A 112,332-nucleotide genomic window follows, 5' to 3' on the forward strand; every position below is an offset into this window, starting at 1 on the left:
CCTTGAGGCGCACGACGCGGCGGCCGGCGCGGGCGTGGGTGACCAGCAGGTCGTTGATGGTCTCCTGGGCCATGGAGCGGCCGCGGGGCAGCTTCGAGGCGTCGATGACCTCCACCTCGGGGGGGAGCGAGGCGAGCAGCGACTGGGGGCCGAGGTGGTCGGCGACGACGACGTCGGCGGTGGCCAGCGCCTGCCGGCCGCGCACGGTGATCAGCCCCGGGTCACCCGGGCCGCCGCCCACCAGCACCACGCTGCCCGCGGGGGTCGGGCGTGCGGCGCGGTCGCGGATGCTGCCGTCGGTCAGCCCGGCGACGATCGCGTCCCGCACCCCGATCGCCCGCTGGGGGTCACCGCCGCCGTGCACGCCCACCACCAGGTCGCCCTGCCGGCCGATCGCCGGGGTCCAGACGCTGGAGGCGGCGCGGTCGTCGGCGCGCGCGCAGAAGATGCGGGCGCGCTCGGCCTCCTCGGCCACCGCCGCGTTGACCGCCGGGTCGTCGGTGGCGGCGACGGCGTACCAGGCGCCGTCGAGGTCCCCGGTCCGGTAGGGCCGCCGGTGCCACGTCGTGCTGCCGGCCGCGGCCAGCGACTCGAGCGCCGGGGTGACCTCCGGGCTCACCACCGTGACGCGGGCCCGGGCCTCCAGCAGGCCGGCGACGCGCCGGTGGGCGACCCGGCCGCCGCCCACGACGACGACCGTCCGGTCGCGCAGCCGCAGGCCGACCGGGTAGACCGTGCCCGATCCGGGGGGCACCGGGGTGGCGTTCAGCGGACCTCCTCGGGGGCGCCGGTGGTGGTCTCCTCCGCGGAGCCGGGAAAACGTGTCCGGGACAGGATCCCAGCGAGGGTCGCCGCGAACGCGCGCGAGGTCCCCGGATCGCGCACCGCGACCCGGAGGTGGTCGGGCGTCAGGCCGGGGAACGAGTCGCCGCGGCGGACCGCCCACCCGGCGTCGCGCAGCTCCGCCCGCACCCGCGCGCCGCCGGGCACGCGCAGGAGGACGAACGAGGAGCGGGGGTCGGCGACCACCTCGACCGGTGCCGGCAGCGCGGCGAGCAGCGCGCCCCGGTGGCCGGCGAGCTCGACGGCTGCGGCGCCGGCCTCGGCGCGCGCGGCCGGCGTGGTGCAGGCGGCCAGCGCGGCGAGCGCCGGGGTGGACACCGGCCAGTGCGGCTGCTGGTCGGCCAGCGCCGCGACGAGCTCCCGGGGGCCGAGCGCGTAGCCGACCCGCAGCCCGGCGAGCCCCCAGGTCTTGGTCAGGCTGCGCACCACGAGCAGTCCCGGGAGGTCACCGCGCCCGGCCAGCGACTCGGTCTCGCCGGGCACGGTGTCGGCGAACGCCTCGTCGACGACGAGCACCCGCCCGGGCCGGGCCAGGGCCGCGAGGTGCTCGGCCGGGTGCAGCACCGACGTCGGGTTGGTGGGGTTGCCCAGCACCACCAGGTCGGCGTCGTCGGGGACGGCCGCTGGGTCGAGCCGGTAGCCGTCGGACGCGGCGAGGAGCAGTCGGGTCACCGGGTGCCCCGCGGCCCGCAGGGCGGCCTCCGGCTCGGTGAAGGACGGGTGGACGACGACGGCCTTCCGGGGGCGCAGGGCCCGCGCGAGCAGCACGAAGACCTCGGCGGCGCCTGCGGCCAGCAGCACCTCGCCGGGGTCGCGGCCGTGCGCGGCGGCCACCGCCTCACGGGCCGGGGTCTGGTCCGGGTAGGCGGCGCTGCCGTCGAGCGCCTGGCGCAGCACGACCCGTAGCCACTCCGGTGGCGTGCCGGCGCGCACGTTGACGGCGAGGTCGACCAGGCCGGGCGCCAGCTCGGCGTCGCCGTGGTGCCGCAGATCGGTCACGTCTCCTCTTCGCTGTCGCAACGGGCTCGGCGGTCATCAGACCACGGTCGTGTAACAGCCGTGTGGCGTCACTTGACGATCCGGAAAGCGAAGGGGCAGACTTTCCGGTATGGAAAGTCGCGAGGACGATGCCCGTACCCAGCTCGCAGCGCTGCGGGCCGACCGGGCGGCGCTGGCCGAGCGGGTGGTCCAGCCGTGGTGGTACGACGCGCTCCTCGGCCTGCTGACGTTCCTGCTGTTCGCGTCGTACTCGTTCGCCTTCCCCTGGCTGACGCTCGGTGCGCTGGTGGTCTACCTGGCCGGGCTCCGCGGGCTGATGGCGGTCTACCGGCGGCTGACCGGCGCCTGGGTCGGCGGTGACCGGCCGGGGCCCACCCGCCGGGCGTACACGGCGTGGCTGGTCGGTGCCACGCTGGTCGTGGTGCCGGCGCTGGTCCTCGAGCTGCTGCTCGACGTCCACGGGGCGATGGTCGTGGCCGGCGCGGTCCTCGGGATCGGCATCGCGCTCGTCAGCCGGTGGTGGACGCGCATCTACGTCGCCGAGCTGCGCGGCGAGCTGTGACCGCCGTCGAACCGCGCTTCGACCCGGTGGTGCACGCGCCGCCCCGGCTGCAGGTCTGCGGGCTGCTGGCCGTCGTCGACACCATGGACTTCGCGACGGTGCGCGAGCAGGTCGGCGTCAGCGACTCGGTGCTCTCCAAGCACGTCAAGCAGCTGGAGGAGGCCGGGTACGTGACGGTCCGCAAGGCCACCCGCGCATCCCGGGTGCGCACCAGCCTGGCGCTGACCCCGGCCGGCCGGGCGGCCTTCGAGGCCCACGTCGCCGAGCTGCGGCGGATCACCGGCGGCTGAGTTCGGCCGCGGGGTGGCGCCGGGCCGCCGGGAGCGATCGAGCCCGCTGGATCCCGGTGGTGCGCCCGACGGGCAGGTGGAGCCGGGTCGCCGGACGTCCAGCCGTGTCACGGCGCGGCTGGACGTCCGGTGGTGCGGCTCGACCCGCACACCGGCTCGGGGCGGTACACCCGACCTCCCGCCCGGATCGCCTGCACTGCCGCATCACCGGCGGCTGACCCCCTGCGCGTGGCCTGCGGCACAGCGGCAGAGTGTGCGCCGGCGGCGGAGCGGGGAGCGGGGAGCGGGGGACGGGTGCGGGGCGGACGGGGTGCGACGCTGCTCGACGCGGCCGCCGTCGGCACCGGCGCCGTCGTGCTGGCCCTGCTGCTGGGGCTGGTCGGCCTGCCGTCGCCCGCGTTGTTCGGCGGGCTGGTCGCCGGGCTGGTCCGCGCGCTGGCGGTCCCCGCGCCGGCGCGGGTCCCCGAGCGGTTCGGCACCGCCGGGCAGGCCGTCATCGGCGTCTCCATGGGTGCCCTGGTCGACCTCGGCACGCTGCGGGCGGTGGCCGCCGACTGGCTGCCGGTCCTCCTGGTCACCGTCGCGACGCTCGTGCTGAGCCTGCTGGCCGGGCTCGCGCTGCGGCTGCACCGGGGGATCAGCCCGGTCACCGGGGCGTTCGCGATGATCGCCGGCGGCGCGTCTGGGATCGTGGTGATGGCCCGGGACCTCGGCGCCGACGAGCGCATGGTGGCGGTCATGCAGTACCTGCGGGTGCTGCTCATCGTCCTGCTCATGCCGGTGGTCGCCACCACCGCCTACGGCGCCACCGCGGGAGCCGGGCTCACCCCCGGCGACGCCGGTGGACCGGGCTGGCCGGCCGGGCTGGCGTTCACCGCGGCCTGCTCGCTCGTGGGGCTGGTCGGGGGCCGGCTGCTCCGGGTCCCCGTCGCCGCCCTGTTGGGCCCGCTGGTCGCCGCCGCGGTCGCCGACCTGACCGGTCTCTCCGGCGGTGCGGGGGTGCCCGCCCTCGTCGAGAGCGCGGCCTTCCTCGTGATCGGCCTGCAGGTCGGCATCAGCTTCACCCGCGGGAGCCTGCGGACCATCGGTCGCGCCCTGCCGCTGGCGCTGGGGATCATCCTGGCCCTGGTGCTGGCGTGCGCCGGGCTGGGCGGGCTCCTGGCCGGCGCCACCGGGGTCACCGCGCTCGAGGGCTACCTGGCCACCACGCCCGGTGGCCTCTACGCGGTGCTGGCCACCGCCCGCGACTCGGGGGCCGACACCACCTTCGTCCTCGCCGTCCAGGTGCTGCGGCTGTTCGTCATGCTCTTCAGCGCGCCGCTGATCGCGCGCCGGCTGCGGCGCAGACCCCTGGGCTGAGCTGCCGGCCACCGGGCCGCCGGAGGGCGGGGACCTGACGAGCGAGCCGGACGCGCCTACCCTCGTGGGCCGGCGCACGAGCGGGAGGAGACGGACCTGTCCGAGGAGAAGGCGGCCACGACCGGGGCCGACGCCGACGACGCGGTGCTGCTGTTCGTCGGCGGCCCGCTCGACGGCCGGGTGCAGATCCGGGAGGCGCGGCACGGTGACCCGCTGCCGACGGTGACCCACGTCCACCTCCACGGCGGGCCGAAGGTCGTGCACCGCTACGACCTGGAGCCGATCGGCGACGGCGTCGGCGTCTACAACCTGCGGCCGCCGGTGCGGCGGCCCGCGCGGGACGAGTCGGTCGCGGACTGACCCGCCTCACCAGCCCTGCACGCGGCGGGCCTCGCCCACGACGCGGTCGAAGCGGCGGCGGTCGAGGGCGGCGCCCTCCCGGCGGACCGTCGCGGGATCGAGCACCAGCAACCGGTCCAGCCGCACCTCGCTCGCCCGGCCCCGCGAATCCCAGGCGCCGGTGCCGATGTCGGTCCACGACCGGCCGTGACGGGCTTCGTCGGCGCCGTCCCGGTCGTGGTCCCGGCTGGTGAGCATCAGACCGAGGAGGTCCTCGCCACGCCGGCCGATGATCAGCACCGGCCGGTCCTTGCCCCGGCCGTCGTCCTCCTCGAAGGGCACCCAGGCCCAGACGATCTCCCCGGGATCGGGTCGGTCGTCGTCGAACGGCCGGTACTCCACGTCCGGTGCGCCGGCCGGCCGCCGGATCGCCGCCGGCGCGGGACGCCCGCCCGCGGTGCGGTCGGGGGAACGGCTGCCGCGCAGCAGGTGCAGCACGCGGCCGGCGGTGTGCGCCGCCGTCCGCCCGAACCGCCGGAACCTGGCCATGCCTGCACCGTACGAAGCCGTGGCCGCGGCGGCACGGTGCGCCCTGCGGACACGGAACCATCACCGGGTGCCACACGTGACACATCGGCACCATTTGCTCACCGTGGGGGTTGGCTGGGTCGATACGGGGGCACGATGGGCGCACGGGAGCGTGGCGGCGCCCCGGGAGAGAGGGGGCTCCATGACTTCGGCCGAGCCGGCGCGCCCGGCGGTCCCACGCTCGCGCGAGGTGCAGGCGAGCGTGCTCGCCGCCTTCCAGCTGGTGGAGGACGCCCGTTACCTGGGCTCCAGTCGCAGACGCCGCCGCCTGCGGGTGCGCGCCGTGGCCGAGCGGGCCGTCGCCGACCGGAAGCTCGCCCGGGACCTGCGCGCCGGCTGAGACCCGCGTCCTGACTCATCCTCAGGCGACGCAGAACTCGTTGCCCTCGGGATCGGCGAGCGTCACCCACGCCGTCGGCCCCTGCCGGCCGCGCCACAGCTCGCGGGCGCCGAGGCCGACCAGGCGGGCCACCTCCGCCTCGACCCGCTCCGGCCCCACGGGCACGTCCAGATGCAGCCGGTTCTTCACCGTCTTCGCCTCGGGGACGAGCTGGAACAACACCCGTGGCCGGCCCGGGTCGGGCGAGGTGATCGCCGCACCGGCCCGCCAGACCAGCGCGCCGCGGTGCGTGGTGGTGTCGTCCTCGGTGGCCGCGCCGACCTCCACCATCCGGCGGATGAAGCCCTCGTCCTGGGGCTCCACCTGCCAGCCCAGTGCCTGGGCCCACCAGTCGGCGAGGTCGTGCGGCGCGGAGCTGTCGACCACGACCTGGATGTCGAACGCCATGGCCGGAATCTAGGTCGGGGTGCCGACATCCCGGAACCCGATCACAGCTCCTGGGCCAGCTCCGCCCGCATCGTCGCGTCGTCGGGCAAATCGTCCGCCAGCGCGCAGTGGTCCTTGAGCACCCGGCCGAAGGGGGTGAGCGCCTTCGGGTCGATCCGCTTCGCCGGGTCCCACAGGCCCGAGCGCATGACCGACTTCGGGCACTGGAAGTAGGCCCGCCGCACCTCGAGGACGAGCACCGACAGCGGTGCGCGGCCGAACTCGGTGAGGTCCACGGGCAGCTCGTCCGGGGCGACCAGCGTCGCCGTGCCGTACACGCGCAGGGTCTGCTCGACGCCGGGGACGAGGAACATCAGCGCGGCGCGCGGGTTAGCGGCGATGTTCCGCAGGCTGTCGACGCGGTTGTTGCCCGGCCGGTCGGGCAGCAGGAGCCGGCGCTCGTCGAGGACGTGCACGAAGCCCGGATCGCCCCCGCGCGGCGAGACGTCCGGCCAGCCCTCGGCGTCCGCCGTGGCCAGCGTGGCGAAGGGGGAGTACGCGATGAACTCCCGGCAGTGGGCGTCCAGGTGGTCGATCACCTTGTCCAGCACCAGACCGCCCGGCGTCCGGTAGCCGGCGAGCGCCGGGTCGTCGGTGGGCGGCGGAGGCGGGGGAGCGGCGGGCACGCGACGACCGTAGACGGTGCCGGGGCTAGCGTGGCGCCTCGTGCCGCAGGTGTGGAGCTCCCCCGTCCGATACGTCGAGTGCGACCAGCAGGGCGTCGTCTTCAATGCGCACTACCTGACGTGGGCCGACGAGGCGTCCAACGGGTGGTGGGCCGCGCAGGGGTTCGCGTGGGACGAGCTGGTCGCCCGCGGCATCGACCCGGTGGTCAAGGCCAGCGCGCTCGAGTGGACGTCGTCGGCCCGCTGGGGCGACACCGTCGCCGTGGACGCCGAGACGGAGAAGGTCGGCCGCACCAGCGTGTCGGTGCGGTTCACCGTGCGGGTGGGCGACCGGGTCTGCTGCGTGGTCCGCACCACCTACGTCTCCGTCACCGACGGCCGCGCCACCCCCTGGCCGGACGACGTGCGGGCACGGCTCAGCGCGGGCTGAACCCCGCGCCGGGAGGCAGCATCGGCAGGTCGGCGGGCGGTCCCGCCTCGATCAGCCGCCACAGCGCGTCGGTGTCGGCGTGCTCGGCGACCAGGTCGCCGAGCCGGTCCAGCCGGGCCTCCCGCACCGCCGCGAAGTCGGTGTCCGGCGCGGGCACGAACCGGCGGCCGGTGATCCGGGCGATCTCGGCGAGGAAGGCCCGGCGGAAGCCGTCGTTCTCCAGCGCGCCGTGCCACGTCGTCCCGAAGACCGCACCCACGCGCGCCCCGTCGAGGAACGGCTCGGCCTCGCCGTCGACGGTCACGAGCCCGTGGTGGATCTCGTAGCCGTGCACGGTCTCGCCCAGGGCGGACCCCACGGGGCGGGCCAGGGTCTTCTCCCGGGCGAACCGGACAACGGTGGGCAGCAGGCCCAGCCCGGCCACCGTGCCCGCCCGGGACTCCACCTCGTCGGTGATCGACCGGGCCAGCATCTGGTGGCCGCCGCAGATTCCGAGCAGCGGCGTCCCCTCCGCCGCCCGGCGCCGGACGGCGTCGGCGAGCCCGGTGGCGCGCAGCCAGGCCAGGTCGGCGACGGTCGCGCGGGTCCCGGGGAGCACGACCAGGTCGGCGTCGGCGAGCTCCTCGGGCCGGGTGGCGTACCGCACGAGCACACCGGGCTCGGCGGCCAGCGCGTCGAGGTCGGTGAAGTTCGACAGCCGGGGCAGGCGGGCGACCGAGACGCGCAGGACGTCGTCGCCGACCGGGGCGGAGCCGGAGGTCGCGGCGGGCACGTTCAGCGAGTCCTCGACGTCCAGCTCCAGGCCGGTGAGCCAGGGCAGGACGCCGAGCGTCGGCCGGCCGGTGAGCGCGGTCAGCTGGTCCAGCCCGGGCCGCAGCAGCCGCACGTCGCCGCGGAACTTGTTCACCAGGAAGCCGGCGACCAGCCGCTGGTCCGACGGCGGCATCAGCGCCACCGTGCCGTGCAGGGCGGCGAAGACCCCGCCCCGGTCGATGTCGCCCACGACGACCACGGGCAGGCCGGCGGCGGTGGCCAGGCCCATGTTGGCGATGTCGTCGGCCCGCAGGTTGATCTCGGTGGGGGAGCCGGCGCCCTCGCAGACGACGACGTCGAAGCGCGACCGCAGGTCCGCGAGCGACTCGAGCACCTGCTCGAGGAGCGCCGCCTTCATCGGCCGGTAGGACAGGGCGGTGACGTCGGCGACCGGCCGGCCGAGCACGACCACCTGGCTGGAGTTCTCGCCGCCCGGCTTCAGCAGCACCGGGTTCATGGCCGCCTCCGGCTCGACCCGCGCCGCCGCCGCCTGCATCACCTGGGCGCGGCCGATCTCGGCGCCGTCGGGCGTGACCATGGAGTTGTTGCTCATGTTCTGCGCCTTGAACGGGGCCACCGAGACCCCCTGGCGCACCAGCCACCGGCACAGCCCCGCGGTGACCACCGACTTGCCGGCGTCCGAGGTCGTGCCGGCGACGAGCAGCCCTCCGCTCACGCCGCCTCGCGCGGGGCGTCCCAGCCGGCCTTCTCCTGGCCGGAGAGATCGGCGATCGCCAGCATGATCCGGTCGGTCACCTCGCGGCGGGCGCGGTTGCGGTTCGCCTGGCCGGCCAGCTCGGGAAAGGTCAGCGGCTCGCCGAAGGTGATCGCGATGCGGTGCGGGCGCGGCCAGCGCGCGCCCACCGGCTGCACCTTGTCGGTGCCACGCACCGCGACCGGGACGACGGGGCAGTCGGCGGTGAGCGCGAGCCAGGCGACCCCGGTCTTGCCGCGGCCCAGCCGGCCGTCCTTGGACCGGGTGCCCTCCGGGTAGAGGCCGAAGGCGGTGCCGCCCCGCAGGATGCCGAGTGCGGTGTCCAGGGCGGCCTGCGCGGCCCGGTGGGTCTCCCGCTCGACCGGGTGGGCCCCCAGCGCGGTGAACAGCGTGCGGGTGAGCCACCCGCCGAATCCCCGGCCCGTGAAGTACTCGGCCTTGGCCAGGTAGGCCACCCGGCGTGGAGCGGCCAGCGGGATGGCGATGCTGTCGATGAAGGAGAGGTGGTTGCTGGCGAGGATGACCGGCCGGTCGAGCGGCACGTTCTCGCGTCCGGTGATCTGCGGCCGGCACATGAGGAAGAACAGCGGGCGCAGCACGAACCGGGCCAGGACGTAGAACATCGCAGGCTCTCCCTCCTCGGCGGCCCGGGGGCCGCGACCCCGGACACCACGGGCTGCCCGCGATCCTGCCGGAACCCGCCCGGCGGCGGGACGGCGGCTCCGGCGAGGGCCCGCCGCGCGGCTACCCAGGGGGGCAGGCGTCGCGGAGGATGACGCGCACGTCCTCGGGCAGCCGGCCGTGCCCCGTGGCCGAGGCGGTGATGGCCTGGGCCACGTCCCGGACCTTCCGGTGGGTGTGGCTGGAGATGTGGGACAGCAGGTCGAACGCCACCTGCTCGGCGCAGCCGGTGAGCAGCATGAGGATGCCCTTGGCCTGCTCGATGACAGCCCGGCTGGTCATGGCCGCCCGGAGCTGCTCGACCTCGGCCCGGAGGGTCTCGGTGCCGGTGGACCCGGGCGCCGGTGGCCGGGAGCCGGTGAGGTCGACGCAGATGCCCTCCACCGCGCGGACGCCGCCCGCGTCGTCCCGGTCGGGTTCGCCGACCAGCAGCACCGGTCGCGGTGGGCGTGCCGGGTGCACGACGCGGGTCTCGACGGCGAACGGCCGGCCGGCCCCGCAGGCCGAGAGGGCGGCGAGCACCCGCCCCCCGTCGTCGGGGTGCTGGACGCCGATCAGCGCCTCGGTGCAGGGCGCGGTGGCCGTGATGTCCAGGCCGAGCAGGTCGTGCATCTCCCGCGACCACCACCAGCTCCCGGTGTGCCGGTCGAACCGGTAGCGGCCGGCGATGGCCGGCGCCGGGGCGGGGTGCCGCGTGATGGTGCGGCGCGGTTCCCGGTCCCGGTCGAGCGGCGGGCGGGTGGCCGGACGGGAGCGGGCGGGTGCCGGTGACGACATGGTCGACCTCCTGGACGGAGACGTGCCGGTGCGGGCAGGCCCCCGGGCGCCGGCTGCTCGACACCCGGGTGCCCCGGCCCCGCGGGGACCGGGCCTCCCGATGCGAGGACGGTACGTCGACGCGGCGGTCCCCGCACCGGTTCGCGGGCCCGGGGACCGCCGGTTGCAGCTCAGACCACGGTGAGCGGGCGCGGCGGCGAGTCGGCGGGGCCGGTGCGGCGCACCGTCGAGTCGAGCCGGGCCAGCACGCCGACGGCGGCCCGCAGCCGCTCCGGGGGCAGGGTGAAGGGCAGGCGGAGGTGGTCGTCGAAGGCGTGCCCGGTGCCGAACGCCCGCCCTTCGGCGAGCAGCAGCCCGAGCTCCGCGGCGGCCGCGGTCAGCTCGGCGGAGCTGGTCCCGGGCGGCAGCCGGCACCAGGCGGAGAGGCCGCCGGCGGGCACCGGAGCGCTCCAGTCGGGCAGCTGCCGGGCCAGCTCGGCCAGGAGGACGTCGCGCCGCTCCCGGAGCTGCGCCCGCCGGTCCCCGAGGATCTCGTCGAGCTGCCGCACCAGGACGGTGGCGGCCAGCTGGTCGAGCACCCCGACCGACAGCTGCCGCCTGATCAGCGCCTCGCCCAGCCGGCCGGCGAGGGTCGCCTCCGTCCGCAGCCAGCCGATGCGCAGGCCGCCCCACACGGCCTTGGACAGGCCGCCGACGGTCACGACCGCCGCGTCGGGGACCCCGGCGGCGAACGGCGGCGCGGCCGGGCCGTCCAGGTGCAGGCCCGTGGCCACCTCGTCGACCAGGGTCACGATCCCGTGCTGCCAGAGCGTGGCGGCCAGCCGCCGGCGCCCGGTCGCCGACAGCCCGGCGCCGGTGGGGTTGGAGCAGTCGGGCATCAGGTAGGCCAGGCGGGGGCTGCTCTGCCGGGCGACCAGCTGGGCCGTCCCGACCAGCGCGTCGGGCTCGGCCGGATCGACCACCGCGGGCACGCAGCGCCCCCCGGCCGCCGCGACCAGGCCCACCGCGCCGGGGTACGTCGGGTGCTCGACGAGAACCCGGTCGCCGGGCTCCAGCAGCGTCTCCAGGACGAGCGCGGCCGCATCGCCGACGCCCGCGGTGATCACCACCTGGTCGGCGTCGGTGGGCAGCCCGCGGGAGGTGAACCACCCCGCGACCGCCGCGCGCAGCCCGGGCAGCCCGCTGGGCGCGTAGCCGTGGGCGGGCAGGTGCGCCGGCAGCTCGCCGAACGCCTGCTCGTAGGCCGGCAGCAGCTGGGGCGCCGCCTCCGGGGCGGCGTGCGCCAGGTCGAGCACCCCGGGGGTGGTGCTGGGCGGTGCCCAGCCGGAGCGGACGTCGGGGAGCGCGGTCACGGTGCCCGACCCGTGCCGGGTCCGGGCGAACCCCTCCTCGCGCAGCACCCGGTAGGCCGATGCCACGGTGACGCGGCTGACGTCCAGCTCGGCGGCGAGCTCCCGTTCGGCGGGGAGCCGGGTACCGACGGGCAGGGAGCCGGTGGTCAGCAGCTCCCGGACCCGTCGGGCGACCCCCGCGTACCGCGGTGCGGGCAACCCGTCGGGCGGCCCGATGAGAGTGGCGAGCTCGCGGGCGCCGGTGGACTTCCCTGCTGCGGGTGGCATGCGGGCCACCATGCCGGATTGGCCTGGGATCTGCCACTGTCGACCGTGCCACTGTGCTCGGCATGGATACAGGTGGTGTCGTCGCGATGGTGCTCGTTCTGCTGGGACTGGGGTACCTGTCGGTGTCCACGCTCCTGATCACGGTGCGGGGTGGCCGCGGGCCGGGTGACCCGCCGGCCAGCCACCCCCGGGTCGATCCGGCCGGCTTCCCGGTGCCACCACGCCCGCGTGCCGCGGCGCACCGGCGCCGTCAGCGACGGAGCCGGCGCGCCAGCACCGCCGCGACCGCCGCCGCGGTCCACACCGCGCGGGAGAGGGTCACGGCCCGGGGGATGTCCGCGGTTCCCGGCGGCCGGCCGTCGCCCAGCGCCGGCCGGTCCTCCACCCGGCTGCCGTAGACGTTGCGGCCGCCCAGCCGCAGGCCGAGCGCGCCGGCGAGCGAGGCCTCACAGCGCCCCGCGTTGGGGCTGGGGTGCGCGGCGCCGTCGCGGCGCCAGGCGCGCAGCGCGCCGGCGGCGGACCCGCCCACCAGGGGGGCGCACCCGACGGTCAGGGCCGCGGTCAGCCGGGCGGGCGCCCAGTTGGCGACGTCGTCGGCCCGGGCGGCGGCCCAGCCGAAGCGGGCGTACCGCGCCGACCGGTGGCCCACCATCGCGTCGAGGGTGTTCACCGCCCGGTAGCCCAGCAACCCCGGCAGCCCGGCCAGGGCACCCCAGAACAGCGGGGCGACGGCGGCGTCGGAGGTGTTCTCGGCCACCGACTCCACCGTCGCGCGCGCGAGCTCCGCCGCCGCCAGCCCGCTCGGGTCGCGCCCCGCCAGGCCGGGCAGCGTGGCCCGGGCGGCGGGGAGGTCGTCGCCGGCCAGGGCTTCGTGCATCCGCCCGGCCACCCGCGCCAGCGACGTGCCGCCCAGCACCGTCCACGTCGCGGCCGCCGTCGCGGCCGTGCGCAGCACCGGGCGGGAGCGGGTGGCGCGGTCGGCAGCCACCCCGAGCGCGGTCGCGCCGCCCACGAGCACGGCCCAGTGGCCGGCACCCGCGGCGCGGGAGTCCCGCCACACCCGGCGCTCCAGCGCGGCGGCGGCCCGGCCGAGACCGGCGACCGGGTGACCCCGCCGCGGATCGGCGAGCGCGAGGTCGGCCAGCGCGCCGAGCGCCAGCCCCAGCGCGGTCGCGGCATCGGGGCTCGGGCGCACCGCGCCATCGTGCCAAGGCCCCGGCGGGCGTCCGCCCGCGGTGGTCCTCCCTAGGATCGCCGCATGCGCCTGTTCGGCCGTTACGACGGCGTCGCCCGGCCGATCGTCACCTACGGCAGCAACCCGGTGCTGCACCGCCGGTGCGCCGAGGTGACCGTCTTCGACGACGCGCTGCGGCGGCTGGTGCTCGACATGTTCGCCAGCATGGAGGCCGCCGACGGTGTCGGGCTGGCCGCCAACCAGATCGGCGTGGACGCGCGGGTCTTCGTCATCGACTGCCCGGACGCCGACGGGGAGGACGTCGTCGGCTACGTCGTCAACCCGGCCCTGACGCTGCTCCAGCCGGTCGGGGACGACCCGGCGGAGGAGCTCACCGAGGAGGGCTGCCTCTCGGTGCCCGGCCCCTACGCCGAGCTGCCGCGGGCCTTCCGGGCGCGGGTCGACGGCGTCGACCTGCACGGCGACCCGGTGGTCATCGAGGCGACCGGCATGGCGGCCCGCTGCCTGCAGCACGAAGTGGACCACCTCGACGGCACCGTGTACGTCGACCGGCTCCCGGCGCAGGAGCGCGAGCGGCTGCTGGCCGAGGCGGCCGGCCCCGGCGGCGAGCTCCCCGCCTGAGCGCGGGGCGGAAAACCAGGTGAGCGCGCCGGGGAGATCACCCATGATCCTCCGTCGGCACCCGCACCACCACGAGAGAAGGCACCACCGGTGACACCGCTGACCGAGAACGAGGTCCGGCGCTCGTTCGTCAATTGCTCCCGCGGCGAGGCGAAGACCCTCACGCTGCCCACGGACTTCGGCGAGCTGGACTGGGGCGAGCAGGTCGTGCTCGGCTGGCGCGACCCGAAGGCTCCGCTGCGCGGGTACCTGGTCGCGCAGGTCGACGGCGAGACCGTCGGGATCGCCGTCCGGGCCGCCGAGAGCCGCATGTCCAGCCGGACGGCGGCGATGTGCCTGCTCTGCCAGACCGCGCAGTCCGGCGACGCCGTGTCGCTGTTCACCGCCCGGCGCACCGGGGACGCCGGGCGCAACGGCAACACGGTGGGCACCTACATCTGCGCGGACCTGCAGTGCTCCCGGCGCGTCCGGACCGAGATCCCGCCGTGGCTGCAGGAGCGGGACCCCGCGGAGGTGGTCGCCGAGCGGGCCGCGGAGCTGCACGAGCGGATCGCCGGGTTCGTCGGCTCCGTACGGCGGAGCTGACAACCGCGGGTGCGCGGCCCGGCGACCGGGTAGCGAGGGCCCATGGCGCTCCCCGAGGTCCTCGTGCTCGTGCTCGCCGGTGGCAAGGGCAACCGGCTGGAACTGCTCACCGAGCAGCGGGCCAAGCCCGCCGTCCCGTTCGCCGGGGTCTACCGGCTGATCGACTTCCCGCTGTCGAACTGCGAGCACTCGTCGATCGCGAACGTCTGGGTGTCGGTGCAGTACCAGCCGCAGTCGGTCAACGAGCACCTGGGCGGCGGTCGCCCCTGGGACCTGGACCGCACGAACGGCGGCCTCATGATGCTGCCGCCGTTCCAGGGCAGCGAGCGGGGCGGTTTCACCGAGGGCACCGCCGACGGCTTGTGGCGGCAGTCCGAGCTGATCCGGCAGTTCGCCCCCGACGCGCTCGTGGTCGTGAGCTCCGACGCCGTCTACAAGCTGGACTACCGCGACGTCGTCGACAGTCACCTGGGCTCCGGGGCGGAGGTCACGATGGTGACCACCGAGGTCGAGGCGGACGACGCCTCCCGCTACGGCATCGTCGAGGTCGGTGAGGGGGGCCGGGTGACCGGCTACGCCTACAAGCCCGACGACCCGGCGACGACGACGGCGACCAACGAGGTGTTCGTCTTCTCCCCGGAGCCCACGCTGGACCGGCTGGAGGCACTGAGCCGCGATGTCGGCGAGGACGGCCTGGAGGACCTCGGCGACCACCTGCTGCCCGCGCAGACGAAGGACGGGCTTGCCCGCGCCTACCCGCTGAACGGCTACTGGCGCGACGTCGGCACCATCGAGTCCTACTGGCGGACGAACCGCGAGTTCCTCGACGAGGAGCCGCCGCTGGACCTCGACGACCCGCGCTGGCCCGTGCACACCCGGGGTGGGCGGCACAGCGCCGCCCGGGTGCTCGACGACGGGAGGATCGAGAACAGCCTGCTGTCCGGCGGTACCCGGATCTCCGGCAACGTGCGCGGCTCGGCGCTCTCCCCGGGCGTGGTGGTCGAGCGGGGCGCCACGGTCGTCGACTCGGTGCTGCTGCCGGGCGTCCGGGTGCGCTCGGGGGCGACGGTGACCCGGTCGGTGCTCGACGACGGCGTCGACGTCGGGCGGGGGGCGTCCATCGGCGGGGACGGGGAGATCACCCTGGTCGGCCGGGCGGCGCGGGTCGCCGACGGCAGCCAGCTGGCCGCGGGCGCCCGCTTCCCCGAACCGGAGGGCTGAGCCCCGCGGGACGCGGCCGCCGGGCCGCACCGGGGAGCCGACGCCCTCTGCGCCGCCCGACCGCGCCCCAGGGGCCCGGCGGAGCGTTCTGGGACGATGGGCCGCGGGGCCGTCGTGCCCCCGCATCCGCCCGGGCAGCGCCGTCCCGGTCCCGATCCGAGCCGCCGCTCGTCCAGGAGTTCCCCATGACCCGCCGCACCGTTCCCGGCACCCTGCTCGCCCTGGCCCTCGCCGTCGCCCTCACCGCGTGCGGCGGGGAGGACGGGACCGGTTCGTCGTCCGCCGGCTCGACGGCGGTGGTCGCCGACGAGGTGACCACCGACCTCTCCGAGGCTCCCGAGGTGCCCGCGTCCGACGAGCCCGCACCGACCGAGCTCGTCGTCGAGGACGTGGTGGTCGGGGACGGCGCGGAGGCCGTCGAGGGCAGCACCGTCGCGGTGAAGTACGTGGGCGGGTTCTACGAGACCGGCGAGGAGTTCGACTCCTCGTGGAGCCGGGGCGCCGACGAGACCCTGCCGGTCACCCTCGGCGCGGGGCAGGTCATCCCGGGCTTCGAGCAGGGGATCACCGGCATGCAGGTCGGTGGCCGGCGGGTGATCGTCATCCCCAGCGAGCTGGGCTACGGCGAGCAGGACCGCGGACCCATCCCCGGCGGCTCGACGCTGGTCTTCGTGGTCGACCTCGTGGAGGTCGGCGCCTGACCGCGCGCGCTGCGCAGGGCGACGCGCAGCGCGTCACGCCACGCCGCGTCGGAGGGGCACATCGCCGGTCGCCGCATCGGCCCGGCCGGCGGCGGGCACCGGATCCCGCATGAGCATCCTCGGGAAGTTGACGGGCACGGCGCAGAGCGCGACGCGGGGTGGCCGGGGCCTGGGCCGCAGGACGTCCGCGAGCAGGGGCACCGGGCGTGGCCGCCGGGCCACCTCCGGCACCGGGCGCGGTCGCTCGGCCTCCTCCGGTGGTGGCATCGGGCGTCTCGTGCAGGGTTTCCTCCGCCGTCGCTGAGCGGGGACGACGGCCCGGCCGCACGGCCGGGCCGTCCTCACTCGCAGATCTCCAGCCGGGTCACCGAGCCGTTGTGCGGGGTGATCGCGGGCATCGCGTCGGGCCCCAGCCCGGCCGCCACGGCCTGCACCGCGCGGATCGTGTCCCCGTGGGTCACCAGCGCGACCACGTCGGCCGGGGGCTCGGCGCACAGCTGGGTGAGGTAGGCCGCCACCCGCGCGTGCAACTCGGCCAGGCTCTCGCCGCCCTCGGCGGACCAGTGGGCGTCGGACCAGTCGACGACGTCCCACAGCTCCCGGGACGGCCGGCCCTCCAGGACGCCGTACCCCTGCTCGCGCAGCGCCGGGGTGGTGCTGAAGGGCAGCCCGGTGGCGCGGGCGCAGTACTCGGCGGTCTGCACCGCGCGGAGCAGATCGCTGGAGAGCAGCGCACCCGGCCGCAGGCCGGCCAGCTCCGCGGCGGCCGCCTCGGCCTGCGTGCGGCCCAGCGGCGTCAGGGGCACGTGGGCCACCTGGCCCTGCATGCGGCCCGCGGCGTTCCACTCGCTCTGCCCGTGGCGCACGAGCAGCAGGGTGACAGGTCGGGCCATGGCAAGGAGGCAGCGTAGGGCAGGGGCTCGCGGGCCCGCACGCCCCGCCTCGTACCGTCGTGGCCGTGAGCATCCCCGTCCGCCCCGGCGCGGCCCGCCCCGCAGCCCGTCCGGGTGACCCGGACCCCCTGGCGCCCCTCCTCGACCTGCCGGGCGTGCGCGACGCCGCCGACGCGGCCCGTGCCGGCGTGGACCGGCTCCTGGGGCACCGCGTGCTGCGCCGGGAGTCCGCGGGCGTGAGCACCGAGTCGGCCCTGCGCGGGGCGCGGGCCTCCGCGGCGCTGGCCGGCGTCGACGTGCCGCTCGCCGAGCTGCGGGCCGGCGGGGTGGACGACCCGGTGGTGCAGGGCGCGCTGCGGGTCTCGGCGGCGCTGGGCTCGATGGTCGAGACCTGGCCGCGGGCGCCGGGGCAGGTGCTGGCCCGCCTGCACGTGCTGGCCGCCGCGGACCTCGCCGACCGGGCCGCGCTCGGTCGTCCGGCCGCGCACGCCGGCCCCCGGCTGGCCGGCCTGTTCTCCGTGGCCAGCAGCACCTCCACCGTGCCCGCCGTCCTCGTGGCGGCGCTGGTGCACGGCGAGCTGGCGGCGCTGGCACCGTTCGGCGTGGCCGACGGCGTCGTCGCCCGGGGTGCGGCCCGGCTGACCGGCATCGCCCGCGGGCTGGACCCGAAGGCCGTGTCGGTGCCCGAGGTGGGCTTCGTCGAGCTCGGCCGGGAGGCCTACGGCGAGGCGCTGGCCGGCTACGCGGCGGGCACCCCCGAGGGCGTGGCCGCGTGGCTGGTGCACTGCTGCCGCGCCACCGAGCACGGGGCCCTGGAAGGACTGGCCATCTGCGAGAGCCTGCTCCGCGGCTGAGACTGGGGGCATGCGCACTCTCGACGTCCCGGGGCTCGGCCCCGTCAGCCGCATCGGTCTGGGCACCTGGCAGTTCGGCTCCCGCGAGTGGGGGTACGGCGACACCTACGCCGACCGGGCAGCCCGCGACATCGTGCGCCGGGCGCGCGAGCTCGGCATCACCCTGTTCGACACCGCCGAGATCTACGGCTTCGGGCGGAGCGAGCGGATCCTCGGCGAGGCGCTGGGGGAGGAGCGGGACCAGGTCGTCGTCGCCAGCAAGATCTTCCCGGTGGCGCCGTTCCCCCGGGTGGTGCGGCAGCGCTGGACGGGCAGCGCCCGCCGCCTGGGCCTGGACCGCATCCCGCTCTACCAGGTGCACCAGCCCAACCCGGTGGTGCCCGACACGGTGACCATGCCGGGCCTGCGGGCGCTGCTCGACGAGGGGCGGATCGGCGCCGCCGGCGTTTCCAACTACTCGCTGGACCGCTGGCGGGCCGCCGACGCCGCGTTCGGTGCGCCCGTGGTCGCGAACCAGGTGCAGTTCTCGCTGGCGCACGCCGGCCCGCTCGAGGACCTGGTCCCCTTCGCCGAGCGCGAGGACCGGCTGGTCATCGCCTACAGCCCGCTGGCCCAGGGCCTGCTCGGCGGGAAGTACTCGGCCGACCACCGGCCCGGGGGCGTGCGCGCGGCCAACCCCCTGTTCGGCACCGAGAACCTGCGCCGGGTCGAGCCGCTGCTCGACGTGCTGCGCCAGGTGTCCGACGCGCACGACGCGACCCCCGCCCAGGTCGCGCTGGCGTGGCTGGTCGCGCAGCCGCGCGTGGTGGTGATCCCCGGCGCCTCCAGCGTGGAGCAGCTGGAGTTCAACGCCGCCGCCGACGACCTGGAGCTGGCCGAGGACGAGGTGGCGGCGCTGACCGCGGCCGCGCGCGCGTTCACCCCGGTGTCGGGCGCGCGCACCCTCGTCGACGGGCTCCGGGAGCGGTTCGGTCGCTGAGCGTCAGGCGCCGCGGCGACGCCGCCGCGGCGCCGGCGCGGTGGCGGGCGGCAGCCCGGCGCGCAGCGCCCGGTGCCGGGCGTACCAGGCGAGCCCGACGACGGCGGCGCCGACGCCCATGGCGGCGCCGGTGACCACCGGCGCCGGCGGCACCGAGAACCGGGAGCGCATGCTCACCGGCCGCTCGAAGCGCAGCACCGGCCAGCCGCGCTGCAGCGCGGCCTTGCGCAGCCCGCGGTCGGGGTTGACGGCGGTGGGGTGGCCCACGACCGAGAGCATCGGCAGGTCGGTGATCGAGTCGCTGTAGGCGTAGCAGTCGGCCAGGTCGTACCCGCCCTCGGCGGCCAGCCGGCGGATCGCCTCGGCCTTGTGCTCGCCGTAGGCGTAGAACTCGATCTCGCCGGTGTACCGGCCGTCCTCGACGACCATCCGGGTGGCGACGACGCGGTCGACGCCGAGCATCTCGCCGATGGGCTCCACCATCTCCGCCCCGCTGCTGGAGACGATGATGATCTCCCGGCCGGCGGCGCGGTGCTCCTCGATGAGATCGGCGGCCTCGGCGTAGACCAGCGGGTCGACGATCTCGTGCAGGGTCTCGCGGACGATCTCGTGCACCGTCGCGACGTCCCAGCCGGTGACCATCGCGGTGAGCTGGGTGCGCAGCCGCTCCATCTGCTGGGCGTCGGCGCCGGCGAGGGAGAAGACGAACTGCGCGTACGCCGTCTTCAGCACGGCGCGCCGGTTGATCAGCCCACCGTGGAAGAACGGCCGGCCGAAGGCCAGCGTGCTGGACTTGGCGATGACCGTCTTGTCGAGGTCGAAGAACGCCGCGGCGCGGGACACGTCAGTCACGGTAGCTGGATCGGCAGGTAGGGCACCGGGATGCACGGTGTCCACACCCGATGGGGTCATCCACAGTTCCCCTTCCGTTCTGGTGCCGTCCCCCGGGCGTCCGATGGGGTCGCCCCGTGCCCGTCCCGACGCCGTCCCGACCGCTCCGCCCGCTCGTCGTGAGCACCGACGACGAGCTGCTCGACGAGCTGCTCCGCCTGGTCGCCGCCGCCGGCGCCGAGGCGGAGGTGGCCACCGGCGGCCCGGCGCTGCGCCGGGCCCACCGCGAGGCGCCGCTGGTGCTGGTCGGCGCCGAGCAGCTGAGCGGCGGGGCGCCGGGCAGGCTGCCCCGCCGGCCGGGCGTGGTGGTGGTCTCCCGCGGGGAGCTGCCCGCCGCCGGGTGGGCCGCGGCGGTCGAGGTCGGAGCCGAGCGGGTGGCGGTGCTCCCCGCGGACGAGGCCTGGCTGCTCACCCGTTGCGCCACCGCCGTCCGGGCGCCGGCCGAACGGGGTGGGCTGGTCGCGGTGGGCGGTGCCTGCGGTGGGGCGGGCACCAGCACCGTGGCCGCCGCGATCGCGCTGGCCGCGCCCGGGGGTGCGGTGCTGGTCGACGCCGACGCCTGGGGCGGCGGGCTGGACCTGCTGCTCGGCGCGGAGCGCGCCGAGGGGCTGCGCTGGCCCGAGCTGACCGGCCTGCGCGGCGGCGTGGCCGGCCAGGCGCTGCTGGCCGCGCTGCCCGAGGTCGCCGGCGTCCACCTGGTCTCGGCCGACCGGGGCGGAGCGACGCCGGTCCCCGGTGCGGCGCTGGCCGCGGTGGTGGACGCCGGCCGCGGCACCGGGCGCCCGGTCGTCGTGGACCTGCCGCGCCCCGGGCCGGACGGCATCGGGCGCGGGCCGCAGGAGGTGCTGGCCGACGCCGACCTCGCGCTGCTCGTGGTGCCGGCCCGGCTGCGCGCCGCCACGGCCGCCCGGGAGCTCGTCGCGGCCGACGGCTCGCCGTGGTCCTCGGCGCAGCTGGTGGTGCGCACCGGGCCCGGCGGGCTGGCGCCCGGTGACGTGGCCGAGGTGGTGGGTCGGCCGGTGCTCGCCGAGCTGCCGCACGACCGGGGTGCGGTCGCCCGGGCCGAGCGCGGGCAGCTCCCCGGTGCGCAGCCCCGGTCCGCGCTGGCCGCCGTCGCCCGGCGGGTGCTCGCAGCGCTGCCCGAGGCGGCCGGCCGGTGAGCGAGCCGTCGCTGCTGGACCGGGTGCGGGCCCGGCTCGCCGTCGCCGACGGGGTCCCCTCCCGGGCAGGCGTGGCCGCCCTGGTGCGTGACGAGGCCGGGGGGCTCCTGGGTGACCGCGACGTCCTGCTCGCCGCGCGCGACGCCGTGGACGAACTGGCCGGTGCCGGCCCGCTGGAGCCGCTGCTGCGGCTGCCCGGGGTCACCGACGTCCTGGTCAACGGGCCCGGCGAGGTCTGGCTGGACCGCGGGGCCGGCCTGGAGCCGGCGGCCGGTGTCCGGTTCCCCGACGACGACGCGGTGCGCCGGCTGGCCGTGCGGCTGGCCGCGTCGGCCGGGCGCCGACTCGACGACGCGGCGCCCTGGGTGGACGTCGGCCTTCCCGGCGGCACCCGCTTGCACGCGGTCCTCCCGCCGGTCTCCGGCGGGGGCACGTGCCTGTCGCTGCGGGTGCTGCGCCGGTGCTCGCAGGCGCTGGCCGACCTCGAGGCGCTGGGGGCGCTGCCCGGCGAGAGCGGGGCGCTGGTGCGGGCGGTCGTGGCGCGGCGGCTGGCGTTCCTGGTCACCGGGGGCACCGGCTCGGGGAAGACGACCCTGCTCTCCGCGCTGCTGGGCGAGGTGGATCCGGCCGAGCGTCTGGTGCTGTGCGAGGACGCCGCCGAGCTGACCCCACCCCACCCGCACGTGGTCCGCCTGCTCACCCGGCCGCCGAACGTCGAGGGCGCGGGCGCGGTCGGCCTGCGCGATCTCGTCCGGCAGGCGCTGCGCATGCGCCCCGACCGGCTGGTCGTCGGGGAGGTGCGGGGGCCCGAGGTGGTCGACCTGCTGGCCGCGCTGAACACCGGTCACGACGGCGGGTGCGGCACCCTGCACGCCAACCGGTCGGCCGAGGTGCCCGCCCGGCTGGAGGCGCTGGGGGTGGCCGCCGGGCTGGGGCGCGCCGCGGTGCACAGCCAGGCCGCGGCCGCGCTCGACGTGGTGGTGCACCTGCGGCGGGCGCCCGGGGGACGCCGGGTCGAGGAGATCGGCCTGCTGCGCCGGGACGGCGAGCTCGTGGTGGTGGAGCCGGGCTGGCGGGCCGACGGCGGGCCGTGCCCGGCCGGCGCGGCGCTGCGGCGGCTGCTGGCGGGCCCGTGACCGCGGCGCTGCTGGCCGCCGCGGGCGCGGCGCTGCTCTGGCCGGACGGCCGCGCGGTGGTCCGCCGCCGGCTGCTCCGGGTGGCGCCGGCCGCTGCCGGGGGCCCGCCTCGGCGGCCTCCGCTGCCGCTCACCGCCGCGGTGGTCGCCGGAGGCGCGGGAGCGCTGCTCGGCACGCCGCTGGTCGCGGTGCTCGCCGCCGGCTGCGCGGCGTTCGCGGCCCGCGGCCGGCTGGCCCGCCGGAGGGCCGTCGCCGACGCCGCGCGCCAGGGGGTGCTCGCCGACGCGCTGGCCGCGTTGGCGGCGGAGCTGCGGGCGGGCCGCACGCTGGACGAGGCGGTACGCGCCGCCGTCGCCGACTGCCCCGACCCGGAGTGCGCCGCAGCGCTGGTGCGGGCCGTCCGCGCGCCGGTGCCCGCGGGGGCTGCGGGGGCACCCGACGCCGACGGGGTCGCCGCCGCGCTCGCCCGGCTCTCGGCCGCCGTCGCGCTGAGCGCCCGCACCGGCTGCTCCCTGGCCGCCGTGGTCGCGGCGGTCGAGGGCGATCTCCGGGCCCGGCTGCGCCGGCACCGCGAGCTGCTCGTGGCCACCGCCGGGCCCCGGGCCAGCGCCCGGCTGCTGGCCGGGCTGCCGGTGCTCGGGCTCGCGATGGGCGCCGGGATCGGCGCCGACCCGTGGCACGTCCTCACCCGCACCGGCACCGGGCAGGGGTTGCTGGTGGCCGGGGTGCTCCTGGAGGTGGCCGGCATCGCGTGGACCGGCCGCCTGCTGCGGCGGATCGCGCGATGACCGGCGCGCTGCCGGTGCTGCTGCTCGCCGTGGCGGTGGCCGTGTGGGTGCCGGGCGCGGCCGTGGTCGGCGAGCGGGTCCGCCGGGTGACCGGGCCCGGCCCTCCGCCGGCCGTCGCCCGCGCCGCGCCCGCGGCCGCTCGGCGCCGCTGGCTGCTCGCGGGCGCCGCCGGCGTCGCGGCGGGTCTGCTGCTGGGCGGTGCGCCCGGGGCGTGCGCCGCCGTCGTGGTCACCGCTGCGGGGGAGCGGCTGCTGCGCGGCGCGTCCCCCGACCAGGACGCCGCCGAGCGCGCGGCCCTCCTGCGGGAGCTGCCGGGGGCCTGCGAGCTGCTCGCCGCCTGCCTGACCGCGGGCCTGCCGGTCACCGGGGCGCTCGCCGCGGTGGCCGGTGCGGTGCCCGACCCGCTCGGCCGGCGCCTGCGCGGCGTGGCCGGGCTGCACCGGATGGGTGCCGAGCCCCGCCGGGCCTGGGCCGACCAGCCGGCCGAGCTGGCCGGTCTGGCGCGCGTGCTGGTACGGGCGGGTGAGTCCGGCGCCGCCGCGGTGCCGGCGCTGGCCGCCCTGGCCGAGGAGACCCGGTCGGCGGTCCGCGCGCAGGCCCGGGCGGCGGTCCAGCGGGCGGGCGTGTGGGTGCTGGCCCCGCTCGGGCTGTGCTTCCTGCCGGCGTTCGTCTGCCTCGGCGTGGTGCCGCTCGTGCTCGGCATCGCCGGCGACGTCTTCGGCTGATGCGTCCACAGCCCCCGGCTCCCTCCACAACCGGGCCGCGGCCCTGGGGTCGCCCGGCCCGGGGCGCCAGGCTCGGTGCACCGCCCCGCCGGGGCCCGACCGAGAGGACCGCCATGACCGCCGACCTGCCCGCTGCCCACGCCGACACCGTCGCCGATGCCGCCGCCGATGCCGCCGCCGACGCCGCCGCTCCGACCCGGCCGGACGGCGATCCGGGGCTGCTCCCCGGGCGGCGGGCCGGCCGCTGGGCCCGCCTGCGGGCCGCGGGGGAGGCCGGGATGAGCACCGCCGAGTACGCCGTCGGGACGGTGGCCGCCTGCGCCTTCGCCGCCGTGCTCTACCGGGTGGTCTCGGGTGACTCCATCGTCACCGGGCTCACCGAGCTGGTCGACGCCGCGCTGGCCACGCTCTCCTGAGCGGTGGCACACCCAGCGGCCCGGCGCGGGGAGGCCGGGATGGTCACCGCCGAGACGGCCGTGGTCCTGCCGGTCCTGCTGCTCGTGCTCGCCGGGGCCGTCGCCGCGGTGACGGTCGTCGGCGCCCATCTCCGGTGCGTCGACGCGGCCCGGGAGGGGGCCCGGGCCGCGTCGCGCGGCGAGGAGGCCGCGGTCGTCGCGGAGTGGGCCGGCCAGGCGGCGCCGGCGGGCGCCCGCACCGCGGTCACCGGCATCGGGAACGAGGTCCGCGTGACGGTGACGGCGGCGATCCGGCCCCTGGGGCCGCTGCCCTGGCGCATCACCGTCACCGCTGAGGCGGTGGCGCAGCGCGAGCCCGGAACGGGGCACCTCGGATGAGCAGGGAGCGCGGCTCGGCCACGGTGTGGGTGCTGGTGCTCTCCGCCGTCCTCGTGACGGTCGCGGCCGGGGCGGTGCTGGTGGGTCTCGCTACGGTGGCTCGCCACCGGGCGGCGACGGCGGCGGATCTCGCCGCCCTGGCCGCCGCCGGGCGCGCGGTGCTGGGGGATCCGGCGGCCTGCGCCGCGGCGGCCGAGGTCGCCACCGCCAACGGGGCCGAGCTGACCGGGTGCCGGGTCACCGGGGGCGCGGTCGCCGAGGTCACCGTGCGCGTGCCGCTGCGGCTGGGCCGGCTCGGCGTGCACGGCGCGGACGGCCGGGCCCGCGCCGGCCCGGTCGCGCAGGCCGCGCCGGCCCGGTCAGAAGACGAGGTCCTCCTCGGCCGGCGCGGGCGACCTCCCGGCGGCAGCGGTGGCGGGAGCCGGGGCCGCGGGACCGCGGGCCTCCACGAGGGCGCCGTCCCCCTCGTCGCCGTCGTCGTCCGGCCCCCGCTCGTCGGCGGTGGCGAGCTCGTCCAGGACGACGTCGAGCACCCGGACCGCGCCGGCCTTGTCGAGGGGGTCGTTGCCGTTGCCGCACTTGGGCGACTGCACGCACGACGGGCAGCCGCTCTCGCACTCGCAGCTGGCCACCGTGGCCCGCGTCGCCTGCAGCCAGCGCCGCAGCGCCGCGTAGCCGCGCTCGGCGAAGCCCGCCCCGCCGGGGTGGCCGTCGTAGACGAAGATCGCCGCCGTCCCGGTGTCGGGGTGCACCGCGGTGGAGAGGCCGCCGAGGTCCCAGCGGTCGCAGGTCGCCAGCAGCGGCAGGATGCCGATCGCCGCGTGCTCGGCGGCGTGCAGCGAGCCGGGCAGCGCCGCGTCGTCGACCTCCGCCCGCTGCACGGCGCTGTGGTCGAGGGTCAGCCACACCGCCTTGGTCCGCAGCTGGCGGGCGGGGAGGTCGAGCGGGAACTCGGCGAGCACCTCGCCGGTGCCCAGCCGCCGCCGCTGGTACGCCACCACCTGGTTGGTCACGTCCACGACGCCGGTGTGCGCGGTGACCGTGCCCAGCGGCCGGGTCTGCTCGGTCGAGACGATCGCCAGGTCGGTGACGTCGCGGGCCACCGTGGTCCAGTCGGGGCTCTCCGGGTGCACGACCGCGCACGCGTCCTCGAGGTCGAACTCGTCGACGACGAAGGTGTCACCGCGGTGCACGTAGAGCGCGCCCTCGTGCACGGTGGAGTGCGCGGCGCCGCCGTCGACGGTGCCGAGCAGCCGGCCGGTGCCGGCTTCGATGATCGCCACCGGCTCGTCCCCGCTGCCGCGGATGTCGACGTCGGGGCGGCCGCGCCCGGCCCAGTACCACCCGGCCGGACGCCGGCGCAGCTGCCCGGCGGCCACCAGTTCCGCGAGCTGCGCCTCCGCCACCGGGCCGCCGAAGTCGGCCAGGTCCGCGGGCACCAGCGGGAGCTCGGCCGCGGCGCAGCACAGCTGCGGGCCCAGCACGTAGGGGTTGGCCGGGTCGGTGACGGTGGCCTCGACCGGCCGCCCGAACACCGCCCGCGGGTGGTGGGCGAGGTAGTGGTCCAGCGGGTCGTCGCGGGCGACGAACACCACCAGCGACTCCCGCTGCGCCCGGCCGGCGCGCCCGGCCTGCTGCCAGAGCGAGGCCAGCGTCCCGGGGTAGCCGGCCAGCACCACCGCGTCCAGGCCGGCGATGTCGATGCCGAGCTCGAGCGCGTTGGTGGTCGCCACGCCCAGCAGGTCCCCGGCGGAGAGCGCCCGCTCCAGCTCCCGGCGCTCCTCGGGCAGGTAGCCGCCGCGGTAGGAGTCCACCCGGCCCACCAGGTCGCCGCGGCCGCGGTCGGCGAGGATCCGGCGGGCCTGCTCGGCCACCGACTCCGCGCTGCGGCGCGAGCGCACGAACGCCAGCGTCCGCGCGCCCCGCTCGACGAGGTCGGCGAGCAGACCGGCGGCATCGGCCGCCGCCGAGCGGCGCAGCGGGGCCCCGTGCTCGCCGGTCCGCTCGGTGAGCGGCGGTTCCCAGAGCGCGAAGGTGGCGCCCGGGCGCGGGGAGCCGTCGTCGGTGACGGCGACGACGTCCGCGCCGACCAGCCGGGTCGCCGCGGCGGCGGGGTCGGCCACCGTGGCCGATGCCAGCACGAAGACCGGGTCCGCGCCGTACCGGCGGCAGATGCGGCGGAGCCGGCGCAGCACGTGCCCGACGTGCGAGCCGAACACCCCGCGGTAGGCGTGGCACTCGTCGATCACCACGTAGGCCACCCGGCGCAGCGTGCTCGACCAGCGCTGGTGCGCGGGCAGGATCCCGCGGTGCAGCATGTCGGGGTTGGTGACGATCCAGCGGGAGTGCCGCCGGACCCAGTCCCGCTCCTCCGCCGGGGTGTCGCCGTCGTAGGGGGCCGGCCGCACCGAGGGGTCCGCGAGCTGGGCCACCGAGGCCAGCTGGTCGCGGGCCAGCGCCTTGGTGGGCGCGAGGTACAGGACGCAGGCGCGCGGGTCCTCGGCGAGCGCGGTCAGGGCCGGCAGCTGGTAGGCCAGCGACTTCCCCGACGCGGTGCCGGTGGCGACGACGACGTGCCGGCCCTCCCGCGCCGCCTCCGCCGCCGCGACCTGGTGCTGCCACGGCGCGTGCACGCCGCGCGCCACCAGCCGGTCGCGCAGGCCCGGCTCCACCCACTCCGGCCACGCGGCCGTGCGGCTCTCGCGCACCGGCAGGTGGTGCACGTGGGTCACCGGCTGCTCGTCCTCGGCCGTGTGCGCCAGCAGCGCGGCCAGCAGCTCGCCGCCGCCGGGCGGGACCGCAGCGCCCCCGGACCGGTCGTCCGTGCCGGGAGGGGGAGCCGACCGGACCGGGTTGTGCTCGGTCACCTCCCCACTGTCACACCCGGGCGCAAGCGGCCGCCGGGTCGTCGGGAGAAGGAGCGCGCGGACCGGCCACAAGGAGTGTGATCTCCCTTACACTTCGCGCCGTCCCGGGGCCCGACCCCGGGACGCCGACCTCCGCCGCACCGGGGAGCACGGCGCCTCCCGGGCGGCCGCCGACGCCTGGAGGACCCATGCCCGACGGATCGCTGTCCGGCGGGGAGACGGCGCTGGTCGCCGTCATCCTCGCGATCTCCCTCGCCGCCCTGGCCTTCGCCGCCTACCTGGTCCGCGCCGTCCTCGCCGCCGATCAGGGCACGGAGAGGATGAAGGAGATCGCCCGGGCCGTCCAGGAGGGCGCGGCGGCCTACCTGCGGCGGCAGTTCCGCACGCTCGGCGTCTTCGCGGTGGTCGTCTTCGCCCTGCTGCTGGTGCTCCCGGTGGCCGACGGCGGGCTGGGCACGCGGCTGGGCCGGGCGGTGTTCTTCCTCGTCGGCGCCCTGTTCTCCGCGCTGGTGGGCTTCATCGGCATGACGCTGGCCACCCGCGGCAACGTCCGGGTGGCCGCGGCGGCGCGCGAAGGCGGCTACCGGCCCGCCTTCCGCATCGCCTACCGCACCGGTGGCGTCTGCGGGATGATCACCATCGGCCTGGGGCTGTTCGGTGCGGCCCTGGTCCTGCTGCTCTTCGACGAGACCGCCCCGGTGGTCCTCGAGGGCTTCGGGTTCGGTGGTGCCCTGCTGGCGATGTTCATGCGCGTGGGCGGCGGCATCTTCACCAAGGCCGCCGACGTCGGCGCCGACCTGGTCGGCAAGGTCGAGGCCGGCATCCCGGAGGACGACCCGCGCAACGCCGCGACCATCGCCGACAACGTGGGCGACAACGTCGGCGACTGCGCCGGCATGGCCGCCGACCTCTTCGAGTCCTACGCCGTCACCCTGGTCGCCGCGCTCATCCTGGGCCAGGTCTTCTTCGGCTCGGTGGGCATGGTCTTCCCGCTCGTGGTGGCGGCGATCGGCGTCATCGCCTCGGTGGTGGGCGTGCTGGCCACCAACCCGGGCACGAACGACCGCAACGGCCTCGCCCCGATCAACCGCGGCTTCTTCGTCTCCGCCGTCGTGTCGCTGGTGCTGGTGGCGGTCGCCGCGTTCACCGTGCTGCCCGGCACCGGTGGGGGTGCGGGCCTGACGGTCAGCCCGCAGGTGCTGGGCCTCGTGGCCGTGATCATCGGCGTCGTCCTGGCCGCGGCCATCCAGCAGCTCACCGGCTACTTCACCGAGACCAGCCGCAAGCCGGTGAAGGACGTCGGCCGCAGCTCCCTGACCGGGCCGGCCACGGTCATCCTGTCGGGCATCTCGCTGGGGCTGGAGTCGGCGGTCTACGCGGCGCTGCTCATCGGTGGGGCGGTCTACGGCGCCTTCCTCATCGGTGGCGGGGCCGCGCTCTACGCCGTGGCGCTCGCCGGGTGCGGGCTGCTCACCACGGCCGGCGTCATCGTCTCCATGGACACCTTCGGCCCGGTGAGCGACAACGCCCAGGGCATCGCCGAGATGTCGGGGGACATCGACGACGACGGCGCCCGGGTGCTCACCGACCTCGACGCCGTCGGCAACACCACCAAGGCGATCACCAAGGGCATCGCCATCGCCACCGCCGTGCTGGCGGCCACGGCGCTCTTCGGCTCGTACAACGCCCAGGTCGCCGTCGCGCTCGACGACGCCGGCGCCACGCTCGGGGACGCCTTCAGCCTGGTCAACCCGAACAACGTCGTCGGCGCGGTCCTCGGCGCCGCGGTCGTCTTCTTCTTCTCCGGGCTGGCCATCAGCGCCGTGTCCCGTGCTGCCGGACGGGTGGTCTTCGAGGTGCGCGAGCAGTTCCGCACGCACCCCGGGATCATGACGTTCGAGGAGCGGCCGGACTACAGCCGGGTCGTCGACATCTGCACCAAGGACTCGCTGCGCGAGCTGGCCACACCCGGCCTGCTGGCCGTGCTCGCCCCGGTGGCGGTGGGCTTCGGGCTCGGTATCGGCCCGCTCGCCGCTTACCTGGTCGGCGCCATCGCGGCCGGCACGCTGATGGCGGTGTTCCTCTCCAACTCCGGCGGCGCCTGGGACAACGCCAAGAAGATGGTGGAGGACGGCAGCTACGGCGGGAAGGGCAGCGAGGCCCACGCGGCCACCGTCATCGGCGACACGGTGGGCGACCCCTTCAAGGACACCGCCGGCCCGGCGATCAACCCGCTGCTCAAGGTGATGAACCTGGTGGCGCTGCTGATCGCGCCCGCGGTGGTCGCCCTGTCGGTGGGGGAGGGCGCCAACACCCCGGTCCGGCTGGCGATCGCGCTGGCCGCCGTGGTCGTCGTCGTGGCCGCGGTCGTGGTGTCCAAGCGGCGCTCGGTGGTCGTCGGCGAGGCGACGACGACCTCCAGCGGGTCCGAACTCACCACCAGCGCCCCCTGAGCACGCCGGGCGACTGCCCCCTTCTCGGTAGGCCGCCTTCCACCTGCGGGAACACGGCCGCACCATCCACGTTGGTGGGGGTGGCGGCACGCCCACGGACGGTCGCGCCCGGCGCCCCCGCGCCGGGTTGGCTTACCGTGGCCCGCCGAGGGGCGTTCCGCGGTGGCGCCCGCCCGGTCCCGGACACTCCCGGGGCCGGCGCGCCAGGGCCGGCCCGGCCCGGACACGCATGCCGCGCCCGCACCACCTCAGCACCACCGACAGGAGTCCCGTGCCCACGAAGACCACGCAGACCGGAACCGAGAACGAGCCCACGACGGACGGCGCCGCGACGACGCCCACCCGCCGGGGCTCGGCCGCGTCCGGCGGCCGGCCGCTGGTCATCGTCGAGTCGCCGACCAAGGCCAACAAGATCGCCGGCTACCTGGGCAGCGGCTACGTCGTCGAGGCGAGCGTCGGGCACATCCGCGACCTGCCGCGCAACGCCGCCGACGTCCCGGCCGAGCACAAGGGTGCGGCCTGGGCGCGGCTCGGCGTCGACGTCGACAACTCCTTCGAGCCGCTCTACGTGGTCAGCCCCGACCGCAAGCAGCAGGTCACCCGGCTCAAGCAGCTGGTCAAGAACGCCAGCGAGATCTTCCTCGCGACAGATGAGGACCGCGAGGGTGAGGCCATCGCCTGGCACCTGATCGACACCCTCAAGCCGCGCGTCCCGGTCCGCCGGATGGTCTTCCACGAGATCACCCCCGAGGCGATCGCCCGCGCCGTGGCCAACCCGCGCGAGCTCGACACCGACCTGGTCGACGCCCAGGAGACCCGCCGCATCCTCGACCGCCTGTACGGCTACGAGGTCAGCCCGGTGCTGTGGAAGAAGGTGCTGCCGAAGCTCTCGGCCGGTCGCGTCCAGTCCGTCGCCACGCGCATCGTCGTGGAGCGCGAGCGGGAGCGGATGGCCTTCCACGCCGCCGACTACTGGTCGCTGGAGGGGACCTTCGCCGTCCCCGGCCGCGCGGCCGGTGCTGACGAGGGCGAGCCCACCACGGTGCGCGCCAAGCTGGTCAGCGTCGACGACAGCCGGGTAGCCACCGGGAAGGACTTCGACCCCGCCACCGGTCGCGTCAGCGGGGACGTCGTGCACCTCGACGAGGCCGGTGCCCGCGGGCTGGCCGCGCGGCTCGAGGGCCGCCAGGTCAGCGTCAGCCGGGTCGACGAGAAGCCCTACCGCCGTCGTCCGTACGCCCCGTTCACCACCTCCACGCTGCAGATGGAGGCCGGCCGCAAGCTCGGCTGGTCCTCGGCGCAGACCATGCGGGTGGCCCAGCGGCTGTACGAGAACGGCCACATCACCTACATGCGGACCGACTCGACGAACCTGTCGCAGGAGGCGATCAACGCCGCCCGCCAGCAGGCCCGCGAGCTCTACGGCGACGCCTACGTGCCGGCCGAGGCGCGGCGCTACGCGAAGAAGGCCAAGGGTGCCCAGGAGGCGCACGAGGCCATCCGCCCCGCCGGTGACAGCTTCCGGACCCCCGGGCAGCTGGCCTCCGGCCTGGCCCGCGACGAGTTCCGGCTCTACGAGCTGATCTGGCAGCGCACCGTCGCCTCCCAGATGGCCGATGCCGTCGGGCAGACCGTCAGCGTCCGGCTGGCCGGGCGCAGCACCACCGACGAGGCGGTCGAGTTCACCGCGTCGGGGCGCACCATCACCTTTCCCGGCTTCCTGCGCGCCTACGTCGAGTCCCGTGACGAGGGCGCGGCGAAGGACGGCGACGACGACCACGGCAGCGACGACGCCGAGCGCCGGCTGCCCCGCCTCGAGCGCGGCCAGCAGCTGGACACCCGGTCGCTGGACGCCAAGGGGCACACCACCCAGCCGCCGTCCCGGTACACCGAGCCCAGCCTGGTGGCGCGGCTCGAGGAGCTCGGGATCGGCCGGCCCTCGACCTTCGCGTCGATCATGCAGACCATCCAGGACCGCGGCTACGTCTGGAAGAAGGGCAACGCCCTCGTCCCGTCCTTCGTGGCCTTCGCCGTGGTCAACCTGCTGGAGCAGTACTTCGCCCAGCTGGTCGACTACCAGTTCACCGCCTCGCTGGAGGAGGAGCTCGACGAGATCGCCGGCGGCAACCTCCAGCGCGTCACCTGGCTGACCGAGTTCTACTTCGGCGGTGAGGGCCGGCACGCCGGCGCGATCGCGCAGTCCGGTGGGCTCAAGCACGTGATCGGCCAGCGGCTGGAGGAGATCGACGCCCGCGGCATCAACTCGATCCCGCTGCGGGCCACCGACCCCGAAGGCCGCCCGGTCGTCGTCCGGGTCGGTCGCTACGGCCCGTACCTGCAGGCCGGTGGGGACGACGGCGCGCGCGTCAGCATCCCCGAGGACCTCGCGCCCGACGAGCTGACCGAGGAGAAGGTCCGCGAGCTGCTGGAGGCGCCGTCCGGGGACCGGGAGCTGGGGACCGACCCGGAGACCGGGCACCCCGTGGTGGTGAAGGCCGGCCGCTACGGCCCGTACGTCACCACCGTCGTCCCCGAGGGCAGCAAGGAGTCGCCGCGCACGGCGAGCCTGTTCTCCTCGATGTCGCCGGAGACGGTGACGATCGACGACGCCCTCAAGCTGCTCACCCTGCCGCGCACCGTGGGCACCGCGCCCGACGGCGAGGAGATCCAGGCGCTCAACGGCCGGTACGGCCCCTACCTCAAGAAGGGCACCGACTCCCGGTCGCTCGACAGCGAGGACAAGCTGTTCACCGTCACCCTGGACGAGGCGCTGGCGATCTTCGCCCAGCCCAAGCAGCGCGGCCGGGCCGCGGCCAAGGCCCCGCTCAAGGAGCTCGGCCCCGACCCGGTCACCCAGGGCCAGATCACCGTGCGCGAGGGCCGGTTCGGCCCCTACGTGACCGACGGCGAGACCAACGCCAGCCTGCGCAAGGGCGACGACGTCGAGTCGATCACCATCGACCGGGCGGCGGAGCTGCTGGCCGAGCGGCGGGCGCGCGGGCCGGTGACGAAGAAGAAGGCCGCCACGAAGACGACGGCCAAGAAGACGGCGGCGAAGAAGACCACCGCGAAGAAGGCCGCCGCGAAGAAGACGACCACCACCAAGGCGGCGGCGAAGAAGACGACCGCCACGGCATCGGACCCGGTCTCGGCCGGCTGATGGAGGACCCCGCCCGCCTCACCCCGCGCGAGCTCGGGGCGGGGCCGGAGGACGTCGAGCTGCGGGCACGGGCGCGCTCGTTCGGGGCGGTCGCGGCCGGCTACGCGGCGCTGCGCCCGACCTACCCGGTCGACGCGGTCGGCTTCCTGCTCGACCGCGGCCGACCGCTGGACGTCCTGGACCTGGGCGCGGGCACGGGGCTGCTGACCGGCGTGGTCGTGGGTCTGGGGCATCGCGTGCGGGCGGTCGACCCGTCCCCGGAGATGCTGGCCGAGCTCGGCGCACGGTTGCCGGCGGTCACCACGGCCGTGGGCACCGCCGAGCAGCTCCCGGCGGAGGCCGCCTCGGTCGACGCCGTCGTGGCCGGGCAGGCCGCGCACTGGTTCGACCCGGCGCCGGCCGCCCGCGAGATCCGCCGGGTGCTCCGCCCCGGCGGGGTCCTCGGCCTGGTCTGGAACACCCGCGACGACCGGGTTCCGTGGATCGCCGCCCTGGAGGAGCTGATCGCCGACGAGGCGCGCGGGCACGAGGCCGACCAGCGCGTCGTCGACCGCTTCGCCGAGGAGCTCGGGGCCGACGTCGAGGTCGTCGAGTCGGGGATCGTGCAGCGCGTGGGTCCCGAGGACGTCGTCGCCGGGATCGCCACCCGCAGCTACGTGGCGGTCATGGACGACGACCGGCGCACGGAGTTCCTCGCCGCGATCCACCGGCTGCTGGCCGAGCACCCCGGTACCCGGGGCCGGGCCGAGCTCGAGCTGCCCTACCGGACGCACGCCTACCGGCTCACCCCGCGCTGAGCTCGGCCGCCGCCCGCAGGGGTCAGGAGGGGCGGGTGCCGACGGCGAAGACGCGCCGGAAGGGCAGCAACGTCGTGCCGTCGGGGCGCGGCGGGTAGGCGTTCCGCAGCGCCTCGGCGTAGGCGTCGGAGAACGCCGCCGCGGCGTCGTCGTCGAGCCGGGCCAGGACCGGGCGCAGCACCGTCGAGCGCACCCAGGCCAGCACCGGGTCAGGGCCGCTCAGCACGTGCAGGTACGTCGTCTCCCAGACGTCGGGCACCAGCCCCGCCGCGGTGAGCACCTCGGCGTAGCCGGCGGGCTCGAGCACGGTGTCGGCCCGCGGCGCGACGCCGGCCAGCCGGTCGGCCCACTCCGGGCGGCGGCACAGGTCGGCGAGCAGCGCGTGGGTGGGTGCCCGGAAGTTGCCCGGCACCTGGACGGCGAGCCAGCCGCCGGCCGGCAGCGCCGCGGCCCAGCGCGCCATCAGCTCCGGGTGCCCGGGCACCCAGTGCAGGACGGCGTTGCTGACGACGACGTCGACCGGGCCGGCCGGGGTCCAGTCGCGCACGTCGCCGAGCCGGAACTCCACGTGCCCGGGAGCGGTGGCGGTGGCGGCGGCGAGCATCTCGGGGGAGGAGTCGACGCCGGTGATGCGGGCGCCCGGCCAGCGCTGCGCCAGCGAAGCGGTCAGCGAACCCTCGCCGCAGCCCAGGTCGACGACGACCCGCGGATCCGGGGCGCCCACCCGGGCGAGCAGGTCGGCGAACGGGCGGGCGCGTTCCCCGGCGAACCGCAGGTAGGTGTCCGGGCGCCAACGACCGGGTGAAGAGTTGCCGGCCTGGCGCGCCGGATCCCCGGTTGCCGTCATCGTCCCCGACCCTGAGAGGGCTCCGCCCGCCCGCGGAACCGTCGGAAACCGCATCCCCCGCCGGGTGAGACGGTGCCGAGAACGTGGTCCCCGCCCGGTACCGTAACGCCGCCGGGGCCCGCTCCGCCCCGCCGCCCACCGACCTGGGGAGCTCGCCATTCCGGCCGACCCGAACTCACCGGCACCGCCTCCCGAGGAGGCGGTGCCGGCTGCTCCGGTCGGGGAGCCGGCCGCCCCGGGCGACGGTCTGCCGCCCGCCGGGACGCCGGTGCCGCCGTCCGCGGGGCCGCCGCTGGCGGACGTGCGGGAGGACGGCGAGCCCTCGGGAGCGGACTCCTCCGGCGCGGTCGGGCTGGTGGCCAAGATCCGGGCGGTCCTGCGGGTGCCCGACTTCCGCAAGCTGTGGCTGTCGACCTTGCTGTCCAGCTTCGGCGACTGGCTGGGCCTGCTCGCCATCACCGTGACCGCCACGCTGACCTTCGAGGACTACGCCGCGCAGCAGTTCGCGCTGGCCGGCGTCCTGCTGTTCCGGCTGCTCCCGGCCATCGTGCTCGGTCCGGTGGCCGGGGCCTTCGCCGACCGGTTCGACCGGCGCAAGACGATGGTGGTCACCGACGTCTTCCGGTTCGGGCTGTTCGCGTCGATCCCGATCGTCGACAACCTGCTCTGGCTGTTCATCGCCCAGTTCGTCATCGAGGCCTTCAGCCTGTTCTGGATCCCGGCCAAGGACGCCGCCGTCCCGAACATGCTGCGCAAGGACCAGCTGGAGGCGGCCAACCAGCTCTCCCTGGTCACCACCTACGGGCTGACACCGGTGGTCGCGGCGATCGTGTTCGCGGTGCTCACCAGCGTGGGCAGCCGGGTCAGCGACGTGCTGCCCGGGGTGGACGAGGTGGATCTCGCTCTCTACCTGAATGCGCTCACGTTCCTGGTCGCCGCAGTCGTCATCTGGAACCTGCCCTCGATCAGCGGCCGCCGTGCCGCGGGGGCGGTCGTCGGCCAGCAGGAGAGCTTCCTGGGGTCGCTGATCAAGGGGTTCTCCTTCGCCGGCCACACCCGGCTGATCCGGGGCCTGGTCGTGGGCATCACCGGCGCCTTCGTCGCGGCGGGCGCGATCATCGCGACCGGCCAGGCCTACGTCAACGTGCTCGGCGGCGGGCAGGCGGCCTACGGGCTGCTGTTCGGAGCCGTCTTCGTCGGCCTCGGCCTCGGCATCGGGATCGGTCCCAGCGTCGCCCGCGACCTGGCCCGCGAGCGGATCTTCGGGGTGGCGATCGTCGGCGCCGGGATCGTGGTGCTGCTCCTGTCCTGGTCGCCGGCGCTGTGGATCTCGCTGGTGCTGGTCGTCGCCATGGGCTTCTTCGCCGGGATGGCCTTCCTGGCCGGCATCACCCTGATCGGCACCGAGGTGGCGGACGAGATCCGGGGGCGCACGTTCGCGATCGTGCAGTCCCTGGTCCGGGCGGCGCTGATCATCTCCCTCGCGCTCGTGCCGATCGGGGTGGGGCTGATCGGGCGGGACGAGATCGACCTCGGCGCCGTCGCCGTGCCGATCTCCGGCGAGCGGATCATGCTGTTCGCGGCCGGGCTGCTGGCCGTCGCCGTCGGGCTGGTCGCCTACCGGCAGATGGACGACGGCCGGCCGGTGCCGCTGCTCGCCGACGTCATGACGGCGCTGCGCCGCGACACCACGGCCCGGCGCCGGCTGGCCGGGGGTGGGGTGCTCATCGCCTTCGAGGGCGGGGAGGGCGCCGGCAAGTCCACCCAGGTGCGCCGGCTGCAGGAGTGGCTGACCGACGAGGGCCTGGTGGCCCGCGCCACCTTCGAGCCCGGCGCCACCCCGCCCGGGGCCGGCATCCGCTCGATCGTGCTGGACAAGGCGCAGGTGGGCATCGCCCCGAGGACCGAGGCGCTGCTCTACGCCGCCGACCGCGCCCAGCACGTACACGAGGTGCTGCGGCCCGCCCTCGACGCCGGGGAGGTGGTCATCACCGACCGGTTCATCGACAGCTCGCTGGCCTACCAGGGGGCCGGGCGCACGATCCCGCTCGACGACGTCCGCACCATCTCCCGCTGGGCCACGCAGGGCATGCGGCCCGACCTGACGATCCTGCTCGACCTGCCGCCCGAGGTGGGCCTCGCGCGGGCCCGCGGCCGGGCCGCCGCCGACCGGCTGGAGTCGGAGTCGCTGGACTTCCACCAGCGCGTGCGGCGGACCTTCCAGGAGCTCGCCGAGGCCGACGCCGACCGGTACCTGGTGCTCGACGCCCGCAGGTCCCCCGACGAGCTCGCGGCCGCCATCCGGGTGCGGGTGGCCGAGCTGCTGTCCGGGCTGCCGCTGCAGACCCTCGCCCAGCCGCAGGGCGTGGACGGGCTCCGGCACGACGGCCGGGTCGAGCAGGCGGCCCACCGCCCGCACGCGCAGACCGGCGCGACGCCGCAGCTGCACCCGTGACCGCGCCGGTGGTGGCGCCCGAGGAGGGCGTCTGGACGCAGGTGATCGGCCAGCCGGCCGTGGTGGCCGAGCTGCGGGCGGCGATCGCGGAACCGGCCGCGATGACCCACGCCTGGCTGTTCACCGGCCCGCCGGGCTCCGGCCGGTCGGTGGCCGCACGTGCCTTCGCCGCCGCGCTGCAGTGCCCTGCGGGCGGGGACGGCACCTGCCACGCGTGCCGCACCGTGCTGGCCGGGACGCACGCCGACGTGCAGATGATCGTCCCGGAGGGCCTGTCCATCGGTGTGGCCGAGGTGCGCGAGCTCGTGCGCATCGCCGGCCGGGCCCCCTCGCAGGGGCGCTGGCAGGTGGTGGTGGTCGAGGACGCCGACCGGATGACCGAGCAGGCGTCCAACACCGTGCTCAAGATGCTCGAGGAGCCGCCGCCGCGCACCGTGTTCCTGCTGTGCGCGCCCAGCCTCCACCCGGACGACGTGCCGGTCACCATCCGCTCGCGCTGCCGCGTCGTCGGGCTGCGCACCCCACCGGCGGAGGCCGTCGCCGAGGTGCTGGTCCGCCGGGACGGCGTCGACCCGGCGCTGGCCGCCTGGTCGGCCGCGGCGTCGGGCGGGCACGTGGGCCGGGCCCGGCGGCTGGCCCGGGACGAGACGGCACGGCTGGCCCGCAAGGCGGTGCTCGACGTCCCCCTGCGGCTGGTCTCCCTCGCCGCGTGCCTGGACGCCGCCGACGACCTGGTCGGCGCGGCGAAGGAGGAGGCCGACGAGGCCTCCGCCGCCCTGGACGGGGCCGAGACCGAGGCGGTCAAGGCCAGCCTCGGGGTGGGTGCGCGCGGGCCGGGCGTGGCCGCCGCCAGCCGGGGTGCCGGCCAGCTCAAGGAGCTGGAGAAGCGGCAGAAGTCGCGGGCCACCCGGCTGGGCCGCGACTCGCTGGACCGCGCGCTGGTCGACCTGGCGGGGCTCTACCGCGACGCGCTGGTCCTCGACGCCGCTGCGTCGTCCCCGACCCACCCCGCGCCGCAGCTCAACCACCCCGACCGCCGCACCGACGCCGAGGAGCTGGCCCGCCGGATCGGCGCGGAGGGGGCGCTGCGCCGCATCGACGCCATCCTGGCCTGCCGCCGTGCGCTGGAGCAGAACGTGAAGCCCCAGGTGGCCCTGGAGGCGCTGACCGTCGCGCTGCGCCTGCCCGCGTGACACCCCAGCCCGTGCGCGAGCCCGGCGTGGCGGTGTCGTAGGCTGTGCGGGCAGTCCGCCGCCTTAGCTCAGTCGGTAGAGCATCTCACTCGTAATGAGAAGGTCGTCGGTTCGATTCCGACAGGCGGCTCGCGCAGCACGGGCCCGTCCGCGAGGACGGGCCCGTCGTCGTTCCCGCGCCCGCCGCACCGCGGGGGCGCGGCGGGCGGTCGATCCGTCCGGGGCGGCCGGCCGTCGGGCCGCCGGCCTGCAGCCGGGTACGGCTGATGGCGGCACGTCCCCGGGGGGATGTGCCGCCATCGGTGCACCCGACGCCCGGTCCGGAAGGCCGGGCGGGAGGTCAGTGGTGCGTGGAGTTGTTCTTGGCGCGCTCGATCGAGGCCACGATCTCGGCCTCTGCGGCCTCGCGGCCGACCCACTCGGCGCCCTCGACCGACTTGCCCGGCTCGAGGTCCTTGTAGGTCTCGAAGAAGTGCTGGATCTCGAGGCGGTCGAACTCCGACACGTCCTCGATCTCCTTGAGGTGCGCCACCCGCGGGTCCGTCGCCGGGACGCAGAGGACCTTGTCGTCCCCTCCGGCCTCGTCGGTCATGCGGAACATGCCGATCGCCCGGCAGGTGACCAGGCACCCGGGGAACGTCGGCTCCTCGAGGATCACCAGGGCATCCAGCGGGTCGCCGTCCTGCCCCAGGGTGTTCTCGATGTAGCCGTAGTCCGCCGGGTAGCGGGTGGAGGTGAACAGCATCCGGTCCAAGCGGATGCGTCCGGTCTCATGGTCCAGCTCGTACTTGTTCCGCTGGCCCTTCGGGATTTCTACCGTCACGTCGAACTGCACGGACGTAGTGTGGCCCACGGGGGACGATCCGGTCGGCGCAGGCCCCCCTGTGGGGGGTGGGCACCATCTCGTCGAGCGGCTCGACGATCGTCACGGCCAACTACGGCCGCTTCCGACGGCGCATGACGATCGGCATCGTGGTCCTCGTGCTGCTGCTCGCCGCCGGGGGTGTCGGGCTCGGCGTCGTGCTGGGCGGCGAGGGGGGCGCCGTCGCCGTCCCCGACGCGGAGCTGCCCGGCCTGGGCGAGGCGGACCCGGTCCTGGCCGGGCTGTCGGCCGACGCACCCCTCCCGGACCCCGAGGTCCTCGCGGCCACGCTGACCCCGCTGGTCACCGGCCCGCCGCTGGGGCCGGGGACGACGGCGCAGGTCGTCGACGTCGCCACCGGCCAGGTGCTCTACGACCAGGACGCCGGCGCCCCCCTGACCCCGGCGTCCACGGTCAAGCTGCTCACCGCCGCCGCCACGCTCACCACCCTCGACCCGGCCGACACGTTCGAGACCCGGGTCGTCAGCGGCGCCACCCCCGGCGAGGTCGTGCTGGTGGGCGGCGGGGACCCGACGCTGTCGCGCACCGAGCCGTCGATGACCTATCCCGGCGCCCCGACCATGGCCGACCTCGCCACCCAGGTGGTCGCCGCGCTCCCCGCCGGTACCCCCGTGACCCGGGTCGTGGTCGACAGCTCGCTGTTCAGCGGCCCGCTCACGGCCAGCGGCTGGGGCCCGGGGGACGCCCCCTCCAGCTACGCCGCGCCGATCACCGCCACCGCCGTCGACGGCGCCCGGGTCAGCCCCGGGGCGACCGCCCGCAGCGGGCAACCAGGCCTGGACGCCGGCTCGGCCCTCGCCGACGCGCTCGGCGCGCCCGGCGCCGCCGTGGTCCTCGGGCAGGCCCCCGCCGGGGCGCGGACGCTCGGCACCGTGGAGTCCGCACCGGTCGCCCGGCTGGTCGAGCAGGCGCTGTCCATGTCCGACAACGTGCTCGCGGAGACCCTGGCCCGTCACGTGGCGCTGTCACGGGGTGAGCCGGCGACGTTCGAGGGCGCGGCCCGGGCCGTCGTGGAGGCGCTGGACGAGGCGGGGCTGGACGTCACCGGCGTCACCCTCGCCGACGCCAGCGGCCTCTCCCGGGAGGACGTGGTGACCGCCGAGCTGCTCACCGCCCTGGTGCGCGGCGCCGCCGACGGCAGCCTCGGCGACGCCGCGGGCCTGCTCGCCGGCCTGCCGGTGGCCGGGTACGACGGCACCCTCGCCGACCGCGGGGACGACGACCCGGCGACCGCGCCGGGCACGGTGCGCGCGAAGACGGGCACGCTGCTGGGCGTCAACGCCCTCGCCGGCACCGTCGTGACCGCGGACGGGCGGCTGCTGGCCTTCGCCGTGGTGGCGGACGAGGCGACGGGGAGCGAGGTGGCTGCGGAGGCCGCGCTCGACGAGGTCGCGGCCACCCTGGCGGCCTGCGGCTGCCGGTGACGCCGCGACCCGCCGGGCCGGAGTGCGCTCCACGCGTACGGTGAGGCGATGAGCAGCGCCTCCTCGATGGTCGACTGGGACCTCGCCGGACGCACGGCCCGCCGGCTGGTGGGCAGCGGACCGAGCACGACCCGTGAGGAGGCCGCCGCCGTCGTCGCCGAGCTGCACCGCGCCGCGGCCACCGCCGTGGCGCACGTCGAGGCCCTCACCGGGTTGCGGCCCGCCCCCGGTGGCGCGGTGCCGGAGGTCGTCGTCGTCGACCGGCCGGGCTGGGCGGACGCCAACGCCCGCGGCATGGCCGCCCTGCTCGACCCGCTGGTGCACAAGCTGACCGAGCGCCAGGAGAGCCGTCCCGGCGCCCTCGCCACGGCCATCGGCTCCCGCGCCACCGGGCTGCAGGCCGGTGGGCTGCTGGCGTTCCTCTCCTCGCGGGTGCTCGGCCAGTACGAGGTCTTCGGCACCGGTGGCCGGCTGCTCCTGGTGGCGCCGAACATCGTGGCGACCGAGCGGAAGCTGGGCGTCGACCCGACGGACTTCCGGCTCTGGGTCTGCCTGCACGAGGTCACCCACCAGCTGCAGTTCACCGGCGTCCCCTGGCTGACCGGCTACCTCGAGGCACAGATCGCGGAGTTCGTCGCCGCCACCGACCTCGCCCCGGACGTGCTGCGCGAGCGCCTGCAGGACCTGCTGCGCAGCCTCGCCGACGCGGTGCGGGGCGGGGACGGCGGCTCCGAGGGACTGCTGGCGCTGGTGCGCGATCCGCGGCAGCGGGCGGTGCTGGACCGGGTGACCGCGGTGATGAGCCTCGTCGAGGGCCACGCCGAGTACGTCATGGACGGCGTCGGGCCCGACGTGGTCCCGTCCGTCCGCACCCTGCGCAAGCGGTTCGCGCAGCGCCGCAAGGGCCGCGGCCCGCTGGACCGGGTGATGCGCCGGCTGCTGGGTCTGGAGCAGAAGATGAAGCAGTACGCCGACGGCCGGCACTTCGTCGGCGGCGTCGTCGAGCTCGCCGGCATGGAGGGGTTCAACCGGGTCTGGGAAGGGCCGGCGAACCTGCCGCTGATCGACGAGCTCACCGCGCCCGAGCGGTGGGTGGAGCGGGTGCTCGGCCGCCCGGCGCTGCCCGCCTGAGGCCGGTGGCCGGGCCACCTCGCGCGGTCGCCGCGGTGCGGCACGCGGTCCGGGCCAGGCTGCGCGCCGGCGCGGGGCCCGTGCTCGCCGCCTGCAGCGGGGGAGCGGACTCGCTGGCCCTGGCCGCCGCGCTCGCCTTCGAGGCGCGGCCCGCCGGCGTGCGCGTCGGCGGGGTCATCGTCGACCACGGTCTGCAGCCCGGTTCGGCCGCGCACGCGGAGAGCACGGCGGCGGTGCTGCGGCAGCTGGGCCTGGACCCGGTGCTCGTGCTGACCGTCCGGGTGGGGGCCGACGGCGGCCCGGAGGCGGCGGCCCGCACCGCCCGCTACGCCGCGCTGGCCGCCGCGGCGCGGGAGCGCGGCGCCCGCATCGCGCTCGGGCACACGCTGGACGACCAGGCGGAGACGGTCCTGCTCGGCCTGGGCCGCGGCTCGGGTCCCCGGTCGGTCGCGGGCATGGTGCCCGAGCGGGTCGCCGACGGCGTCTCCTGGTGGCGGCCGCTGCTGGGCGTCCGCCGGGAGACCACCCGGCGGGCCTGCGCGGACCAGGGGCTGCCCGTGTGGGACGACCCGTGGAACACCGATCCCGCCTACACCCGGGTGCGGCTGCGCACCGAGGCGCTGCCGCTGCTGGAGGAGGTCCTCGGTGGCGGGGTGGCCCCGGCGCTGGCGCGCACCGCGGAGCTGCTGCGCGAGGACCTCGACGCGCTCGACGACCTGGCGGCCGCCGAGCTCGCACGGCTGGCCGCGGAGTCCGGCGACGGCGGCCTGCCCGCCCGGCCGCTGGAACCGCTGCCGCCCGCACTCCGCCGACGGGTCCTCCGCGGGTGGTTGCGCGGTGCCGGGGTCCCCGACCTGCAGGCGGTCCACCTGCGCGCGGTCGAGAACCTGGTCACCGGCTGGCGGGGGCAGGGCGTGGTCGACCTACCCGGCGGCGCGGGCGTGGTCCGGGCGTCTGGCACTCTGGTGCTGCTGCCGCCGGAGGGTCGGCGCGGCACCCCCGGAACCGCACCCCACGAGGAGCACACTCCGTGACGGAGCCTGCCAGCACGCCCGGCGCACTCGGTCCCGACCACGGCTACGGCCCGGACATCGACCACGTCCTGCTCAGCGAGGAGCAGATCCGCGACAAGATCGCCGAGCTCGCCGCGGCGATCGCCGCCGACTACGCGGGCCGGGAGGTCCTGCTCGTCGGCGTGCTCAAGGGGGCGGTGCTGTTCATGAGCGACTTCGCCCGCGCGCTGCAGCTGCCCACCCAGATGGAGTTCATGGCGGTCTCCTCCTACGGGTCCGCCACCAGCTCCTCGGGTGTCGTCCGCATCCTCAAGGACCTCGACCGGGACATCACCGGCAAGCACGTCCTCGTGCTCGAGGACATCATCGACTCCGGGCTGACGCTGTCCTGGCTGCTCAAGAACCTCGGCGGCCGGAACCCCGCGTCGCTGGAGGTCTGCACGCTGCTCCGCAAGCCCGACGCGGTGCAGGTGGAGGTGCCGGTGAAGTACGTCGGCTTCGACATCCCGAACGAGTTCGTCGTCGGCTACGGCCTGGACTACGCCGAGCGGTACCGCGACCTGCCCTACATCGGCACGCTCAAGCCCGAGGTCTACGCCTGACGCCGTCCTCCGGACGACACCGCGGGCGGGTGCCGTACCCCTGCTGAGCGGAGCCCTCCGCCGCCGCCGGAGAGGACCCTCCGGGCCCGTCACCGGCGCGGCTCCCGCCGCGCGGGGGGACTCGCCCGGGTGGGGGAGGTTCCCAGCTCGCACGCAGGAGTCGCCCAGGTACACCGGTGTACCGTCGATCCCGACGACGCTGCACCGAGCGCCGGGGTCCGTACCCGGGCCGTTGGCGGCGTCCCCGGGACGATCAGGAGGGTCGACGGGCGAGCCGGTACACCGGCGCCCGGCATCGGTGTATGGAACGTAAGAAGATCTTCCGCTCCGTGTGGTTCTGGGTGGTCCTGGTCATCCTGCTGGCCCTGACCGTCTCGTCGCTGTTCAGCGGCGAGGGCAACCGGCAGGAGATCACCACCTCGACGGCCCTCGAGCAGATCGAGAACGGCAACGTCGAGTCGGCGACGCTCAACACCAAGGAGCAGACGCTCGACCTGGAGCTGACCGACGAGGTCGAGGGCAGCACCGAGGTCACCACCTCCTACCCGGTGGCGGTCGAGGGCGACATCGTCGACCTCCTGCGCGCGCAGGAGGGGGAGACGGCCGAGTTCGACACCAACGTCACCCAGGACAGCCTCCTGGTGAGCCTGCTGGTCAGCTTCCTGCCGTTCCTGATCCTGCTCCTGCTGCTGTTCTGGCTGTTCAACTCGATGCAGGGCGGCGGCCGGGGCGTCATGGCCTTCGGCAAGTCCAAGGCCAAGCAGATCACCAAAGACATGCCGAAGACGACGTTCGCCGACGTCGCCGGCGCCGACGAGGCGATCGAGGAGTTGCACGAGATCAAGGACTTCCTGGCCAACCCGGTGAAGTTCCAGGCCGTCGGCGCGAAGATCCCCAAGGGCGTGCTGCTGTTCGGCCCGCCCGGCACCGGCAAGACCCTGCTCGCCCGCGCGGTCGCCGGCGAGGCGGGCGTGCCGTTCTTCTCCATCTCCGGGTCGGACTTCGTCGAGATGTTCGTCGGTGTCGGCGCGAGCCGGGTCCGCGACCTCTTCACCCAGGCCAAGGAGAACTCCCCGGCGATCATCTTCGTCGACGAGATCGACGCCGTCGGGCGGCAGCGTGGCGCCGGCATGGGCGGCGGGCACGACGAGCGCGAGCAGACGCTCAACCAGATGCTCGTCGAGATGGACGGCTTCGACGTCAAGGGCGGGGTCATCCTGATCGCCGCGACCAACCGGCCCGACGTCCTGGACCCCGCGCTGCTCCGCCCGGGTCGCTTCGACCGGCAGATCGCCGTCGACCGCCCCGACCTCGAGGGCCGCAAGAAGATCCTCGAGGTGCACGCCAAGGGCAAGCCGCTCGCGCCCGACGTCGACCTGGAGACCGTGGCCCGCCGCACGCCGGGCTTCACCGGTGCCGACCTCGCCAACGTGCTCAACGAGGGCGCGCTGCTCACCGCCCGCAACAACGGCTCGCTGATCACCGACGCCACCCTCGAGGAGGCGATCGATCGCGTCATCGCCGGCCCCGAGCGCAAGACGCGGGCGATGAGCGAGAAGGAGAAGAAGGTCACCGCCTACCACGAGGGCGGGCACGCCCTGGTGGCGCACGCGCTGCCCAACCTGGACCCGGTGCACAAGGTGACGATCCTGCCGCGCGGCCGCTCGCTGGGGCACACCCTCGTGCTGCCGACCGAGGACAAGTACACCCAGACCCGGTCGGAGATGATCGACACCCTCGCCTACGCCCTCGGCGGGCGGGCGGCCGAGGAGCTCGTGTTCCACGAGCCGACCACGGGGGCCGGCAACGACATCGAGAAGGCCACCTCGATGGCCCGGGCGATGGTGACGCAGTACGGCATGAGCGCCAAGCTGGGCGCGGTGAAGTACGGCAGCAGCGACTCCGAGCCGTTCCTCGGCCGGGACATGGGCTCCCGTCCCGACTACTCCGAGGCCGTCGCCGCCGACATCGACGCGGAGGTCCGCGCGCTCATCGAGGCCGCGCACGACGAGGCGTGGGAGATCCTGGTGGAGTACCGGGAGGTCCTCGACCAGCTCGTGCTGGAGCTGATCGAGAAGGAGACGCTCTCCAAGGACGACATGGCGCGCATCTGCGCACCGGTCGCCAAGCGACCGTCCCTGGCCCCGTACAACGGCTTCGGCAAGCGCACCCCGTCGAACCGGCCGCCGGTGCTCACGCCGGCGGAGCGGGCCGGCCAGAACGGGTCGGGTGACACCAGCCCGGTCGGCGACGTCGGGGCCCCGGTCCAGCGATGAGCCGGGACCACCGATGAGCGAGATCCCGGCCGAACCCGCCGACCAGCTGCTGGCCCCGGCGCCCGGGGTCGACCAGGAGCGGGCCGCGGCGGCGGTCCGGGAACTGCTGCTCGCCATCGGCGAGGACCCCGACCGGCCGGGCCTGCAGGACACCCCGGCGCGCGTCGCACGGGCCTACGCGGAGACCTTCGCCGGCCTCGCGCAGGACCCGTACGACATCCTCGCGACGACGTTCGACGAGGACCACGACGAGCTGGTGCTGGTCAAGGACATCCCGATGTACTCGACCTGCGAGCACCACCTGGTGCCCTTCCACGGGGTCGCGCACGTCGCCTACATCCCGGGGGAGGACGGCCGGGTGACCGGGCTGTCCAAGCTGGCGCGGCTGGTCGAGGTCTACGCCCGCCGGCCGCAGGTGCAGGAGCGGATGACCCGGCAGATCGCCGACGCCCTCGACGACGCCCTCAAGCCGCGCGGCGTGCTGGTCGTCGTCCAGGCCGAGCACCTGTGCATGGCGATGCGCGGCGTCCGCAAGCCCGGGTCCTCCACGGTCACCTCCGCGGTCCGCGGCATCTTCCGCGAGAACGCGGCCACCCGCAGCGAGGCCATGGCCCTCGTGCTCGGCCGGTGAGCGAGGCGCGTCGATGAGCCCGGTCGCGCTGCCCCGTCCAGGTCACTGCCTGGTGATGGGCGTCCTGAACGTCACGCCCGACTCGTTCTCCGACGGCGGCTGCTTCGCCGACCCCGCCACCGCGATCGCGCACGGGCTGGCCATGCACGCCGCCGGCGCCGACTACGTCGACGTCGGCGGGGAGTCGACCCGGCCGGGAGCCGACCGGGTGGACGCGGGGGAGGAGTGCCGCCGCGTGCTCCCGGTGATCCGGGAGCTCACCGCCGCGGGCGTGCGCACCAGCGTCGACACCACCCGCGCCGAGGTGGCGGAGGCGGCGCTGCACGCCGGTGCGGTGCTGGTCAACGACGTCAGCGGCGGGCTGGCCGACAAGAACATGGCCGACCTGGTGGCCGGGGCGGGCGTCCCCTGGGTGCTCATGCACTGGCGCGGGCACAGCCGGGAGATGTACGCCGCGGCGCAGTACGGCGACGTCGTCACCGAGGTCTGCGCCGAGCTCACCGCCCGGGTGGAGGACGTCGTCGCCGCCGGGGTGCGCCCCGACCAGCTGGTGCTCGACCCCGGCCTGGGCTTCGCCAAGCGCGCCGAGCACAACTGGGCGCTGCTGGCCGGGCTCGACCGGCTCGTGGCCGTGGGGCTGCCCCTGCTCGTGGGCGCCTCGCGCAAGACCTTCCTCGGCCGGCTGCTCGCCGACGCCGACGGCGTGCCCCGCCCGGCCGAGGAGCGCGACGCCGCCACCCTGGCCACCACGGTGCTCGCCGCGGAGGCCGGCGCCTGGGGCGTGCGCGTCCACGACGCCGCGGCGTCGGTGGATGCCGTCCGCACCGTGGCCGCTGTCCGCGCGGCGGGAGGAGGCGGCCGTGGCCCGCACGCCTGACCGGATCGCCGTGCGCGGCATCCGCGCCCACGCCCACCACGGCGTCTACTCCTTCGAGCGCGAACGCGGTCAGCTGTTCCTCGTCGACGCCGTGCTGGAGCTGGACACCTCGGCCGCGGCCGCCGGCGACGACCTCGAGCGCACCGTCAACTACGCCGACCTCGCCCAGCAGCTGCAGCGCGTGCTGGTGGGGGAGCCGGTGAACCTGCTGGAGACCCTGGCGCAGCGGCTGGCCGACGTCTGCCTGGCCGACGAGCTCGTCGAGGCCGTGGAGATCACGGTGCACAAGCCGGAGGCCGAGCTGGGGGTGCCGTTCGACGACGTCGAGGTCACCATCCGGCGGGAGCGCGCATGAGCCGCGCCGTCCTCTCGCTGGGCGCCAACCTCGGCGACCGCGCCGGCGCGCTGCGCACCGCGCTCACCGCGTTGAAGGACGACGGGGTGCTGGTCGCCCGCTCCACGCTGTACGAGACCCCGCCGTGGGGGCCGGTCGAGCAGCCGCCGTACCTCAACGCGATCGCCGTCGTCCGCGGCGAGCGGGACGCCCGGGGCTGGCTGACGCGCGCCCAGGAGCTGGAGGAGGCCGCCGGCCGCACCCGCGAGGTGCGCTGGGGCGCCCGCACCCTCGACGTCGACGTGGTGACCGTGTCCGGGGACGACGGCGCCCCCGTGTTCTCCGAGGACCCCGCGCTGACCCTGCCGCACCCGCGGGCGCACGAGCGGGCGTTCGTGCTGGTGCCCTGGCTGACCCTCGACCCGACCGCCGTGCTCCCGGGCCGCGGCCGGGTCGCCGACCTGGTGGCCACGCTCGACCCCGCCGACGTGGCGGCGGTCGTGCGCTGGGACCACCTGCACTGAGGGCATCGTGACCCCCGTCCGCCGCCGCGACCTCGTCGTCCTCGCCCTCGGGCTCACCGTGGCCGCGTGGCTGCTCGTGCGCGCCTGGTACGGCGACCTGCCGCCGCTGCGCTGGTGGTTGCCGGCGCCGCTGGCCGTGCTGGCCGTCGCGGAGGCCCTGGGGGCGTGGGTCCTGCGCACCCGGCTGCGCGCGCTGCGCGAGGCGCGCTCCGGCCGGGGCCCGACCGGGCGCGACGCCGCGACCGTCCGCCCGGCCGAGCCGATGCTCATCGCCCGGCTGGCCGTGCTCGCCCAGGCCAGCGCCTACGTGGGCGCCGTCTTCACCGGCGTCTGGCTCGGGGTGCTCGCCTACACCGGCCCCGCGGTGGGCCGGCTGCAGTACGCCGGCAGCGACACGGTCACCGCGCTGCTCGGCCTCGTCACGTCCCTCGCGCTGGTCGCTGCGGCGCTGTGGCTGGAGTCGGTGTGCCGCGTCCCCCCGGGCTCCGCCGACGACGAGCCGGCTCCCGGGGTCTCGGCCTAGCTCGCCGCCGGTCCCGCGTCGCGCAAGAACGGTCAAGCACCGCCGCCGGTCGGGCCAGCACCCTGTACGCATGACGGGACGCGACCGCCTCCGCGAACTCCTCGACGCCGTGCTGGACGAGGAGAACCACACGCTCGCCGAGATGGCCGGCGACGCCTACGCCTCCCCGTTCCACTTCAGCCGGGTGCTCGCCCGGGAGGCCGGCGAGGCGCCGGTGGCGATGCGGCGCCGGGTGATGCTCGAGCGCGCCGCGTGGCAGCTGCGGCAGGGCAGCAGCGTCACCGACGCCGCCTGGGCGGCCGGCTACGAGTCGGTGGAGGGCTTCAGCCGGGCCTTCACCCGGGCCTACGGCCGGCCGCCCAGCGCGGTCGACGCCGGGTCCGGCCACTGGTTGCCGGCGCCGAACGGCATCCACTTCCACCCGCCCACGTCCCTGTGGGTGCAGAGCGCGGAGCACGCGATGAACCCGCTCACCGAGCAGCTGGTCGCGCACGGCCTCGACGACACCCGCCACCTGATCGAGGTGGCGAAGGGGCTGACCGACGAGGAGTTCCGCGCTCCGCGGCTGCCCGGCCTGGTCGTGCAGCCGTGGGACGGCCCGGAGGAGTCGGTGCAGGCGGTGCTGACGCACCTGGTCTACACGGTGGAGGTCTGGCTGGCGTCGATCGAGGGGCGCGACCTGCGCGACCAGGCCACCGACGCGGACCCTGTCACGTTGCTGGAGCGGCACGACGCCGTGGCTCCCCGGTGGCTTGCGGCGGTCCGCGACGTCGATCGCCGGGGCGGCTGGGACGACCGGCTGATCGACGCGCTGTGCGAGCCGCCGGAGAGCTTCGTCCTCAGCAGCGTCGTGGCCCACGTGCTCACCTACTCCGCGCACCGCCGGCAGCTCGTCCGGCACCTGCTGCGCGCCGCCGGGCAGGAGATCGACACCGGCGACCCCATCGACTGGCTCCGCGCCCGCCGCGGCGAGACCCCTGGAGGAATGCCGTGCTGACCTACTACACCGCCACCACCCTCGACGGGTTCCTGGCCGACCTGGCCGACTCCCTCGACTGGCTGCTCCGCCAGCCGCACGACGAAGCCGGCCCCTTCGGCATGGACGACTTCATGGCGGGCATCGGCGCGCTGGTCATGGGGTCGACCACGTACGAGTGGGTGCTGGACCACGAAGCCGGCAAGCCGTGGCCCTACGAGCTGCCGACGTGGGTGATGACCACCCGCGACCTGGCGCCGGTCGAGGGCGGCGATCTCCGCTTCGCCTCGGGCGACGTGCGGCCGGTGCACGAGGCGATGACCGCCGCCGCGGGCGGGAAGGGCCTCTGGCTCGTCGGCGGGGGCGACCTGGCCGGTCAGTTCGCCGAGGCCGGGTTGCTGGACGAGGTCGTGGTGTCGATCGCGCCGGTGACCCTCGGCGCGGGCCGGCCGCTGCTGCCGCGACGGCTGGACCTCGAGCTGGTCGAGGCCGCGGTCAACGGGGCGTTCGTCAGCGCGCGGTACCGGGTGGCCGGCCCGCTGCTGGAGGACCGGCGCCCCTAGGTCGACGCGGCACCGGCCGTCTCCGGGACCCGCCCCTCCACCGAGCGGCGCAGCGCCGAGTGCAGCGACTCCGGCGTGAGGACGCCGAGGAACTGGTCGCCGTCGAGCACCGCCACCCACCCCGCCTCGTGCTGCAGCATCGTGGCGAACGCCGTCTTCAGCGACGCCTCGCGGGGCACCCAGGCCTCCATGCGCCGGGCCGCGGCTCCGACGGTCCCGCTGCCCGTGGCGCGGTCCGGCGACAGCCAGCCGTGCAGGTGCTCGGCGTCGTCGAGCACCACGGCCCAGCGCGCGCCGGAGCGCTGCAGCGCCGACCTGGCGTCGGCCAGACCGTCCTCGACGTGCAGCACCGGCGGCTGCTCCAAATCGACCGGGTCGATGCCGGTGACGGCGAGCCGTTTGAGGCCCCGGTCGGCGCCGACGAAGTCGGCCACGAACTCGTTCGCCGGCCGGCCCAGCAGGTCGGCGGGGGTGGCGAACTGCTCGACCCGGCCGCCCTCGCTCATGATCGCGATGCGGTCACCGATCCGCACGGCCTCCTCGATGTCGTGGGTGACGAAGACGATCGTCTTGCGCACCGCGGCCTGCAGCCGCAGGAACTCCGCCTGCAGCCGCTCGCGCACCACGGGGTCGACGGCGGAGAACGGCTCGTCCATGAGCAGCACCGGCGGATCGGCGGCCAGCGCCCGGGCCACCCCGGCGCGCTGGCGCTGCCCGCCGGAGAGCTGGGCGGGGTAGCGGTCGCCGTGCACCGCCGGATCGAGGCCGACGGTCCCGAGCAGCTCGTCGACCCGGGCCCGGATCTCCTCCTTGCCCCAGCCGAGCAGGCGGGGGACCGTGCCGACGTTCGCGCGGATCGTCTGGTGCGGGAAGAGCCCGACGCTCTGGATGACGTAGCCGATGCGGCGGCGCAGCTCCACCGGATCGGCGCGGGTGACGTCGTCGCCGCCGATCACGATGCGGCCGGTGGTGGGTTCGATGATCCGGTTGATCATCTTCATCGTGGTCGTCTTGCCGCAGCCGGACGGGCCGACCAGCACGGTCAGCTCGCCCGCGGCGAAGGTCAGATCCAGCTCGGCCACGCCCACGGTGCCGTCCTCGTAGACCTTGCTCACACCCTCCAGCCGGATCTCCGCCGCGTCACCGGACGCGTTCGCGATCGGGCGAGTGTGCGCAGTAGCGTCCACGGCGTGGTCCTCCTGGGGTGCGCCCGGTGCTGAGCGCGGAAGCGGGGACGTCCGCGGTCCTGGCCGTGGACGCGGCGCCGAATCCCTGGTTCGACGCAAGCTATGTGGTGGCGAACTGGGACACCATTCTGCGGTACCTGGGCGAGCACGTCAGGCTCACCGTCGCCGCCGTCGTCATCGGGGCGCTCGTCGCCCTCCCGCTGGCCCTGCTCGCCCGCCGCGTCCGGTGGCTGGCCGGCCCGGTGCTCGGCTTCTCCTCGATCGTCTACACGATCCCGTCGCTGGCGATGTTCGCCCTGATCTTCCCGTTCACCGGGCTGACGGCGACGACGGTGCTCATCGGGCTGGTCGTCTACTCGCTGGTGATCCTGGTGCGCAACTTCCTGACCGGCCTGCAGGGCGTGCCGGCGGAGGTGCGGGAGGCCGCCCAGGGCATGGGCTACGGCCGGTTCCGGCTGTTCTGGCAGATCGACCTGCCGCTGGCGCTGCCGGCGTTCATGGCCGGGCTGCGGATCGCCACCGTCTCCACCGTCGCGCTCACCACGGTGGGCGTGCTGGTCGGGCACGGCGGGCTGGGGCAGCTGATCTTCGGCGGCTTCAACGCCAACTTCTACCGGGCCGAGATCGTCACCGGTGCGGTCGGCTGCGTGCTGCTCGCGCTGCTGGCCGACCTGCTGCTCGCCGGCGCGGAGCGGCTGCTCACCCCGTGGGCGAGGGCGCGGTCGTGACCGGCTTCGGCGACGCGATCGTCTACCTCAACGACCCGTTCAACTGGACCCGCCCCGGCGGCCTGCTGGACCTGCTCGTGGAGCACCTGGCCGTCTCCGCGACCGCCGTCCTCGCCGCCCTGCTCCTCGCGCTCCCGCTGGGCATCGCCCTGGGCACCAGCGGGCGCGGCGGGGGAGCGGTGGTCGTCCTGTCGAACGTGAGCCGGGCGGTGCCGACGCTCGCGCTGCTCACCCTGTTCGCGGTCAGCCCGATCGGCTTCGGCAACCGGGCCACGACCATCGCCCTGGCCGTGTTCGCCTTCCCGCCGATCCTCACCAACACCTACGTCGGCTTCCGGGGTGTGGACGGCGACGTCCGCGAGGCCGCCGGCGCCATGGGCATGACCCGGGGCCAGGTGCTGCGCCGGGTCGACCTGCCGCTGGCGCTGCCCCTGGTCATGACCGGGGTGCGCACCGCCGCCGTGCAGGTGGTGGCGACCGCCGGGCTCGCCGCGCTCGTCGGCGGGGGTGGCCTGGGTCGGGTGGTCAACCTCGGGTTCGGCCAGCAGGACTACGGGCTGATCATCGCCGGTGCGATCCTCATCGCGGCGCTGGCGCTGCTCACCGAGCTGGTGCTGGTGGTGCTCTCCTGGGTGGCGCGGCCCGGCCCGAAGCGGTTGCCGATCGTGAGCCGCCGACGGCGGACCGTGCGTGGCGAGCCGGAGCTGACCGCGACCGGCGTCCCCCAGTGATCACACGTCGGTAACAGATCCCCGGCTGCCCGATACCCGATTGCGTGGTGCACAACAGGACGGTTCGATGGTGGCCGCGGGAGTCCTCCCGCCAGACACGCGTGCCGACCGGCACGGGACACAGAAGGCGGGCCTCCGACCATGCGCGCACGACTCCGTTCCATCGCTCCACTCGCCCTCGCGGTCGCGCTGACCGCGGCGTGCGGCGAGTCGGGGTCCTCCGGCACCGGCGGCGGGGGTGACACCGGCGGCGGCCAGGCCTCCGGCGACGCCTGCGCCCCGGTCGCCGGCGACCAGCTCGTGGTCCTCGAGGACGACCAGGACCTGCAGAACGCCGACAACATCATCCCGGCGGTCAACGCGGAGGCCGCGGAGGCGAACCCGGCGCTGCTGCCCGCGCTGGACGCCGTGTCGGCGGAGCTCACCACCGACGAGCTCATCGAGATGAACGCCGCGGTCGACGTCGAGCGGCAGAGCGCCGAGGACGTCGCCGCCGCCTGGGTCGAGGAGAACGTCGACACCGCGGCCCTCGAGCAGGGCAGCGGCCCGATCGTCGTGGGCGCCGCCAACTTCACCGAGTCGACGATCCTGGCGACCATCTACGCCGACGTCCTCGACGCGGCCGGGTTCGACGCCTCCGTCCGTGAGGCCGGCAACCGGGAGCTGTACCTGCAGGCGCTGCGCAACGGGGAGATCCAGGTCTTTCCCGAGTACCTGGCCACGGTCACCGAGTACCTCGAGGGCGACGAGGCCACGCAGGTCGCCAGCGGCGACGTCGAGGAGACCGTCGCCGCACTCGAGCCGCTGGCCGCCGAGGCCGGGCTGGTCTTCGGCGAGCCGGCGGAAGCCGCCGACCAGAACGCCTTCGCCGTCACCCAGGCCTTCGCCGACGAGCTGGGGGTCAGCACCCTCTCCGAGCTCGCGGAGGCGTGCGACGACGGCTCGCTCGTCCTCGGCGGGCCGACCGAGTGCCCGACCCGGCCGTTCTGCCAGCCGGGCCTGGAGGAGACCTACGGCCTGGAGTTCGACAGCTTCCGCGAGCTGGACACCGGCGGCCCGCTGACCAAGGCCGCCCTCCAGCAGGGCGAGATCTCCCTCGGCCTGGTCTTCAGCTCCGACGGCGCCCTCGCCCAGGGCTGATCGACCGTCCTGGCTCACCACCAGGGGTCCTGGCTCACCCTCGACCGTGAGCCAGGACCCCTGGTGATCAGTAGAAGGGCCGCCCTTCCCCCCACGCCTCGCACGCTCGGCGCGGGACCCAGAAGGGCGGCCGTTCCAGCACCTCAGTACCAGCCGCCGGGGGGTAGCTGCTCCCCGGCGGCGACCGGCACGGGCACCCGGTTGCCCTCCGGCGCCAGCGGGCACGACCAGCGCGGGTCGTAGGCGCAGGACGGGTGGTAGGCGAAGTTGAGGTCCACCACCAGCCGCTCGCCGTCACCCCCCAGGTCGGCGCCCTTCACCGTGTCCAGCAGGTAGCGGCCCCCGCCGTAGGTGGCGTCGCCGGCGCTGCCGTCGCGCAGCGGCAGGAACACCCCGCCGCCGTAGAGCGCCACCCACCAGACGTCGAGCCGGCCGACGGCGGGCAGCGTGACCGCGCCGATCCGCTCCAGCGGCACCACGCCGTCGGCGGCCGTCGGCACCTCCAGGCGCCCGGGCTCCGCCGGCTCCAGCGCCGGCTCGAACCGCAGCGCCGGGTCGTACGGGGCGACCGGCAGACCGCGGAAGGCCGCCCGCGCGGCCGGGTGCAGCGGCGACTGCGGGTGGCCGGCGAACAGGTCGTCGCGGCCGTCCCGCCAGCGCCGCCACCCCCGCTCGGGATCGGCGTCGTCCCGGACGGCGGCGTGCAGCGCGGCCACCCGGCGGCGCCAGTCGAGCAGGGAGAGGGTCACCTCCGCACTGTTGCACGTGTGGCCACTGTGGGCACGGGTGTGGATGCTCCCCGTGAGCGCCACTCGTCGCTACGCTGGAGCCATGCCCCGCCGCGAGGACGACGACGTCGACCGCGGCCCTGCTCCCACCGGCTCCAGCGTGCTGCTGCAGGCCGGCGGTTTCCTGCTCGCCGTCGGCGCCACGCTGGCCGTGCTCCTTACCGACAACGCCCAGCTGCTGCGGGTGGCGGTCGTCGCCGTGGCCTGGGCGTTCGTGCTCGCCACCTTCGCCGCCGGCCGGCGCGGCACCGACCGGGTGCGCGCGGCGGCCCGCGAGGCCGACCTGCGCCGCACCTACGAGCGGGAGCTGGAGCGGGAGGTCGCCGCCCGCCACGAGTACGAGCTGGGGCTCGAGAACGAGCTGCGCCGCGAGACCGAGGACGCGATGCGCGACGAGCTCGACGCGCTGCGCGGTGAGATCGCCTCCCTGACCGGTCTCCGCGACGAGGTCGCCCGGGTGGCCGGGATGCGGGGGGAGCTCGCCGCGCTCGGCGAGCTGCGCGACGTGCCCACCCGCGTGGCCGCGCTCCGCGACGACGTCGCCGCGCTGACCGGCCTGCGCACCGAGCTCGGGCAGCTGGCGGCGCTGCGGGAGGACATGGGGCGGTTGCGCGCCGAGCTCGCCGAGCAGCTGTCCAGCGAGATGCTCGTCGAGCGGATCGTCATGCGCACCCAGGCCAGCCGGGTGGACGGGCCGGCCCGCGCCCTCGACGGCGGCGCGGCGTGGAGCGACGACGCGCCACCGCGCGAGCTGACCGGGGGGTGGCCGGCCATCCGGCTGGACGAGCCGCGCCCCACGCAGCAGTTCGAGCAGGTGCGCACCAGCACCAGCACGTGGTCCTCGGCCCCGCCACCGGCCCCGGCCCTCCCCGTGACGCCGCCGGTCCGCCCCGCCGCGTCCGCTCCGCCGGTCCCGCCGCCGCTGCGTCCCCCGGTCCCGCCGGTGCCGGGCCGCCCGGCCGCACCGGTGCCCTCGGGTCTCGGCCGGCACGAGCGCGCCGCGGCGCACGAGGACGACCCCTACCTCGGGTCGGGTCCGTCGCGGCCCGTCGCCGAGCGACCGGCCCCGCCGGTCACCGTCGCCTCGCCGGTGGTCACCCCCTCGGCCACGCTGCCCCCGGCCGACCCGCCGCCGTCCCCGCTGGAGTGGCTGGCCGCCCGGTCCCTGCTGGACACGCCCGCCCCGCCCCGGGTCGACGACGCCCCGCGCCGCCGGCGCACCGACGAGGCGGCCGAGCCGGCGCTGCCCGCCGAGTTCACACCCACCACCGCGCACCCCGCGGTGACGCCGGAGTGGGCGGCGCAGCCGGACGAGGACCGGGCGGACACCTCCGACCGGCTGGCGCGGATCCTGGCCGAGAACGGCGTCAGCCCGGCGTCCGGGGGGCGCCGCCGGCGGCGGTACCGGGAGGACGGCGAGAACGACGACGTCCTGGCCCGGGTCCTCGGCCGCTGAGCCTCACCGCGGACCGCGGGAGAGCCCACCCCCGTCGAGCACCAGCGTCTGGCCGGTGACCCAGCCCGCGCCGTCGCCCAGCAGGTAGGCGGCGGCCTCGCCGACGTCCTCGGGCGTGCCCAGGCGCGCCATCGGGTAGACCGCCGCGGCCTCCGCCTCCCGGCCCTCGAACAGGGCTCCGGCGAAGCGGGTCTTCACCACGGCCGGGGCGACCGCGTTCACCCGGACCTTGGGGGCGAGCTCCACGGCCAGCTGGGTGGTCAGGTTGATCAGCGCCGCCTTGCTCACCCCGTACGCGCCGATCTCCTGGGACGAGCGCAGCCCCGCCACGGAGGCGACGAAGAGCACCGAGCCGCCGTGCTCGGACATCCACGCGCGCCAGGCCTCCTGCACCAGGCCGAGCGAGGCGACGACGTTGGTGTCCAGGATCTTCCGGCAGGCGTCGAGGTCCAGGTCCATCAGCGGCCCGTACGCCGGGTTGATGCCGACGTTGCCCACCAGCACGTCCAGGCTGCCGAACGTCTCGACCGCCGTGCGCACCGCGGTGGCCCGGTGCTCCGGGTCCCCGGCGTTGCCGGCGACCGCCACGGCCACCTCCGGCCCGCCCAGCGTCTCGACCGCCTCGGCCAGCGCGTCGGGCTTGCGGGCGGTGAGCACCACCTTCGCCCCGCGCTCGACCAGGCTCCGGGCGATGCCCAGGCCGATGCCCCGGCTGCCGCCGGTGACCAGTGCGGTCCGTCCCTCGAACGTGTGCACGCTGCCTCCCTCGCCGATGTGCCGGCCGTCACGGTAGGGCGGGGCCGGCACCGGGTCTCGGCCGGGGGCGCCGGGCCGACGTGAGCCAGCACACAGCAACGAGGCGTTGCGGCGGACGCGTGCGGGTCACAGACTCGCCATCGGTACGTCGCCCGCGTGACACATCCGGTTGCAGCGGGCGCCGGGCCGGAGCAGGACCCGAACGACCACCGCGATCCGTGTGGATCGCGCCCGACGTCCGGTACCCGTCAGGGACTGGAACGAGAGGTGCACCGATGCCTGCTCCCCGCAGGACCGTCCGTGCGTTGCTGGGCCCGGCCCGCACGCACGCCCGCCCGGCCGACGCGCCCGCCCGCCTCCGCGTGGGCGTCATCGGCGCCGGCCGCGTCGGCGCCGTCCTGGGCGCCGCGCTCGCCGCCGCCGGCCACGACGTCGTCGCCGCCTCCGGGCTGTCCGCCGCCTCGGCCGAGCGCGCTGCGCGGCTGCTGCCCGGCGTCCCCCTCCTCGCCGCCGACGCGGTGGTGGCCGCGGCCGACCTGGTCGTCCTCGCCGTCCCCGACGACACGCTGGCGGGCCTCGTCTCCGGGCTGGCCGAGACGGGGGCCTGGCGCGCGGGTCAGCTGGTGTTCCACACGTCCGGGGCGCACGGGCTGGCCGTGCTCGGCCCCGCCGAGCAGGCCGGGGTGCTCGCCCTGGCGCTGCACCCGGCGATGACCTTCTCCGGCGCCGCCGAGGACGCCGAGCGGCTCGATGGCGCCCCGTTCGGGGTGACCAGCCGCCCGGAGCACCGCCCCGTGGCCGAGACCCTGGTCCTGGAGATGGGCGGCGAGCCGTTCTTCGTCGCCGAGGCCGACCGCCCGCTGTACCACGCGGCGCTGGTCACCGGCGCGAACCACCTGGTCACCCTGGTGGCCGAGGCCGCCGACCTGCTGCGCACCGCCGGGGTGGCCGAACCCGGCCGCGTGCTGGCCCCCCTGCTCACCGCCGCGCTCGACAACGGCCTGCGCCGGGGTGACCGCGGGCTCACCGGACCGGTCAGCCGTGGCGACGCCGGCACCGTCGCGCGCCACCTGGCGACCCTCGCCGACCGAGCCCCGGGGGCGGTCGCCGCCTACGTCGCCATGGCGCAGCGCACCGCCGAGCGGACCCTGGCCGCCGGCCGGCTGAAGGACCACGAGGCCGCGCCGCTGCTCGACCTGCTCGCCGCCGCCCGCCACGGGACCCCCCTCCGGTGACCGTCGGCACCCGGCCCGCCGTCGCCGCCTCCGCCGCCCAGCTGCGCCGGCTGGTCGCCGCGCTGCCCGGCCCGGTCGCCCTGGTGCCCACCATGGGCGCCCTGCACGAGGGGCACCGCACGCTCGTCCGCGCCGCCCGGGAACGCGCCGGCAGCGTCGTCGTCTCGGTGTTCGTGAACCCGACGCAGTTCGGGCCGGGCGAGGACTTCGACCGCTACCCGCGCACCTGGGACGCCGACCTCGCCGCCCTGGCCGAGGAGGGCGCCGACGTCGTCTTCCACCCGCCGGTCGAGGAGGTCTACCCCGTCGGCGCGGTGGGGGTGACCGTCGACCCCGGCCCGCTGGGATCGGTCCTGGAGGGGGCGGTGCGCCCCGGGCACTTCGCCGGGGTGCTCACCGTCGTCGCCAAGCTGTTCGGCCTGGTGCGGCCCGACCTGGCCCTCTTCGGCGAGAAGGACTACCAGCAGCTGACGCTCATCCGCGCCATGGCCCGCGAGCTCGCGCTCGGCGTGGAGGTGGTCGGAGTCCCGACCGTGCGGGAGGACGACGGGCTGGCGCTCTCCAGCCGCAACCGCTTCCTCTCGCCGGAACAGCGGGCCCGGGCCGCGACGTTGCACCGGGCACTGCGCGCCGGTGCGGACGCCGGCCCGCGCGGCGCCGAGGCCGTCCTCGCCGCCGCCCGCGCCGTCCTGGCCGCGGCTCCGGAGCTGGTTCAGGACTACCTGGAACTCACCGATACCGACCTGGGGCCGGCGCCCGCCACCGGCCCGGCCCGCCTGCTCGTCGCCGTGCGCGCCGGCAGCACCCGACTCCTCGACAACGTCGCGATCCAGCTGGGAGAGACCCGATGATGCGCACGATGCTCAAGTCCAAGATCCACCGCGCCACCGTCACCCAGGCCGATCTGCACTACGTGGGCTCGGTGACCGTCGACGAGGACCTGCTGGACGCCGCCGACCTGCTGCCCGGCGAGCAGGTCGCGATCGTCGACATCACCAACGGCGCCCGGCTGGAGACCTACGTCATCCCCGGTGAGCGGGGCACCGGCGTGATCGGCATCAACGGTGCCGCCGCCCACCTCGTGCACCCCGGCGACATGGTCATCCTGATCAGCTACGGCGTCATGGACGAGACCGAGGCGAAGAGCTACATCCCCAAGGTGGTCCACGTCGACGGCGCCAACCGCGTCGTCGAGCTCGGCGGCGACCCGTCGGCCCCCGTGCCGGGCGCCGTCGACCAGCAGCGCAGCGACCTCGGCGTCCCGATCCGGTGACGCGGTGCTGCTGACCGTCGACGTCGGCAACAGCCAGACCGTCCTCGCCACCTTCGACGGCGAGCGGCGCGTCGGCTCCTGGCGCGTGACGACCGCACCCCGCGCCACCGCCGACGAGCTGCGCATGCTCTGGCGCGGTCTGCTGCGCGACACCGAGGTGACCGGCGTCGCCGCCTGCTCCACGGTGCCCGCGCTGCTGCCGGCGCTGCGCCAGCTGCTGGACTCCCTCGACGTGCCGGTGGTGCTCATCGGCCCCGGCGTGCGCACCGGCGTCCCGCTGCACGTCGACAACCCGCGCGAGGTGGGCGCCGACCGGGTGGTCACCGCCCTGGCCGCGCACGAGCTGTTCGGCCGGGCACCCGACGGCGGGACCCGTCCGGTGGTCGTCGTCGACTTCGGCACCTCCACCAACGTCGACGCCGTCGGCCCGGACGGGCAGTTCCTCGGGGGCGCTCTCGCGCCCGGGGTCGAGGTGAGCCGCGACGCGCTGGCCAGCCGGGCCGCCCAGCTGCGCTCGGTCGAGCTCTCCTGCCCGCCGCAGGCGATCGGGAAGAACACCGTCGCCGCCCTGCAGTCCGGGCTGGTGCTCGGGTTCGCCGGGCTCGTCGACGGGCTCGTCGGCCGGATCTCCGCGGAGCTCGTGGCGCAGTTCGGCACCGCGCCGGTCGTCGTCGCCACCGGCGGGCTGGCCCCGCTGCTCGTCGACAGCTGCCGCACCATCGGTGAACGCGAGCCGGACCTGACCGTGCACGGGCTGCGGCTGGCCTTCCAGCGGCAGCAGGCCGCCGAGCGGCGGGTGGCCGCCCCGTAGGCTGGGCTCCCGTGACGGACGTGGGACCGAACGGTACGGGCGCGGACGACGGCGGCGAGGAGCTGCCGGAGCAGATGCGGGTCCGCCGGGCCAAGCTCGACCGGCTGCGCGAGTCGGGGGTCGACCCCTACCCGGTGACCGTGCCCCGCACGACGACGCTCACCGCGGTCCGCGCCGCGCACCCCGAGCTGGAGCCGGACACGATGACCGGCGAGCGGGTCGGGGTCACCGGCCGGGTGATCTTCTTCCGCAACACCGGCAAGCTCTGCTTCGCCACGCTGCGCGAGGGCGACGCCGAGCTGCAGGTGATGCTCTCCCGTGACCGCGTCGGCGAGGAGGCGCTCGCCGCGTGGAAGTCCGACGTCGACCTCGGCGACCACGTCTTCGTGGCGGGTGAGGTCGGGACGTCGCGCCGCGGCGAGCTCTCCGTCTTCGCCGACTCCTGGCAGCTGACCGCCAAGGCCCTGCGCCCGCTGCCGGTGGCGCACAAGCCGATGAGCGAGGAGCTGCGGGTCCGCCGTCGCTACGTCGACCTGATCGTGCGCGACGAGGCCCGCCGTACCGTCCGCCAGCGCGCCACCGTCATGTCCACCCTGCGCGCGGGGCTCGGGCGGCGGGAGTTCATCGAGGTCGAGACGCCGATGCTGCAGACCGTGCACGGCGGTGCGGCGGCCCGGCCGTTCCGCACCCACATGAACGCATTCGACCTGGACCTCTACCTGCGCATCGCGCCGGAGCTGTTCCTCAAGCGGTGCATCGTCGGCGGCCTGGACCGCGTCTTCGAGATCAACCGCAACTTCCGCAACGAGGGCGCGGACAGCTCGCACTCCCCGGAGTTCGCGATGCTGGAGTTCTACGCGGCCTACCTCGACTACTCCGACATCGCGGTCATCACGCGGGAACTGATCCAGGAGAGCTGCGCCGCGCTGTTCGGTGACCACGTGGCGCGTCATCACGACGGCACGGAGCTGGATCTCTCCGGCGAGTGGCGGCAGGTGCGGCTGTTCGATCTGGTCAGCGAGGCGGTGGGGGAGACGGTCACCCCGCAGACGCCGATCGAGGAGCTGCGCGCCCTGGCCGAGCGGCACGAGGTCGGCGTCGACCCGGCCTGGATCCACGGCAAGCTGGTCGAGGAGATCTTCGAGGCGCTGGTGCAGCCGTCGCTGCAGGAGCCCACGTTCGTCATGGACTACCCGGTGGACACCTCGCCCCTGACCCGGGCGCACCGTACGGAGCCGGGCGTCGCGGAGAAGTGGGACCTCTACATCGGCGGTATCGAGCGGGGCACCGGGTACTCCGAGCTCGTCGACCCCGTCGTCCAGCGGGAGCGGTTCACCCAGCAGGCGCTGCTGGCGGCCGCCGGCGATCCCGAGGCGATGGTGCTCGACGAGGACTTTCTCGAGGCGCTGGAATACGGCATGCCGCCCACGGGTGGTGTCGGAATGGGTATGGATCGGCTGATGATGACGCTCACCGGCCTCGGGATCCGCGAGACGATCCTGTTCCCGTTGGTCCGGCCAATCAGTTCCTGATCGGGCCGTATCCCGATTTCTTCTCGTGCCGGGGGAATCGTACCCATTTCCGAATTCCGGGAGATCGTGCTGTAATGGACCTAGCACCCGTCGGGTGCTATTTCCGTCCGACCCCCGGGTCGCAGTGATTAGCGAGGTTCGAATGGCGCGTAAGGTCCAGGTCATCCTGAGCGACGACCTCGACGAGAATCTCCCGGCCGACGAAACCGTCAGTTTCGCGCTCGACGGCACGTCGTACGAGATCGACCTGGCGGAGAAGAACGCCCAGGAGATGCGCGACGCGTTCGCCCGGTACATCTCGGCGGCGCGCAAGGTCGGCCGCGGCACCCGCGCCTCCGGCGGTGGCCGGTCCCGCGCCACCGGTGGCGGTGGCCGCATGGACCGCGAGCAGGCCGGCGCCATCCGCGACTGGGCACGCAAGAACGGTCACGCCGTGAGCGACCGCGGCCGCATCCCGGCCAGCATCGTCGAGGCCTACGAGGCCGCGCACTGAAGCAGGGCACCAGCACTCCGACGTAGTCGGACCTCGACCCGCGTGGCGGGGGCGCGCAGCGCCCCCACCCGCGGGTCGATTCGTCTCGGCTCCACGCAGCTCGACCCGGTACCTGGCCGCGGTGGAGGCCGACAGGCCGACGGTGCGCACCGTCCGCTCACGGCGTAACGGGGGCGGAACACCGCCCGCCAGGGGGCCGTTGCACCGGACAGCCATCCACCGCACCGTCGCACGACGACGGGGTGACGTGGTCCGCGACTACAGTGGAAAGACCGGTGCCCCCGCGCGCCGACGGACGTCGGGTGCTCCTTCCCAGCACGGGGAGGGCAGTGCCGGACCAGCCGGTCAGAGGAGAAGCAGCAGATGTTCGAACGGTTCACCGACCGAGCCCGCCGTGTCGTCGTCCTGGCCCAGGAAGAGGCCCGGATGCTCAACCACAACTACATCGGCACCGAGCACATCCTCCTGGGCTTGATCCACGAGGGTGAGGGCGTCGCTGCCAAGGCCCTGGAGTCCCTCGGCATCTCGCTCGAGGGCGTCCGCCAGCAGGTCGAGGAGATCATCGGGCAGGGCCAGCAGGCGCCGTCCGGGCACATCCCCTTCACCCCGCGGGCGAAGAAGGTCCTGGAGCTGTCGCTGCGCGAGGCGCTGCAGCTCGGCCACAACTACATCGGCACCGAGCACATCCTGCTCGGCCTGATCCGCGAGGGCGAGGGCGTCGCCGCCCAGGTCCTCGTGAAGCTCGGCGCCGACCTCAACCGCGTCCGCCAGCAGGTCATCCAGCTGCTGAGCGGCTACCAGGGCAAGGAGCCGGCCGCCGCCGGCGGCCCCGCCGAGGGCACGCCGTCGACCTCGCTGGTCCTCGACCAGTTCGGCCGCAACCTGACCCAGGCCGCGCGCGACTCCAAGCTCGACCCGGTCATCGGGCGGGCCAAGGAGATCGAGCGGGTCATGCAGGTGCTCTCGCGGCGCACCAAGAACAACCCGGTCCTCATCGGCGAGCCCGGCGTCGGCAAGACCGCCGTCGTCGAGGGCCTGGCGCAGGCCATCGTCAAGGGCGAGGTGCCCGAGACGCTGAAGGACAAGCAGCTCTACACCCTCGACCTCGGCGCCCTCGTCGCCGGTTCCCGCTACCGCGGTGACTTCGAGGAGCGGCTCAAGAAGGTGCTCAAGGAGATCCGCACCCGCGGCGACATCATCCTGTTCATCGACGAGATCCACACCCTCGTCGGTGCGGGTGCCGCCGAGGGAGCGATCGACGCCGCCAGCATCCTCAAGCCGATGCTGGCCCGCGGTGAGCTGCAGACCATCGGCGCCACGACTCTCGACGAGTACCGCAAGCACCTGGAGAAGGACGCCGCGCTCGAGCGCCGCTTCCAGCCGATCCAGGTGGGCGAGCCGACGCTGGCCCACACGATCGAGATCCTCAAGGGCCTGCGCGACCGCTACGAGGCGCACCACCGGATCAGCATCACCGACGGCGCCCTGGTGGCCGCGGCGACGCTGGCCGACCGGTACATCTCCGACCGCTTCCTGCCGGACAAGGCGATCGACCTGATCGACGAGGCCGGCGCCCGGATGCGGATCAAGCGGATGACCGCCCCGCCGGACCTGCGCGAGTTCGACGACAAGATCGCGGCCGTCCGCCGCGAGAAGGAGTCGGCGATCGACGCGCAGGACTTCGAGAAGGCCGCGTCGCTGCGCGACACCGAGAAGACCCTCCTGGGCGAGAAGGCCGAGCGCGAGAAGCAGTGGAAGGCCGGCGACATGGACGTCGTCGCCGAGGTCGACGACGAGCAGATCGCCGAGGTGCTGGCCAACTGGACCGGCATCCCCGTCTTCAAGCTCACCGAGGAGGAGACCACCCGTCTGCTCCGCATGGAGGACGAGCTCCACAAGCGGATCATCGGCCAGGAAGAGGCCATCAAGAGCGTCAGCCAGGCGATCCGGCGTACGCGGGCGGGCCTCAAGGACCCGCGCCGTCCCGGTGGCTCCTTCATCTTCGCCGGCCCCTCGGGTGTCGGTAAGACGGAGCTGGCGAAGGCGCTGGCGCAGTTCCTGTTCGGTGAGGACGACGCGCTCATCCAGATCGACATGGGTGAGTTCCACGACCGCTTCACCGTGTCCCGCCTCGTCGGTGCCCCTCCCGGGTACGTCGGTTACGACGAGGGTGGCCAGCTGACCGAGAAGGTGCGGCGCAAGCCGTTCTCGGTGGTCCTCTTCGACGAGATCGAGAAGGCGCACGCGGACGTGTTCAACACGCTGCTGCAGGTGCTCGAGGACGGTCGGCTCACCGACGGTCAGGGCCGGATCGTGGACTTCAAGAACACGATCCTGATCCTCACCACGAACCTCGGTACGCGGGACATCTCCAAGGCCGTGGGTCTCGGCTTCCAGGCCGGCAACGACGACCAGTCGAACTACGACCGGATGAAGCTCAAGGTCAACGAGGAGCTCAAGCAGCACTTCCGGCCGGAGTTCCTCAACCGCATCGACGACATCGTCGTGTTCCACCAGCTGACCGAGAAGGAGATCATCCAGATCGTCGACCTGATGGTCAGCCGGGTGGAGGGTCAGCTGGCCAACAAGGACATGGCGCTGGAGATCACCCCCGCGGCGAAGAAGCTGCTGGCGACCCGGGGCTTCGACCCCGTGCTGGGTGCCCGGCCGCTGCGCCGCACCATCCAGCGCGAGATCGAGGACGCGCTGAGCGAGAAGATCCTCTACGGCGAGCTGTCCGGTGGGCAGATCATCGTGGTGGACGTCGAGGGCGAGGGCACGGACGCGAAGTTCACCTTCCGCGGCGAGGCCAAGCCGGTCGACCTGCCCGACACCCCGCCGGTGGCCCTCTCGGGCGCCGAGGGTGACGAGAACGGCTCCGCCCAGGCGGAGTAAGGCCGGCAGGACCGACGACAGGGGCCGCTCCCACCGCGAGGTGGGGGCGGCCCCTGTCGTCGGTCCCGGCCGCCGATCCCAGATCACGGTGTGTCTGGCCACGATCAGGGACCCTGATCATCGAGCGTCCTCCCTCAGCGCACACCGTGAGGGAGGACGCTCCATGATCAGGTCACCTGATCGTCGCCTCAGCCCCGGGGCAGCTGGAACAGGCCGTCCTCGGTCTGCTCGACCAGCCCGTCGGTGAGCAGCGAGTCCAGGCAGCGGGACCGCTGGACGGCGTCGGCCCAGGCCGGTTCCAGCGCCGCCGCGTCCACGGGCTCGTGGGCGGCCCGCAGGACGTCCAGCAGCCGGCCACGCACCTGGCGATCGGTGCCGGTGAACTTCTGCACCCGCCGGGGTGGGCCCTCGTGCGCCGGCGAGCCGGCCAGCCGCCAGGCGCAGCGGTCGCGCACCGGGCAGGCGCCGCACCGCGGGGTGCCGGCGACGCACACCAGCGCGCCCAGCTCCATCACCGCGACCGAGAAGCGGACGGCGCGGCCGTCCTCCTCCGGTGCCAGCGCGGCGATGTCGACGAGGTCGGCGGCCCGGGCGGTGCCCGCCTCCGCGCGGCCGTGCACCAGCCGCGCCACCACCCGGCGGACGTTGGTGTCGACGACGGGCTGGCGCCGGCCGTACCCGAAGCAGGCGACGGCCCGGGCCGTGTAGGTGCCCACGCCCGGTAGCTCCTCCAGGTCGGTGACGTCGGCAGGGACGACGCCGCCGTGCCGCTCGGTGATCGCGATCGCGGCCTCCCGGAGCCGCAGGGCGCGTCGGGGGTAACCGAGCTTCCCCCAGGCCCGGATCACCTCGGCGGGCGGCGTGGCGGCCAGCTCGGCCGGGGTGGGCCACCGGGCCATCCAGTCGCGCCAGACGGGCTCCACGCGCGCCACGGGGGTCTGCTGCAGCATCACCTCGCTGACCAGGACGGCCCAGGGGTCGACGTCCGGGGTCCGCCAGGGGAGGTCGCGGGCGGCGGTGGCGTACCAGTCGACGATCACCTCGCCGACCGGGGCGGCCGCGGGGCAGGTCGGACCGGTCACGGGCGTCCAGTCTGCCGTGCGCACGGCGCGGCGTGCCGAGCGGACCAGTCCGCACCAGGCGCACTAGCGTTCCTCGCGTGCTGCACCCGGTCGGTCCGCTCCCCGCTGGCGTCTACTGGCGGCGTCGGCTGACCGTGCTGGTCCTCCTGCTGGCCCTTCTCGGCGGCCTGGCGTGGCTCGCGGGGAGCCTCCTGCCCAGCAGCGGGGGGAGCGATCCCGCGGCGGCGTCGACGAGCGGTGCCGCGCCGTCCGAGCCGCCCGCCCTGGAGCGGGTGGTGCCCTCGGCCGCCGGGGTCCGGACGCCGGGGACCACGCCGCCGCCCAGCGAGCCGCCGGTACCGGCGGGCCCGGCCCCGGGTGGGCCCTGCACCGACGACATGCTCGGCCTCGAGGTGCGCACTCCCGGGACGGCGGCCGTGGGCAGCAAGCCGACGTTTGAGCTGGTGGTGGTCAACACCTCGCCGGTGCCGTGCGTGCGCAGGCTGGACAAGCAGCTGCAGGAGCTCGTGATGGTCGACGCCGGCGGCGCGCGGGTCTGGGGCAGCAACGACTGCTTCCCGGAGAGCAGTGACGACGAGCGCACGCTGGCGCCGGGGGAGCCGGTCGTCTTCCCCGTGGTGTGGGGCGGGTTGACCAGCGAGCCGACCTGCACCGCTCCCCGGGTGACGCCGCCGGCGGGCGACTACGTGCTGCGTGGCCGGCTGGACACAAAGGTGTCCGGCGACTCGCCCCTCGTCCTCGGCTGAGGGGCGCCGGAGCCTCAGCTGTAGCGGTCGAGGATCGAGGTCTCGGCCAGCCGGGACAACCCCTCGCGGATGCCCCGGGCGCGGGCCTCCCCGACGCCCTCCACGGCCAGCAGGTCCTCGATCGTGGCGGCGAGCAGCTTCTGCAGGCCGCCGAAGTGCTCGACCAGCCGGTCGATGATGCCGGCGGGCAGCCGGGGCACCCGGGCGAGCAGCCGGTAGCCCCGCGGGCTCACGGGGGAGTCGAGCGCGTCCGGCGACGTCGGCAGCCCGTAGCACCGGGCGACCGCCGAGAGGTCGAGCAGCTCCGTGGCGGTCAGCGCCCGCAGGTCGGTCAGCACCTGGTCGATCGTGCGGTGGCGGCGACCCCCTGCGGGCAGGTAATCGCGCACGAGCAGCCCGCGGTCCTCCTCGACCCCGGCGAGCATCTCGTCCAGCTGCAGGGCGAGCAGCCGCCCGTCGGTGCCCAGTTCGACGACGAAGCCCTCGATCTCGTCGGCGATGCGGCGGACCATCTCCAGCCGCTGGCTGACGCTCATCGCGTCGCGCACGGTCACGAGGTCCTCGATCTCGAGCGCGGAGAGCGTGCTCGCCACCTCGTCCAGGCGGAGCTTGTAGCGCTCCAGCGCGGCGAGCGCCTGGTTCGCGCGGGCGAGGATCGTCGTCGGGTGCTCGAGGGTGTACCGGCGGCCGGCGACGTACACGCTGATGATGTGCATCGACTGGCTCACCGAGATCACCGGATAGCCCGTCTGGACGGCGACCCGCTCCGCGGTGCGGTGCCGGGTCCCCGACTCCTCGGTCGGGACCGTGGGGTCGGGCATGAGGTGCACGCCCGCCCGCACGATGCGGCTGCCGTCGTAGGAGACGATCACCGCGCCGTCCATCTTCGCCAGCTCCCGCAGCCGGGTGGCCGAGAGGGCGACGTCGAGGGCGAAGCCGCCGGTGCAGATGGACTCCACCACCCGGTCGTATCCGAGCACGATGAGCGCGCCGGTGCGGCCGGCCAGGATGCGCTCCAGGCCGTCGCGCAGCGCCGTGCCGGGGGCGATGCGGCCGAGGAGCTCGCGCAGGGCGATCTCGGGGTCCACGGCGGCGGGCACGAGCGCTCCTGACGGTCGAGTGGTTCGGTGGCCGAGTCTACGTGCCCCCATCGGGGCCCGGGCAGGCTCGGGGGTGCCGGCGTCCGCCCGCGACCCTCATACGGAACCCTACGGGCTCAGAACATGCGGTGGAAGGCGGCCCCCAGGTCGGGGACCTCGATCAGCCGCATGCCGGCCGGTGCTGCGCCGGCGTCGGGGGGCACGAGCGCGACGCGGTACCCCTGGCGAGCGGCCTCGGCGAGCCGGCGGCCGGTGCCCCCGACCCGGCGGATCTCCCCGGAGAGGCCGACCTCGCCGAGTGCCACCAGGCCGGCCGGCAGCGGGGCGTCCTTGGCGGCCGACGCGATCGCCAGCGCCAGGGCCAGGTCCGCCGCCGGCTCGGCGATCCGCACCCCGCCGACGGAGGCGGCGAACACGTCGGCCTCGGCGAGCTTGACGCGCCCACGCCGTTCCACCACGGCGTTCACCATGGCGACCCGCTGCGAGTCCAGCCCGCTGACGGCCCGGCGGGGGGAGCCGCCGCCGGTCGTGCTCGCCACGAGGGCCTGCACCTCGGCCAGCAGGGGCCGGCTCCCCTCGAGGGTGACGGTGACGCAGCTGCCCGGGACCGGGTCGGTACGCCGCGACACGAACAGCGCCGAGGGGTCGGGGACGCCGACGACCCCGCTGTCGCCGATCTCGAAGCAGCCGATCTCGTCGGCCGGGCCGAACCGGTTCTTCGTGGCCCGGACCATCCGCAGCGTCGAGTGCCGCTCCCCGTCGAAGGAGACGACGACGTCGACCAGGTGCTCCAGGGTGCGCGGGCCGGCGATGGCGCCGTCCTTGGTGACGTGGCCGACGAGGATCGTGGTCATGCCCCGGGTCTTCGCCACACCCGTCAGGGCGGAGGCGACGGCGCGCACCTGCGTCGAGCCGCCGTCGGTGCCTTCGACGGCGGGGGAGCGGACGGTCTGCACGCTGTCGAGGATCAGCAGCGAGGGGTTGACGGCCTCGACGTGGGCCAGCACCGCCGAGAGCTCGGTCTCGGCGGCCAGGTACAGCCGGTCGTGCAGGGCGCCGATCCGCTCCGCGCGCAACCGGACCTGGCCGGCCGACTCCTCGCCGGAGACCACGAGGGCCGGCCCGCCCGCGGCCGCGACCCGGTGGGCCACCTCGAGCAGCAGCGTGGACTTCCCGACCCCGGGTTCACCGGCGACGAGGAGCACCGCGCCCGGCACCAGCCCGCCGCCCAGGACGCGGTCGAACTCCGCGATGCCGGTCGGGACGGCGCGGGCGCCCGCGAGCTCGACCTGGGCGATCGGGCGGGCGGGGGCGCTCACCGGGCCGGCCGAGACGGCCCGCAGTCCGGTGGCGGGGGCGCCGACCTCCTGCAGGCTGCCCCACGCCTGGCACTCGGGGCAGCGCCCGACCCACTTGGCCGAGGCGTAGCCGCACTCGGTGCAGCGGTGGGCAGGGCGGGCGGTCTTCACTCCGGCGGGCGGCACGCGGCGACGCTAACCCCGACCTACGACAAGACGGCGGAAGAGCGGTGGAGCGGGAGGGTCACTCGGCGTCGCCGACGTCGGACTCCCGCTCGCGGGCGATCTCCTCGGCGCCGTGGCCGCCCTCTTCCTCCGAGTGGTGGAAGTCGAACGACTCGCCGCGCTCCAGGACCTCGTCCGGGGTGGCCACCGGGACCGTCAGGGGGATCTCGCCGGCGTTCTCGAAGGTGAAGGTCAGCTCGACCAGCCCCCCGGTCGTGAGCTCCTCGTCGAGGTCGGTGAGCGTGATCGCGGGGCCCTCGTCCTCCCCGAGGAAGACGGTCGTCCCCGCGGGGATCTCCAGCTCGCCGTCGTCACCGGTGGGCGCGTCCGTGGAGCCGGTGACGCCGCCACCGGTGTTCGGCGGGACGGTGCTGGTCGCCGCTGCCTCGCCCGCGCTGATCGTCGCCTCGCCGAAGCCCTCGCCGGTGACCCCCGTCAGGGTCTCGTCCTCGACACCGGTGTTCACGATCGCCAGCCGCAGGGTGGCGTCGTCCCCGGCCTCGTAGCGGCCGCCCTCGGGGTGCGTGACCGCGACCTGCCGCAGGACGATGTCGCCGACCTGGGCCATCGCGCCCACCTTGTCGCGCTCCTGCGTGGCGGTCTGCGTGACCTGGCCGGCGCTGCACGCCGAGAGGGCGAGCGGGGAGAAGAGCAGAACGCCCATCGTGGCGGCGCGCAGAGCGCGGTTCACAGCTGTCGACCTCCAGCAGGACCGTACCGGCCACCGGGGATCGGTGGCGCGGGAACCTCCGGAGCCTATCGGGCGCCTGCGCGCCCCGCCCGCAGGGAGCGGCGGGCGTCGCGGGTCCACGCCGACCCGAGGGGCGTTCAGCCGAGGGTGGCCCCGCTGGCGACCAGGAGCGCGACGTCCAGCACCGTCAGCAGCATCACGGCGGGGAAGGCGAGCCCCCGGAAGCGCGCCGTCCACGAGAGCGCGGCCACGGTGGCGGCCGGCACGGCCAGGGCGACGGCGGCCCAGCCCGCCGGCCCGGGTGCGCCCGGGGGGCCGAGCACCAGCACCAGCGTGGCCCCGACCAGGAGCAGTGCGCCGCAGACGGCGGAGACCCGCGGCCCGAGCCGGTGCGGGAGCCCGCGGACCCCGGTGGCCAGGTCGTCCTCGAGGTCGGGAGCGACGTTCGCGAGGTGCGCGGCGCCGCCCAGTGCGGCGCCGGCGGCGACCAGCCACCAGGGGGGTGCTGGAACACCCGGGGCGGTGGTGACCACTCCGGCCGGCAGTGCCCCGAACCCGACGACGTACCCCGCGCCGGACCACACGGTGCGCTTGAGCCCGGCGTTGTAGGCCCACCCGCTGGCGACCAGCAGCAGGAGGAGTGCGCCGGGGAGGAGCCCCAGCAGGAGCGAGAGGACGACGGCCGCAGCGGCGGCCGACAGGGCCGCGCGCCGCAGGACGGCGGGGGCGACGGCGCCCTGCACGACCGGTTTGTCGGCCCGCGCGACGGCGCGGTCGCGGTCGGCGTCGAGCCAGTCGTTGCTCCAGCCGATGGACGCCTGACCTGCGAGGACGGCGGCGCAGAGCAGCGCGGTCCGGGCCGGCGGCACGTCCGCCGCGACGGCCAGCAGGGTGGCCACGGTGGTGACCGCGAGGGCCGGGCCCGGGTGCGTCGCGCGGAACAGCGCGCGGGCCGTCGCGCCCCGGGGGGCGGCCGCCGCAGGCACATCAACCACGCTCTGTCAACCCCTCTGATGGTCTGGCTCAGGCCGCTGACCTGCAGATTTACTGCCCGGCGCCGATCCGTTGGTCAGTCTGCCGTGCTAACCTGGGGGAAGCGAAAGGGGTCACATCCACATGGGCTTCACTGTCGGCGAGACCGTCGTCTACCCGCACCACGGTGCCGCGCTCATCGAGGCGATCGAGAAGCGCACGATCAAGGGTGAAGAGAAGGCCTACCTCGTGCTGAAGGTCGCCCAGGGCGACCTCACCGTGCGCGTGCCGGCCGACAACGCAGAGATCGTCGGCGTCCGTGACGTCGTCGGTCAGGAGGGGCTCAACCGGGTGTTCGAGGTGCTCCGCGCCCCGCACACCGAGGAGCCGACCAACTGGTCGCGCCGCTACAAGGCGAACCTCGAGAAGCTCGCCTCCGGCGACGTGAACAAGGTGGCCGAGGTGGTCCGCGACCTGTGGCGTCGCGACAAGGACCGCGGCCTCTCCGCCGGCGAGAAGCGCATGCTCTCGAAGGCCCGCCAGATCCTGGTCAGCGAGCTCGCGCTCGCCGAGGGCACCAACGAGGACAAGGCCGAGGTCCTGCTCGACGAGGTCCTCGCCAGCTGAGCGCTCCGCGTTCCCCCCGAACCGCTCCCGTGCACGCTGTCGCGATCGTCGCAGCTGCCGGGAGCGGTTCGCGTCTGGGGGCCGACCGGCCGAAGGCGCTCGTCCCTCTCGCGGGCCGCCCGCTGGTCTGCTGGGCCGTCGACGGCCTGCGCGAGGCCGGGGTCGCCGAGATCGTGGTCACCGTCCCCGCCGCGGAGCGCGACGCCTTCGCGGCGGTCCTGCCGCCGGACGTGCGGCTCGTCGACGGCGGCGCCACCCGGACCGCATCGGTCCGTGCCGGTCTCGCCGCCGCCGGCTCCCGGGTGGACGTCGTCCTCGTGCACGACGCCGCCCGCCCGCTCACCCCGCCCGCGGTGATCGCGCGGGTGCTGGAGGCCGTGGCCGCCGGTGCCCGTGCCGTCGTCCCCGTGCTGCCCGTCGTCGACACCACCGTGCTGGTGGACGACGACGGCGTGATCACCGACGCGGTGCCCCGCGCCCCGCTGCGCCGGGTGCAGACCCCGCAGGGCTTCGACCGGGCCACCCTGGTCGCCGCCTACGCGGCGCTGGACGGCGCCGCCGAGCTCACCGACGACGCCGCCGTCGTGCGCGCCGCGGGCGTTCCGGTGCGCACCGTCCTCGGCGACGAGCGGTCGGCGAAGATCACCGTGCCGCACGACCTGGCGCTGGCGGAGCTGGGCGTGGGCCTGACGGCGAGCGAGGTGCCCCGGTGAGCGAGCTGCCGCGCGTCGGCATCGGCACCGACGTCCACCCGATCGAGCCCGGCCGGGCGTGCTGGCTCGCCGGCCTCGAGTGGCCCGGCGCCGACGGGTGCGCAGGGCACTCCGACGGCGACGTCGTCGCGCATGCGCTCACCGACGCCGTCCTCTCCGCCGCCGGCCTGGGTGACATCGGCGGCCTCCTGGGCACCGACGACCCCCGCTGGGCCGGCGCACGCGGCGCCGACGTGCTCACCCACGTCCGCGAGGTGCTCGCCGCGGCGGGCTGGCGGGTGGGCAACGCCGCGGTGCAGCTGGTGTCGACGGCGCCCAGGCTGGGGCCGCGCCGGGGGGAGGCCGAGGCGGTGCTCTCCGCCGCGCTCGGCGCTCCGGTCAGCGTCACGGCGACCACCACCGACGGCCTGGGGCTCACCGGCCGCGGCGAGGGCCGGGCCGCCGTGGCCACCGCCCTGGTGGTCCGGACGGGGGAGGACGCCGGCGACGCCGCACGGGCCGGACGCGTCGCTCCGTAGACTCCCACCAGTGAGCCTCCGCCTGTACGACACGGCCGCCCGCGCGGTCCGCGACTTCACGCCCCTGCGTGCCGGTCGGGCGTCGGTCTACGTCTGCGGTCTCACCGTGCAGGGCCCGCCGCACGTCGGGCACATCCGGGCGGCGGTCTCCTTCGACGTCCTCCGCCGCTGGCTGACCGCGCGCGGCCTCGAGGTCACCTACGTCCGCAACGTCACCGACATCGACGACAAGATCCTCACCAAGGCCGCCGAGCGCGACGTCCCCTGGTGGGCGTGGGCGTTCGAGAACGAGCGGGCCAGCACGCGCGCCTACGACGTGCTCGGCGTCCTGCCGCCGACCTACGAGCCACGCGCGACCGGGCACGTCCCCGAGATGGTCGAGCTCATGCAGCGGCTGATCGACCGCGGGCACGCCTACGCCGTCGACGGCGACGTCTACTTCGACGTCCGGTCCTTCCCCGAGTACGGGGCGCTCACCGGTCAGCGGCTCGACGCCCTCGAGCCCGCCGCGGACACCGACACCGACGAGCGCAAGCGCGACCCGCGCGACTTCGCGCTGTGGAAGGCGGCCAAGCCCGGCGAGCCGGCGACCGCCTCCTGGGCCACGCCCTGGGGCCGCGGCCGCCCCGGCTGGCACCTCGAGTGCTCGGCGATGGCCGAGCGCTACCTCGGCGCGGAGTTCGACATCCACGGCGGTGGCCTGGACCTGCGGTTCCCGCACCACGAGAACGAGCAGGCGCAGTCCCGGGCCGCCGGCGACGGGTTCGCCCGGTACTGGCTGCACAACGGCTGGGTCACCCTCGGCGGCGAGAAGATGAGCAAGTCGCTGGGGAACACGGCGCTGGTCGACGAGGTCGTGCGGCGGGTGCGCCCGGTGGAGCTCCGCTACTACCTGGTGGCCCCGCACTACCGCTCGACGATCGAGTTCACCGACGCGGCGCTGGAGGAGGCGGGCGCGGCCTACCGGCGGATCGAGTCGTTCGTGAAGCGCGCCGCGGAGCGGGTGGGTGCCGATGCCGGCGCGCCCGTGCTCTGCGCGGACTTCAGCACCGCGCTCGACGACGACCTCGGCACGCCCTCGGCGATCGCCGCGATCCACGACATGGTCCGCGAGGGCAACACGGCCCTGGCCGACGGCGACGACACCGCGGTCGCCGGCACGCTCGGCTCGGTGCGCGCGATGCTCGGCGTGCTCGGCCTGGACCCGCTCGACCCCCAGTGGGCGGCCGGCGGTGCCGACGACCGGCTGGCGCGCGCGACCGACGGCCTCGTGGCCCTGGCGCTTGAGCAGCGCCAGGCGGCCCGGGCGCGCAAGGACTTCGCGGCGGCGGACGCGATCCGCGACCAGCTCGCCGCCCTCGGCGTCACCGTCGAGGACACCCCCCAGGGACCCCGATGGGAGCTGACCCACTGATGGCCGGCAACAGCCAGCGCCGCGGCCGCACGACGGGTGCGGGCAAGAAGACGGCGACCGCGGGGACCGGTGGCAAGAACCGGCGCTCCCTCGCCGGTCGCGGTGCCACCCCGCCCGCCGAGCAGCGGTACGGGCACCCCGCCCAGCGCAAGGCCCAGGCGCAGGAGCGCCAGCGCGCCGACCGGGCGCGCGCCCGTCAGCGGGCCGAGGAGTCACCGGAGCTGCTGCTCGGGCGGAACCCCGTCGTCGAGGCGCTGCGCGCGCAGATCCCGGCGATGGCGCTGTACGTCGTCTCCGGTGACACCACCCGCCCGGGCGCCGACGAGCGCATCACCGAGGCGCTGCACCTGGCCAGCGACCGGGGACTGCCGCTGCTGGAGGTGACCAAGCCGGAGTTCGACCGCATGTCGCAGGGCGCGCTGCACCAGGGCATCGGCCTGCAGGTGCCGCCGTACGACTACGCGCACCCCGACGACCTGCTGGACCTGGCCCGCGACTCCGGCCGGGCCCCGCTGATCGTGGCGATGGACGGCGTGACCGACCCGCGCAACCTCGGGGCGGTCGTCCGCTCGGCGGCCGCGTTCGACGCCCACGGCGTCGTCGTCCCGCAGCGCCGCGCGGTCGGGATGACGGCCTCGGCCTGGCGCACCAGCGCCGGGGCCGCGGCCCGGCTGCGGGTCGCCCGTGCGGTGAACCTGCCGCGCGCGCTCGCCGCGTACCAGGACGCCGGGCTGCAGACCGTCGGGCTGGCCGGCGACGGCGACGTCGACCTGCACGAGTACGACGGCTTCGCCGACCCGGTCGCCCTGGTCGTCGGCGCCGAGGGCACCGGGCTCTCGCGGCTGGTGCGGGAGAAGTGCGACGTCGTCGTCCGCATCCCGATCGCCCGGGACACCGAGTCGCTCAACGTGAGCGTCGCCGCCGGCATCGCGCTGTACCAGGTCGCGATGACACGGCGCTCCTCCGGACCGCACCGCGGCCAGGAGCCGTCCCCCCGCTGAGCGGAGCCACGTCGTCGCGCCTCCGCGGAGCCCTCCGGGCCCCACTCGGCACGATTCTGCCGGTGCCCGCGGCGGGTCAGCCGAGCAGCTGGGCGACCGTGTAGATCACCAGGCCGGCGAGGCCGCCGACGACGGTGCCGTTCACCCGGATCCACTGCAGGTCCCGGCCCACCTGCAGCTCGATCCGCCGGCTCGTCTCGTCGGTGTCCCAGCGGGCCACGGTGCTGCTCACCAGGTCGGCGAGGTCGCCGGAGAACCGCTCGGCGACGTAGCCCGCCACCTGCCCGCTGTGCCGCTGCACCAGCTCCCGCACGGTCGGGTCGGTCTGCAGCAGCCGTGCGCCGTCGAGGATCAGCGCCGTCACGCGGGCCCGCAGCGGTGACGTGGGGTCCGCCGCGGCGGCCAGCACAGCGTCCTTCGCCGTGGTCCACAGCGACCCGGACCAGTCGCGCACCGCGGGGTGGGCCAGCACCTCGTGCTTGAACTCCTCCACCCGGGCGGCGGTGGCCGGGTCGGTGCGCAGCGCGTGCACGTAGGCACGGAGCCGGGCGTCGTAGGAGCGGCGCAGCTCGTGCCGCGGATCGGCTGCCACCTCCGCGATGAACTGGTGCATCCCGGCGAACGCCCGGTCGAAGACCCGGTCGTCCACCCAGTCCGGCACCCACGCGGGGGAGGCGTCACCCAGCTGGGCCCGGAAGACCAGCCGGTTCTCGTCCAGGAAGCGGGCCATGAGCCGCAGCGGTCGCCGTCGACCACCAGTTCGAGCACCCGGGCCAGCGCCGGGGCGGCGGGCGTCTCGTGCAGCTTGCGGTCCACCAGCGCGGCGACGGCGGGCTGCACGTCGTCGTCCTTGAGCAGGTGGGTGAGGCCGGTGAGCGCGGTCGCGGCGTCGCCCCCCAGGCGCTCGGCCCGGCCGGGGGCGGCCAGGAACGCGCCCAGCCGGCCGGGGACGTCGATGGTGGCCAGCTTCTCCGCGACGACGGCGCGGGTCAGGAAGTTCTCCTGCACGAAGGCGCCCAGGCTCTCGCCGATCTGGTCCTTCTTGCGCGGGATGATCGCGGTGTGCGGGATCGGCAGCCGCAGCGGGTGCCGGAACAGGGCGGTGACGGCGAACCAGTCGGCCAGCGCGCCGACCATCGAGGCCTCCGCCGTCGCGCGGACGTAGCCCACCCACGCGCCGGCGTCCTCGCCGAGCAGGACGCAGGCCAGGAAGACGACGGCGGCCAGCAGGAACAGCCCGGTCGCCAGCCGCTTCATCCGGGTCAGGTCGCGGGCCCGGGCCGGGTCGTCGAGCGACCCGGCCAACGGGACGGTCAGCGGGGGAGCGGCCACCCGGCCCAGCCTAGGGACCGGGTCGGGGTGGCCGGCGCGGGTGTCAGCTGGTCGAGCCCAGGGTGACCTCGACGGTGCGCGTGCCGGAACCGCGGCGCACGGTCAGCTCGACCGTCTCGCCGGGCGTCCGGCTGCGGATCGCGGCGGTCAGCTCGGTGGACGTGGTGACGGGGCGCTGCCCGACGGCGGTGACGACGTCGCCCCCCTGCAGCCCGGCCTCGTCGGCGGCGGTGCCGGGTTCCACGGTGACGACCTCGGCGCCGGTGCCGACCTCGCGGTTCTGGTCGTCGGCGGCGGTCCGGGCGGTCACCCCGAGGAAGGCCCGGGTGGCGCTGCCGGTCTCGATGATCTCCTGGGCCACCCGCTGCGCGGTGTTGCCGGGGATGGCGAAGCCGACGCCGATGTTGCCGCTCTGCGATTGCCCGCCCGGCAGGCCGGAGGCCACGGTGGCGATGGCGGTGTTGATGCCGATCACCTCGCCGGCTCCGTCGACCAGCGCCCCGCCGGAGTTGCCGGGGTTGATCGCCGCGTCGGTCTGGATGGCGTCGAGCACGGTGGCCTCGTCCTGGCTGGAGCCGGTCTGCACCGCGCGGCCGGTGGCGCTGATGATGCCGTCGGTGACGGTGTTGGACAGGCCGAGCGGGGCGCCGATGGCCACCGCGATGTCGCCGACCTGCACCTCGTCGGAGTCGGCGAAGGTGGCGGCCGCCAGGTCTTCCGCGCCGTCCAGCCGGAGCACGGCCAGGTCGAAGGCGAAATCGGTACCGACGACCTCGGCGTCGTAGAGGGTGCCGTCGGCGGTGCGGACCTGCACCGAGCCGGTGCTGCCGCCCTCGGCGACGACGTGGTTGTTGGTGAGCACGTAGCCGTCGGAGGTGAGGACGACGCCGGAGCCGCTGCCCGCGCTGGACCCCGTGCTCACGTAGACGGTGACGACGCTCGGCGCGGCCTTGGCCGCGGCGGCGGTGGCGGTGGTCGCCCGCTCCGGGTTCTCGATGGTCACGCTCTGCGCGGCGGCCGAGCTGCCGGCGCCGGTGACCGGCTCGTCCAGCAGCGCGGTGACGCCGGCCCCGGCGCCGCCGCCGATGAGCGCGCCGGCGACGAGGCCGGCCAGACCGATGCGCAGCCGGCTCCCGCGCCGGGACGGCGGCTGCTCGGCCGCCGGTGACGGCAGCCCGCCGTAGCCGGGGTAGCCGGGCGACGTCACCGGCTGCGGCGTCGTCGGCTGGTGGGGAGACGACAGCGGCGGCTGCCAGCCGTACTGCTGGCCCGCGCCGGGGTACTGGTGCTGGTGCTCGCTCACGCGTCCGTTCCTCTCCTCGCGGCCGCGCGGCCGCTGCATCGGAACCCACTGTCGGCCCCGCCTCTGGCGCAACGCTGGAGGTGGGCTGTGAGCTTCCTGGATGCCCGGATCACCGGGGGACCGGCAGAACCTGGCCGCGGGCGACCAGCTCGGTGACGGCCCAGACGGCCAGCACCTCCGTGGCCAGCAGCCCGATGAGCACCAGCAGCTGCGCCGCACCGGCCTCGAGCGGGCTGCCGCCGCCCAGCAGCACGCCGACGAAGGCGCCGGGCAGGGTCACCAGCCCGACGGTGCGGGTCTGGTCGAGGGGCGGCACGAGCGCGGTGCCGGCGACCGGGCGGCCGATCAGCAGGATCGCGTCCCGGGGGAGGAGGCCGAGCGCGAGCGCCGCCTCCACCTCGCCGCGCCGCTGCTCCAGCTCCTCGCGCAGCCGGCGGCCCGCCAGGGAGGTGGCGGTCATCGCGCCGCCGATGAGGATGCCGGCGATGGGGATGACCGCCTCCCCGCGCAACGGCACGGTGCCGCTGGCCAGCACGAGCGCGACCACGGGGCCGGCGCCGCCGACCACCGGAGCCGCGACGGCGGCCAGCCGTGGCGCCGCTCCGGGCGAGCGCAGCGGCAGGCCGGTGGTCCGGCCGGCGGCGGTGACGCTCGCGACCGAGACCATGAGCAGCACGAAGGCGGCGGAGAGCCACAGCGACTCGATGACGACCAGCAGGACGGCGGAGACGACGGCGAGCTGCACGGTGGCGCGCGCTGCCGCCACGAGCACCGGCCGGTCCTCGCCGAGCCCGGACAGGCGCCCGCCCGCGACGGCCAGCGCGGTCAGGACCACCAGGACGACGCCGAGCCGGAGATCGACGTCGACCACGGAGGACCCCACGGCGCCGATCCTGCCCGGTGCCGCCCAGGCCCCGGCGAGGTGGGTGATCGGCCGCGAACTCCGTGTGCATCGGTGGTCGGAGGCGGGTAGTGGCAATGCCTGGGGCGCGGTGCACTCCCGCGGCCCAGCGCCCGCCCCGTCGCCCCGTGGAGCTCCCCGTGCCCGTCCGTGGTCCTCTCTTCCGGTTCCTGATCGGCCTGGGCCTGGCCTGTGCCGCCGTCGTCGCGGTCGTCGGCGGCATCGCGCTGCGAGGCCCCGGGCTGGTGGCCGTCTGCGTCTCCGGGGCGCTGGCCGGGTGCGTCGCCGCCGGCGTCGCCCGTGAGACCCCCGGGCCCGCGCGCCGGTCGACGCTCGAGGCCGCGGTGCAGGCGGCGGCCGTGACGATCGGGGTGCTGCTGGTGGTGAGCGGCACGGCGGTGCTCGCCGGTGGAGCGGCAGCGCTGTTGCTGGTCGGGTTCGCGGCCGCGGGCTGGGCGGCGCTCTCCTGGGTACGTGACCGCCGCGAGGCCCCGGCCCGCCCGACGCCGGCCGTGAGCACCGGGCCGATGCCCACCGGCTGGACGCCGGCCACCGCCGTGGCGGGCGCATCCACGGCGACGCTCGGCGAGGAGTGGCGGCGCACGAGCGCCGAGCTGCAGCGACCGCTGGCGCCCGCGGCGCGGCAGCGGCTGGTGGCCCGGCGGGCGCAGGTCCTCGACGAGCTGGAGCGCCGCGACCCGGCCGGGTTCGCCCGCTGGCTGGCGGCCGGACCGCTCGGGAGCGCCGACCCGGCCGGCTTCGTCCGCAGCACGCCGCCGCGGGCCGACCCCAGCGCGGAGACCGAGGCCGCCTGATCCGCGGCGCCTCCCCGCCGCGCCTTCAGCCGCAGCTCGGACGCCACCGTCGCGGACCGGCAGGGCTGATCCGGACGCTCGGGCGGTCAGCCGGGCGCGCCGATGACCTGCCCGGCCCGCACGGCGCGGGCCGCCGCGGGGGGACGCGCATCGACCGTCGTCCGACGCGGCCGAGTTCCCGTCGGCGCTGTCCCTAGACTCGTGCCCGGGACCTGTCCCCACGTCCCGCCGGCGTGGCGCAATTGGTAGCGCACCCGACTTGTAATCGGGCGGTTAGGGGTTCGAGTCCCCTCGTCGGCTCAGTCGAAGCTCCCCGCGCCGTCGCGCCGGTAGGGCGAGAGCCGCTCCACCCGCGCCCGCTCGGCGCGCTCGGCTCGCAGCCGGGCCGCCGTGCCCGGTTCGTACCCGGCCTTGGCCACGCGGTGCTCGATGGTCTCGACCATGTAGGCCAGCGAGAACAGCAGGCCGAGCAGTAGCCCGCCGGTGGCGGCGGAGACCCGGTAGACCAGCGGGACGGGGACCACGAGCAGGCACGCCACGACGAGCGGCAGCAGCTGCACGACCGCCCGGGCGAGGTGGCGCCACACCCAGGTGCTGCGGGTGGTGTCGGCCAGCACCCAGGGCGCCAGCTCACGGGGGAGCCCTCCGCCGTAGGCGTACCAGACCCACTGCAGGGGCCCGGGTCGCTGCCTGCTCACACCCCGACGGTAGGCCGAACCGGTCGCGCACGGCGGGCGTACGGTGCCGCCGTGGACGAGCGTCGCCTGGGGGTGGTCTCCGGGCTCGGCGCCTACGCGCTCTGGGGCATCTTCCCGCTGTACTTCCCGCTCCTGGAGCCCGCGAGCGGCCTGGAGATCGTGGCCCACCGGGTGCTCTGGTCGCTGCTGTTCGTCGGGTTGCTGCTGTGCGTCGTCCGGCGCTGGGGGCACGTCCGGGCGGCGGTAGGCAGCCCGCGCACGCTGCTGGTCCTCGCCGGCGCCGCGGTGCTGATCGCCACGAACTGGCTGATCTACGTCTACGGCGTGAACTCCGGGCAGGTCGTGGAGACCTCGCTCGGCTACTTCATCAACCCGCTGGTCAGCGTCCTCCTCGGCGTCGTCGTCTTCAGCGAGCGGCTCCGCCCGCTGCAGTGGGTGGCCGTCGGCACCGCGGCGGTCGCCGTGGCGGTGCTGACCATCGACTACGGGCGCCCGCCCTGGATCGCGCTCGGCCTGGCCCTGTCCTTCGGCCTGTACGGCCTGATGAAGAAGGTCGTGTCGATCGAGGCGGCGCCCGGCCTGTTCCTGGAGACGGCGCTGGTCGCGATCCCCGCGGGGGTCGTCCTCGCGGTGCTGCACTCGAACGGGACGGGCACGTTCGCCAACGCGGGCACCGAGCACGCCCTGCTGCTGGCCAGCGCCGGGGTGGCGACGGCGGTGCCGTTGCTGCTGTTCGCCGCGGCGGCCCGGCGCATCCCCCTGTCGACGGTGGGCCTGCTGCAGTACCTGACGCCGCTGATGCAGCTGGCGATCGGCGTCTTCGTCTACGGCGAGCCCATGCCGCCGGCCCGGCTGGCCGGTTTCGTGATCGTGTGGGTCGCCTTGGCGGTCTTCACCGCCGACACGTGGCGACACGCCCGGGCCGGGGCCCGCAGAGCCGCCCGCGACGCGGTGGTCGCCACCCCCTGACCGGGCCGTCGGACCGACCTCGGCGGGCCGCCCGGAAACGTCGGTGGGCGCCGCTACCGTCGTCCTCGAGCCGCCGGGGGTACCGGCAGGTGGAGCAGGTCAGGAGATGGTCGAACCGATGAGCAGCGACCCAGCCCCCGTGGTCTCCCCGCCCCGGGTCGACGGGTCAGGGGAGGAGTCCGTGCAGGCCGGAGGCGCGGGCCTGACGCGGCGCGAGCACGAGATGCTCGGTTTCGAGCGCCAGTGGTGGCGGCGAGCCGGCGCGAAGGAGACGGCGATCCGCGACCTGTTCGGCACGACGCCGACGAGGTACTACCAGGCGCTCAACGCCCTGGTCGACCGCCCCGAGGCGCTGGCCGCCGACCCGCTCGTGGTCCGGCGTCTCCGTCGACTTCGCACGGCACGGCAGCGAACGCGCTCGTGAGGATCCTGTGCAACGGGAATGACATCGATTAGATTCGGTCACCGTGGGCAGGCACGCCGCGTCAGGCAGTGACGGACTGGGTCAGGGGAACGCGTCTGCGGCCGCTGGGCGGCGCAGGACCGATGCCCCGGACGGCGCGTGGTCCGGTGCCGGCCTGAGCGACCACCCCACCGCGCCCGGGCGGGACCGCGCGGCCCTCCGGCGCGACGTCCGGGCGGACGTGCCCGCCGCCGATGGTGCCCGGCAGGTCTCCCGCTCCCGGCTGCCGCTGCCGCCCGTGCCGGCCGGCCCCCGCGCTGCCGGCGCCCCGTCGCCTCGCACCAGCGCCGCACCGTTCGCCGCGGTGCCCGCGCCCGCTCCTGCCGCTCTCGGCGAGGTTCCGGCGCCGGCTCGCGGCGCCGACGTCCTGGCACCCGTGTCCGCCGGTGAGACGCCGCCGCAGCAGGCCGCTCGTCCCTCCGGGAGGGCGGCGAGCCCGGCGCCCGCGGGGCTCCTCGTCGACGACGAGCCCCTGGTCACCACCGGACCGGCCCGTGCCCGCGGGCGGAGCGGGCCCGCGCCGCTCGTCCCTCGCGTGCCGCGGCAGACCACGCCCTCCGGCGCGCCCGCCTCGTCCTACGGTGACTGGACCAAGCCCTCGCGCACCGACGAGACGGGTCGGTCGCGCCTCGGCCTCGGCGCCGGGCCGGAGATGCCGCACGCGCCGGCCACCACCGCGATCCCCGAGCGGGGCACGAACGCCCGCCGAGACCTCGACGACGAGGCCGGCCACGACGAGGCCGGCCACGACGAGGCCGGCTACGACCTCGAGCACGAGGTGGACGCCCCCGCCGCGGCGGTCAAGGGCGGTCGCGCCGCCTACCGTGCCGAGCGGCAGGCCGCCGACGCCGCCCGCCGCAAGGCGGCCAAGCGCAGCGGCGCCCCCGAGGTGATCTTCGACGACGAGCCCGAGCGCAAGCCGCGCCGCGTGCTCAAGGGCCTGGTCGCCATGGCCGTCGTCGCCGGTGCCGTCCTCGGCGTCTACACGGTGACCGCCCCGGAGAAGGAGGAGGCCGCGGACGCCGCCCCTGCACCGGCCAGCGTGCCCACCGTCGCCGTCCCCACCGTCGCCCTGCCGCCACTGCCCGAGGAGCCCATCGTCGTCGAGCCGGCGGTCACCACCCCGGTGCGCGTCCCGGTCACCGTGCTCAACGCCACCAGCGTCACCGGCCTGGCCGCCAAGATCTCCGGGGTCGTCGTGGCCGGGGGCTGGGAGTCGCCCGGTGTGGGCGCCTACCCGGGCACCGACGTCTCGGCCACCACCGTCTTCTTCACCGAGGGCGACGAGCAGCAGCGCCAGGCGGCGCTCCAGCTGGTCGACCAGTTCCCCGACCTCGCCGGCCCCGCCCCGCGCTTCTTCGAGGTGGCCGACGTCCCCGCGCCCGGGCTGGTCATCGTCGCCACGGGCAACTGGCAGCCCTGATCCCGCTCGGCCGGGCCGGCCGGAACACCCGCCGGCCCTCGGCCGTTGGGGGCAGCGTGCGTCCCCTCCGAGGGCCCGCGCGTCCCCGCTCGCGCCCTCGTGCGCGTGCCGCGGCCGCCGCCCTGCTCGCCCTCGCCCTGCCCGCCGGCCTGCTCGTCCTCGCGCCCCCGGCGGGCGCCGCCGAGGTGCGCACCGAGGAGCTCCGGGTCCCCTCCGGGTCGGGGGACGCCGCGGTCGAGCTCGACACCACGCTGTACCTGCCGGGCGGTGACGACCCGGCGCCGGCGGTCGTGCTCGCGCACGGCTTCGGCGGCAGCAAGCGCTCCGTCGCCGAGGACGCCGCCGACCTGGCCGCGCGCGGCTACGTCGTCCTCGCCTACTCGGCCCGCGGCTTCGGTGCGAGCACCGGGCGGATCGGCCTCAACGACCCGCGCTACGAGATCGCCGACCTCTCCACGCTGCTCGACCTGCTGGCCGAGCGCGACGAGGTCGAGCTGGACGCCGAGGGTGACCCGCGGGTCGGGGTCGCCGGCGCCTCCTACGGCGGGGCGCTGGCGCTGCTGGGCGCCGCCTACGACGAGCGGGTCGACGCGATCGCCCCGCAGATCACCTGGAACTCCCTCACCGCCGCGCTGTTCCCGTCCCAGACCGGCGACCTGGACGCCGGCACCGTGGCCGCCACCCCGCAGCCGGAGGGGGCCGGCGTCTACAAGCGCCTGTGGGCCGGGCTCTTCTTCGGCATCGGCTCCGCCTCGGGTGGCCTGCTCGACTCGCTCGGGGGTGCCGGCCAGGCCGGTGGCGACGAGGGCCTCGCCGACGAGGCGGTGGGCGGCGGGACAGTCGCGGCGCCGGCCCCCGCGGGCCCGCCCGTCCTCCCGCCGGAGCTGCTCGAGCAGGCCGCCGAGAACCCCGAGGCCGCCGAGCAGCTGCTCACCTGCGGCCGGTTCAGCGTCGAGGTGTGCCAGGCGTACCAGACGGCCGCGGCCTCCGGGACGCTCACGCCGGAGGTCGCCGCGGTGCTCGACCGCAGCAGCCCGGCGGGTGTGCTGGACCGCATCGACGTCCCCACCCTCCTGGTCCAGGGCACGCAGGACTCGCTCTTCGGTCTCGACCAGGCCGACGCCAACGCCCGCGGCATCGCCGCCGACGGCACCCCGGTCAAGGTCGTCTGGTACTCCGGTGGGCACGACGCCTCGGGGTCGGACCGGCAGCGGGAGTCGCTGCGCGCGGCGGTGGCCGGCTGGTTCGACCGGCACCTGCGCTCCGCCGACGACCTCGCCCGGGGCCCGGACCCGGGCACGGGCTTCGAGTTCCCCGCACCCACCGGCCTCGGCGCCACCGTCGGCCGCGTCCAGGGCGGCGGCCAGACCGTCGTCGCCGACGCCTACCCCGGGCTCGACGGCGCCGAGCCGGCCGAGCGTCGCGCCGTGACCGTCGAGGGCCCCGTGCAGCCGGTGGTCACCCCGGCCGGCGGTACCCCCGCCTCCCTCACCACCGTTCCGGGCCTGGGCGCCCTGACGTCGGCGCTCGGCGGGACCACCGCGGAGATCCCCGGCCAGTACGCCGCCTTCGACAGCGCCCCGCTCGACGCCCCGATCGAGGTCGTGGGCGCCTCGACGGTCGACCTCGCGATCGCCTCGCCCAGCGGCAGCGCCACCCTGTTCGCCAAGCTCTACGACGTCGGCCCCGACGGCGCGACGACGCTGCCGGGCGGCCTGGTCGCGCCGCTCGCGCTCCCCGACGTCTCCACCGACCCCACCGCCCCGACCCGGGTCAGCGTGACCCTGCCCGCGATCGTGCACCGGTTCGAGGCCGGCCACACCATGCGCGTGCTGGTGTCCTCCACCGACCAGGCGTACGCGCTGCCCGCCGAGTCGGCCGTCTACTCCGTCGGCCTCGCCTCGCCCGCCGCCGCCGACGGCGTGGCCGCGGGCGAGGCGCAGCTCGCCGCGCCGACGGTCTCCGGTGAGAGCGGGGCCGCGACCGGCGCCTCGCGCTGGTGGGTGCTGCTGGGCGTCCTCGCGGCGCTCGGCCTGCTCGGCTGGCTGGTCGCCCTGTGGTGGGGCCGGCGTCGTCGGCGGCAGCTCTCCAGCGTCGAGCCCGACGGGGAGGACGTCCCGCTGCGCTTCGAAGGCGTGACGAAGGCATACAAGGACGGCTTCGTCGCGGTCCGCGATCTGTCGTTCGAGGTGCGACGCGGGCAGGTGCTGGGGCTGCTCGGGCCCAACGGCGCGGGCAAGACGACGTCGCTGCGGATGCTGATGGGCCTCATCCGGCCCACCGACGGGCGGATCAGCATCTTCGGGCACGCCGCCGGCCCCGGTGCCCCGGTGCTGTCGCGACTGGGTTCGTTCGTGGAGGGGACCGGTCTGCAGCCGCACCTGTCCGGCCGCGACAACCTCACCCTGTACTGGGCCGCCACCGGCCGGCCGGCCGAGGACGCGCACATGGACGAGGCCATCGAGGTCGCCGGGCTCGGCGCCGCCATCGACCGGCCGGTGCGCCGGTACAGCCAGGGCATGCGCCAGCGGGTCGCGATCGCCCAGGCGATGCTCGGCCTGCCCGACCTGCTGGTCCTCGACGAACCGACCAACGGGCTCGACCCGCCGCAGATCCACGCCATGCGCGACGTGCTGCGCTCCTACGCGGCCACCGGGCGCACCGTGATCGTCTCCAGCCACCTGCTCAGCGAGATCGAGCAGACCTGCAGCCACGTGGTGGTCATGGCCAAGGGCCAGAAGATCGTGCAGGGCACGGTGGAGGAGATCGTCGGCACCGGCGGCTCGGTGCTCGTGGGCCTGGCCGACGACGCCGACACCGACCGGGCGATCGCCGTCCTCTCGTCGCTGCCCGGGGTCACCGCCGCGCGCGGCGACGACGGACTGGTCGCCGAGCTGGACGGCGCCCGCCGCGCCGACGTGCTGCAGGCGCTGGTGTCGGCGGGGATCGCCGTCGAGCAGTTCACGCCGCGACGACGGCTCGAGGACGCCTTCCTGGCGTTGGTGGGGGAGTCATGAGCGCGACCCGGGTGACGGACCCCGAGCACGTGCAGCCGACCGGCGCGGTCGCCGGCTACCGCCCGGAGCGGACCCTGCGGCTGTCGGTGGAGCTGCGCCGGCAGTTCAAGCGCCGCCGCACGATCGGCGTGTTCGCGCTGATGGTGGCGCTCCCGCTGGTGCTCATCGCCGCCCTCCAGCTGGGCGCCAGCGAGGAGGCGGCGGAGAACAACCGGATCAACCTGGTCGACGTCGCGACGGCGAGCGGGCTGAACTTCACCCTGTTCGTGCTGTTCGCGACGACGAGCTTCTTCCTCGTGGTGGTCTACGCGCTGTTCTTCGGCGACACCGTCGCCGTCGAGGCGCAGTGGGGCTCGCTGCGGTACGCGCTGGCCACGCCGATCCCGCGGATGCGGCTGCTCCGGCAGAAGTGGCTGGCCGCGCTGGTCCAGTCGGTGGCCGCGCTGCTGACCCTCGCCGCGGTCGCGGTGGTCGCCGGCGGGATCGCGTTCGGCTTCGACGACATCAGGACGCCGGTCGGGGTGGGGATCGACCAGGGCGAGGGCATGCTGCGGCTGGCCGGGATGCTCGGTTACCTCGCCGTCCACCTGCTCGTGGTCGGCGCGCTGGCGTTCTGGTTCTCCACGATCACCGACGCACCGCTGGCGGCGGTCGGTGGCGCTGTGTTCACCATGTTCGTCTTCGCCATCCTCGACCAGGTTGAGCAGCTCGGGTCGATCCGCGACTGGTTCCCGACGGCGGAGGAGTTCGCCTGGACCGACCTGCTGCAGACGCCGGTCGACGACGGCGACCTGTTCCGCGGGGTGATCCAGTCGCTGGTCTACATCGCCGTCTTCACCGCGCTCGGCTTCCGCCACTTCGCCCGCCGCGACGTGACGAGCTAACCCAGCGACGCGCGCACCGCCTGGGCCCAGCCCTCGCCCATGGGCGCGTCGGTGACGGTCACGTTGGGGACGGCGGACAGCAGCTCGGCCATCCCGTCGACGGCGCCGCCGTTGGCGGTGATGAACAGCCGGCCCACCGCGGGGGCCATGTCCAGGTCGCTGACGCTGTCCCCGATCGCGACGGCGTCGCCGGGGGAGAGGCCGCGCCGCTCCAGGTCCCAGGCGATCGCCGCGCCCTTCGAGATCCCGCGCGGCATCAGGTGGTAGACCCGCGGCGGCGCGGCGTCGTCGTCCAGCCCCATCCAGGACGCCGCGGGGATCGCGCCGTTGTCCTTGAGCGTCAGCCAGCCCACGCCCCGCTCGGCCAGCCAGGCGTCGACCGACAGCGGGTCCACGCGGCCGCGCAGCAGGGCGTCCGTGTCGTGCGTGGCGTGCCAGGGGGCGTGCCACTCCAGCCGGCCGGGGTGGGCAGCGATCAGCTCCTCGACGACGCCGAGCTCGGCCATCACCTCCATCGGCGTCCGGTCGCCGTACTCCTCCGGCAGCTCGCCCCGCAGCCGGTGCGTGCTCCGCCCCGACCCCCAGCCGATGGTGGCGCCCAGCTCGGCGATGGCGCCGTCGGCGGCGAAGATGCGCGCGGCCTCCACCACCTGCTCGTACGTCCGGCCGCTGACCAGCACCAACGCCACCCCGGCGCGGTGCAGGTCGAGCAGCGCGGCGGCCGGCCCGTCGGTCAGCTCCCGCCCCGCGGTGTGCCAGAAGGAGCCCCGCGGCCCCACCATCGTGCCGTCGAGATCGGTGTAGACGACGCGCGCGCTCACCAGGTCATCCTGTCCGGCCGCTGGCCGCCGCCCGCGACTGGGTACAGTTCACGCCGTTCACTCATCCAGAGGGGCAGAGGGACACGGCCCGACGAAGCCCCGGCAACCGCCGTCTGACGCGTACGCGCCAGCGGGAGGTGCCAATTCCGTCCCGCGCGGCTCGACGGCCCGACGCGGGGAAGATGAGGAGGTAGTCGTCGCATGACTCTGACCGCTCCCGGTTCCGCCCAGGCCGACAGCTCCGCCGGTGGCCCCACGCCGCCCTGTCCGGCCCGCGGGCTCGTCTGCCGCAACTGCGGCGCCACGTTCGGCCTGATCGCCGAGCACGCCTGCGCCGAGTGCTTCGGCCCGCTCGAGGTCGACTACGACCCCGAGATCATGCGTGCGGTGACCCGCGAGCAGATCGAGGCCGGGCCGCAGAACATCTGGCGCTACGTCGCCCTGCTGCCGGTGGGGCAGGACCCGGCCGACCGCGTCTCCCTCGACCCGGGGATGACCCCGCTGGTCCGCGCCGACCGGCTCGCCGCCGAGCTGGGGCTCACCGGTGGGCTGTGGGTGAAGGACGACTCGGCCAACCCGACCCACTCCTTCAAGGACCGCGTGGTCAGCCTGGCTGCCACCGCGGCCAAGGGGCTGGGGTACAGGAAGATCGCGGCCGCCTCCACCGGCAACCTGGCCAACTCGGTGGCCGCGCACGCCGCCCGGGTCGGCCTGCCGTCGTTCGTCTTCATCCCGAGCGACCTGGAGCCGGGCAAGGTCGTCCAGTCGGCGGTGTACGGGCAGACGCTGGTCGCCGTCGACGGCTCCTACGACGACGTCAACCGGCTGACCAGCGAGCTCGCCGAGACCGACGAGTTCGAGGACACCGCCTTCGTCAACCAGAACGTGCGGCCGTACTACGCCGAGGGCTCCAAGACGATGGGCTACGAGATCGCCGAGCAGCTGGGCTGGCGTATCCCGGCCCAGGTCGTGATCCCCATGGCGTCGGGCTCGCTGCTCACCAAGGTGGACAAGGCCTTCCGCGAGCTGACCGCCGCGGGCATCGTCGAGGCCACCGAGTGGACGATCTTCGGCGCCCAGTCGGCCGGCTGCGACCCGATCGCCACCGCCTTCGACAACGGCTGGGACGTCGTCAAGCCGGTCAAGCCGACCGGGATCGCCAAGTCGCTGAACATCGGCAACCCGGCCGACGGCCCGTACGCGCTCGACGCGATCCGCCGCACCGGGGGCGCGGTCGGCCGCGTCGGCGACGACGAGATCGTCCAGGGGATCCGCGACCTGGCCCGCACGACCGGTGTCTTCGCCGAGACCGCGGGCGGGGTCACCGTCGCCGTCCTGCGTCAGCTGGTGGAGAACGGGCGGCTGGACCCGGCGAAGGAGACCGTCGTCCTCAACACCGGCGAGGGGCTGAAGACGCTCGACCCGCTCGAGCCGGTCGTCGGCCCCACGCACCGGGTGGAGCCGTCGCTGAAGTCGGTGCGGGCGGCCGGCCTCATCGGCTGAGCGGTCCGTCCGACGGGGGAGTAAAGTCCGGTCGGTTCCCCGGTCCGGGCGACGTCGTCGCCGGAACCGGGTGCGTCGTGCGCGCGTGGGGCTGTCACCTGCGCTTCTCTGCTGTACCGTCTCGCGCGGTTCGAGTTCCACGTTCGTGTTCGGCGGGCGGAAGAGCGAGACCCCGCCACATCGAGAGCGATGAGGCGCCGCACGCACGAAACGTGGGAGCACACGTGGCACAGGGCACCGTGAAGTGGTTCAACGCCGAGAAGGGCTTCGGCTTCATCGCCGTCGACGGCGGCGAGGACGTCTTCGTCCACTACTCGTCCATCCAGATGGACGGGTACAAGAGCCTCGACGAGGGGCAGCGGGTCGAGTTCGAGGTCGTCCAGGGCGCCAAGGGCCCCCAGGCCGACGCCGTCCGCAGCGCCTGAGAACCACTCAGCAGCACCGGCCCGGGCCCGGTTCCCACGGGGGGCCGGGCCCGTGTCCTCTCCTGGCGGCGAGCCGGCCGGTGCGGGAGCCCCCCGCTAGGGGGGGGAACCGACCCCCGTTCTTGCACTCGCGGGGGTCGAGTGCCAAACTCGGTTCTGGCACTCAGGGCTCCTGAGTGCCAGCCAGGTCGGAACGGTGAGGCACCGGTCCGTGGGCCGACGGAGTGCCCACGTCGCTGGTGTCGTCCGTCGCGGGCGCCGAACCCGGCCGTGCAGCGATCCATGCTCGGAGGACATCACCACATGGCCAAGATGATCGCGTTCAACGAAGAGGCGCGCCGCGGCCTCGAGCGAGGGATGAACACCCTCGCCGACGCCGTCAAGGTGACCCTCGGCCCCCGTGGCCGGAACGTCGTTCTTGAGAAGAAGTGGGGCGCGCCCACCATCACCAACGATGGTGTGAGCATCGCCAAGGAGATCGAACTCGAGGACCCGTGGGAGAAGATCGGGGCCGAGCTCGTCAAGGAGGTCGCGAAGAAGACCGACGACGTCGCGGGTGACGGCACCACCACCGCCACCGTGCTCGCCCAGGCACTCGTCCGCGAGGGTCTGCGCAACGTCGCCGCCGGCGCCAACCCGATGGCCCTCAAGAAGGGCATCGAGAAGGCCGTCGCCTCGGTCAGCGAGTACCTGCTCTCCACGGCCAAGGACGTCGAGACCAAGGAGCAGATCGCCGCCACCGCGTCGATCTCCGCCGCGGACCCCGCCATCGGTGAGCTCATCGCCGAGGCGATGGACAAGGTGGGCAAGGAAGGCGTCATCACCGTCGAGGAGAGCAACACCTTCGGCCTCGAGCTGGAGCTCACCGAGGGCATGCGCTTCGACAAGGGCTACATCTCGCCCTACTTCGTCACCGACACCGAGCGCATGGAGGCCGTCCTCGACGACCCGTACGTGCTCGTCGTCAACTCGAAGATCAGCTCGGTCAAGGACCTGCTCCCGCTGCTGGAGAAGGTCATGCAGTCGGGCAAGCCGCTGGCCATCATCAGCGAGGACGTCGAGGGCGAGGCCCTGGCGACCCTGGTCGTGAACAAGATCCGCGGCACCTTCAAGTCCGTCGCCGTCAAGGCCCCGGGCTTCGGTGACCGCCGCAAGGCCATGCTGGGCGACATCGCCATCCTCACCGGTGGCCAGGTCATCAGCGAGGAGGTCGGCCTCAAGCTCGACACCGCCGACCTCGAGCTGCTCGGCCGGGCCCGCAAGGTCGTCGTCACCAAGGACGAGACGACGATCGTCGAGGGTGCGGGTGACACCGACCAGATCCAGGGCCGGGTCAACCAGATCCGCAGCGAGATCGAGCGGTCGGACTCCGACTACGACCGGGAGAAGCTGCAGGAGCGCCTGGCCAAGCTGGCCGGTGGCGTCGCCGTCATCAAGGCCGGCGCCGCGACCGAGGTCGAGCTCAAGGAGCGCAAGCACCGCATCGAGGACGCGGTGCGCAACGCCAAGGCCGCCGTCGAGGAGGGCATCGTCGCCGGTGGTGGCGTCGCTCTCGCGCAGGCCACGGCCGTCGCGTTCGACAAGCTCGAGCTCGAGGGTGACGAGGCGACCGGTGCCAACATCGTGCGCGTCGCGCTCGAGGCGCCGCTGAAGCAGATCGCCATCAACGCCGGCCTCGAGGGTGGCGTCGTGGCGGAGAAGGTCCGCAACTCGGAGACCGGCTGGGGCCTCAACGCCGCCACCGGCGAGTACGTGGACCTGGTCGCGGCCGGCATCATCGACCCGGCCAAGGTCACCCGCTCGGCGCTGCAGAACGCCGCCTCCATCGCGGCGCTCTTCCTCACCACCGAGGCCGTCATCGCCGACAAGCCGGAGAAGGCCGCTGCGGCCGCTCCGGGTGGCGACATGGGCGGCATGGGCGGCATGGACTTCTGAGTCCGCCCGCTCCTCGCTGAGGAGCACTGCACCACCAGCACTGCCCGGCAGGGGCGGTCCGCTTCCGAGCGGGCCGCCCCTGTCGGCGTCCGGGGGAGCTCGGCTCACTCGGGGGCGAAGACGCAGAACTCGTTGCCCTCGGGGTCGGCGAGGACGCTCCACTCGATCTCGTCGTCCTGCTCCCGCACCATCCGCGCACCCGCCGCGATGAGCGGCCACGTCTCACCGACGACGTCGAAGTGCATGCGGTTCTTGATCGTCTTCCGCTCGGGCACCGGGACGATCCACATGAGCGGTCCCTCGCCGGCCGGGTCGACGATCGGGATCGGCCAGTCGTGCGGGCGCGGCTCGTCGTCCTCCGGGTTCCCGGCGTCCTCGAGGGAGTCACGTCGCACGTAGCCGATGGCGGCGCACCACCAGTCGGCGAGCGCGTGGTGGTCGTTGGCGTCGAGGCAGAGGTCCTTGAAGCGGGCGGGTGCGTCAGCCATGGGGGAGCAGGGTAGGCGGCTGTCCGTGGCGGTGATCATCGGGACGTCGGGGTGGCAGTACCGCGACTGGCGTGGCGCCTTCTACCCGCCGAAGCTCCCGCAGCGGCTGTGGCTGGAGCACTACGTGCAGCACTTCGCGACCGTCGAGAGCAACAACGCGTTCTACCGGCTGCCGGAGCACGAGACGTTCGTGAAGTGGCGGGAGCGCACGCCGCCGGACTTCCGGTGGGCGGTCAAGGCCAGCCGGTTCCTCACCCACATCAAGCGGTTGCGCGAGCCCGAGGAGCCGGTCGCCCGCCTGATGGGCCGCGCCGCAGGGCTCGCCGGCAAGCTGGACACGGTGCTGCTGCAGCTGCCGCCGACGTTGAGGGCGGACCCCGAGCTGCTGCGCGAGTGCCTGGCGCAGTTCCCGGCCGGTACCCGGGTGGCGGTGGAGCCGCGGCACGAGTCGTGGTGGACCGACGAGACGCGGGCGCTGCTGGAGCGCTACGGGGCGGCGCTGTGCTGGGCCGACCGGATGGAGGAGCCGGTGGCCCCGCTGTGGCGCACCGCCGACTGGGGCTACCTCAGGTTCCACACCGGCCTGGAGAACTGGCGGTACCGGCCGGGCACCCTGCAGCTGTGGGCGGACCGGCTGGTCGCTGCGTACGGGGACGCCGACGTGCTCGTGTACTTCAACAACGACCCGGGCTGCGCCGCGGTCATCGACGCGAGCCTGTTCGCCGATGCCGTGCGCCGGGCCGGGGGGACGCCGACCCGCGTGCCCACGGCCGACCAGGCGACCGGCCTGGCCTGGGCGCCGGTGGAGGACGCCCAGGCCTGACCGCGCGGGTCAGTTGCCGCCGCGGCCCTGGTTCCCCCGGCCCTGGCCGGCGGGCTCCCCGGTGGCCGCACCGGCGGTCTCCTCGGCGGTCTCCTCGACCGGCGCGGTGGCGGCGCGAGCGGCCTTCGCCGCGTCGCGGGCGGCCTTCTCCGCGTCCCGGGCCGCGTCGCGGGCGGCCTTCTCGGCGTCGTGGGCCGCCTGGCGGGCCTGGGCCGCCTGCAGCGCCTCCTGCGCGTGCTCGTTGGCGTGCGCGATGGCGTTGTCCAGGCCGCGGGCGCCCGCCGCGTCCTCGGTGGCCTCCTCCTCGGAGGCCTCCTCCTCGGTCTCCACGGCCTCGGTCTCGGTCTCCGTCTCGGTCTCCGTCTCGGTCCCGGTCTCGGTCCCGGTCTCGGTCTCCACGGCGTCGGCCTCGGTGTCGTCGACCGGCGCTGCGCCCTCGGCCCCGGTGGAGGCGTCGGACTCCGGCAGCTCGAACGGCGTCACCGTCTCGACCGTGCTCGCGACGGCGTCCTGCACCGGTGCCGGGAGAACACCGACGGCGCCCGCGCCGGTCACACCGGCGGTGGCGATGCCGACACCGGTCGCCACCTGGGCCACGGTGCTGGCACCGGCGAACTTCGCCGCCAGCGCGGCCAGACCTTCGAGCAGAGCCATGAAGTCGTATCCCCTCGGGACGGACGGCCGTCGGTACGGCCGTTCCCGTTCCACATCGGCAGGCTCCGGCTGGTGCTGCAGCCGAGCCACCCGGTCGGGGGACGGTCAGCTGCCCGCCGGTACCCGGTCGGCGAGGTGCTCGGCGAACGTGCGCGGTGGCCGGCCGAGCAGCGTGGCCAGCACCCTCGGGCTGCCGGTGAAGCCGTGCTCCCGGTACCAGTCGAACATCGTGGTGCGGCAGCGGCCTGCGTAGCTCCCGTCGTCCTCGGCGCGCACGTCGACCGCGGTGACCGGCCGCCCGGAGCGCGCGGTGAGCAGCGCGGCGACGCCGGGAGCGGTGACCTCCTCGGGGCCGACGGCCTCGAAGGTGCCGCTGTCCAGGCCGTCCTCGGTGAGCAGGACCGCGGCGGCGTCGGCGACGTCCCGCAGGTCGACGAACGACTGCGCCTGCTCCAGGCCCCAGGGGCTGGGCAGCTCGCCGGTCTCGGTCGCCGTCCCGACCGCGCCGTCGAGGTTGGTGGCGTAGGCGCACGGCTGCAGCACCCGCCACCGCGCGGCCGTGCCGGCGACGGCGCCGTCCAGCGCCTCCTCGACGCGGTCCTTCGCCGCGTGGTGCGGCATCACGCGGATCTGGGGGCGCAGCACCGAGTGGTAGACGAGCCGGCGGACGCCCGCCCGGGCGGCGGCGGCCAGCACGGCGGGGGCGCCGGTCGCCTCGTCGGGGTCGAAGTTCGGCCAGATCAGGTACAGGGCGTCGGCGCCGGCGAGCGCGGCGGAGAGGTCGCCGGTGAGGTCGCCGACGACCACCTCCACGCCGTCGAGCTCCGGACGCGGCCGACGGGACGCCACCACCGCGCGCACCTGCTCCCCGCGCGCCAGCAGTGCCCGGACGACGGCGGTGCCGGTGACCCCGCCCGCGGCGGTCACGACGATCACAGGACCTCGACCGCCTCGGCGTGCCGCACGCCCAGCTGGTCGGCGGCCTGACCCAGCACGTCCTGGACGACGAGCGTGTCGGCCAGCGGCATCACGGCGCTCTCGGTCCGCCCGGCGCGCAGGCACTCGGTGACCTCGAGCAGCTCGTGCGCGTACCCGGCGCCGGTCTGCGGCCGGGTGATCTCCTCCGGCTCGGCGCCCGCGCGGTGCAGCACGATGGTCTGCGGGTGGTGGAAGCGCGGGACGACGTCGATCCAGCCCGTCGTCCCCACCACGCGCGCCGTCCCCGGCAGGGCGTACTTCAGCGACGTGGTGAGCGCGGCGTTGCGGCCGTCGTCCCAGCCGAGCAGGATCGCCGCCTCCGCGTCGGCGCCGGAAGGGAACAGCGAGCCGGTGGCGACGACGCGGTCGGGCGTGCCCAGCAGCATCTGGGCGAAGGAGACGACGTAGACGCCGAGGTCGAGCAGCGCGCCACCGCCGAGCTCCAGGGCGAACAGCCGGTCGACGGGGTCGTACTCGCGGGCGACGCCGAGGTCGGCCTGCACCGAGCGCACCTCGCCGATCGCGCCGTCGGCCACCAGCTCGTTGAGCGCGACGACGGCCGGCTGGAAGCGGGTCCACATCGCCTCCATGACGAACGTGCCCGTCTCGCGGGCCAGGTCGACGACCTCGGTGGCCCCGGCGGTGGTGGCGGTGAACGCCTTCTCCACGAGCAGCGCCTTGCCCGCGCGCAGGGCGCCCAGCGCGATCGCGTGGTGCTGCGGGTGCGGGGTGGCGAGGTAGAGGACGTCGATCTCGGGGTCGGCCAGGATCTCGGCGTAGGAGCCGTAGGCGCGCTCCAGGCCGTGCCGCTCGGCGAACCCGTCGGCCCGCTCCTGCGAGCGGGACGCGACGGCGACCGCGCGGGCGCCGTCCACCACCGCGAAGTCCTCCACCACCTTCTCGGCGATGCGGCCCGGCCCGACGACTCCCCAGCGGATCTCTCTGCTCACCCCGGCACGCTAGCCCGTGCGGTGTCCACGGCGTCGGCCGGAGCGGTCAGCCGTCGCGCGGGAGGGCAGCCGCGATGCGCTGCAGCGAGCGCCACGAGCGGGTGGTGGTGGCCCCGTACTCGGCTTCGATCCAGCGCAGCACCGTGGGCGGCCTCGTCATGTCGACGACGCTGAACAGCGCCCCCTCCCGGAGGGAGAGCACGACCGACCCGTCCTGCTCGTACGGCAGCCGCGGCGCGTCAGCGGGCGTGCGCGCGAGGAGCGTGACCATGCACCGCCGGTCACCCACGTCGTCATGGCCGGCGAAGACGTCGACCCCCGCGAGCCGCTCCAGCCGGCGCCGGGTGAGGACGAACGTGGCGCACGGACGTCCGAGGTGCCGCTGCATCGCCTCCTCGATGGCGACCTCGAGTCGCCTGGTGCTGGCGTCGGAGGCCTCGAACAGCAGGTTCCCGCTGGACAGCACGCTGCGGACGTTCGCGTAGCCGAGCCGGGTGAGGACCTCCCGTAGCTCGGCGTTCGCCATCAGCGGGTTGGCCGGCGCGATACCGCGGAGCAGGGCCGCGTACCGGCGCATCATCCGGCCGCCGTGCGGAGCGGACCCTGCGCGGATGGCGACTGGGGGCGGTCTGCGGCCATGGCGGGCAGACTGGCACGGTGACGGTGCTGATCGACACCCCCGTGTGGCCGTGGCGGGGGCGCAGGTGGTCCCACCTGGTCAGCGACGTGAGCTACGACGAACTGCACGCCTTCGTCGCGGCCGAGCTGGGCATCCCGCGTCGGGCCTTCCAGGGCGACCACTACGACGTCCCCGAGGACCTCTACGACGTCGCGGTCGCGGCCGGCGCCGAGGCGGTCGAGTGCCGGGAGCTGCTGCAGCGCCTGCTGGCCGCCGGTCTCAGGCTCCGGAAGCCCCGCCGGCCCGCTGCTTCAGCAGGGTGAGCTCCGCGGTCAGGTTGGCGCGGGCGAGGGGCTCCCACTCCGCGGCGGCGGGGAGCCGGTAGAGGCGGCGCAGGCCGAGCAGCCGCTCCAGGACGGCGATCCGCCCGGCGGTGAACTCCTCGTCGGAGAGGTGCCCGTACTCGGCCCGCACCGCGGAGGCGTACCCCGCGTACGCGGCCGGGGGAGCGGCGAGCACGGCCAGGTCGGCGTCGCACAGGGCTGCGCCGTTGGCGTCGCCGGGCTCCGGGTCGTGCCCGGCCGTGAGCAGGACCAGCCGGGCCACCTCCTCGACCCGTTCGTCGGGCACCAGCCCCCGCAGCCCGGCGCGGGCGCGCTCGGCGCTGACCTGCTCGTTGTCCGGGCGCAGCGGGTCGTAGACGACGTCGTGGTACCAGGCGGCCAGGGCGACGGCGGCCGGGTCCGGGACGTCGGCGGAGAGCCGCTCGACCAGCCCGAGCACGGCCGCCAGGTGCGCGAGGTCGTGGTAGCGGCGGTGCGGCTCGCTCCAGGCGGCGACGACCGCGGCCCACTCGGTGCGCGAGATGGGGGAGTCCCCGGCGAGCGCCGCCCAGGCCTCGAACCCGACCGGGCCGCTCACCGGACCCCGCAGGTGCGCAGCGCCAGCAGGGCGAAGGCGCGGGCGGCGGTGACGAGTTCGGCGACGGGCACCCGCTCCTGCGGCCCGTGCGCGAGGTGCAGGTCGCCGGGCCCGTAGTGCAGGGTCGGGATGCCCGCGGCGGCGTAGAGCCGCAGGTCGGTGCCCGCGGGGAGCGCCCGCTCGGGCGGTGGTGGCCCGCCGGCGTCCACCACGGCCGCGCGCACCGCCGGCAGCAGCGGGTGGCCGGCAGGCAGCTGACCGCTGGCGAACGCCCCGCCGGTCCAGGTCAGCCGCACCGGGTGCGTGGCCAGCCAGGGGTGGTCGGCGCAGACCTCGGCGAGGCGGGTCTCCAGGGCCGCCCGCGCGGCCTCCACCGGCTCGCCGATCCGCACGCCGTAGCGACCCTCGGCGACCAGCCGGTCCGGCACGGAGCTCGCCCAGTCCCCGGCCCGCACCCGGCCGATCGAGATGCCGTGGGGGAACCGGGCGTCGCCGAAGCGCGGGTCGGCGTCCCGCTGCCGCTCGGCCTCGAACGCGAGCAGCGCGGCGTGCACGTGCGCGAACAGCTCGACGGCGCTCACCCCGCGGTCGCGCATGGCGGCGTGCGCGGCCCGCCCGGTGATCTCCAGCCGGAAGGTGAGCGCCCCGGCGTGCGCCGTCACCACGGCCTGCGCGGTGGGTTCGGGGATGACGCACAGCTCGCCGGTGTGGCCGCGCCGCAGGGTGGCCCACGCGCCGAGGCCGCCGTCCTCCTCGCCGACCACGCCGTGCAGGGCGAGCGGCCGGGCCAGGCGCACCCCCGCCGTCCGCAGGGCGTGCACCGCGGCCAGGCAGGCGGCGACGCCGGCCTTCATGTCGCACGCGCCGCGCCCGTGCACCGCGCCGTCGGCGAACCGGGGGACGAACGGGTCGCCGGCCCACAGCCCGGGGTCGCCGGGCGGGACGACGTCGGTGTGGCCGGAGAGGACCAGCGCCGGGGTGCCGTCGCCGCCGAGCGTGCCGACGACGCCCCACGCCTCGGTGCGCACCACCTCCTGCCCGGGGGCGCCGGGGGCGGTCGCGGCCTCGGCGAGGTCGATCGGCCAGCGGTCGACGTCGCAGCCGAGCTCGTCGAGCCAGCCGGCGAGCAGGTGCTGGACCTCGCTCTCGGCGGCCGTGCCGCCGACGGACGGGACGGCGATCAGCGCGCACAGCCGCTCCACCGCCCACCGCTCGTCGACGGCGGCGAGGACGCGGGCCTCGACGGCGGTCAGGTCGGCCACGGTCGGAGTCTGGCACGCGGGGTGCGAGGTGGTGCGGGGCGGCGGCGCTAGCGTGACCGCCGTGAGCCACCCCCCGCCGCCGCCCGGCTGGTACCCCGACCCCGCCGGTGGCCAGGGCTCCCGCTGGTGGGACGGTCAGGGCTGGACCGAGCACGTCCAGCAGGCCGCCCCGCCGCCGCCGCCTCCGCCGCAGCAGCCGCCGGCCGCAGGTCCCTCGCTCTACGACCAGCCGGTCCTCCTGGTGAACCAGAAGACCAAGCTGATCGAGCTCACCAACGAGTACGCCGTCCTCGACGGCAACGGTCAGCAGATCGGCGCCGTCGTGCAGGTGGGGCAGAGCTGGCTGAAGAAGGCGGTGCGGCTGGTCTCCAACCTCGACCAGTTCCTCACCCACCGGCTGGAGGTGCGCGACGCGCGCGGGCCGGTGCTGGTGCTCACCCGGCCGGCGAAGATCGTGCGCTCGCGGGTGGTCGTGGAGCGGCCCGACGGAGCGCCCGTCGGGGAGATCGTGCAGGCCAACGTCTTCGGGAGGATCCGCTTCGACCTCGTGGCCGACCGGCAGCTCGTGGGCGCCATCCAGGCGGAGAACTGGCGGGCCTGGGACTTCGCGATCACCGACGCCGCCGGCGTCGAGGTCGCCCGGATCACGAAGAAGTGGGAGGGGCTGGCCCGGACGATGTTCACCACGGCGGACCGCTACGTCGTCCTGGTGCACTACCGGCTGCCCGAGCCGCTGGCCAGCATGGTCATCGCCTCCGCGCTCACCGTCGACACGGCGCTGAAGCAGGACGAGCGCGGCTTCAACTAGGCAGGTGACAGGTCCCCGGGGTGCATCAGGCGGCAGGTGCCCGGAGGCGGTCGTAGAGCACGCTGACCGCGCCGCTCCCGGTCGCCCACGAACCGGTCGGGGTCCAGGCCGTGGCCGGGATCGTGTCGTCGAACAGGCGCCGGCCGCCCCCGGCCACCACCGGGCACCACATGATGCTGAGCCGGTCGACCAGGTCGGCCACCAGCAGCTGGCGGATGATGCTGATCGAGGCCAGCACCACGATGTCGCCACCGCCGGTCCCGCGCAGGCCGGCGACGGTCTCGGCCGGGGCGGCGGTCGCCAGCCGTGAGTTCCGCCAGGACGCCTCGGTCAGGGTCGTCGAGAAGACGACCTTCTCGGTGCGGTCGAGCCACCGCGAGAAGGCGCGGTCGCGCGGGTCGGCGTCGTCCACGTGCTGGACGGCCGGCCAGAAGCTGCCGAACCCGACGTAGTTCGTGCGGCCGAGCAGCACGGTCGTCGCCGGCTCGGTGACGCGGAGCATGTGCTCACGCGCCCCGTCGGACAGCGCGTGGGGAACGATCCAGCTCATGTCGTGCTCACCGCCGGGGCCGTTGACGCGCCCGTCGAGGGACACCGTGACGTTCGCGACGACGGTCCGGGCGTGGCGCTGAGGGGTCATCGGTGGACTCCAGGTCTCTCGGGTGGGAGCCGGGTGCTCGCACACCCGGGGGACGGAACCGGGCTCGCGTTCTCGACATCCGGTCCCGACCGGTGCGACAGGACGTCGGCGGCTCCGGGGCGTACGGTGGAAGCCGTCCGGGCCGGGTGCATCGTGCCCCCGGGTGCCATTTGGTTACGCCTTCACGGACTACCGCCCCGACCTCGGTCGGGGGCCTGGAGCCGTGTTGTGCTTTTCGCCGCGAGGCGGCCGTCATCCGGTCCGGACCTCATCCCCGATCGGCCCCACCTCAGGGTGGGGCCGATCGTCGTAAGGGGGCCTCAGTCCCGCCCGGCGCCGCAGGACTGCCCGGCCGACCGATGCCCCGGAGCACCCCTCAGCACGACCGTTCCTCTCGTCAGCACGGACGAGGAAGGAACGGCCATGACCCTGAACTACCCCAACCCAGGCCTGGACGCGGAGCTCGCCTACCGCCGGGAGGTGCTCCGGGCGCTCAGCCGTGGCGCCCGCACGGGGCGCGGCCCGTGGATGCGCCGCCGGCGGCGTTCGCGCTGAGCGCATCCGGCCCGAGCGGATCCGAGGAAGTCCTGTCGGCCCCGCGTGCCACGATTCCAGCCGTGTCACGCTGGGACGACGCCCCGCTGGTGGGCCGGGCCGAAGAGCTCGCCCGCCTGCTCGCGCACGTCGAACGGTCCGTCGCCGGGCGCGCGTGCGCGACGCTGCTCGCCGGCGACGCCGGCGTGGGCAAGACCCGGCTGCTCGACGAGCTGGGCCGGCGGGCGGCCGAGCGCGGCCTGCGGGTGCTCACCGGGCACTGCGTCGACCTCGGCGACGTCGGCCTGCCCTACCTCCCGTTCGTCGACCTGCTCCGCCCGCTCGCGGCCGACCCGGAGCTCGCCCCCGCCACCCGGCAGAACCCGGTCCTGACCGGCCTGGTCTCGGGTCGGCCGGGCGCCGCGGTGCCGGTGCCGCCGCCCGGCGAGGGGCAGGACCTCGGCCGTCCGCTGCCGAACCGGGCCGCGCCCCAGCCGGTCGACGACGGGCGGCTGCAGCTGTTCGAGTCGGTCGCCGGGCTGCTGTGCGAGGTCGCCGCCACCGGCCCGCTGCTCCTCGTGCTCGAGGACGTGCACTGGGCCGACCGCTCCAGCCGCGACCTGCTGCGCTACCTGCTGGCCCGGCTGGGCGACGAGCCGATCGCCGTCGTCGTCTCCTACCGCGCCGACGACCTGCACCGCCGCCACCCGCTGCGCCCGCTGCTCGCCGAGCTGGTGCGGCTGCCGGGTGTGGAGCGGATCGACCTGGCGCCCCTCCCGGACGGCGCGGTGGGGGAGCTGGTGCGCACGCTCGCGGGGGCGTCCGGTGGCATCCCCGAGAGCACCGTCGACGACGTCGTCGCCCGGGCCGAGGGGAACGCCTTCTACGCCGAGGAGCTGCTCGCCGCGGGCCTGCCGGGCGAGGCGCTGCCGCTGGCGCTGGCCGACGTGCTGCTGGCCCGGGTCGAGCAGCGCTCACCGGCGGCGCAGCGGGTGCTGCGGGTGGCCGCGGTCGCCGGGCGCCAGGTGCGCCACGAGCTGGTCGCCGCGATCGGCGAGCTGGTGCCCGACGAGCTCGACCGGGCGCTCGCCGAGGTGGTGCACCACCACCTCCTCGTCGTCTCCGACGACGGCCGCTACCGCTTCCGGCACGCCCTGCTGCGCGAGGCCGTGCTGACCGACCTCCTGCCGGGGGAGCGGGTGCGGCTGCACGCGGCGATCGCCGGCTACCTGAGCGCGCACCCCGACGCCGGCACCGCCGCCGAGCGCGCCCACCACGCGCGGGAGAGCAACGACCTGCCGGGTGCGTTCAGCGCCTCGCTGGAGGCCGCGTCCGCCGCCTGCTGCGTGGGCGCCCCGGCCGAGCAGCTGCAGCACCTGGAGGCGGCGCTCGCCCTGTGGCCCGTGGTCGCCGACGCGGAGGTGCGGGCCGGCCGCGACCAGGTGGGGCTGCTGGTGGAGACCGCAGCCGCGGCCCGCACGGCGGGCGAGCTGCACCGCGCGGTGGCGCTGCTCCGCGCGGCGCTGGAGCTGGTGGGGCCGGACGGCGACCCGGTGACCCGGGCCCGGCTGCACTACACGCTGGCGCAGGCGCTGGTCCGGCTGGACGACCACACCGGCGGCCACCGCGAGAGCAGCGCCGCCATGGCCCTGGTGCCGGCCGACCCGCCGTCGGAGGTGCGCACCTGGGCGGCGGCCACGCACGCGCGGATGTGCTTCGCCCTGAACCTGCTCGCCGAGGGCGACGCGGCGGCGGAGGAGGCACTCGCGGCGGCCGACGTCCTGGGGCTGGACGGCGCGTGGTCGGACACCGCGGTCTCGCAGGTGCGCTCCCGCCCGGCCGCGGACGTCGAGGTGGCGCGGCGCCGCCTGGGCGAGGCGCTGGAGCGCGCCCGGCGCTCCGGTGACGTGGACGTGGAGACTCGGGCCTGGTTCAACCTCGCGGTCGACCGGTTCGAGGGGGGCGACGTGGCCGGCTCGCTGGCACTGACCGAGCAGGCGACCGAGCGGGCCCGGGCCCTGGGCGTCGAGTGGGCCACCTACCCGGCCGGGCTGCGGCACCTGCGGGTGACGGCGCTGTACACGGCGGGGGAGTGGGACGCGAGCCTGGCCGAGGCCGACCTGCTCGCCCGGGTGCCGGAGATGGCGGCGCACGTGCGCGCCGCCGCCCTGCTCGTGCTGGTCGGCCGGGGCGATCCGGCGGCGCGGGACCGGCTGGCGTGGGCGCGGTCGCTGGTCGAGCGGTCCACCACCCACTACCTGCTCTCGCTGGTCACGGGGGCGGCCGAGATCGACCTGGCCGGCTGGGCGGGCGACCCCGAGACCGCCGCCGCCGTCGCGACGGCCACCAGCGCCCGGTTGCGCCAGGTGTGGCCGTTCGACCACCTCGGGGTGCTGCGGCTGGTCGCCACGGCGCTCGGTGCGGCCGCCGACGCGGGCTGTGCGGCCCGCCTGGCGGGGGACCACGCCACCGCCGACGGCTGGGTTCGCCGCGGGGAGGAGCTGGTGGGGATCGCCCGCTCCGCGGTCGAGGTGTTCGAGCGCTCGGTGGGCGGGATGGGTGTCGAGGGCCTCGCCTGGCGGGCACGGGCCGACGCGGAGCACGCCCGGCTGGTCGGCAAGGCCTCGCCCAAGCTCTGGCAGGCGGCCGTCGAGGCGTTCGGCTACGGGCACGTGTACGAGCAGGCGAGGTCGCGGTGGCGGCTGGCCGAGGCGCTGCTGGCCAGCGACGACCGGGTCGGCGCAGCGGTCGAGGCGCGGGCCGCGCACGAGGTCGCCGTCCGGCTGGGGGCCGCGCCGCTGCGCACGGCGGTCGAGGCGCTGGTCCGGCGAGGGCGGCTGGACGTCCCCGGCGTCCGGCTGGTGGACGCCTCGGCCGTGCTCACCCCCCGGGAGCAGTCGGTGCTCGCGCTGCTGGCGAAGGGCCGGACCAACCGGCAGATCGGCGCGGAGCTCTACATCAGCGAGAAGACCGCGAGCGTGCACGTCAGCAACATCCTGGCCAAGCTCGGCGCCGGTGGCCGCACCGAGGCCGTCGCGATCGCGGCGGCCCGTGGGCTCCTGGTCGACCGGTGATGTTCCACGTCACCTCGTCGCGGAACCGGGCGTCGATCCGGGAGCGCGGGCTCGACTGGCGGCGGATGGCCGACGCCCCGGGGATCGCCGGCAGCCCGGTGCCGGAGCAGGAGGGGTGCTTCCTCGCCTCCGACGAGTGGACGGCGGACCACTTCGTCGCCATGAACAACACCGGCGGCCCGGTCGACGTCTGGGCCGTCGAGGGGGTCGACCCGGCCGACCTGGTGACCTCGGGCGAGGGATACGACTACGTCCCCGGCGTCATCCCCCCGGAACGGCTGCGGCTCGTCCGGACCGACGTGCCACCGGTGGAGGGCTGAGGCCGCCGGCTCAGAGCATGGTGCGGAGGCGCTCCCGGCGGGCGCGGAGCACGTCGACCGACGCCGAGGCCGACGGCGGACCGGGCACCTGCTGGCGCAGCTGCGTGTGCACCACCGCCTGCGGCTGCGAGGTCCGTGCGGCGACGCGGTTGACCAGCTTGTTGATCTCCCGGCGCAGCTCGGCGGCGTCGCGCCACGAGCGGCCGGCGTCGTCCTCGTCGGGGTGGTCCTCGACGACCATGAAGTCGTCGACGTCGTTCCGGTGGCTCGCGGCGATCCGCAGCCGCAGCTCGTCGTCCCGCCTGGCCAGCAGCGACGCCGTCTGCTCGGGGGTGAGCAGCCCGGGGATGCCGAGGAAGTCCTCCTCCTCGGGAGCGACGACGGTCGCCGGGCCGCCCGCGCCGGTGTGCGCCGTCCCGCCGTGCAGGACGTGGGCGAAGCGGGCGTCGGCCTCCAGCGCCTCCCACTGCTTCATCTCGCCCTCCCGCGGCTCACGGGGCGGCAGGTCGAGCGCCTCGAGCTCCTCTTCCGGCTGGCTCCGGGGCGGCGGCATGACGTGGTTGCGCTGCTCCTCCATGGAGGCGGCCAGCGACAGCAGCGGCCGGACGGCGGGGAGGAACACGGTGGCCGACTCGTGCGGGGAGCGGGAGCGGACGACGCGGCCGACGGCCTGGGCGAAGAACAGCGGTGTCCGGTAGGAGGTCATCCACGCCAGGACGGCGGCGCGCGGGACGTCGACGCCCTCGGAGATCATCCGGACGCAGACCGCGATGCGGGCGCCGCCCTTGTTGAACTTCTCGATCTTCTTGGACGCCTTGGGGTCGTCCGAGAGGATCAGCTCGGGCGCCTTCCCGGTGACCCGGCGCACGATCTTGGCGTAGTCGCGGGCGTCGTCCTGGTCGCTGGCGAGGATCAGCCCGGCGGCGTCGGGCATGCCGCCCTCCTCGCGCAGGTGGGTGATCCGGTCGTCCATCGCGGCGATGACGTGCGGCACCCACTGGCCCTTGGGGTCCAGGGCGGTGCGCCAGGCCTGCATCTCCACCGACTTGGTGCCGGCCTCGCTCAGCGACGCGGCGACGACCTCGCCGGCGGAGTTCCGCCAGCGCGAGGTGCCGGTGTAGGCGGCGAAGACGACCGGGCGGACGACGTTGTCGGCCAGCGCCTCCTTGTAGCCGTAGGTGAAGTCGGCGCGGCTGACCAGACCGCCCGCCTCACCCTCGAAGGTGTCCTCCTCGTAGCGGACGAAGGGGATGCGCTCGTCGGGCTTGGTGCGGAACGGCGTCCCGGTCAGGCAGAGCCGGCGCGCGGCCATGCCGAAGGCCTCCTCGACCGCCTCGCCCCAGGAGAGGCCGTCGCCGGCGTGGTGCACCTCGTCGAGGATGACCAGCGTCTTGACCGCGGTGGCCCGTGCCGCGTGCAGCATCGGCTTGCCGGCGACCTGCGCGTACGTGGTGGAGTAGCCCTGCGTGCCGGCGCGCACCGGGCCGACGGCGTTGGTCAGGTTCGGGTCGAGGACGATGCCCATCGCGTCGGCGGCCTCGGCCCACTGCAGGCGCAGGTGGTCGGTGGGGGCGACGACGACCACCCGGGCGACCTCCCGCCGGGACAGCAGCCGGGCGGCCAGCGTCAGGGCGAAGGTCGTCTTGCCGGCGCCGGGCGTAGCGGTGACGAGGAAGTCCTTGGGAGAGGCCTCCTCGTACTGGCTGAGGGCGGCCTGCTGCCATGCCCGGAGCGGTCGGCTGATCGTCTGCGGGGCCCGGGCCGCCGCTGCTGCTGCAGTCGCCATGTCGGGGCCCATTCTGGTCGGCGGCGGGGCAACACGCCCAACGGGGGCCTCCCGCGCGCCACCGCCGCCGCCACGTATGGGAATGCCCGGACGGGCCGCTGACCAGCGTCTTCACGTCCGGCGGCACGACGGTATGGCGCGGATCACCGGCGTGCCGGACCGACTCGTCACGTCACGCCGGTCCCGCCCGACGCACGGGTCAGGGCAGCCCCGGGAGGACCTTGTCGAGCGTCACCGGGAGGTCCCGCACGCGCACGCCCGTCGCCGCGTGCACGGCGTTGACGACCGCCGCCGCCGTCCCGGTGATGCCGATCTCGCCGATCCCCTTGGACCCCATCACGTTGACGTAGGGGTCGTGCTCGTCGAGCCACACCGCCTCGATCTCGCCGACGTCGGCGTTGACCGTGATGTGGTACTCGGCCAGGTCGTGGTTGGCCACCTGGCCGATCCGGGAGTCCCAGACGCTGTTCTCGTGCAGCGCCATCGACAGCCCCATCGTCATCCCGCCGATGAGCTGCGAGCGGGCGGTGCTCGCGTTGATCACCCGGCCGACACCGAAGACGCCGAGCATGCGCGGCACCCGGATCTCGCCGGTGTCGACGTCCACCCGTGCCTCCACGAACTGGGCGCCGAACGCGTAGGGGGCGTGCGCGTCGTCCTTGGCGGCCTGGTCGACGTCGCCGGAGACCTCGTCGCCGTCCGCCGGCGCCCCACCGAACTTGTCGCGGAACGCGCGCGCGGCCACCACCAGCGCCGACCCCCAGGTGTTCGTCCCCGAGGAACCCCCGGCCACCGAGGCGACCGGGTAGCGGGTGTCACCGATCCGCACCTCGACGTCGGCGACGTCCACCCCGAGGGCATCGGCGGTGATCTGCGGCAGGATCGTCCAGGCCCCGGTCCCGAGGTCGGCGGCGCCGATCTCGGCGACGTAGCGGCCGCCCTCGAAGCGCAGGTTCGCCGTCGAGGTGGCCTGGCGCATCGTCGGGTAGACCGACGACGCCACCCCGTACCCGACCAGCCAGTTCCCCTCCCGCCGTCCGCGCGGGCGGTCGGCCCAGCCGAACCGCTCCGCCCCCTCGCGCAGGCAGCGCACCAGGTTGCGGCTCGACCAGGGCTTGCCCGTCTCCGGGTCGACCTCCGGCTCGTTGCGGATCCGCAGCTCGACCGGGTCGATGCCCAGCTCCTCGGCGAGCTCGTCCATGGCCACCTCGGGGCCGAACATGCCCGGGCACTCGCCCGGGGCGCGGAACCACGAGGGCACCGGGACGTCGAGGGCGGCCAGCCGGTGCGTGCTGCGCCGGTTGGGGGAGGCGTACATCGTCCGGGCGGGGACGCCGGTCTGCTCCGCGTACTCCTTGATCCGCGAGGTCTGCTCGACGACGTCGATCGCGATCGCCTGGAGCCGGCCCCGCCGGTCGGCGGCCAGCTGCATCGCCTGGATCGTCGGCGTGCGGTAGCCGGCCAGGAAGAACATCTGCTGCCGGGTGAGCGCGAGCTTCACCGGCCGGCCGGGCAGCGCGCGGGCGGCCATCGTCGCGAGCATGACGTTGGCGTGCGGCTGGCCCTTGGAGCCGAACCCGCCGCCCACGTACGGGCAGATCACCCGCACCTGCTCCTGCCCCAGGCCGAACACCTCGCAGACGGCGGCCCGGTCGGGGTGCACGCCCTGGGTGGAGTCCCACAGGGTCAGGAACTGCGCCTCGGCGTCCCACAGCGCCGTCGTCGCGTGCGGCTCCAGCGGGTTGTTGTGGTACATCGCCGTGGAGTAGGTGCGCTCCAGCGTCACCTCCGCGGTGGCCATCGCGGCGGCGACGTCACCCTCCGCGGTGTCGGTCTCGTGGCCGGCGTTGACCTTCTCGGGTGCGTAGAGGTCGTCCCGGTCGACGGCGAGCTCGGCGTCGTGCGGCTGCTCGTCGTAGGTCACGCGGATCGCGTCGGCGGCCTGGCGGGCGACCTCGGAGGTCTCCGCGACCACCACCCCGATCAGCTGCCCGCGGTAGGCGACCTCGTCGCTCTGCAGGACGGCGTACTCGGCGTCCTCGGTGCTCGCCAGCCGCTCGGCGTCGAACGGCGTGAGGATGCGCAGCACCCCGTCGAGGGCCGCGGCCGCAGTGGTGTCCATGGCGGTGACGCGGCCGCGCGCGACGGTCGCCTGCACCGGGTGGCAGTAGGCCGGGTTCTCCACCGGCGTCTCGACGGCGTAGGTCGCGGTGCCCCGCACCTTCGCCTCGCCGTCGCGCCGGACCAGCCCCTGCCCGATCGCGCGCGGCTCCAGCAGGTCGGTCATGGTTGCTCCTCGGTGAGCGTGCGCAGGGTGGCGGCGACGGTGCGGGCGACGAGCGGGATCTTGAAGCCCTTCCCGCCGTCGACGCCGGGCTGCGGCTGGGCGGCCGCCAGCTCGGCCTCCATCGCGGCGCGGACGGCGTGCTCGGTCAGCGGCCCGCCGCGCAGGATCTCCTCGGCGCGGGTGGCCCGCCAGGGCTTGTGCGCCACCCCGCCGAGCGCGATGCGGACGTCGCCGTCGTGGACCACGGCCGCGACGCTCACCAGCGCGAAGGCGTACGAGGCCCGGTCGCGCACCTTCCGGTAGGCCGAGCGCGCCCCGGCCGGCAGCGGCGGGAGGTCGATCGCGGTGATCAGCTCGCCGTGCTCCAGCACCGTGTCACGGGACGGGTCGTCGCCGGGCAGCCGGTGCAGCTCGGGGAAGGGGATGGTCCGGACGCCGGCCGGGCCGACGGTCTGCACCTGCGCGTCGAGCGCGGCGAGCGCGACGGCCATGTCGGAGGGGTGCGTGGCGATGCAGGTCTCGGGCGCGGTCGGGTCGGGCAGCGCACCCGGGGTCCCGAGAACCGCGTGGTACCGCGTGTAGCCGCCGACGGCGGAGCACCCGGAGCCGGGCTCGCGCTTGTTGCACGGCGTCGTGACGTCCTGGAAGTACGGGCAGCGGGTGCGCTGCAGCGGGTTGCCGCCGGTGGTGGCCATGTTCCGCAGCTGGCCCGTGGCCCCGGCCAGCAGCGCCTGGGCGAGCACGGGGTAGCGCTCCCGGACCCGGCGGTCCGCGGCGACCTCGCTGTTCGTGCTGGCGGCCCCCAGGCGCAGCCCACCGTCGTCGAGGTCGGTGACCTCGCGGGAGGTGAGCGTGCGGACGTCGACGACCAGGTCCGGTCGGGCGACGCCGAGCCGCAGGTGGTCGACGAGGTTGGTGCCGCCGGCGAGGAAGACGGCGTTCGGCTCGGCGGCGACGTCGCGGACGGCCTCGGCGACGTCGCCGGACCTGGCGAAGGCGAAGGGCTTCATGCGCCTGCCGCTTCCTGCACCGCGGGGGTGATGTTCACGTACGCCGCGCAACGGCACAGGTTGCCGCTCATCCGCTCGGCCACCTCGTCGTGGGTCATCTCCGGATCGGCGGTGAGGTCCTCGGTGACGTGGCTGGGCCACCCCTTCCCGAACTCCTCGATGACCCCGACCGCGGAGCAGACCTGGCCCGGGGTGCAGTAGCCGCACTGGAAGGCGTCGCGCTCGAGGAAGGCCCGCTGCACCGGGTGCAGCTCGCCGTCGCCGGCCAGGCCGTCAGCGGTGGTGATCTCCGCCCCGTCGTGCGCGACGGCGAGCGCGAGGCAGGAGAGCGCCCGCTGCCCGTCGAGGAGGATGGTGCAGGCCCCGCACTGGCCGTGGTCGCAGCCCTTCTTCGGGCTGGTGTTGCCCAGTCGCTCGCGCAGCGCGTCGAGCAGGGAGGTGCGGGTGTCGACGGTCAGCCGGCGGGTCTCGCCGTCGACCCGCAGGGTGATGTCCGCGTCCATGGCCCGCCGGTGCCCCCTCCGGTCGGCGTGGCAAACCCGGTGCAGACGGCAACCGGGCGTCCTGCCAGGCTGCCGGTCGTGATCGACGAGCCGGCCCTGCGGTGGTGCACGACGCCGGGCGAGGTGGGTGCAGCCCTGTGCTCGGCGCTCACGGCGTGCTGGTGCTCTGTCGCGAACGCCGGGGGAGCGGTCGGCTTCGCCCGCCGGCTGCCCGTCGGCGATGACGTGGTGCGTCCCGTCGTCGAGCGGCTCGTCGCCGGGCTCGACCCCCGGCTGAGCCGGCTGCTGGTGGCGGAGCGCGGCGGCAGGCTGGCCGGCTGGCTGGTGCTCAGCGGCAACCCCGATCCCGTGTCGGCGCACTGGGGGAGGGTCACGCACGTCCAGACGGCGCTGCACGCGCGCGGGACGGGGGTCGGCGGCGCCCTGATGGCCGAGGTGGCCCGGACGGCGCGGGAGGACCTCGGCCTGGAGTCGCTGCGGCTGGAGGTGCGCGGCGGCATGGGGCTCGAGGCCTTCTACGGCCGGTACGGCTGGGTGGTGACCGGCCGCTGGCCCGGTGCCCTGCAGATCACCGCTGACGACCGGCGCGACGAGGTGCTCATGGGGCTGGACCTGGCGGGGGCCCGCTCCTGAGCAGGCGCCCGGAAACTGTCGGTGGTCGAACATACGATCGATCGCGTGGAGGATGCCGGGACGACGACCAGCGCACCGCCAGGGGCGCCGGCTGTCGGCTGGGCGACCGGGCCGCTCGGCGCGGTGCAGGCCGCCGACCGGGAGATCGCCCGGCAGACCGCGCTGCGCGCCCGGGCGGTCGCCGAGTTCGCCGCGGCCCGGCCGGCGTCCGCGGACCGGCAGCCGGGCGAGCCGGGCGCCATGAGCGCCGATCGCCGTGCCTCCCGGCCCGAGGTGCTCGCCGACGTCAGCGAGTGGGCCACCCAGGAACTGGCCGTCGCCCTGTCCCGCACCTCGCAGTCGGCCGAGGCGCTGCTCACCCGGTCGTTGACGCTCGTGCACCGGCTGCCCGGGACGCTGGAGGCCCTCGAGTCGGGCGCGCTGCACGACGGGCACCTCTGGCCGATGCTCGGCGCCGTCGCGCCGATCGCTGACCCGACGGTCCGCGCCGAGGTGGAGGCCGAGCTGCTCGCCTGGGCCGCCCGGCGGGCCACCACCACCCCGGCGCAGCTGGGTGACAAGGCGCGGCGCGTGGTCCTTCGGCGCGATGCGCGCGACGCCACAGGCCGGCTGGCCCGGGCCCTGCGCCGGCGCGGGATCTCGGTCCGGCCGGACGGTACCGACGGGATGGCCGTGCTGAGCGCGCTGCTCACCGTGCCGGAGGCCCAGGCGCTGCTCGACGCACTCGGCCGGTACGCCGACGAGCTCGACAGCGGGCCGGACGACCGGCGCACCCGCGGCCAGAAGATGGCCGACTGCCTGCTCGACCTCGTGCTGCGGCCCGGTCAGCACGAGCTGCCGCCGGTGACCGCGCAGCTGACCGTGGTTGCCGGGGTGCGCACCCTCCTGGGCGGCGACGAGCCGGGCGAGATCGGCGGCCAGGCAGTCCCTGCCGAGCTGGTGCGGGCGCTGGCCCGCGCCCTGGGCCTGCTCCCCGGTGCCACCCCGGTCGATGCCCCCGCGGGCACCGGACCGGACCCCGACCCCACCGCACCACCGGCCCGGTACCCCACCGAGGACGAGGCGCTGGCCGACTGGTGGGCGGCCACCGAGGCGCTCGTGCTCCAGGAGTGGGGCGGAGAACCCGACCCGCCACCGGAGGAGATGGAACGTCGCTGGGCCGAACAGGCCCGCTGGGCGAGCATGCCCACAGCCATCGACATGGGCGTGTTCGACCCACCTCGCGCCGACAACCGCTGGCCCGCCGAACCCGAACCCGAACCCACCGAACCGGAAGGCGAGCCCGCACCCGCCTCCTCCGCACCCGCCGAGTCCGCACCCGCTGGATCCGCATGCGACGACGGCGCCGCAGCGCGGGACCTACCGGCCGCCGGTACGTGGGCGGCGGCCGATCGTGCCGTCGATGTCGCTGGTGTGGCGCTGCTCGACCTCGAGCGCACCCTGGGGCGGGCGCAGCGCGCGGTGACGGCCGCGCGGCTCGCCGACGCCGACGACGAGGAGGCGTGGCAGAGCAGCCCTGCAGGTCGGGCGTCTGCGGCCCCCGATGCGGTCGCCGCCCTGGCCGTGGCGGCCCAGGAGCAGCGGGCGGCCCTGGCCGACCTGCTGCACCGCACCGGCGGCGGCGGCCTCGCCGACCGGCCGCGCATCGCCGTGGTCGACGAGCTCACCGGTGCCCTGCTGGCGCTCACCGATGCGCCGGAGCTCCGCCGGCTGGCCGCCTGCGCGGACGCCGCCTGCCGCCGTGACCCGGCCCGCTGCGACCACGACCTGAGCGGTCGGCCCGGGCTCGGCCCACCCCCACCCACCGACGGCTACCGGCCGAGCGCCGCGCTGGATCGCCACCTCCGCGCCCGCGACCGGCGCTGCCGCTTCCCCGGGTGTCGCCGGCCGGTTCCGCGTGGCGGTGAGCTCGACCACGACCGCCCGTACCCCGACGGACCCACTGCCGCGACGAACCTGGTCGGCTACTGCACGTCGCACCACCGCGGCAAGCACCAGGCGCCGGGGTGGCCGCACGAGCTGGCGCCCGACGGCACCCTGACTGTCACCACCCCGACGGGCCTGGTCGCGTGGACGTCCCCACCGCCGTACTGATGCGCTGTGTCGCACAGGCGCTACGGTGCCGCCGCATGACGCGGTTCGTGATCGATGCACCCACGTTGCTGCACCTGGTGGTCGAGAACGTGACCGTGGCGCCGGGTCACCAGTTGGTCGCCCCGCAGGTGCTGCGCTCCCAGGCGCTCGAGCTGCTGTTCGTCGCCGTCGCCCGGGGTCAGCTGACCGAAGCGGACGCCTTGGAACGCCACGACACCATGACTCGCGTGAAGATCCGCTCGCTCGGCGACCGGGTGTCGCGACGGGTGGCCTGGCAGATCGCCCGCGAGCTCGGTCTGCCCTCGACGACCGACGCCGAGTACCTGGCGGTCACTCGGTTGCAGGCCGACGCGTTCATCTCCGTCGACCCGGCAGCCCGGGCGCGGGCCGAGGGCGTGGTGCCGGTCGGCTCCGTCGACCACTTGCCGACCCGCGGGTGACCGGCGCCGGGGTCAGTCGGCGGGCTCGTCCACCCAGTCCGGGCCGTTGACCTCACCCGGGCCGGCCA

At 75.4% G+C, this 112,332-nt stretch carries 111 protein-coding genes, 2 tRNA genes, 2 pseudogenes and 1 riboswitch (1 of these 116 only partly in view); of the genes and pseudogenes, 73 read left to right on the forward strand and 42 right to left on the reverse strand.

The genetic code is table 11. The annotated features are described in order from the left end of the window. Together ACI79S_RS03315 and cobC are read right to left on the reverse strand one after the other, a co-directional pair. The coding region (locus ACI79S_RS03315; RefSeq protein WP_456592020.1) for a siroheme synthase family protein at positions 1-754 on the reverse strand (754 nt) is incomplete at its 3' end. An 11-nt stretch (positions 755-765) separates the two neighbouring features. Beyond that, on the reverse strand, positions 766-1,842 hold the full coding sequence (gene cobC / locus ACI79S_RS03320) for an Rv2231c family pyridoxal phosphate-dependent protein CobC (RefSeq protein ID WP_456592021.1): 1,077 nt from the start codon (positions 1,840-1,842) through the stop codon (positions 766-768). 109 nt (positions 1,843-1,951) lie between these two features. On the opposite strand from cobC, the gene ACI79S_RS03325 reads away from it, so the two are divergent. The 4 genes from ACI79S_RS03325 to ACI79S_RS03340 all read left to right on the forward strand — a co-directional run bounded on the left by ACI79S_RS03325 (position 1,952) and on the right by ACI79S_RS03340 (position 4,413). After that, a complete protein-coding gene (locus ACI79S_RS03325) occupies positions 1,952-2,404 on the forward strand; it encodes a hypothetical protein (RefSeq protein WP_456592022.1) in 453 nt (150 codons plus the stop codon). After that, complete coding sequence (locus tag ACI79S_RS03330; protein WP_456592023.1) at positions 2,401-2,694, forward strand: winged helix-turn-helix domain-containing protein; 294 nt, start codon at positions 2,401-2,403, stop codon at positions 2,692-2,694. Before ACI79S_RS03325 ends, ACI79S_RS03330 begins: the two co-directional genes overlap by 4 nt. A 294-nt stretch (positions 2,695-2,988) precedes the next feature. Next, positions 2,989-4,053 (forward strand): AbrB family transcriptional regulator, encoded by a 1,065-nt coding sequence (locus tag ACI79S_RS03335; RefSeq protein ID WP_456592024.1) that lies wholly within the window; start codon positions 2,989-2,991, stop codon positions 4,051-4,053. A gap of 144 nt (positions 4,054-4,197) precedes the next feature. Beyond that, positions 4,198-4,413, forward strand: a complete 216-nt coding sequence (locus ACI79S_RS03340) for a hypothetical protein (protein WP_456592025.1) — start codon at positions 4,198-4,200, stop codon at positions 4,411-4,413. Between the two features lie 6 nt (positions 4,414-4,419). Here ACI79S_RS03340 and ACI79S_RS03345 read toward each other — a convergent pair whose 3' ends face one another. Next, positions 4,420-4,941, reverse strand: a complete 522-nt coding sequence (locus tag ACI79S_RS03345; RefSeq protein ID WP_456592026.1) for a type II toxin-antitoxin system PemK/MazF family toxin — start codon at positions 4,939-4,941, stop codon at positions 4,420-4,422. Positions 4,942-5,122: 181 nt separating this feature from the next. Here ACI79S_RS03345 and ACI79S_RS03350 point away from each other — a divergent pair, with 181 nt between their 5' ends. Beyond that, complete coding sequence (locus ACI79S_RS03350) at positions 5,123-5,320, forward strand: hypothetical protein (protein WP_456592027.1); 198 nt, start codon at positions 5,123-5,125, stop codon at positions 5,318-5,320. Positions 5,321-5,341: 21 nt separating this feature from the next. Here ACI79S_RS03350 and ACI79S_RS03355 read toward each other — a convergent pair whose 3' ends face one another. After that, a complete protein-coding gene (locus tag ACI79S_RS03355) occupies positions 5,342-5,767 on the reverse strand; it encodes a VOC family protein (RefSeq protein ID WP_456592028.1) in 426 nt (141 codons plus the stop codon). A gap of 41 nt (positions 5,768-5,808) precedes the next feature. Beyond that, complete coding sequence (locus ACI79S_RS03360) at positions 5,809-6,432, reverse strand: MSMEG_1061 family FMN-dependent PPOX-type flavoprotein (RefSeq protein ID WP_456592029.1); 624 nt, start codon at positions 6,430-6,432, stop codon at positions 5,809-5,811. A 40-nt stretch (positions 6,433-6,472) separates the two neighbouring features. On the opposite strand from ACI79S_RS03360, the gene ACI79S_RS03365 reads away from it, so the two are divergent. Next, the gene (locus ACI79S_RS03365) at positions 6,473-6,862 is read left to right on the forward strand and encodes an acyl-CoA thioesterase (protein WP_456592030.1); all 390 of its coding nucleotides are present in this window, start codon (positions 6,473-6,475) and stop codon (positions 6,860-6,862) included. Here ACI79S_RS03365 and ACI79S_RS03370 read toward each other — a convergent pair. From ACI79S_RS03370 to ACI79S_RS03390, 5 genes are all read right to left on the reverse strand, one after another. Further along, the gene (locus ACI79S_RS03370) at positions 6,849-8,351 is read right to left on the reverse strand and encodes a cobyric acid synthase (RefSeq protein ID WP_456592031.1); all 1,503 of its coding nucleotides are present in this window, start codon (positions 8,349-8,351) and stop codon (positions 6,849-6,851) included. The genes ACI79S_RS03365 and ACI79S_RS03370 overlap by 14 nt on opposite strands. Next, complete coding sequence (locus tag ACI79S_RS03375; protein WP_456592032.1) at positions 8,348-9,013, reverse strand: lysophospholipid acyltransferase family protein; 666 nt, start codon at positions 9,011-9,013, stop codon at positions 8,348-8,350. The genes ACI79S_RS03370 and ACI79S_RS03375 overlap by 4 nt, the downstream gene beginning before the upstream one ends. Before the next feature lie 121 nt (positions 9,014-9,134). After that, a complete protein-coding gene (locus ACI79S_RS03380) occupies positions 9,135-9,848 on the reverse strand; it encodes an ANTAR domain-containing protein (RefSeq protein WP_456592033.1) in 714 nt (237 codons plus the stop codon). Between the two features lie 170 nt (positions 9,849-10,018). Then, positions 10,019-11,467 carry a MocR-like transcription factor YczR gene (gene yczR, locus ACI79S_RS03385; protein WP_456592034.1) on the reverse strand — a complete coding sequence of 483 codons (1,449 nt, stop codon included), beginning with the start codon at positions 11,465-11,467 and terminating at the stop codon, positions 10,019-10,021. A 250-nt stretch (positions 11,468-11,717) separates the two neighbouring features. Beyond that, positions 11,718-12,662 (reverse strand): cobalamin biosynthesis protein, encoded by a 945-nt coding sequence (locus tag ACI79S_RS03390; protein ID WP_456592035.1) that lies wholly within the window; start codon positions 12,660-12,662, stop codon positions 11,718-11,720. Positions 12,663-12,725: 63 nt separating this feature from the next. Between ACI79S_RS03390 and def the strand changes: the two genes are divergently transcribed. The 4 genes from def to ACI79S_RS03410 all read left to right on the forward strand — a co-directional run bounded on the left by def (position 12,726) and on the right by ACI79S_RS03410 (position 15,790). Continuing rightward, a complete protein-coding gene (def, locus tag ACI79S_RS03395) occupies positions 12,726-13,283 on the forward strand; it encodes a peptide deformylase (protein ID WP_456592036.1) in 558 nt (185 codons plus the stop codon). A 90-nt stretch (positions 13,284-13,373) separates the two neighbouring features. Next, positions 13,374-13,868, forward strand: coding sequence for an FBP domain-containing protein (locus ACI79S_RS03400; protein WP_456592037.1), 495 nt, complete (start codon positions 13,374-13,376; stop codon positions 13,866-13,868). Positions 13,869-13,910: 42 nt separating this feature from the next. Continuing rightward, positions 13,911-15,089 carry a glucose-1-phosphate adenylyltransferase family protein gene (locus tag ACI79S_RS03405; RefSeq protein WP_456592038.1) on the forward strand — a complete coding sequence of 393 codons (1,179 nt, stop codon included), beginning with the start codon at positions 13,911-13,913 and terminating at the stop codon, positions 15,087-15,089. 185 nt (positions 15,090-15,274) lie between these two features. After that, positions 15,275-15,790, forward strand: a complete 516-nt coding sequence (locus ACI79S_RS03410; protein ID WP_456592039.1) for an FKBP-type peptidyl-prolyl cis-trans isomerase — start codon at positions 15,275-15,277, stop codon at positions 15,788-15,790. Positions 15,791-16,131: 341 nt separating this feature from the next. On the opposite strand, the gene ACI79S_RS03415 is transcribed toward ACI79S_RS03410, so the two are convergent. Continuing rightward, positions 16,132-16,683 carry a histidine phosphatase family protein gene (locus tag ACI79S_RS03415; RefSeq protein ID WP_456592040.1) on the reverse strand — a complete coding sequence of 184 codons (552 nt, stop codon included), beginning with the start codon at positions 16,681-16,683 and terminating at the stop codon, positions 16,132-16,134. A 65-nt stretch (positions 16,684-16,748) separates the two neighbouring features. Between ACI79S_RS03415 and ACI79S_RS03420 the strand changes: the two genes are divergently transcribed. Both ACI79S_RS03420 and ACI79S_RS03425 read left to right on the forward strand, forming a co-directional pair. Beyond that, positions 16,749-17,537: an oxidoreductase gene (locus ACI79S_RS03420; protein ID WP_456592041.1), complete on the forward strand. Its 789-nt coding sequence runs from the start codon at positions 16,749-16,751 to the stop codon at positions 17,535-17,537. Positions 17,538-17,547: 10 nt separating this feature from the next. After that, positions 17,548-18,516 carry an aldo/keto reductase gene (locus tag ACI79S_RS03425; RefSeq protein WP_456592042.1) on the forward strand — a complete coding sequence of 323 codons (969 nt, stop codon included), beginning with the start codon at positions 17,548-17,550 and terminating at the stop codon, positions 18,514-18,516. 3 nt (positions 18,517-18,519) lie between these two features. Here ACI79S_RS03425 and ACI79S_RS03430 read toward each other — a convergent pair whose 3' ends face one another. Further along, entirely contained in the window at positions 18,520-19,368 is an 849-nt protein-coding gene (locus ACI79S_RS03430; protein ID WP_456592043.1) for an HAD family hydrolase, read from the reverse strand. Between the two features lie 158 nt (positions 19,369-19,526). Here ACI79S_RS03430 and ssd point away from each other — a divergent pair, with 158 nt between their 5' ends. From ssd to ACI79S_RS03465, 7 genes and pseudogenes are all read left to right on the forward strand, one after another. Further along, positions 19,527-20,567: a septum site-determining protein Ssd gene (gene ssd / locus ACI79S_RS03435; RefSeq protein WP_456592044.1), complete on the forward strand. Its 1,041-nt coding sequence runs from the start codon at positions 19,527-19,529 to the stop codon at positions 20,565-20,567. Next, entirely contained in the window at positions 20,564-21,703 is a 1,140-nt protein-coding gene (locus ACI79S_RS03440; protein ID WP_456592045.1) for a TadA family conjugal transfer-associated ATPase, read from the forward strand. The genes ssd and ACI79S_RS03440 overlap by 4 nt, the downstream gene beginning before the upstream one ends. Beyond that, a complete protein-coding gene (locus ACI79S_RS03445) occupies positions 21,700-22,491 on the forward strand; it encodes a type II secretion system F family protein (RefSeq protein ID WP_456592046.1) in 792 nt (263 codons plus the stop codon). The genes ACI79S_RS03440 and ACI79S_RS03445 overlap by 4 nt, the downstream gene beginning before the upstream one ends. Beyond that, positions 22,488-23,216, forward strand: a complete 729-nt coding sequence (locus ACI79S_RS03450) for a type II secretion system F family protein (RefSeq protein WP_456592047.1) — start codon at positions 22,488-22,490, stop codon at positions 23,214-23,216. Before ACI79S_RS03445 ends, ACI79S_RS03450 begins: the two co-directional genes overlap by 4 nt. Positions 23,217-23,329: 113 nt before the next feature. Next, entirely contained in the window at positions 23,330-23,632 is a 303-nt protein-coding gene (locus ACI79S_RS03455) for a DUF4244 domain-containing protein (RefSeq protein ID WP_456592048.1), read from the forward strand. Between the two features lie 3 nt (positions 23,633-23,635). Beyond that, positions 23,636-24,010, forward strand: coding sequence for a TadE family type IV pilus minor pilin (locus ACI79S_RS03460; protein WP_456592049.1), 375 nt, complete (start codon positions 23,636-23,638; stop codon positions 24,008-24,010). Further along, positions 24,007-24,333: pseudogene (locus ACI79S_RS03465) on the forward strand (Rv3654c family TadE-like protein); the annotation flags it as partial. The gene ACI79S_RS03460 and the pseudogene ACI79S_RS03465, both read left to right, overlap by 4 nt. Before the next feature lie 36 nt (positions 24,334-24,369). Here ACI79S_RS03465 and ACI79S_RS03470 read toward each other — a convergent pair. Continuing rightward, positions 24,370-26,877, reverse strand: coding sequence for a DEAD/DEAH box helicase (locus tag ACI79S_RS03470; RefSeq protein WP_456592050.1), 2,508 nt, complete (start codon positions 26,875-26,877; stop codon positions 24,370-24,372). A gap of 188 nt (positions 26,878-27,065) precedes the next feature. Here ACI79S_RS03470 and ACI79S_RS03475 point away from each other — a divergent pair, with 188 nt between their 5' ends. The 3 genes from ACI79S_RS03475 to ACI79S_RS03485 all read left to right on the forward strand — a co-directional run bounded on the left by ACI79S_RS03475 (position 27,066) and on the right by ACI79S_RS03485 (position 33,287). Further along, a complete protein-coding gene (locus tag ACI79S_RS03475; RefSeq protein WP_456592051.1) occupies positions 27,066-29,330 on the forward strand; it encodes a sodium-translocating pyrophosphatase in 2,265 nt (754 codons plus the stop codon). A gap of 271 nt (positions 29,331-29,601) precedes the next feature. After that, positions 29,602-32,490: a type I DNA topoisomerase gene (gene topA / locus ACI79S_RS03480; protein ID WP_456592052.1), complete on the forward strand. Its 2,889-nt coding sequence runs from the start codon at positions 29,602-29,604 to the stop codon at positions 32,488-32,490. Then, positions 32,490-33,287, forward strand: a complete 798-nt coding sequence (locus ACI79S_RS03485) for a class I SAM-dependent methyltransferase (protein ID WP_456592053.1) — start codon at positions 32,490-32,492, stop codon at positions 33,285-33,287. The genes topA and ACI79S_RS03485 overlap by 1 nt, the downstream gene beginning before the upstream one ends. Before the next feature lie 22 nt (positions 33,288-33,309). On the opposite strand, the gene ACI79S_RS03490 is transcribed toward ACI79S_RS03485, so the two are convergent. After that, positions 33,310-34,134, reverse strand: a complete 825-nt coding sequence (locus tag ACI79S_RS03490) for a trans-aconitate 2-methyltransferase (protein WP_456592054.1) — start codon at positions 34,132-34,134, stop codon at positions 33,310-33,312. Positions 34,135-34,336: 202 nt separating this feature from the next. Here ACI79S_RS03490 and tmk point away from each other — a divergent pair, with 202 nt between their 5' ends. The 3 genes from tmk (at position 34,337) to ACI79S_RS03505 (ending at position 37,912) form a co-directional block, all read left to right on the forward strand. After that, positions 34,337-36,589 carry a dTMP kinase gene (gene tmk, locus ACI79S_RS03495; RefSeq protein WP_456592055.1) on the forward strand — a complete coding sequence of 751 codons (2,253 nt, stop codon included), beginning with the start codon at positions 34,337-34,339 and terminating at the stop codon, positions 36,587-36,589. Continuing rightward, positions 36,586-37,782: a DNA polymerase III subunit delta' gene (locus ACI79S_RS03500; protein ID WP_456592056.1), complete on the forward strand. Its 1,197-nt coding sequence runs from the start codon at positions 36,586-36,588 to the stop codon at positions 37,780-37,782. The genes tmk and ACI79S_RS03500 overlap by 4 nt, the downstream gene beginning before the upstream one ends. A 57-nt stretch (positions 37,783-37,839) precedes the next feature. Further along, positions 37,840-37,912, forward strand: a tRNA-Thr gene (locus tag ACI79S_RS03505). Between the two features lie 210 nt (positions 37,913-38,122). Here ACI79S_RS03505 and ACI79S_RS03510 read toward each other — a convergent pair. Beyond that, positions 38,123-38,617 (reverse strand): inorganic diphosphatase, encoded by a 495-nt coding sequence (locus ACI79S_RS03510; RefSeq protein ID WP_456592057.1) that lies wholly within the window; start codon positions 38,615-38,617, stop codon positions 38,123-38,125. Between the two features lie 56 nt (positions 38,618-38,673). Here ACI79S_RS03510 and dacB point away from each other — a divergent pair, with 56 nt between their 5' ends. From dacB to ACI79S_RS03570, 12 genes are all read left to right on the forward strand, one after another. Continuing rightward, entirely contained in the window at positions 38,674-40,089 is a 1,416-nt protein-coding gene (gene dacB / locus ACI79S_RS03515; protein ID WP_456592058.1) for a D-alanyl-D-alanine carboxypeptidase/D-alanyl-D-alanine endopeptidase, read from the forward strand. Between the two features lie 48 nt (positions 40,090-40,137). Continuing rightward, positions 40,138-41,220, forward strand: coding sequence for a zinc-dependent metalloprotease (locus ACI79S_RS03520; RefSeq protein WP_456592059.1), 1,083 nt, complete (start codon positions 40,138-40,140; stop codon positions 41,218-41,220). Between the two features lie 5 nt (positions 41,221-41,225). Next, positions 41,226-42,254: a tRNA lysidine(34) synthetase TilS gene (gene tilS / locus ACI79S_RS03525; protein ID WP_456592060.1), complete on the forward strand. Its 1,029-nt coding sequence runs from the start codon at positions 41,226-41,228 to the stop codon at positions 42,252-42,254. Then, positions 42,251-42,835, forward strand: a complete 585-nt coding sequence (gene hpt, locus ACI79S_RS03530; RefSeq protein WP_456592061.1) for a hypoxanthine phosphoribosyltransferase — start codon at positions 42,251-42,253, stop codon at positions 42,833-42,835. The genes tilS and hpt overlap by 4 nt, the downstream gene beginning before the upstream one ends. Positions 42,836-43,137: 302 nt before the next feature. Next, on the forward strand, positions 43,138-45,111 hold the full coding sequence (ftsH, locus tag ACI79S_RS03535) for an ATP-dependent zinc metalloprotease FtsH (protein ID WP_456592062.1): 1,974 nt from the start codon (positions 43,138-43,140) through the stop codon (positions 45,109-45,111). Positions 45,112-45,124: 13 nt separating this feature from the next. Further along, complete coding sequence (folE, locus tag ACI79S_RS03540; RefSeq protein WP_456592063.1) at positions 45,125-45,742, forward strand: GTP cyclohydrolase I FolE; 618 nt, start codon at positions 45,125-45,127, stop codon at positions 45,740-45,742. Between the two features lie 13 nt (positions 45,743-45,755). Next, entirely contained in the window at positions 45,756-46,619 is an 864-nt protein-coding gene (gene folP / locus ACI79S_RS03545) for a dihydropteroate synthase (RefSeq protein ID WP_456592064.1), read from the forward strand. After that, entirely contained in the window at positions 46,603-46,974 is a 372-nt protein-coding gene (folB, locus tag ACI79S_RS03550) for a dihydroneopterin aldolase (RefSeq protein ID WP_456592065.1), read from the forward strand. The genes folP and folB overlap by 17 nt, the downstream gene beginning before the upstream one ends. Further along, complete coding sequence (folK, locus tag ACI79S_RS03555; RefSeq protein ID WP_456592066.1) at positions 46,971-47,477, forward strand: 2-amino-4-hydroxy-6-hydroxymethyldihydropteridine diphosphokinase; 507 nt, start codon at positions 46,971-46,973, stop codon at positions 47,475-47,477. The genes folB and folK overlap by 4 nt, the downstream gene beginning before the upstream one ends. A 7-nt stretch (positions 47,478-47,484) precedes the next feature. Next, the gene (locus ACI79S_RS03560) at positions 47,485-48,000 is read left to right on the forward strand and encodes a DUF3180 domain-containing protein (protein WP_456592067.1); all 516 of its coding nucleotides are present in this window, start codon (positions 47,485-47,487) and stop codon (positions 47,998-48,000) included. 70 nt (positions 48,001-48,070) lie between these two features. After that, positions 48,071-48,997 carry a DinB family protein gene (locus ACI79S_RS03565; protein ID WP_456592068.1) on the forward strand — a complete coding sequence of 309 codons (927 nt, stop codon included), beginning with the start codon at positions 48,071-48,073 and terminating at the stop codon, positions 48,995-48,997. Then, positions 48,991-49,539: a dihydrofolate reductase family protein gene (locus ACI79S_RS03570; RefSeq protein ID WP_456592069.1), complete on the forward strand. Its 549-nt coding sequence runs from the start codon at positions 48,991-48,993 to the stop codon at positions 49,537-49,539. Before ACI79S_RS03565 ends, ACI79S_RS03570 begins: the two co-directional genes overlap by 7 nt. Here ACI79S_RS03570 and ACI79S_RS03575 read toward each other — a convergent pair. Beyond that, positions 49,536-50,726 carry an ABC transporter ATP-binding protein gene (locus tag ACI79S_RS03575; RefSeq protein ID WP_456592070.1) on the reverse strand — a complete coding sequence of 397 codons (1,191 nt, stop codon included), beginning with the start codon at positions 50,724-50,726 and terminating at the stop codon, positions 49,536-49,538. The genes ACI79S_RS03570 and ACI79S_RS03575 overlap by 4 nt on opposite strands. A gap of 26 nt (positions 50,727-50,752) precedes the next feature. Between ACI79S_RS03575 and ACI79S_RS03580 the strand changes: the two genes are divergently transcribed. From ACI79S_RS03580 to ACI79S_RS03590, 3 genes are all read left to right on the forward strand, one after another. Beyond that, on the forward strand, positions 50,753-51,454 hold the full coding sequence (locus ACI79S_RS03580) for an ABC transporter permease (protein WP_456592071.1): 702 nt from the start codon (positions 50,753-50,755) through the stop codon (positions 51,452-51,454). Further along, complete coding sequence (locus tag ACI79S_RS03585; RefSeq protein ID WP_456592072.1) at positions 51,451-52,185, forward strand: ABC transporter permease; 735 nt, start codon at positions 51,451-51,453, stop codon at positions 52,183-52,185. Before ACI79S_RS03580 ends, ACI79S_RS03585 begins: the two co-directional genes overlap by 4 nt. A 141-nt stretch (positions 52,186-52,326) precedes the next feature. After that, entirely contained in the window at positions 52,327-53,325 is a 999-nt protein-coding gene (locus ACI79S_RS03590; RefSeq protein WP_456592073.1) for a glycine betaine ABC transporter substrate-binding protein, read from the forward strand. 143 nt (positions 53,326-53,468) lie between these two features. On the opposite strand, the gene ACI79S_RS03595 is transcribed toward ACI79S_RS03590, so the two are convergent. Continuing rightward, positions 53,469-54,074, reverse strand: a complete 606-nt coding sequence (locus ACI79S_RS03595) for a DUF1684 domain-containing protein (protein WP_456592074.1) — start codon at positions 54,072-54,074, stop codon at positions 53,469-53,471. 82 nt (positions 54,075-54,156) lie between these two features. Here ACI79S_RS03595 and ACI79S_RS03600 point away from each other — a divergent pair, with 82 nt between their 5' ends. Then, entirely contained in the window at positions 54,157-55,569 is a 1,413-nt protein-coding gene (locus ACI79S_RS03600; RefSeq protein ID WP_456592075.1) for a DUF6779 domain-containing protein, read from the forward strand. A gap of 3 nt (positions 55,570-55,572) precedes the next feature. Here the strand turns inward: ACI79S_RS03600 and ACI79S_RS03605 are convergent, their stop codons facing one another. Further along, entirely contained in the window at positions 55,573-56,325 is a 753-nt protein-coding gene (locus tag ACI79S_RS03605; protein ID WP_456592076.1) for an SDR family oxidoreductase, read from the reverse strand. A 275-nt stretch (positions 56,326-56,600) separates the two neighbouring features. Here ACI79S_RS03605 and ACI79S_RS03610 point away from each other — a divergent pair, with 275 nt between their 5' ends. The 7 genes from ACI79S_RS03610 to ACI79S_RS03640 all read left to right on the forward strand — a co-directional run bounded on the left by ACI79S_RS03610 (position 56,601) and on the right by ACI79S_RS03640 (position 64,564). Continuing rightward, the gene (locus ACI79S_RS03610) at positions 56,601-57,560 is read left to right on the forward strand and encodes a Rossmann-like and DUF2520 domain-containing protein (protein ID WP_456592077.1); all 960 of its coding nucleotides are present in this window, start codon (positions 56,601-56,603) and stop codon (positions 57,558-57,560) included. Next, the gene (panC, locus tag ACI79S_RS03615; RefSeq protein WP_456592078.1) at positions 57,557-58,411 is read left to right on the forward strand and encodes a pantoate--beta-alanine ligase; all 855 of its coding nucleotides are present in this window, start codon (positions 57,557-57,559) and stop codon (positions 58,409-58,411) included. Before ACI79S_RS03610 ends, panC begins: the two co-directional genes overlap by 4 nt. Further along, complete coding sequence (gene panD, locus ACI79S_RS03620) at positions 58,408-58,833, forward strand: aspartate 1-decarboxylase (protein ID WP_456592079.1); 426 nt, start codon at positions 58,408-58,410, stop codon at positions 58,831-58,833. Before panC ends, panD begins: the two co-directional genes overlap by 4 nt. A gap of 4 nt (positions 58,834-58,837) precedes the next feature. Next, the gene (locus tag ACI79S_RS03625) at positions 58,838-59,644 is read left to right on the forward strand and encodes a type III pantothenate kinase (protein WP_456592080.1); all 807 of its coding nucleotides are present in this window, start codon (positions 58,838-58,840) and stop codon (positions 59,642-59,644) included. A gap of 11 nt (positions 59,645-59,655) precedes the next feature. Further along, complete coding sequence (gene lysS / locus ACI79S_RS03630) at positions 59,656-61,176, forward strand: lysine--tRNA ligase (RefSeq protein WP_456592081.1); 1,521 nt, start codon at positions 59,656-59,658, stop codon at positions 61,174-61,176. Between the two features lie 142 nt (positions 61,177-61,318). Beyond that, on the forward strand, positions 61,319-61,669 hold the full coding sequence (locus ACI79S_RS03635; RefSeq protein ID WP_456592082.1) for a histone-like nucleoid-structuring protein Lsr2: 351 nt from the start codon (positions 61,319-61,321) through the stop codon (positions 61,667-61,669). Positions 61,670-62,032: 363 nt separating this feature from the next. Beyond that, the gene (locus tag ACI79S_RS03640) at positions 62,033-64,564 is read left to right on the forward strand and encodes an ATP-dependent Clp protease ATP-binding subunit (protein WP_456592083.1); all 2,532 of its coding nucleotides are present in this window, start codon (positions 62,033-62,035) and stop codon (positions 64,562-64,564) included. Positions 64,565-64,752: 188 nt separating this feature from the next. Here ACI79S_RS03640 and ACI79S_RS03645 read toward each other — a convergent pair whose 3' ends face one another. Further along, entirely contained in the window at positions 64,753-65,646 is an 894-nt protein-coding gene (locus ACI79S_RS03645) for an A/G-specific adenine glycosylase (protein WP_456592084.1), read from the reverse strand. Positions 65,647-65,723: 77 nt separating this feature from the next. Between ACI79S_RS03645 and ACI79S_RS03650 the strand changes: the two genes are divergently transcribed. After that, positions 65,724-66,392, forward strand: a complete 669-nt coding sequence (locus ACI79S_RS03650; RefSeq protein ID WP_456592085.1) for a MucR family transcriptional regulator — start codon at positions 65,724-65,726, stop codon at positions 66,390-66,392. A 14-nt stretch (positions 66,393-66,406) separates the two neighbouring features. On the opposite strand, the gene disA is transcribed toward ACI79S_RS03650, so the two are convergent. The 4 genes from disA to ACI79S_RS03670 form a co-directional block, all read right to left on the reverse strand. Next, the gene (gene disA, locus ACI79S_RS03655) at positions 66,407-67,492 is read right to left on the reverse strand and encodes a DNA integrity scanning diadenylate cyclase DisA (protein WP_456592086.1); all 1,086 of its coding nucleotides are present in this window, start codon (positions 67,490-67,492) and stop codon (positions 66,407-66,409) included. 116 nt (positions 67,493-67,608) lie between these two features. Beyond that, a complete protein-coding gene (gene radA / locus ACI79S_RS03660) occupies positions 67,609-68,976 on the reverse strand; it encodes a DNA repair protein RadA (protein WP_456592087.1) in 1,368 nt (455 codons plus the stop codon). Positions 68,977-69,034: 58 nt separating this feature from the next. Next, positions 69,035-69,706, reverse strand: a complete 672-nt coding sequence (locus tag ACI79S_RS03665; RefSeq protein ID WP_456588120.1) for a hypothetical protein — start codon at positions 69,704-69,706, stop codon at positions 69,035-69,037. A 137-nt stretch (positions 69,707-69,843) separates the two neighbouring features. Next, positions 69,844-70,701, reverse strand: a complete 858-nt coding sequence (locus tag ACI79S_RS03670; protein ID WP_456592088.1) for a UbiA family prenyltransferase — start codon at positions 70,699-70,701, stop codon at positions 69,844-69,846. A gap of 121 nt (positions 70,702-70,822) precedes the next feature. On the opposite strand from ACI79S_RS03670, the gene ACI79S_RS03675 reads away from it, so the two are divergent. From ACI79S_RS03675 to rlmB, 5 genes are read left to right on the forward strand one after another with little or no spacing between them, the layout of a single operon-like run. Then, the gene (locus ACI79S_RS03675) at positions 70,823-71,305 is read left to right on the forward strand and encodes a CarD family transcriptional regulator (protein WP_091929357.1); all 483 of its coding nucleotides are present in this window, start codon (positions 70,823-70,825) and stop codon (positions 71,303-71,305) included. Between the two features lie 29 nt (positions 71,306-71,334). Beyond that, positions 71,335-72,018, forward strand: coding sequence for a 2-C-methyl-D-erythritol 4-phosphate cytidylyltransferase (gene ispD / locus ACI79S_RS03680; protein ID WP_456592089.1), 684 nt, complete (start codon positions 71,335-71,337; stop codon positions 72,016-72,018). Then, positions 72,015-72,536: a 2-C-methyl-D-erythritol 2,4-cyclodiphosphate synthase gene (ispF, locus tag ACI79S_RS03685; RefSeq protein ID WP_456592090.1), complete on the forward strand. Its 522-nt coding sequence runs from the start codon at positions 72,015-72,017 to the stop codon at positions 72,534-72,536. The genes ispD and ispF overlap by 4 nt, the downstream gene beginning before the upstream one ends. 10 nt (positions 72,537-72,546) lie before the next feature. Further along, a complete protein-coding gene (gene cysS / locus ACI79S_RS03690) occupies positions 72,547-73,950 on the forward strand; it encodes a cysteine--tRNA ligase (RefSeq protein WP_456592091.1) in 1,404 nt (467 codons plus the stop codon). Continuing rightward, complete coding sequence (rlmB, locus tag ACI79S_RS03695) at positions 73,932-74,951, forward strand: 23S rRNA (guanosine(2251)-2'-O)-methyltransferase RlmB (RefSeq protein WP_456592092.1); 1,020 nt, start codon at positions 73,932-73,934, stop codon at positions 74,949-74,951. The genes cysS and rlmB overlap by 19 nt, the downstream gene beginning before the upstream one ends. Positions 74,952-75,027: 76 nt before the next feature. Here rlmB and ACI79S_RS03700 read toward each other — a convergent pair whose 3' ends face one another. The 4 genes and pseudogenes from ACI79S_RS03700 to ACI79S_RS03715 form a co-directional block, all read right to left on the reverse strand. Then, positions 75,028-75,681 carry a DUF445 family protein gene (locus ACI79S_RS03700; protein ID WP_456592093.1) on the reverse strand — a complete coding sequence of 218 codons (654 nt, stop codon included), beginning with the start codon at positions 75,679-75,681 and terminating at the stop codon, positions 75,028-75,030. A gap of 68 nt (positions 75,682-75,749) precedes the next feature. Then, positions 75,750-76,208, reverse strand: a pseudogene (locus ACI79S_RS03705) (DUF445 family protein); the annotation flags it as partial. 118 nt (positions 76,209-76,326) lie between these two features. After that, complete coding sequence (locus ACI79S_RS03710; RefSeq protein WP_456592094.1) at positions 76,327-77,586, reverse strand: S1C family serine protease; 1,260 nt, start codon at positions 77,584-77,586, stop codon at positions 76,327-76,329. A gap of 109 nt (positions 77,587-77,695) precedes the next feature. Then, positions 77,696-78,469, reverse strand: coding sequence for an ABC transporter permease (locus tag ACI79S_RS03715; protein WP_456592095.1), 774 nt, complete (start codon positions 78,467-78,469; stop codon positions 77,696-77,698). 158 nt (positions 78,470-78,627) lie between these two features. Here ACI79S_RS03715 and ACI79S_RS03720 point away from each other — a divergent pair, with 158 nt between their 5' ends. Beyond that, positions 78,628-79,302, forward strand: a complete 675-nt coding sequence (locus tag ACI79S_RS03720) for a hypothetical protein (protein WP_456592096.1) — start codon at positions 78,628-78,630, stop codon at positions 79,300-79,302. 227 nt (positions 79,303-79,529) lie between these two features. Then, positions 79,530-79,602, forward strand: a tRNA-Thr gene (locus ACI79S_RS03725). Here ACI79S_RS03725 and ACI79S_RS03730 read toward each other — a convergent pair. Then, the gene (locus ACI79S_RS03730) at positions 79,602-80,000 is read right to left on the reverse strand and encodes a DUF5313 family protein (protein ID WP_456592097.1); all 399 of its coding nucleotides are present in this window, start codon (positions 79,998-80,000) and stop codon (positions 79,602-79,604) included. The two genes, ACI79S_RS03725 and ACI79S_RS03730, sit on opposite strands and share 1 nt — an antisense overlap. A 51-nt stretch (positions 80,001-80,051) precedes the next feature. On the opposite strand from ACI79S_RS03730, the gene rarD reads away from it, so the two are divergent. The 5 genes from rarD to ACI79S_RS03755 all read left to right on the forward strand — a co-directional run bounded on the left by rarD (position 80,052) and on the right by ACI79S_RS03755 (position 86,756). Continuing rightward, entirely contained in the window at positions 80,052-80,969 is a 918-nt protein-coding gene (gene rarD / locus ACI79S_RS03735; RefSeq protein ID WP_456592098.1) for an EamA family transporter RarD, read from the forward strand. A gap of 118 nt (positions 80,970-81,087) precedes the next feature. Next, positions 81,088-81,393, forward strand: a complete 306-nt coding sequence (locus tag ACI79S_RS03740; RefSeq protein WP_456592099.1) for a DUF3263 domain-containing protein — start codon at positions 81,088-81,090, stop codon at positions 81,391-81,393. A 574-nt stretch (positions 81,394-81,967) separates the two neighbouring features. After that, positions 81,968-82,855 (forward strand): LytR C-terminal domain-containing protein, encoded by an 888-nt coding sequence (locus ACI79S_RS03745; RefSeq protein WP_456592100.1) that lies wholly within the window; start codon positions 81,968-81,970, stop codon positions 82,853-82,855. A gap of 56 nt (positions 82,856-82,911) precedes the next feature. Beyond that, positions 82,912-85,872 carry an alpha/beta fold hydrolase gene (locus tag ACI79S_RS03750; RefSeq protein ID WP_456592101.1) on the forward strand — a complete coding sequence of 987 codons (2,961 nt, stop codon included), beginning with the start codon at positions 82,912-82,914 and terminating at the stop codon, positions 85,870-85,872. Further along, entirely contained in the window at positions 85,869-86,756 is an 888-nt protein-coding gene (locus ACI79S_RS03755; RefSeq protein WP_456592102.1) for an ABC transporter permease, read from the forward strand. Before ACI79S_RS03750 ends, ACI79S_RS03755 begins: the two co-directional genes overlap by 4 nt. Here the strand turns inward: ACI79S_RS03755 and ACI79S_RS03760 are convergent. Further along, positions 86,753-87,577: an HAD family hydrolase gene (locus ACI79S_RS03760; protein ID WP_456592103.1), complete on the reverse strand. Its 825-nt coding sequence runs from the start codon at positions 87,575-87,577 to the stop codon at positions 86,753-86,755. The genes ACI79S_RS03755 and ACI79S_RS03760 overlap by 4 nt on opposite strands. A 58-nt stretch (positions 87,578-87,635) precedes the next feature. Further along, positions 87,636-87,766, forward strand: a riboswitch (SAM riboswitch). Positions 87,767-87,778: 12 nt separating this feature from the next. Here ACI79S_RS03760 and thrC point away from each other — a divergent pair. From thrC to groL, 3 genes are all read left to right on the forward strand, one after another. Further along, positions 87,779-89,080, forward strand: coding sequence for a threonine synthase (gene thrC, locus ACI79S_RS03765; RefSeq protein WP_456592104.1), 1,302 nt, complete (start codon positions 87,779-87,781; stop codon positions 89,078-89,080). Positions 89,081-89,304: 224 nt separating this feature from the next. Continuing rightward, a complete protein-coding gene (locus ACI79S_RS03770; protein ID WP_456588093.1) occupies positions 89,305-89,505 on the forward strand; it encodes a cold-shock protein in 201 nt (66 codons plus the stop codon). Between the two features lie 303 nt (positions 89,506-89,808). Next, the gene (gene groL / locus ACI79S_RS03775; protein ID WP_456588092.1) at positions 89,809-91,440 is read left to right on the forward strand and encodes a chaperonin GroEL; all 1,632 of its coding nucleotides are present in this window, start codon (positions 89,809-89,811) and stop codon (positions 91,438-91,440) included. 104 nt (positions 91,441-91,544) lie between these two features. On the opposite strand, the gene ACI79S_RS03780 is transcribed toward groL, so the two are convergent. Further along, a complete protein-coding gene (locus tag ACI79S_RS03780) occupies positions 91,545-91,928 on the reverse strand; it encodes a VOC family protein (protein ID WP_456592105.1) in 384 nt (127 codons plus the stop codon). 25 nt (positions 91,929-91,953) lie between these two features. Here ACI79S_RS03780 and ACI79S_RS03785 point away from each other — a divergent pair, with 25 nt between their 5' ends. After that, entirely contained in the window at positions 91,954-92,751 is a 798-nt protein-coding gene (locus ACI79S_RS03785) for a DUF72 domain-containing protein (protein WP_456592106.1), read from the forward strand. 9 nt (positions 92,752-92,760) lie between these two features. Here ACI79S_RS03785 and ACI79S_RS03790 read toward each other — a convergent pair whose 3' ends face one another. From ACI79S_RS03790 to ACI79S_RS03805, 4 genes are all read right to left on the reverse strand, one after another. After that, entirely contained in the window at positions 92,761-93,405 is a 645-nt protein-coding gene (locus ACI79S_RS03790) for a hypothetical protein (RefSeq protein WP_456592107.1), read from the reverse strand. A gap of 105 nt (positions 93,406-93,510) precedes the next feature. Further along, positions 93,511-94,341 (reverse strand): SDR family oxidoreductase, encoded by an 831-nt coding sequence (locus tag ACI79S_RS03795; protein ID WP_456592108.1) that lies wholly within the window; start codon positions 94,339-94,341, stop codon positions 93,511-93,513. Continuing rightward, positions 94,338-95,333, reverse strand: a complete 996-nt coding sequence (locus tag ACI79S_RS03800; protein ID WP_456592109.1) for a Gfo/Idh/MocA family protein — start codon at positions 95,331-95,333, stop codon at positions 94,338-94,340. Before ACI79S_RS03800 ends, ACI79S_RS03795 begins: the two co-directional genes overlap by 4 nt. A 46-nt stretch (positions 95,334-95,379) precedes the next feature. Continuing rightward, positions 95,380-95,913 carry a DUF1697 domain-containing protein gene (locus tag ACI79S_RS03805; protein ID WP_456592110.1) on the reverse strand — a complete coding sequence of 178 codons (534 nt, stop codon included), beginning with the start codon at positions 95,911-95,913 and terminating at the stop codon, positions 95,380-95,382. 77 nt (positions 95,914-95,990) lie between these two features. Here ACI79S_RS03805 and ACI79S_RS03810 point away from each other — a divergent pair, with 77 nt between their 5' ends. Further along, a complete protein-coding gene (locus ACI79S_RS03810) occupies positions 95,991-96,275 on the forward strand; it encodes a DUF4031 domain-containing protein (RefSeq protein ID WP_456592111.1) in 285 nt (94 codons plus the stop codon). On the opposite strand, the gene ACI79S_RS03815 is transcribed toward ACI79S_RS03810, so the two are convergent. Together ACI79S_RS03815 and ACI79S_RS03820 are read right to left on the reverse strand one after the other, a co-directional pair. Continuing rightward, positions 96,232-96,873, reverse strand: a complete 642-nt coding sequence (locus ACI79S_RS03815; RefSeq protein ID WP_456592112.1) for an HD domain-containing protein — start codon at positions 96,871-96,873, stop codon at positions 96,232-96,234. The genes ACI79S_RS03810 and ACI79S_RS03815 overlap by 44 nt on opposite strands. Continuing rightward, the gene (locus ACI79S_RS03820) at positions 96,870-98,135 is read right to left on the reverse strand and encodes an ArgE/DapE family deacylase (RefSeq protein ID WP_456592113.1); all 1,266 of its coding nucleotides are present in this window, start codon (positions 98,133-98,135) and stop codon (positions 96,870-96,872) included. Before ACI79S_RS03820 ends, ACI79S_RS03815 begins: the two co-directional genes overlap by 4 nt. A gap of 61 nt (positions 98,136-98,196) precedes the next feature. Between ACI79S_RS03820 and ACI79S_RS03825 the strand changes: the two genes are divergently transcribed. Beyond that, entirely contained in the window at positions 98,197-98,943 is a 747-nt protein-coding gene (locus ACI79S_RS03825; protein WP_456592114.1) for a phospholipid scramblase-related protein, read from the forward strand. Positions 98,944-98,968: 25 nt separating this feature from the next. On the opposite strand, the gene ACI79S_RS03830 is transcribed toward ACI79S_RS03825, so the two are convergent. Continuing rightward, positions 98,969-99,583 carry a dihydrofolate reductase family protein gene (locus ACI79S_RS03830; RefSeq protein ID WP_456592115.1) on the reverse strand — a complete coding sequence of 205 codons (615 nt, stop codon included), beginning with the start codon at positions 99,581-99,583 and terminating at the stop codon, positions 98,969-98,971. A gap of 423 nt (positions 99,584-100,006) precedes the next feature. Here ACI79S_RS03830 and ACI79S_RS03835 point away from each other — a divergent pair, with 423 nt between their 5' ends. From ACI79S_RS03835 to ACI79S_RS03845, 3 genes are all read left to right on the forward strand, one after another. Beyond that, positions 100,007-100,138 (forward strand): hypothetical protein, encoded by a 132-nt coding sequence (locus tag ACI79S_RS03835; protein WP_456592116.1) that lies wholly within the window; start codon positions 100,007-100,009, stop codon positions 100,136-100,138. A 62-nt stretch (positions 100,139-100,200) separates the two neighbouring features. Further along, positions 100,201-103,191, forward strand: coding sequence for an ATP-binding protein (locus ACI79S_RS03840; RefSeq protein ID WP_456592117.1), 2,991 nt, complete (start codon positions 100,201-100,203; stop codon positions 103,189-103,191). Then, entirely contained in the window at positions 103,188-103,511 is a 324-nt protein-coding gene (locus tag ACI79S_RS03845; protein WP_456592118.1) for a hypothetical protein, read from the forward strand. The genes ACI79S_RS03840 and ACI79S_RS03845 overlap by 4 nt, the downstream gene beginning before the upstream one ends. A gap of 10 nt (positions 103,512-103,521) precedes the next feature. Here ACI79S_RS03845 and ACI79S_RS03850 read toward each other — a convergent pair whose 3' ends face one another. The 4 genes from ACI79S_RS03850 to ACI79S_RS03865 form a co-directional block, all read right to left on the reverse strand. Next, positions 103,522-105,297: a DEAD/DEAH box helicase gene (locus ACI79S_RS03850; RefSeq protein ID WP_456592119.1), complete on the reverse strand. Its 1,776-nt coding sequence runs from the start codon at positions 105,295-105,297 to the stop codon at positions 103,522-103,524. Between the two features lie 199 nt (positions 105,298-105,496). After that, entirely contained in the window at positions 105,497-107,584 is a 2,088-nt protein-coding gene (locus ACI79S_RS03855; protein ID WP_456592120.1) for a xanthine dehydrogenase family protein molybdopterin-binding subunit, read from the reverse strand. Beyond that, on the reverse strand, positions 107,581-108,594 hold the full coding sequence (locus ACI79S_RS03860) for an FAD binding domain-containing protein (protein WP_456592121.1): 1,014 nt from the start codon (positions 108,592-108,594) through the stop codon (positions 107,581-107,583). Before ACI79S_RS03860 ends, ACI79S_RS03855 begins: the two co-directional genes overlap by 4 nt. Further along, positions 108,591-109,097: a 2Fe-2S iron-sulfur cluster-binding protein gene (locus ACI79S_RS03865; protein WP_456592122.1), complete on the reverse strand. Its 507-nt coding sequence runs from the start codon at positions 109,095-109,097 to the stop codon at positions 108,591-108,593. The genes ACI79S_RS03860 and ACI79S_RS03865 overlap by 4 nt, the downstream gene beginning before the upstream one ends. Before the next feature lie 78 nt (positions 109,098-109,175). Here ACI79S_RS03865 and ACI79S_RS03870 point away from each other — a divergent pair, with 78 nt between their 5' ends. The 3 genes from ACI79S_RS03870 to ACI79S_RS03880 are packed head-to-tail and all read left to right on the forward strand — an operon-like array spanning position 109,176 to position 112,264. Next, positions 109,176-109,730, forward strand: a complete 555-nt coding sequence (locus tag ACI79S_RS03870) for an N-acetyltransferase family protein (RefSeq protein ID WP_456592123.1) — start codon at positions 109,176-109,178, stop codon at positions 109,728-109,730. Positions 109,731-109,775: 45 nt separating this feature from the next. Beyond that, on the forward strand, positions 109,776-111,824 hold the full coding sequence (locus tag ACI79S_RS03875; protein WP_456592124.1) for a DUF222 domain-containing protein: 2,049 nt from the start codon (positions 109,776-109,778) through the stop codon (positions 111,822-111,824). A gap of 35 nt (positions 111,825-111,859) precedes the next feature. Continuing rightward, positions 111,860-112,264 carry a hypothetical protein gene (locus tag ACI79S_RS03880; RefSeq protein WP_456592125.1) on the forward strand — a complete coding sequence of 135 codons (405 nt, stop codon included), beginning with the start codon at positions 111,860-111,862 and terminating at the stop codon, positions 112,262-112,264. Positions 112,265-112,276: 12 nt separating this feature from the next. On the opposite strand, the gene ACI79S_RS03885 is transcribed toward ACI79S_RS03880, so the two are convergent. Then, positions 112,277-112,332 carry the 3' end of a DNA repair helicase XPB gene (locus ACI79S_RS03885; protein ID WP_456592126.1) on the reverse strand. Its footprint extends 1,630 nt past the window's final position, so the window shows 56 of its 1,686 coding nt (coding positions 1,631-1,686); the start codon falls outside the window, past its right edge; it ends in the stop codon at positions 112,277-112,279.

The organism is Blastococcus sp. SYSU DS1024 (assembly GCF_054050795.1).

Coding starts and splice junctions, on each gene's coding strand:
- ACI79S_RS03325 (WP_456592022.1), top strand. CDS start 1,952: ATGGAAAGTCGCGAGGACGATGCCCGTACCCAGCTCGCAGCGCTGCGG.
- ACI79S_RS03345 (WP_456592026.1), bottom strand. CDS start 4,941: ATGGCCAGGTTCCGGCGGTTCGGGCGGACGGCGGCGCACACCGCCGGC.
- ACI79S_RS03350 (WP_456592027.1), top strand. CDS start 5,123: ATGACTTCGGCCGAGCCGGCGCGCCCGGCGGTCCCACGCTCGCGCGAG.
- ACI79S_RS03355 (WP_456592028.1), bottom strand. CDS start 5,767: ATGGCGTTCGACATCCAGGTCGTGGTCGACAGCTCCGCGCCGCACGAC.
- ACI79S_RS03375 (WP_456592032.1), bottom strand. CDS start 9,013: ATGTTCTACGTCCTGGCCCGGTTCGTGCTGCGCCCGCTGTTCTTCCTC.
- ACI79S_RS03380 (WP_456592033.1), bottom strand. CDS start 9,848: ATGTCGTCACCGGCACCCGCCCGCTCCCGTCCGGCCACCCGCCCGCCG.
- yczR (WP_456592034.1), bottom strand. CDS start 11,467: ATGCCACCCGCAGCAGGGAAGTCCACCGGCGCCCGCGAGCTCGCCACT.
- def (WP_456592036.1), top strand. CDS start 12,726: ATGCGCCTGTTCGGCCGTTACGACGGCGTCGCCCGGCCGATCGTCACC.
- ACI79S_RS03405 (WP_456592038.1), top strand. CDS start 13,911: ATGGCGCTCCCCGAGGTCCTCGTGCTCGTGCTCGCCGGTGGCAAGGGC.
- ACI79S_RS03410 (WP_456592039.1), top strand. CDS start 15,275: ATGACCCGCCGCACCGTTCCCGGCACCCTGCTCGCCCTGGCCCTCGCC.
- ACI79S_RS03415 (WP_456592040.1), bottom strand. CDS start 16,683: ATGGCCCGACCTGTCACCCTGCTGCTCGTGCGCCACGGGCAGAGCGAG.
- ACI79S_RS03425 (WP_456592042.1), top strand. CDS start 17,548: ATGCGCACTCTCGACGTCCCGGGGCTCGGCCCCGTCAGCCGCATCGGT.
- ACI79S_RS03450 (WP_456592047.1), top strand. CDS start 22,488: ATGACCGGCGCGCTGCCGGTGCTGCTGCTCGCCGTGGCGGTGGCCGTG.
- ACI79S_RS03455 (WP_456592048.1), top strand. CDS start 23,330: ATGACCGCCGACCTGCCCGCTGCCCACGCCGACACCGTCGCCGATGCC.
- ACI79S_RS03475 (WP_456592051.1), top strand. CDS start 27,066: ATGCCCGACGGATCGCTGTCCGGCGGGGAGACGGCGCTGGTCGCCGTC.
- ACI79S_RS03485 (WP_456592053.1), top strand. CDS start 32,490: ATGGAGGACCCCGCCCGCCTCACCCCGCGCGAGCTCGGGGCGGGGCCG.
- ACI79S_RS03490 (WP_456592054.1), bottom strand. CDS start 34,134: ATGACGGCAACCGGGGATCCGGCGCGCCAGGCCGGCAACTCTTCACCC.
- ACI79S_RS03520 (WP_456592059.1), top strand. CDS start 40,138: ATGAGCAGCGCCTCCTCGATGGTCGACTGGGACCTCGCCGGACGCACG.
- ftsH (WP_456592062.1), top strand. CDS start 43,138: ATGGAACGTAAGAAGATCTTCCGCTCCGTGTGGTTCTGGGTGGTCCTG.
- folE (WP_456592063.1), top strand. CDS start 45,125: ATGAGCGAGATCCCGGCCGAACCCGCCGACCAGCTGCTGGCCCCGGCG.
- folP (WP_456592064.1), top strand. CDS start 45,756: ATGAGCCCGGTCGCGCTGCCCCGTCCAGGTCACTGCCTGGTGATGGGC.
- folK (WP_456592066.1), top strand. CDS start 46,971: ATGAGCCGCGCCGTCCTCTCGCTGGGCGCCAACCTCGGCGACCGCGCC.
- ACI79S_RS03565 (WP_456592068.1), top strand. CDS start 48,071: ATGACGGGACGCGACCGCCTCCGCGAACTCCTCGACGCCGTGCTGGAC.
- ACI79S_RS03590 (WP_456592073.1), top strand. CDS start 52,327: ATGCGCGCACGACTCCGTTCCATCGCTCCACTCGCCCTCGCGGTCGCG.
- ACI79S_RS03600 (WP_456592075.1), top strand. CDS start 54,157: ATGCCCCGCCGCGAGGACGACGACGTCGACCGCGGCCCTGCTCCCACC.
- ACI79S_RS03610 (WP_456592077.1), top strand. CDS start 56,601: ATGCCTGCTCCCCGCAGGACCGTCCGTGCGTTGCTGGGCCCGGCCCGC.
- panD (WP_456592079.1), top strand. CDS start 58,408: ATGATGCGCACGATGCTCAAGTCCAAGATCCACCGCGCCACCGTCACC.
- ACI79S_RS03635 (WP_456592082.1), top strand. CDS start 61,319: ATGGCGCGTAAGGTCCAGGTCATCCTGAGCGACGACCTCGACGAGAAT.
- ACI79S_RS03640 (WP_456592083.1), top strand. CDS start 62,033: ATGTTCGAACGGTTCACCGACCGAGCCCGCCGTGTCGTCGTCCTGGCC.
- ACI79S_RS03675 (WP_091929357.1), top strand. CDS start 70,823: ATGGGCTTCACTGTCGGCGAGACCGTCGTCTACCCGCACCACGGTGCC.
- rlmB (WP_456592092.1), top strand. CDS start 73,932: ATGGGAGCTGACCCACTGATGGCCGGCAACAGCCAGCGCCGCGGCCGC.
- ACI79S_RS03700 (WP_456592093.1), bottom strand. CDS start 75,681: ATGGCCCGCTTCCTGGACGAGAACCGGCTGGTCTTCCGGGCCCAGCTG.
- ACI79S_RS03740 (WP_456592099.1), top strand. CDS start 81,088: ATGAGCAGCGACCCAGCCCCCGTGGTCTCCCCGCCCCGGGTCGACGGG.
- ACI79S_RS03755 (WP_456592102.1), top strand. CDS start 85,869: ATGAGCGCGACCCGGGTGACGGACCCCGAGCACGTGCAGCCGACCGGC.
- thrC (WP_456592104.1), top strand. CDS start 87,779: ATGACTCTGACCGCTCCCGGTTCCGCCCAGGCCGACAGCTCCGCCGGT.
- groL (WP_456588092.1), top strand. CDS start 89,809: ATGGCCAAGATGATCGCGTTCAACGAAGAGGCGCGCCGCGGCCTCGAG.
- ACI79S_RS03780 (WP_456592105.1), bottom strand. CDS start 91,928: ATGGCTGACGCACCCGCCCGCTTCAAGGACCTCTGCCTCGACGCCAAC.
- ACI79S_RS03790 (WP_456592107.1), bottom strand. CDS start 93,405: ATGGCTCTGCTCGAAGGTCTGGCCGCGCTGGCGGCGAAGTTCGCCGGT.
- ACI79S_RS03805 (WP_456592110.1), bottom strand. CDS start 95,913: ATGATGCGCCGGTACGCGGCCCTGCTCCGCGGTATCGCGCCGGCCAAC.
- ACI79S_RS03830 (WP_456592115.1), bottom strand. CDS start 99,583: ATGACCCCTCAGCGCCACGCCCGGACCGTCGTCGCGAACGTCACGGTG.
- ACI79S_RS03835 (WP_456592116.1), top strand. CDS start 100,007: ATGACCCTGAACTACCCCAACCCAGGCCTGGACGCGGAGCTCGCCTAC.
- ACI79S_RS03850 (WP_456592119.1), bottom strand. CDS start 105,297: ATGGCGACTGCAGCAGCAGCGGCGGCCCGGGCCCCGCAGACGATCAGC.
- ACI79S_RS03855 (WP_456592120.1), bottom strand. CDS start 107,584: ATGACCGACCTGCTGGAGCCGCGCGCGATCGGGCAGGGGCTGGTCCGG.
- ACI79S_RS03860 (WP_456592121.1), bottom strand. CDS start 108,594: ATGAAGCCCTTCGCCTTCGCCAGGTCCGGCGACGTCGCCGAGGCCGTC.
- ACI79S_RS03865 (WP_456592122.1), bottom strand. CDS start 109,097: ATGGACGCGGACATCACCCTGCGGGTCGACGGCGAGACCCGCCGGCTG.
- ACI79S_RS03880 (WP_456592125.1), top strand. CDS start 111,860: ATGACGCGGTTCGTGATCGATGCACCCACGTTGCTGCACCTGGTGGTC.